At 66.6% G+C, this 115,343-nt stretch carries 103 protein-coding genes, 3 tRNA genes and 1 pseudogene (2 of these 107 only partly in view); 70 read left to right on the plus strand and 37 right to left on the minus strand.

Going from position 1 to position 115,343, the window contains the following annotated elements:
• Together hrpA and UC32_RS20770 are read right to left on the minus strand one after the other, a co-directional pair.
• A protein-coding gene (gene hrpA, locus UC32_RS07055; protein WP_045730540.1) for an ATP-dependent RNA helicase HrpA crosses the window boundary here: on the minus strand, nt 1-21 show its start. The gene continues 3,981 nt to the left of window position 1, outside the view; only the first 21 of its 4,002 coding nucleotides appear in the window; its start codon is at nt 19-21; its stop codon lies beyond the left edge, outside the window.
• Nucleotides 22-90: 69 nt separating this feature from the next.
• Nucleotides 91-258: a hypothetical protein gene (locus UC32_RS20770; protein WP_200896339.1), complete on the minus strand. Its 168-nt coding sequence runs from the start codon at nt 256-258 to the stop codon at nt 91-93.
• An 81-nt stretch (nt 259-339) separates the two neighbouring features.
• Between UC32_RS20770 and UC32_RS07060 the strand changes: the two genes are divergently transcribed.
• A complete protein-coding gene (locus UC32_RS07060) occupies nt 340-1,308 on the plus strand; it encodes a GlxA family transcriptional regulator (RefSeq protein ID WP_045730541.1) in 969 nt (322 codons plus the stop codon).
• Between the two features lies 1 nt (nt 1,309).
• Here UC32_RS07060 and UC32_RS07065 read toward each other — a convergent pair whose 3' ends face one another.
• From UC32_RS07065 to UC32_RS07090, 6 genes are all read right to left on the minus strand, one after another.
• Nucleotides 1,310-1,642, minus strand: a complete 333-nt coding sequence (locus UC32_RS07065) for a protealysin inhibitor emfourin (RefSeq protein WP_045730542.1) — start codon at nt 1,640-1,642, stop codon at nt 1,310-1,312.
• A gap of 61 nt (nt 1,643-1,703) precedes the next feature.
• Nucleotides 1,704-2,756 (minus strand): M4 family metallopeptidase, encoded by a 1,053-nt coding sequence (locus tag UC32_RS07070; protein ID WP_045730543.1) that lies wholly within the window; start codon nt 2,754-2,756, stop codon nt 1,704-1,706.
• A gap of 184 nt (nt 2,757-2,940) precedes the next feature.
• Nucleotides 2,941-3,013: transfer RNA gene (locus UC32_RS07075), tRNA-Arg, on the minus strand.
• 147 nt (nt 3,014-3,160) lie between these two features.
• Nucleotides 3,161-4,705, minus strand: a complete 1,545-nt coding sequence (locus UC32_RS07080; protein ID WP_045730544.1) for a ferredoxin--NADP reductase — start codon at nt 4,703-4,705, stop codon at nt 3,161-3,163.
• Nucleotides 4,702-5,574 carry an FAD:protein FMN transferase gene (locus UC32_RS07085; protein ID WP_045730545.1) on the minus strand — a complete coding sequence of 291 codons (873 nt, stop codon included), beginning with the start codon at nt 5,572-5,574 and terminating at the stop codon, nt 4,702-4,704. The genes UC32_RS07080 and UC32_RS07085 overlap by 4 nt, the downstream gene beginning before the upstream one ends.
• A 3-nt stretch (nt 5,575-5,577) precedes the next feature.
• On the minus strand, nt 5,578-6,066 hold the full coding sequence (locus tag UC32_RS07090; protein ID WP_045730546.1) for an FMN-binding protein: 489 nt from the start codon (nt 6,064-6,066) through the stop codon (nt 5,578-5,580).
• Nucleotides 6,067-6,253: 187 nt separating this feature from the next.
• Here UC32_RS07090 and argS point away from each other — a divergent pair, with 187 nt between their 5' ends.
• The 10 genes and pseudogenes from argS (at nt 6,254) to UC32_RS07140 (ending at nt 18,908) form a co-directional block, all read left to right on the plus strand.
• Complete coding sequence (argS, locus tag UC32_RS07095; protein WP_045730547.1) at nt 6,254-7,918, plus strand: arginine--tRNA ligase; 1,665 nt, start codon at nt 6,254-6,256, stop codon at nt 7,916-7,918.
• A gap of 4 nt (nt 7,919-7,922) precedes the next feature.
• The gene (gene lysA, locus UC32_RS07100; protein ID WP_045730548.1) at nt 7,923-9,395 is read left to right on the plus strand and encodes a diaminopimelate decarboxylase; all 1,473 of its coding nucleotides are present in this window, start codon (nt 7,923-7,925) and stop codon (nt 9,393-9,395) included.
• Entirely contained in the window at nt 9,396-10,724 is a 1,329-nt protein-coding gene (locus UC32_RS07105) for a homoserine dehydrogenase (protein WP_045730549.1), read from the plus strand.
• On the plus strand, nt 10,725-11,831 hold the full coding sequence (gene thrC / locus UC32_RS07110) for a threonine synthase (protein WP_045730550.1): 1,107 nt from the start codon (nt 10,725-10,727) through the stop codon (nt 11,829-11,831). It abuts the gene before it with no gap.
• 2 nt (nt 11,832-11,833) lie between these two features.
• On the plus strand, nt 11,834-12,808 hold the full coding sequence (gene thrB, locus UC32_RS07115; RefSeq protein WP_045730551.1) for a homoserine kinase: 975 nt from the start codon (nt 11,834-11,836) through the stop codon (nt 12,806-12,808).
• Nucleotides 12,809-13,100: 292 nt separating this feature from the next.
• Nucleotides 13,101-15,154 (plus strand): annotated as a pseudogene (gene rho / locus UC32_RS07120) (transcription termination factor Rho).
• 233 nt (nt 15,155-15,387) lie between these two features.
• Entirely contained in the window at nt 15,388-16,461 is a 1,074-nt protein-coding gene (gene prfA, locus UC32_RS07125; protein ID WP_045730552.1) for a peptide chain release factor 1, read from the plus strand.
• Nucleotides 16,462-16,470: 9 nt separating this feature from the next.
• On the plus strand, nt 16,471-17,337 hold the full coding sequence (gene prmC, locus UC32_RS07130) for a peptide chain release factor N(5)-glutamine methyltransferase (RefSeq protein ID WP_045730553.1): 867 nt from the start codon (nt 16,471-16,473) through the stop codon (nt 17,335-17,337).
• 12 nt (nt 17,338-17,349) lie between these two features.
• Nucleotides 17,350-18,150: an L-threonylcarbamoyladenylate synthase gene (locus UC32_RS07135; protein ID WP_045730554.1), complete on the plus strand. Its 801-nt coding sequence runs from the start codon at nt 17,350-17,352 to the stop codon at nt 18,148-18,150.
• Entirely contained in the window at nt 18,150-18,908 is a 759-nt protein-coding gene (locus UC32_RS07140) for a WecB/TagA/CpsF family glycosyltransferase (RefSeq protein ID WP_045730555.1), read from the plus strand. Before UC32_RS07135 ends, UC32_RS07140 begins: the two co-directional genes overlap by 1 nt.
• Before the next feature lie 36 nt (nt 18,909-18,944).
• On the opposite strand, the gene UC32_RS07145 is transcribed toward UC32_RS07140, so the two are convergent.
• The gene (locus UC32_RS07145; protein WP_045730556.1) at nt 18,945-19,841 is read right to left on the minus strand and encodes a glycosyltransferase; all 897 of its coding nucleotides are present in this window, start codon (nt 19,839-19,841) and stop codon (nt 18,945-18,947) included.
• Nucleotides 19,842-20,130: 289 nt separating this feature from the next.
• On the opposite strand from UC32_RS07145, the gene UC32_RS07150 reads away from it, so the two are divergent.
• The 14 genes from UC32_RS07150 to UC32_RS07215 all read left to right on the plus strand — a co-directional run bounded on the left by UC32_RS07150 (nt 20,131) and on the right by UC32_RS07215 (nt 33,561).
• Nucleotides 20,131-21,243, plus strand: a complete 1,113-nt coding sequence (locus UC32_RS07150) for an MraY family glycosyltransferase (protein WP_045730557.1) — start codon at nt 20,131-20,133, stop codon at nt 21,241-21,243.
• Between the two features lie 105 nt (nt 21,244-21,348).
• Nucleotides 21,349-21,831 (plus strand): hypothetical protein, encoded by a 483-nt coding sequence (locus UC32_RS07155; protein WP_045730558.1) that lies wholly within the window; start codon nt 21,349-21,351, stop codon nt 21,829-21,831.
• A complete protein-coding gene (locus UC32_RS07160; protein WP_045730559.1) occupies nt 21,824-22,162 on the plus strand; it encodes an AtpZ/AtpI family protein in 339 nt (112 codons plus the stop codon). The genes UC32_RS07155 and UC32_RS07160 overlap by 8 nt, the downstream gene beginning before the upstream one ends.
• A gap of 81 nt (nt 22,163-22,243) precedes the next feature.
• Nucleotides 22,244-23,044: a F0F1 ATP synthase subunit A gene (atpB, locus tag UC32_RS07165; RefSeq protein WP_045730560.1), complete on the plus strand. Its 801-nt coding sequence runs from the start codon at nt 22,244-22,246 to the stop codon at nt 23,042-23,044.
• A 93-nt stretch (nt 23,045-23,137) separates the two neighbouring features.
• Complete coding sequence (gene atpE, locus UC32_RS07170) at nt 23,138-23,341, plus strand: ATP synthase F0 subunit C (protein WP_009356484.1); 204 nt, start codon at nt 23,138-23,140, stop codon at nt 23,339-23,341.
• 51 nt (nt 23,342-23,392) lie between these two features.
• Nucleotides 23,393-23,944 carry a F0F1 ATP synthase subunit B gene (locus UC32_RS07175; protein ID WP_045730561.1) on the plus strand — a complete coding sequence of 184 codons (552 nt, stop codon included), beginning with the start codon at nt 23,393-23,395 and terminating at the stop codon, nt 23,942-23,944.
• On the plus strand, nt 23,944-24,771 hold the full coding sequence (locus UC32_RS07180; RefSeq protein ID WP_045730562.1) for a F0F1 ATP synthase subunit delta: 828 nt from the start codon (nt 23,944-23,946) through the stop codon (nt 24,769-24,771). The genes UC32_RS07175 and UC32_RS07180 overlap by 1 nt, the downstream gene beginning before the upstream one ends.
• A 76-nt stretch (nt 24,772-24,847) precedes the next feature.
• A complete protein-coding gene (gene atpA, locus UC32_RS07185) occupies nt 24,848-26,485 on the plus strand; it encodes a F0F1 ATP synthase subunit alpha (protein ID WP_015937518.1) in 1,638 nt (545 codons plus the stop codon).
• A gap of 73 nt (nt 26,486-26,558) precedes the next feature.
• Nucleotides 26,559-27,449: a F0F1 ATP synthase subunit gamma gene (locus UC32_RS07190; RefSeq protein ID WP_045730563.1), complete on the plus strand. Its 891-nt coding sequence runs from the start codon at nt 26,559-26,561 to the stop codon at nt 27,447-27,449.
• Between the two features lie 83 nt (nt 27,450-27,532).
• On the plus strand, nt 27,533-28,987 hold the full coding sequence (atpD, locus tag UC32_RS07195) for a F0F1 ATP synthase subunit beta (protein ID WP_045730564.1): 1,455 nt from the start codon (nt 27,533-27,535) through the stop codon (nt 28,985-28,987).
• 1 nt (nt 28,988) lies between these two features.
• Nucleotides 28,989-29,273, plus strand: coding sequence for a F0F1 ATP synthase subunit epsilon (locus UC32_RS07200; RefSeq protein WP_015937515.1), 285 nt, complete (start codon nt 28,989-28,991; stop codon nt 29,271-29,273).
• 10 nt (nt 29,274-29,283) lie between these two features.
• Nucleotides 29,284-29,715, plus strand: coding sequence for a DUF2550 domain-containing protein (locus UC32_RS07205; protein ID WP_045730565.1), 432 nt, complete (start codon nt 29,284-29,286; stop codon nt 29,713-29,715).
• A 4-nt stretch (nt 29,716-29,719) separates the two neighbouring features.
• Entirely contained in the window at nt 29,720-31,030 is a 1,311-nt protein-coding gene (locus UC32_RS07210; RefSeq protein ID WP_045730566.1) for an alpha/beta hydrolase, read from the plus strand.
• Nucleotides 31,027-33,561, plus strand: a complete 2,535-nt coding sequence (locus tag UC32_RS07215) for a bifunctional lysylphosphatidylglycerol flippase/synthetase MprF (RefSeq protein ID WP_052690541.1) — start codon at nt 31,027-31,029, stop codon at nt 33,559-33,561. The genes UC32_RS07210 and UC32_RS07215 overlap by 4 nt, the downstream gene beginning before the upstream one ends.
• A gap of 156 nt (nt 33,562-33,717) precedes the next feature.
• Here the strand turns inward: UC32_RS07215 and UC32_RS07220 are convergent, their stop codons facing one another.
• Nucleotides 33,718-33,921 carry a cold-shock protein gene (locus tag UC32_RS07220; protein ID WP_011692441.1) on the minus strand — a complete coding sequence of 68 codons (204 nt, stop codon included), beginning with the start codon at nt 33,919-33,921 and terminating at the stop codon, nt 33,718-33,720.
• Between the two features lie 296 nt (nt 33,922-34,217).
• Nucleotides 34,218-34,913: an endonuclease NucS gene (gene nucS, locus UC32_RS07225; protein ID WP_015937511.1), complete on the minus strand. Its 696-nt coding sequence runs from the start codon at nt 34,911-34,913 to the stop codon at nt 34,218-34,220.
• 118 nt (nt 34,914-35,031) lie between these two features.
• Here nucS and UC32_RS07230 point away from each other — a divergent pair, with 118 nt between their 5' ends.
• Nucleotides 35,032-35,385 carry a hypothetical protein gene (locus tag UC32_RS07230; RefSeq protein WP_015937510.1) on the plus strand — a complete coding sequence of 118 codons (354 nt, stop codon included), beginning with the start codon at nt 35,032-35,034 and terminating at the stop codon, nt 35,383-35,385.
• A gap of 71 nt (nt 35,386-35,456) precedes the next feature.
• Nucleotides 35,457-36,257 (plus strand): alpha/beta hydrolase, encoded by an 801-nt coding sequence (locus UC32_RS07235; protein WP_045730567.1) that lies wholly within the window; start codon nt 35,457-35,459, stop codon nt 36,255-36,257.
• Between the two features lie 36 nt (nt 36,258-36,293).
• On the opposite strand, the gene UC32_RS07240 is transcribed toward UC32_RS07235, so the two are convergent.
• Complete coding sequence (locus UC32_RS07240) at nt 36,294-37,604, minus strand: AI-2E family transporter (RefSeq protein WP_045730568.1); 1,311 nt, start codon at nt 37,602-37,604, stop codon at nt 36,294-36,296.
• 202 nt (nt 37,605-37,806) lie between these two features.
• On the opposite strand from UC32_RS07240, the gene UC32_RS07245 reads away from it, so the two are divergent.
• The 9 genes from UC32_RS07245 (at nt 37,807) to UC32_RS07285 (ending at nt 47,555) form a co-directional block, all read left to right on the plus strand.
• On the plus strand, nt 37,807-39,510 hold the full coding sequence (locus tag UC32_RS07245) for a hypothetical protein (protein ID WP_045730569.1): 1,704 nt from the start codon (nt 37,807-37,809) through the stop codon (nt 39,508-39,510).
• A 69-nt stretch (nt 39,511-39,579) separates the two neighbouring features.
• A complete protein-coding gene (locus UC32_RS07250; protein ID WP_045730570.1) occupies nt 39,580-40,584 on the plus strand; it encodes a tetratricopeptide repeat protein in 1,005 nt (334 codons plus the stop codon).
• Nucleotides 40,584-41,681 (plus strand): NADH:flavin oxidoreductase/NADH oxidase, encoded by a 1,098-nt coding sequence (locus tag UC32_RS07255; RefSeq protein ID WP_045730571.1) that lies wholly within the window; start codon nt 40,584-40,586, stop codon nt 41,679-41,681. Before UC32_RS07250 ends, UC32_RS07255 begins: the two co-directional genes overlap by 1 nt.
• A 10-nt stretch (nt 41,682-41,691) precedes the next feature.
• A complete protein-coding gene (locus UC32_RS20940) occupies nt 41,692-42,033 on the plus strand; it encodes a DUF3253 domain-containing protein (protein ID WP_235423617.1) in 342 nt (113 codons plus the stop codon).
• A gap of 88 nt (nt 42,034-42,121) precedes the next feature.
• Nucleotides 42,122-42,940 (plus strand): ABC transporter ATP-binding protein, encoded by an 819-nt coding sequence (locus UC32_RS07265; protein WP_045730572.1) that lies wholly within the window; start codon nt 42,122-42,124, stop codon nt 42,938-42,940.
• Nucleotides 42,922-44,493, plus strand: coding sequence for a hypothetical protein (locus tag UC32_RS07270; protein WP_045730573.1), 1,572 nt, complete (start codon nt 42,922-42,924; stop codon nt 44,491-44,493). Before UC32_RS07265 ends, UC32_RS07270 begins: the two co-directional genes overlap by 19 nt.
• Nucleotides 44,494-44,521: 28 nt before the next feature.
• On the plus strand, nt 44,522-45,301 hold the full coding sequence (nagB, locus tag UC32_RS07275; RefSeq protein ID WP_045730574.1) for a glucosamine-6-phosphate deaminase: 780 nt from the start codon (nt 44,522-44,524) through the stop codon (nt 45,299-45,301).
• A gap of 131 nt (nt 45,302-45,432) precedes the next feature.
• The gene (locus UC32_RS07280; protein ID WP_045730575.1) at nt 45,433-45,774 is read left to right on the plus strand and encodes a DUF3039 domain-containing protein; all 342 of its coding nucleotides are present in this window, start codon (nt 45,433-45,435) and stop codon (nt 45,772-45,774) included.
• A complete protein-coding gene (locus UC32_RS07285; RefSeq protein WP_045730576.1) occupies nt 45,774-47,555 on the plus strand; it encodes a DEAD/DEAH box helicase in 1,782 nt (593 codons plus the stop codon). Before UC32_RS07280 ends, UC32_RS07285 begins: the two co-directional genes overlap by 1 nt.
• 61 nt (nt 47,556-47,616) lie before the next feature.
• Here UC32_RS07285 and UC32_RS07290 read toward each other — a convergent pair whose 3' ends face one another.
• Both UC32_RS07290 and UC32_RS07295 read right to left on the minus strand, forming a co-directional pair.
• Entirely contained in the window at nt 47,617-48,240 is a 624-nt protein-coding gene (locus UC32_RS07290) for an isochorismatase family protein (RefSeq protein ID WP_045730577.1), read from the minus strand.
• A gap of 9 nt (nt 48,241-48,249) precedes the next feature.
• Nucleotides 48,250-49,578, minus strand: coding sequence for a nicotinate phosphoribosyltransferase (locus UC32_RS07295; protein WP_045730664.1), 1,329 nt, complete (start codon nt 49,576-49,578; stop codon nt 48,250-48,252).
• A 38-nt stretch (nt 49,579-49,616) separates the two neighbouring features.
• Between UC32_RS07295 and clpS the strand changes: the two genes are divergently transcribed.
• From clpS to rdgB, 6 genes are all read left to right on the plus strand, one after another.
• Nucleotides 49,617-49,979: an ATP-dependent Clp protease adapter ClpS gene (gene clpS, locus UC32_RS07300; RefSeq protein ID WP_045730578.1), complete on the plus strand. Its 363-nt coding sequence runs from the start codon at nt 49,617-49,619 to the stop codon at nt 49,977-49,979.
• Nucleotides 49,972-50,538 carry a DUF2017 domain-containing protein gene (locus UC32_RS07305; RefSeq protein ID WP_045730579.1) on the plus strand — a complete coding sequence of 189 codons (567 nt, stop codon included), beginning with the start codon at nt 49,972-49,974 and terminating at the stop codon, nt 50,536-50,538. The genes clpS and UC32_RS07305 overlap by 8 nt, the downstream gene beginning before the upstream one ends.
• 105 nt (nt 50,539-50,643) lie before the next feature.
• Nucleotides 50,644-51,690, plus strand: coding sequence for a glutamate racemase (gene murI / locus UC32_RS07310; protein WP_412178017.1), 1,047 nt, complete (start codon nt 50,644-50,646; stop codon nt 51,688-51,690).
• On the plus strand, nt 51,687-52,484 hold the full coding sequence (locus UC32_RS07315) for an MBL fold metallo-hydrolase (protein WP_045730581.1): 798 nt from the start codon (nt 51,687-51,689) through the stop codon (nt 52,482-52,484). The genes murI and UC32_RS07315 overlap by 4 nt, the downstream gene beginning before the upstream one ends.
• A 63-nt stretch (nt 52,485-52,547) precedes the next feature.
• Nucleotides 52,548-53,306, plus strand: a complete 759-nt coding sequence (rph, locus tag UC32_RS07320; RefSeq protein ID WP_045730582.1) for a ribonuclease PH — start codon at nt 52,548-52,550, stop codon at nt 53,304-53,306.
• Nucleotides 53,303-53,956: an RdgB/HAM1 family non-canonical purine NTP pyrophosphatase gene (rdgB, locus tag UC32_RS07325; RefSeq protein ID WP_045730583.1), complete on the plus strand. Its 654-nt coding sequence runs from the start codon at nt 53,303-53,305 to the stop codon at nt 53,954-53,956. Before rph ends, rdgB begins: the two co-directional genes overlap by 4 nt.
• A 95-nt stretch (nt 53,957-54,051) precedes the next feature.
• On the opposite strand, the gene UC32_RS07330 is transcribed toward rdgB, so the two are convergent.
• Nucleotides 54,052-54,831 (minus strand): DedA family protein, encoded by a 780-nt coding sequence (locus UC32_RS07330; protein ID WP_045730665.1) that lies wholly within the window; start codon nt 54,829-54,831, stop codon nt 54,052-54,054.
• Nucleotides 54,832-54,939: 108 nt separating this feature from the next.
• Here UC32_RS07330 and UC32_RS07335 point away from each other — a divergent pair, with 108 nt between their 5' ends.
• Together UC32_RS07335 and UC32_RS07340 are read left to right on the plus strand one after the other, a co-directional pair.
• Nucleotides 54,940-55,950, plus strand: a complete 1,011-nt coding sequence (locus UC32_RS07335) for a 3'-5' exonuclease (protein WP_045730584.1) — start codon at nt 54,940-54,942, stop codon at nt 55,948-55,950.
• Between the two features lie 116 nt (nt 55,951-56,066).
• Nucleotides 56,067-56,543 carry a DUF4395 domain-containing protein gene (locus tag UC32_RS07340; RefSeq protein WP_045730585.1) on the plus strand — a complete coding sequence of 159 codons (477 nt, stop codon included), beginning with the start codon at nt 56,067-56,069 and terminating at the stop codon, nt 56,541-56,543.
• Here the strand turns inward: UC32_RS07340 and UC32_RS07345 are convergent.
• A complete protein-coding gene (locus tag UC32_RS07345; RefSeq protein WP_045730586.1) occupies nt 56,524-57,606 on the minus strand; it encodes an ADP-ribosylglycohydrolase family protein in 1,083 nt (360 codons plus the stop codon). The genes UC32_RS07340 and UC32_RS07345 overlap by 20 nt on opposite strands.
• Nucleotides 57,607-57,771: 165 nt before the next feature.
• Between UC32_RS07345 and UC32_RS07350 the strand changes: the two genes are divergently transcribed.
• The 4 genes from UC32_RS07350 to UC32_RS07365 all read left to right on the plus strand — a co-directional run bounded on the left by UC32_RS07350 (nt 57,772) and on the right by UC32_RS07365 (nt 64,518).
• Nucleotides 57,772-58,728 carry an MIP/aquaporin family protein gene (locus tag UC32_RS07350; RefSeq protein ID WP_045730587.1) on the plus strand — a complete coding sequence of 319 codons (957 nt, stop codon included), beginning with the start codon at nt 57,772-57,774 and terminating at the stop codon, nt 58,726-58,728.
• A gap of 78 nt (nt 58,729-58,806) precedes the next feature.
• Nucleotides 58,807-59,985 carry an exonuclease SbcCD subunit D gene (locus UC32_RS07355; protein WP_045730588.1) on the plus strand — a complete coding sequence of 393 codons (1,179 nt, stop codon included), beginning with the start codon at nt 58,807-58,809 and terminating at the stop codon, nt 59,983-59,985.
• Nucleotides 59,982-63,059: an AAA family ATPase gene (locus UC32_RS07360; RefSeq protein ID WP_045730589.1), complete on the plus strand. Its 3,078-nt coding sequence runs from the start codon at nt 59,982-59,984 to the stop codon at nt 63,057-63,059. The genes UC32_RS07355 and UC32_RS07360 overlap by 4 nt, the downstream gene beginning before the upstream one ends.
• Nucleotides 63,060-63,165: 106 nt before the next feature.
• A complete protein-coding gene (locus UC32_RS07365) occupies nt 63,166-64,518 on the plus strand; it encodes an MFS transporter (protein ID WP_082071982.1) in 1,353 nt (450 codons plus the stop codon).
• Between the two features lie 40 nt (nt 64,519-64,558).
• Here the strand turns inward: UC32_RS07365 and UC32_RS07370 are convergent, their stop codons facing one another.
• Nucleotides 64,559-65,290: an IclR family transcriptional regulator gene (locus UC32_RS07370; protein WP_045730590.1), complete on the minus strand. Its 732-nt coding sequence runs from the start codon at nt 65,288-65,290 to the stop codon at nt 64,559-64,561.
• Nucleotides 65,291-65,512: 222 nt separating this feature from the next.
• Here UC32_RS07370 and UC32_RS07375 point away from each other — a divergent pair, with 222 nt between their 5' ends.
• Nucleotides 65,513-66,847 (plus strand): MFS transporter, encoded by a 1,335-nt coding sequence (locus UC32_RS07375; protein ID WP_045730591.1) that lies wholly within the window; start codon nt 65,513-65,515, stop codon nt 66,845-66,847.
• 99 nt (nt 66,848-66,946) lie between these two features.
• Here UC32_RS07375 and UC32_RS07380 read toward each other — a convergent pair whose 3' ends face one another.
• The 3 genes from UC32_RS07380 to UC32_RS07390 form a co-directional block, all read right to left on the minus strand.
• Nucleotides 66,947-67,594, minus strand: a complete 648-nt coding sequence (locus tag UC32_RS07380; protein WP_200896340.1) for a phosphoribosyltransferase — start codon at nt 67,592-67,594, stop codon at nt 66,947-66,949.
• 96 nt (nt 67,595-67,690) lie between these two features.
• On the minus strand, nt 67,691-68,518 hold the full coding sequence (locus UC32_RS07385; RefSeq protein WP_045730667.1) for an alpha/beta fold hydrolase: 828 nt from the start codon (nt 68,516-68,518) through the stop codon (nt 67,691-67,693).
• Between the two features lie 107 nt (nt 68,519-68,625).
• Entirely contained in the window at nt 68,626-70,005 is a 1,380-nt protein-coding gene (locus tag UC32_RS07390) for an amino acid permease (protein ID WP_045730593.1), read from the minus strand.
• Nucleotides 70,006-70,243: 238 nt separating this feature from the next.
• Between UC32_RS07390 and UC32_RS07395 the strand changes: the two genes are divergently transcribed.
• From UC32_RS07395 to UC32_RS07415, 5 genes are read left to right on the plus strand one after another with little or no spacing between them, the layout of a single operon-like run.
• Nucleotides 70,244-70,954: an NUDIX hydrolase gene (locus UC32_RS07395; protein WP_045730668.1), complete on the plus strand. Its 711-nt coding sequence runs from the start codon at nt 70,244-70,246 to the stop codon at nt 70,952-70,954.
• Nucleotides 70,951-72,252, plus strand: coding sequence for a quinolinate synthase NadA (gene nadA / locus UC32_RS07400; RefSeq protein WP_045730594.1), 1,302 nt, complete (start codon nt 70,951-70,953; stop codon nt 72,250-72,252). Before UC32_RS07395 ends, nadA begins: the two co-directional genes overlap by 4 nt.
• On the plus strand, nt 72,252-74,054 hold the full coding sequence (gene nadB / locus UC32_RS07405; protein ID WP_045730595.1) for an L-aspartate oxidase: 1,803 nt from the start codon (nt 72,252-72,254) through the stop codon (nt 74,052-74,054). Before nadA ends, nadB begins: the two co-directional genes overlap by 1 nt.
• Entirely contained in the window at nt 74,047-74,955 is a 909-nt protein-coding gene (gene nadC, locus UC32_RS07410) for a carboxylating nicotinate-nucleotide diphosphorylase (RefSeq protein ID WP_045730596.1), read from the plus strand. Before nadB ends, nadC begins: the two co-directional genes overlap by 8 nt.
• Before the next feature lie 4 nt (nt 74,956-74,959).
• Nucleotides 74,960-76,117, plus strand: a complete 1,158-nt coding sequence (locus UC32_RS07415) for a cysteine desulfurase family protein (protein ID WP_045730597.1) — start codon at nt 74,960-74,962, stop codon at nt 76,115-76,117.
• Nucleotides 76,118-76,130: 13 nt separating this feature from the next.
• Here the strand turns inward: UC32_RS07415 and UC32_RS07420 are convergent, their stop codons facing one another.
• Together UC32_RS07420 and UC32_RS07425 are read right to left on the minus strand one after the other, a co-directional pair.
• Nucleotides 76,131-76,625 carry a GtrA family protein gene (locus tag UC32_RS07420; RefSeq protein WP_045730598.1) on the minus strand — a complete coding sequence of 165 codons (495 nt, stop codon included), beginning with the start codon at nt 76,623-76,625 and terminating at the stop codon, nt 76,131-76,133.
• 101 nt (nt 76,626-76,726) lie between these two features.
• Complete coding sequence (locus tag UC32_RS07425) at nt 76,727-77,389, minus strand: DUF1684 domain-containing protein (RefSeq protein WP_045730599.1); 663 nt, start codon at nt 77,387-77,389, stop codon at nt 76,727-76,729.
• 210 nt (nt 77,390-77,599) lie between these two features.
• On the opposite strand from UC32_RS07425, the gene UC32_RS07430 reads away from it, so the two are divergent.
• Together UC32_RS07430 and UC32_RS07435 are read left to right on the plus strand one after the other, a co-directional pair.
• Nucleotides 77,600-78,439 (plus strand): hypothetical protein, encoded by an 840-nt coding sequence (locus tag UC32_RS07430; protein WP_045730600.1) that lies wholly within the window; start codon nt 77,600-77,602, stop codon nt 78,437-78,439.
• Nucleotides 78,440-78,509: 70 nt separating this feature from the next.
• Nucleotides 78,510-79,316, plus strand: a complete 807-nt coding sequence (locus tag UC32_RS07435; protein WP_045730601.1) for a transglutaminase-like domain-containing protein — start codon at nt 78,510-78,512, stop codon at nt 79,314-79,316.
• Between the two features lie 82 nt (nt 79,317-79,398).
• On the opposite strand, the gene UC32_RS07440 is transcribed toward UC32_RS07435, so the two are convergent.
• From UC32_RS07440 to bcp, 8 genes are all read right to left on the minus strand, one after another.
• Nucleotides 79,399-79,851 carry a MarR family winged helix-turn-helix transcriptional regulator gene (locus UC32_RS07440; RefSeq protein ID WP_045730602.1) on the minus strand — a complete coding sequence of 151 codons (453 nt, stop codon included), beginning with the start codon at nt 79,849-79,851 and terminating at the stop codon, nt 79,399-79,401.
• Complete coding sequence (locus tag UC32_RS07445; RefSeq protein ID WP_015937467.1) at nt 79,851-80,960, minus strand: LLM class flavin-dependent oxidoreductase; 1,110 nt, start codon at nt 80,958-80,960, stop codon at nt 79,851-79,853. Before UC32_RS07445 ends, UC32_RS07440 begins: the two co-directional genes overlap by 1 nt.
• 115 nt (nt 80,961-81,075) lie before the next feature.
• Nucleotides 81,076-84,303, minus strand: a complete 3,228-nt coding sequence (locus tag UC32_RS07450) for an efflux RND transporter permease subunit (protein WP_045730603.1) — start codon at nt 84,301-84,303, stop codon at nt 81,076-81,078.
• Nucleotides 84,304-84,365: 62 nt separating this feature from the next.
• Nucleotides 84,366-85,868, minus strand: coding sequence for a malate:quinone oxidoreductase (locus UC32_RS07455; protein WP_045730604.1), 1,503 nt, complete (start codon nt 85,866-85,868; stop codon nt 84,366-84,368).
• Between the two features lie 79 nt (nt 85,869-85,947).
• Nucleotides 85,948-87,618, minus strand: coding sequence for an ABC transporter substrate-binding protein (locus UC32_RS07460; protein WP_200896341.1), 1,671 nt, complete (start codon nt 87,616-87,618; stop codon nt 85,948-85,950).
• A 181-nt stretch (nt 87,619-87,799) separates the two neighbouring features.
• Entirely contained in the window at nt 87,800-88,489 is a 690-nt protein-coding gene (locus UC32_RS07465) for a fasciclin domain-containing protein (protein ID WP_045730605.1), read from the minus strand.
• 218 nt (nt 88,490-88,707) lie between these two features.
• Nucleotides 88,708-88,789 (minus strand) — tRNA-Leu (locus tag UC32_RS07470).
• Between the two features lie 93 nt (nt 88,790-88,882).
• Complete coding sequence (bcp, locus tag UC32_RS07475; protein WP_015937462.1) at nt 88,883-89,356, minus strand: thioredoxin-dependent thiol peroxidase; 474 nt, start codon at nt 89,354-89,356, stop codon at nt 88,883-88,885.
• Nucleotides 89,357-89,452: 96 nt separating this feature from the next.
• Between bcp and UC32_RS07480 the strand changes: the two genes are divergently transcribed.
• Complete coding sequence (locus UC32_RS07480; protein ID WP_015937461.1) at nt 89,453-89,911, plus strand: MarR family winged helix-turn-helix transcriptional regulator; 459 nt, start codon at nt 89,453-89,455, stop codon at nt 89,909-89,911.
• 203 nt (nt 89,912-90,114) lie between these two features.
• Here the strand turns inward: UC32_RS07480 and UC32_RS07485 are convergent.
• Nucleotides 90,115-90,190 (minus strand) — tRNA-Lys (locus tag UC32_RS07485).
• A 305-nt stretch (nt 90,191-90,495) separates the two neighbouring features.
• The gene (locus UC32_RS07490) at nt 90,496-91,713 is read right to left on the minus strand and encodes a sunset domain-containing protein (RefSeq protein ID WP_045730606.1); all 1,218 of its coding nucleotides are present in this window, start codon (nt 91,711-91,713) and stop codon (nt 90,496-90,498) included.
• Between the two features lie 246 nt (nt 91,714-91,959).
• On the opposite strand from UC32_RS07490, the gene ilvD reads away from it, so the two are divergent.
• The 8 genes from ilvD (at nt 91,960) to metG (ending at nt 104,653) form a co-directional block, all read left to right on the plus strand.
• Nucleotides 91,960-93,678, plus strand: coding sequence for a dihydroxy-acid dehydratase (gene ilvD, locus UC32_RS07495; RefSeq protein ID WP_045730607.1), 1,719 nt, complete (start codon nt 91,960-91,962; stop codon nt 93,676-93,678).
• A gap of 329 nt (nt 93,679-94,007) precedes the next feature.
• Nucleotides 94,008-95,915: an acetolactate synthase large subunit gene (locus UC32_RS07500; protein ID WP_045730608.1), complete on the plus strand. Its 1,908-nt coding sequence runs from the start codon at nt 94,008-94,010 to the stop codon at nt 95,913-95,915.
• Nucleotides 95,916-95,917: 2 nt separating this feature from the next.
• Nucleotides 95,918-96,430, plus strand: a complete 513-nt coding sequence (gene ilvN, locus UC32_RS07505) for an acetolactate synthase small subunit (RefSeq protein ID WP_045730609.1) — start codon at nt 95,918-95,920, stop codon at nt 96,428-96,430.
• An 85-nt stretch (nt 96,431-96,515) separates the two neighbouring features.
• Entirely contained in the window at nt 96,516-97,541 is a 1,026-nt protein-coding gene (gene ilvC, locus UC32_RS07510) for a ketol-acid reductoisomerase (RefSeq protein ID WP_045730610.1), read from the plus strand.
• A 145-nt stretch (nt 97,542-97,686) separates the two neighbouring features.
• Nucleotides 97,687-99,276: a phosphoglycerate dehydrogenase gene (gene serA / locus UC32_RS07515; protein WP_045730611.1), complete on the plus strand. Its 1,590-nt coding sequence runs from the start codon at nt 97,687-97,689 to the stop codon at nt 99,274-99,276.
• A 235-nt stretch (nt 99,277-99,511) separates the two neighbouring features.
• Nucleotides 99,512-102,307: an FtsX-like permease family protein gene (locus UC32_RS07520; RefSeq protein ID WP_045730612.1), complete on the plus strand. Its 2,796-nt coding sequence runs from the start codon at nt 99,512-99,514 to the stop codon at nt 102,305-102,307.
• Nucleotides 102,304-103,059: an ABC transporter ATP-binding protein gene (locus UC32_RS07525; RefSeq protein ID WP_045730613.1), complete on the plus strand. Its 756-nt coding sequence runs from the start codon at nt 102,304-102,306 to the stop codon at nt 103,057-103,059. The genes UC32_RS07520 and UC32_RS07525 overlap by 4 nt, the downstream gene beginning before the upstream one ends.
• 34 nt (nt 103,060-103,093) lie before the next feature.
• Nucleotides 103,094-104,653, plus strand: a complete 1,560-nt coding sequence (gene metG, locus UC32_RS07530) for a methionine--tRNA ligase (RefSeq protein WP_045730614.1) — start codon at nt 103,094-103,096, stop codon at nt 104,651-104,653.
• Between the two features lie 92 nt (nt 104,654-104,745).
• Here the strand turns inward: metG and UC32_RS07535 are convergent, their stop codons facing one another.
• From UC32_RS07535 to UC32_RS07550, 4 genes are all read right to left on the minus strand, one after another.
• Nucleotides 104,746-107,286, minus strand: coding sequence for an FtsX-like permease family protein (locus UC32_RS07535; protein WP_045730615.1), 2,541 nt, complete (start codon nt 107,284-107,286; stop codon nt 104,746-104,748).
• A 2-nt stretch (nt 107,287-107,288) separates the two neighbouring features.
• The gene (locus UC32_RS07540; RefSeq protein WP_045730616.1) at nt 107,289-108,065 is read right to left on the minus strand and encodes an ABC transporter ATP-binding protein; all 777 of its coding nucleotides are present in this window, start codon (nt 108,063-108,065) and stop codon (nt 107,289-107,291) included.
• 101 nt (nt 108,066-108,166) lie between these two features.
• Nucleotides 108,167-108,895 (minus strand): response regulator, encoded by a 729-nt coding sequence (locus tag UC32_RS07545; RefSeq protein WP_045730617.1) that lies wholly within the window; start codon nt 108,893-108,895, stop codon nt 108,167-108,169.
• 3 nt (nt 108,896-108,898) lie between these two features.
• The gene (locus UC32_RS07550; protein ID WP_045730618.1) at nt 108,899-110,092 is read right to left on the minus strand and encodes a sensor histidine kinase; all 1,194 of its coding nucleotides are present in this window, start codon (nt 110,090-110,092) and stop codon (nt 108,899-108,901) included.
• A 153-nt stretch (nt 110,093-110,245) separates the two neighbouring features.
• Between UC32_RS07550 and UC32_RS07555 the strand changes: the two genes are divergently transcribed.
• Together UC32_RS07555 and UC32_RS07560 are read left to right on the plus strand one after the other, a co-directional pair.
• Nucleotides 110,246-111,298 carry a 3-isopropylmalate dehydrogenase gene (locus UC32_RS07555; protein ID WP_045730619.1) on the plus strand — a complete coding sequence of 351 codons (1,053 nt, stop codon included), beginning with the start codon at nt 110,246-110,248 and terminating at the stop codon, nt 111,296-111,298.
• Between the two features lie 103 nt (nt 111,299-111,401).
• Nucleotides 111,402-112,514: a branched-chain amino acid aminotransferase gene (locus UC32_RS07560; protein ID WP_045730620.1), complete on the plus strand. Its 1,113-nt coding sequence runs from the start codon at nt 111,402-111,404 to the stop codon at nt 112,512-112,514.
• A 185-nt stretch (nt 112,515-112,699) separates the two neighbouring features.
• Here the strand turns inward: UC32_RS07560 and UC32_RS07565 are convergent, their stop codons facing one another.
• Entirely contained in the window at nt 112,700-113,293 is a 594-nt protein-coding gene (locus tag UC32_RS07565) for a hypothetical protein (protein ID WP_045730621.1), read from the minus strand.
• Nucleotides 113,294-113,427: 134 nt separating this feature from the next.
• On the opposite strand from UC32_RS07565, the gene UC32_RS07570 reads away from it, so the two are divergent.
• The 3 genes in view from UC32_RS07570 to gltX are tightly spaced (at most 50 nt apart) and all read left to right on the plus strand, a layout consistent with a single transcriptional unit that may run on beyond the window.
• Entirely contained in the window at nt 113,428-114,255 is an 828-nt protein-coding gene (locus UC32_RS07570) for an MBL fold metallo-hydrolase (protein ID WP_045730622.1), read from the plus strand.
• 3 nt (nt 114,256-114,258) lie between these two features.
• Nucleotides 114,259-115,035, plus strand: coding sequence for a fumarylacetoacetate hydrolase family protein (locus UC32_RS07575; protein WP_045730623.1), 777 nt, complete (start codon nt 114,259-114,261; stop codon nt 115,033-115,035).
• A gap of 50 nt (nt 115,036-115,085) precedes the next feature.
• Nucleotides 115,086-115,343 carry the 5' end (the start) of a glutamate--tRNA ligase gene (gene gltX / locus UC32_RS07580; RefSeq protein WP_045730624.1) on the plus strand. 1,257 nt of this gene lie beyond the right edge of the window, so 258 of the gene's 1,515 nt are visible here — the first part of the coding sequence; the start codon lies at nt 115,086-115,088; its stop codon lies off the right edge, out of view.

Below are 115,343 nucleotides of genomic sequence, written 5' to 3' on the forward strand. Positions count from 1 at the left end.
ATAGGAAATGTGAAAAGTCATGGCTGCAGACAGTCTACTGCGGCGGGGCCGGCTCCCTGTGGTTCGACTGCCTGCGGCGGTTGCTGGTGCCTAGAAGATGCGGAGGGTGTAGTTGGTGCTGGGCAGGTCCAGTGCGGACCAGTCCCGGTGCGAAGCGACGGGCGGGGTGTGCCCCCGGCCGTCGCTGAGGAGTGCCGCCACGGTGGCCGCGGCGACGAGGAGGAGGACGATGACGAGGATGGCTGCGAAGATTTCCATACCTCCATGGTTCGCCCGTAGGGCATCAAGAAACAGTGGCAGAAATGCCCAAAAAGAGAGAATTTCTGCCACACTGGAGACATGCTGAAAACCGTGGCCGTGATCGTGGTTCCCAACTTCTCGATGTTCGAATTCGGCACCGCCTGCGAGGTGTTCGGAATTGACCGCTCGGACCGGGGGAGCGGCGTACCCGCTTTCGAATTCCGGGTGTGCACCCCAACGCCGGGGGACGTGCCGCTGAAGTCCGGGTTGTCCATGAAAGTCAATCTCGGCCTTGAAGCGACCGAGGACGCGGACCTGGTGATCATGGCCCCGTTCGGACGCGACCAGGACCTGCCGGAACCGCTCCTGGAGGCCCTGCGGGCCGCGGATGCCAGGGGAGCCTGGGTCATGTCCATCTGTTCCGGCGCCTTCGCCCTTGCCCGGGCCGGGCTGCTGGAGGGCCGCCGCTGCACCACGCACTGGCACTACTCGGACCAGCTGGCCACGTCCTATCCGGACGCACTGGTCGATGAGAACGTCCTGTACGTCCAGGACGGCAACATCATCACCTCCGCCGGAACCGCCGCAGGCATTGACGCCTGCCTGCACCTGGTGCGGGTGGAGCTCGGCGCGCAGGTGGCCTCCGCCATCGCACGGGACATGGTGGTTCCGCCGCACCGTGATGGCGGCCAGGCCCAGTTCATCGACCGGCCTATGCCCACCTGCGGCTCGGCGCCCATGGAGGCACTGCTGCGCTGGATGGTGCAGAACCTGGACCATGAACACTCCGTCAATGAACTGGCGGCCCGGGTCCACATGTCGGCACGCACTTTCGCACGGAAGTTCCGGTCGGAAACCGGGGCCACGCCCGCCGCGTGGCTCAATTCCCAAAGGGTGCTGCGGGCGCAGGAACTGCTCGAGTCCACCGACCTGAACATCGACGAAGTTGCCAGGGAGTCGGGCTTCGGCCACCCGGTACTGCTCCGGCACCATTTCGCAAAAGTGCTGGATACCAGCCCGCAGTCCTATCGCCGGGCGTTCCGGGGGCAATTGGCAGAGGCGGGCTAGCCTACGCGCCGGAGGTCCCGGCGTCGTCCGCTGACGCCTGGTCCTGTTCCGCTGCGGCCCGGGCACTCTCGACGAGGATGCGCCACGGGCCGGTGACTGCGCGCTCCGGCAGGGCGGCGCGGCGCCCGCCGGCACGGATGGAATAGATAAACCGGTCCGGCTGGGCGTCGGCGAACTCCCTGGCCGCCGCCACCGCGGTCCGCGGGACGGCGTCCCAGGGACACGCCTCAACGATCGGCTGCCACTGGTTGATGGCGGTCTCGGACCGGGCATCCACGGTCCACACCCTGGTGATCGCCGCGATTCCGCCCGTGCGCTCCACACTGATCTTCATGGCCTGGTTCCTGGGGCTTCCGCTCAGCCTGGCGGCCTGTGATCCGGCAGCCAGGCATCTGTTAAAGCTTGACCTTCACAGTTTCCCACGCCTGCCGGACGGCGTCATGCTCCTTGCCGTCCGACCCGAAAAGTTCCACCGCAGCGGCAAGCGTGGCGCGGGCAAAGACGGTGAAAGTGGCCGTGGTGGGAAGCGAGCCGCCGGTCAGGGTTTCGTACCAGATCCGTCCCGGCGCTTCCCAGGCGTTCCCGCCCAGGGCTTGTGCCACGAGGTAGAACGCCCTGTTGGGGATGCCTGAGTTGATGTGCACGCCGCCGTTGTCAGCGCTGGTCCGGACGTAGCCGTCCATGGAATCAGGCTGGGGATCCTTGCCCAGCACATCGTCGTCGTAGGCCGTTCCCGGGGCCTTCATTGAGCGCAGCGCCTGCCCCTGCACGTCCGGGGTGAAGAGTCCCTCGCCGATGAGCCAGCTGGCCTCCGCCGCGGACTGGGCCTTCACGTACTGCTCCACCAGTGCACCAAAGACGTCCGACATTGATTCGTTCAGGGCTCCAGCCTGGTTGCGGTATGCGAGGCCGGCGGAAAACTGCGTGACCCCGTGCGCCAGTTCGTGGCCAATAACGCTCAGTGAGGCGGTGAACCGCTGGAAGACGGCGCCGTCGCCGTCACCAAAGACCATCTGCTTACCGTCCCAGAAAGCATTGTCGTACAGCTTGCCGAAATGCACTGTGGCATCCATCGGGAGCCCGCGTCCATCAATGGAGTCCCGGCCAAAGACGTCCGCGTAGAGGCGGTGGGTATGGCCCAGGCCATCATAGGCTTCATCGGCAGCGGCGTCGCCGGTGTCCGGTTCGCCCTCCTTCCGCACCAGCTTTCCCGGGAGCGACTCGGCGCCGCCGGCGTCATAAATGGTCCTGACAGCCGGACCCGGTTTGGCAGCCAGCATCCCGGCAGTGGTTTCCGGCCGGGCCGTAATCCGCGCTGCCTGGACACTTTTCACGTGGACCAGGGCCTCCTTGGCAGCCCTGGCTGCCGCGGAGTACTCCGGAGCGCCCTGCCGGGCAAGGCGCCGCAGCAGGTACGGCGGAATGATGGTGCAGAACGGAACGTGCATGGCGTACCCCCTCAAGTAGGTAACTTCAGGTTAGGAGGGGGCACCGACATTTGGCGGCAGCCACACGGCAGCCATGTTCCCGACGCGCGGCAGGCAGCAGCCGTGGTTGTGAACGCAGGGCAGGGTCCGCAGTACGGCGCTTAAACCAAAAACCCCGCCGTGCTGGACGGCGGGGTTCTCTCTGTGCCCTCGATAGGATTCGAACCTACGACCTTCTGCTCCGGAGGCAGACGCTCTATCCCCTGAGCTACGAGGGCAATCCGGGGTTCCTGCCGTTGCTGGCGGGACGTCCTAGAGCTTAGCAGTAAGGTGCCCTGCAAAGGAAAATCGGTCCCGCCCCCAAGGTCCGGGCCAGTCCTTGACCGCCCCGGAGCAGCCAGCTCGGGAGCTCTGCGCCACCCGCATCAGTACCCCGAAAAAGAGTCCACCCGCACGCGCCGAGCCCCGGCCTGGCGCGCGGCACGCCGCAGGGACGCCACACTGGCGGGCGAACCGGACACGTAAACGTCCCGGCCCGCAATGTCGGGGACGAGTGTCTTCAGCCCGTCTGCGTCGAGCCTGGAATTGCCGGCCGGCGCGGCGCTGAAGCCTGACGGCGGCTCCGACCCGTCAGCGGTGCGGACCACGACCCGGACACCCGAAGCCCGGAGTTCGTCCGCGTAGGCGACGTCGTCCGCGCTCCTGGCCAGCAGGACCAGTACCGCGTCGCGCTCCTCGAGTGCACCGGAGGCGACGTGCGAGAGGAACGGCGTGATGCCGATGCCCGCAGCGACCAGGAGCACCGGGCGGTTCGGATCCCGGGACAGGACAAAGTCGCCGCCCACGGAGGTGGCCGTCAGTTCGTCACCGGGCTGCAGCCCCAGCAGGACTTTCTTGGCCGCGGAAAGGGGTTCGGCAGTACGGACGCCGAATTTCACGAGGCGATCCGTTGGCGAGCCGGCAAGGCTGAACACACGGCGCCTGCCCTTCCCGTCGGTTTTCGCGTGCGGCAGGTCCAGTTCCATGTACTGGCCGGGAAGGAACCGCACGGGATGCGACGGCCTGAAGGAGAACTCGGTGGTGCTGGCCGTCAGGGGCCGGCTGGAGGCAAAGCGGAGCTTTACTCCGCCGCGCTGGCCCAGCAGGAAGGCCGCAAGGTTGCCCACCAGGAGGGCAGCCTCCGGTGAATTGGCAATAAAGCCGAAGTTGTACGGGACAGCGAACACCACACCCACCACTGCCGCCAGGGACAGCTGCTGCCAGCGTCTCGGCGGCAGCGTCAGGGGTTCCGACAGCATGAAGCCCACGAAGAAGAGCACCGGACGCTGCGCCAGCGCCTGCCAGACCCCCATTCCCGCTCCCATGCCGGCCCGGAGCAGCTCCAGCGTGATGATCGATGTGGCGACCACCGTGAACACTGAGGCCATGAGCAGTTTCCGGGTGCGGTACAGGACCAGCAGGACGCCGGGGACCAGCAGCCACAGCATGGCCGGCGTGGCAGCCCACCAGGTGGCGATATTCAGCCCGGTCAGGCCGGTCACGAAGGCACCGAGGGCTGCAGGGTTGAACACGTGCCTGCCCCGCCACGCCAGTGCGTATTTCGATGCAGAGGCAAGGACGCACGCCAACGCCACACCGGCGATATCCATGGCCTGGAACGAAGGCCAGAACAGGAAGTAGAGCAGCAGGCCGGTGATGAGGGAGGACTCGGAGTGCGGGCGCACCCTGAACATCGCCGCCAGCGCACGGTTCGAGGCGTAGGTCAGGAGGAGGCACACGGCCAGGTGGGCCAGCATCTCCGGAATGCCGAACGTCAGCCAACCCAGTACGTCCAGAAGCAGGCTGTAGGCCACCAGGCCCGCCAGGACCAGCAGGATGAGCCGGTACATCGTGAAGCGGCCCAGGAGGGTATCCAGGCGCCCTGCGATGGATGGCGCCGGGCCGGCGGACGGTGTCTCAACGGTGCTCATGTAAACAGTGTCCCTTCGAATTCTGCGGAATAGGCGGCGCTTCCGTCGGAAAAGACCGTCAGCCAGGAGACGTCGAATGACTCCTCAAGCACAGCGCCGGGGACGAAAAAGAGGGCAGTGGCAAGGGCATCGGCCACAGCGGCGGTGTCCGCAAGCGCCCAGGTTGCGACGGCGGTGCGGACCGGTTGCCCGGTGGTCGCGTCAAGGACATGGTGCAGTCCGTCGCCCCAGGCCCGGCGGTTGGCGGCGGAAGCGCACAGTGCCCTGCCGCCCAGTTCCACTACGCCGATGGCCTGGGCCGGGTTATACGGATGTTCAAGCCCCACCGGGACGCCAACTGGGCCACGGGCCAGCAGGTCCCCGCTGGCGTCCACCATGAAGGCCTCCGCGCCGCGTACCTCCAGGGCGGATGCCAGCACATCAACCAGCAGGCCCTTGCCTGCTGCCCCGATGTCCAGCACCACCGGGGCGTTGGTGCTGATCGACGTCCCGTTCCAGTCCAGGACGTCCTCCCAGCGCGGGGCCGGCAGCGGGTCACCCGACGGCCGGAGCGAGTAGGCGGCGTCGTAGCCCAGGCGCTCGAGGCTTGCGCCCACCAGCGGTGTCATGGCGCCGCCGGTCAGGTCGTAGAGCGTCCTGTACAGTTCCCCGAGCCCGGCGGCTTCTGCAGGAAAGCTGTAGCTGCCGGGCTCCCGGGCCATGGCAGTGACCAGCGAGTCGGCGCGGAAACGGGACCAGGCGGCGTCGAAATCCTCCACGAGGGCCAGCAGGTCCTGCTGGGCGGAAGGCCCAAGGACCTCCACCGTGGAAATCTCCCAGCCCGTCCCGATTCCCTCGAATGAAAAAGTTGCCCAGCCCGCGTGCGGCACTGCCTACTGCGCCTCCGACTTGATCTGCTCAACGGCCTGGTTGAAGCCGCCGCTTGTCAGGGATGAGCCAGCCACCTTTGACACATTGAGTTCATCGATGTTCTTGCCCACCACCTGGGCGGCAATGCCGCCGGCGAACTCACCCTGGAACTTGCGGGTATTGGGATTGGACGGGTGCTGGGTGATCTGGACGTCGGTCACCTTGTCCGCTGCCAGGGTCAGCTGCACTCCGACCGTTTCATTGCCGTTGGGCGAGACATACGTGCCGTCAGCGCTGTACGTGCCGTCCTTGTAGCTGGAACCGCTGCTGGCGAGGGCAGATTCCCCGGCGGAGGGTGTGGTTGCCGCAGCCGAGGACCCGCCTGCTGCCGGGGCCGGGTTGCTTTCTGCCGCCGAGGGGGCGCAGCCGGCCACTGTGCCCACGAGGGACAGCCCGGCGATTCCAACGTAGATGCTTTTGCGTACCGGTCGGTTCAGTGCTGAGGGTCTCATGAAGGCTCTCGTTTCGTAGGGGGTCACAGATATCGGCGGACGTTACGACCTTGTCAACGCTGAAACCACCATATTGGTTCAACCCTGTGCATTCTCTGGGATTTTCTTGGAGGCGCCCTGCGCGGAGGCACGACGAAGCAAAGACCCGCAATTCTTTGCTGTGACTGGCCCCCGGTACCCTAGAAGGGTGACTCCCGAAGAACTCTCCCTCGCCATATCCGCATGCCTGAAGGACGCCGTCGCCGCCGGCGAAATCGCCCTGGCAGAATCAGCTGTCCCTGAGGACGTGCGCGTGGAGCGACCCAAGAACCGGGACCACGGCGACTGGGCCACCAACATCGCGCTGCAGCTCGCCAAGCAGGCCGGCACGAATCCCCGCGAATTCGCCACCATCCTCAGCACACGGTTGAAGACAATCAGCGGTGTCTCCGCCGTGGACATCGCCGGGCCAGGGTTCCTGAACATCACCGTTGACGCTGCTGCCGCCGGGGCGCTGGCCAAGGCCATCGTCGAGGCCGGCCCGCAATACGGCACCAACACCGCGCTCGCCGGCCACACCGTCAACATGGAATTCGTCTCCGCCAACCCCACCGGGCCGCTGCACATCGGCCATACGCGGTGGGCCGCCCTCGGCGACGCCATCGCCCGCGTACTGCGTGCCTCGGGCGCGGACGTCACCGCCGAGTACTACATCAACGACGCCGGCTCGCAGATGAACACGTTCGCCAACTCCGTGTACTCCCGCCTCCACGGCCTGCCCGTCCCCGACGGCGGCTACCCGGGCCAGTACATTGCGGACCTCGGCCACGAGGTCCTCACGGCGCACCCGGACATCCGCGAGCTCACCGAGGTTGCCGCGCTCCCGGTCATCCGCGCCGCCGCCTACGAAGCGCAGATGAAGGACATCAAAACCACCCTCGCGGACTTCGGCGTCGCATTCGATGTCTTCTTCTCTGAGCAGGAGCTGCACGACGCCGGTGCGATCGAAAGTGCCGTGGCGCGCCTGCGCGAGCAGGGCCACGTGTTCGACGACGGCGGTGCGGTCTGGCTGCGCACCACGGACTTTGGCGATGACAAGGACCGCGTCATGATCCGCGCCAACGGCGAGCCCACCTACTTCGCCGCGGACGCCGCCTACTACCTTTCCAAGAAGGACCGCGGCTACACCGAGAAGATCTACCTGCTGGGCGCCGACCACCATGGCTACATCAACCGGCTCAAGGCCATCGCCGCCGCTGCCGGCGATGATCCCGAGGTCAACATCGAGGTGCTGATCGGCCAGCTGGTCTCCGTTAACGGGGCAAAACTCTCCAAGCGCGCCGGCAACATCATCGAACTCAAGGACCTCATCGAATGGCTGGGTAAGGACGCTGTCCGTTATTCACTGGCACGCTTCCCCGCAGACTCTCCGCTGACGCTTGACCCTGAGCTGCTGAAGAAGAACAGCAACGAGAACCCCGTGTTCTACGTGCAGTACGCCCATGCCCGTTCCCGCGGTGCCGCCCGCAACGCGGTGGCTGCCGGAGTGGAGCGCCAGGTGGACGGCGCGGACAGCTTCGACGCCTCCCTGCTGGACCACGCCACCGAGAACGAGCTGCTCTCGTTTCTTGGCAGCTACCCCTCCGTGGTGGCCAAGGCGGCGGAACTGCGCGAACCGCACCGCGTGGCACGGCACCTGGAAGCCATCGCCGGTGCCTACCACCGCTGGTACGACGCGTGCCGCATTGCCCCGATGGGCGACGAAGCGGTCACCGATACCAACCGCACGCGGCTGTGGCTCAACGACGCCACCAGCCAGGTGCTCGCCAACGGCCTTGAGCTGCTGGGCGTCTCCGCGCCGGAACGGATGTAACGCGATGACCGTGGAAATCCAAAACGGCGCGTCCCCGCTGGCCCCCGACTGGCTGCAGGTCCCGGCCGACCTGAATGAGCTGAAAGAACCCATGTGGGCAGGCAGCGTGGACCGGAACAGTGCCGGTGCCCTCACTGTCGGCGGGGTCAGCGTCCAAGAGCTCAAGGAGCAGTTCGGCACGCCCCTCTTCGTGATGGACGAGGCCGACTTCCGTGCCCGTGCCCGCGCGTTCAAGGACTCCTTTGACGCCGCCTTCGCCGATATCTGCGGCGGGGTTGACGTGTACTACGCCGGTAAGTCATTCCTTTGCACCGCCGTGGTGAAGTGGGTGGAAGAGGAAGGGCTCCGCCTGGACACCGCGTCCGGCGGTGAACTTGCCGTGGCCGCCCGCGCCGGTATCGCAGGGGAGCGGGTTGCGCTGCACGGCAACAACAAGTCCGATGCCGAGATCACCCGGGCTCTGGACATGGGCCTGGGCCGCATCGTGGTGGACAGCCTGGACGAGCTCGTCAGGGTAGGGGACATTGCCCGGGCCAGTGGCCGGCAGGCGAAGGTCATGCTCCGGCTCACTCCGGGCGTCCATGCGCACACACACGAATTCATCGCCACCGCCCATGAGGACCAGAAGTTCGGCCTCTCCATGGCCGCGGACACCACTGAGCAGGCTGGACTTTCCGCAGCTGAGGAAGCTGTGGCCGCAGCATCGGCCCACCCGGGCATCGAGCTGCTCGGCCTGCACTGCCACATCGGTTCCCAGATCTTTGAGCCGGACGGTTTCGCCCTGGCGGCGGAAAAGCTGTTGCGCTTCCTCGCGGCCATGCAGGAGAAGTACTCCATCACCATGCCCGAGCTGGACCTCGGCGGCGGCTACGGCATTGCCTACACGCCGGTGGACACCCCCCGCCCCGCGGCCGAGATCGCGAAGGCGATGGCCGCCGTCGTGCGTTCCACCTGCGCTGAACTGGGCATCGACGCGCCGCGCATCTCCATCGAGCCCGGTCGCGCCATCGTCGGCAGCACCACCTTTACGTTGTACGAGGTGGGAACGCTCAAGACCGTCCGTGTCGATGCGGCTGCGTCGGACAATGGTGACGCAGGCAACAACGTTACGTATCCCCGCCGCTATGTTTCAGTGGACGGCGGCATGAGCGACAACGCCCGTCCGGTGCTGTACGACGCCGATTATTCGGCCGTCCTGGCCTCACGCACCTCCACGGCCGCCCCGCAGCTGTCCCGAGTGGTGGGCAAACATTGCGAGAGCGGCGACATAGTTGTTAGAGATGTATATCTGCCCGGGGACGTGGCAGCCGGTGATCTGCTTGCTGTACCGGGAACCGGCGCCTACTGCTGGGCCCTCTCGAGCAACTACAACTATCTGGCCCGGCCGGGCGTTGTCGCGGTGCGCGACGGATTTGCCCGGCTGATTGTCCGCGGGGAAACCGAAGAAGATCTGCTGAACCGCGACATGGGAGCCTGAATGACGGAAATGCGAACCCTGAAAGTAGCCCTGCTGGGCTGTGGCAACGTTGGGGCCCAGGTTGCGCGGATCCTCATTGAGGACGCCGACGCCCTCGCAGCCCGCACCGGTGCGCGGCTGGAACTCAGCGGCATCGCCGTGCGCAACGTGAACTCCAAGCGCGACGTCGAGCTGCCGCAGGAACTGTTCACCACCGACGCCGAGACCCTGGTCAAGGATGCCGACCTGGTCATCGAACTGATGGGCGGCATCGAACCGGCCCGCACGCTGATCCTCTCCGCGCTCACTAACGGCGCCTGCGTGGTCACCGGCAACAAGGCCCTGCTCGCGCAGGACGGCCCCACGCTGTACGAAGCAGCGGACAAAGCCGGCGTGCAGCTGTCCTTCGAGGCCGCCGTTGCCGGTGCAATTCCCATTCTGCGGCCCATCCGAGACAGCCTGTCCGGCGACCGGATCACCCGGGTGCTGGGCATCGTCAACGGCACCACCAACTTCATCCTTGACCAGATGGACTCGACGGGTGCCCAGTTCGCCGACGCCCTCGCCGAAGCGCAGCGCCTCGGTTATGCCGAAGCCGACCCGACGGCAGATGTCGAGGGCCATGACGCCGCCGCCAAGGCCGCCATCCTCGCAACGCTGTCCTTCCACACCCGCTTTGCACTGGAAAACGTCCACTGCGAGGGAATCACCTCCGTTACGGCGGCAGACATCGCCGCGGCCAAAGACGCCGGCTTTGTCATCAAGCTGCTGGCGATCGCCGAAAAGCTTGCTGTCACAGACACAGAAACAGGCGGCGGGGAGGGCGTGTCCGTCCGCGTGCACCCCACGCTGCTGCCCCGCGAGCACCCGCTGGCTGCTGTCCGTGGCGCCTTCAACGCCGTGTTCATCGAGGCGGAAAATGCCGGCGAGCTGATGTTCTACGGACAGGGCGCCGGCGGCACGCCGACGGCGTCTGCGGTCCTGGGTGATCTCGTTTCCGCTGCGCGCCGTTTGGTCCTGGGCGGACCCCAGCGCACCGAAACCACCACCGGCCACGTCCCGGCACTGCCCATCGATGCCTCTGTCACCAGCTACTACATCGGGCTCGACGTCGCGGACCAGCCCGGCGTCCTGGCCAGGATTGCCCAGCTGTTCGCCGGAAACGGTGTCTCCATCGAAACCATGCGGCAGACCATCCACCGCGACGCGGAGTCCAATGTGGAATCCGCCGAACTCAGGATCGTCACCCACCGCGCGTCCGAGGCCGCCCTCGCGGCCACCGTCGAGGCCGTGAAGGGCCTGGACGTCATCAATTCAGTTACATCCGTTCTGCGGGTAGAAGGAGTCTAAGTGGCTCACCAATGGCGCGGCGTCATCCGCGAATACGCTGACCGCCTGCCCGTCACGGCATCCACCCGGGTCATCACCCTGGGCGAAGGCGGCACTCCGCTGGTGCATGCACAGAAGCTCTCCGAGCTCACCGGCTCCGAGGTGTACCTCAAGGTTGAGGGCATGAACCCCACCGGTTCCTTCAAGGACCGCGGCATGACCATGGCCATGACCGCCGCCGTCGAGTCCGGGGCCAAGGCAGTGGTGTGCGCCTCCACCGGCAACACCTCCGCGTCGGCTGCTGCCTACGCAACGGCCGCGGGTCTGAAGTGCGCCGTCCTGGTGCCCGAAGGAAAGATCTCCATGGGCAAGCTGAGCCAGGCCATTGCGCACGGCGCCACGCTGCTGCAGGTGGACGGCAACTTCGACAACTGCCTGGACATCGCCCGGAAGCTGGGGGAGTCCTACCCCGTATTCCTGGTCAACTCCGTCAACCCCGCCCGCATCCAGGGCCAGAAGACCGGAGCGTTCGAGGTTGTTGACGCCCTCGGCGACGCCCCGGACATCCACGTCCTCCCCGTAGGCAACGCCGGCAACATCACCGCGTACTGGAAGGGCTACAAGGAGTACTCTGCGCCGTTCGAGTCCGAAACCGCGGGCACGCTTCCTGCAGTGTCCACCAAGACGCCTGCCATGTGGGGCTTTCAGGCCGCTGGTGCCGCGCCGTTCGTTGCCGGCCACCCCATCACCGAACCGGACACCATCGCCACCGCCATCCGGATTGGCAACCCCGCCTCCTGGGATGGTGCCGTGGGTGCCCGCGACGAGTCCGGCGGCCTGATCGATGCCGTGACCGATGACGAAATCCTGGCCGCGCACCGCTGGCTGTCCGCCAAGGAAGGCGTCTTCGTCGAGCCCGGTTCCGCTGCTGGCGTTGCCGGACTGCTCAAGAAGCACGCTGCCGGTGAGGTTCCTTCGGGGAAGACCATCGTCATCACTGTCACCGGGCACGGGCTCAAGGATCCCCAGTGGGCCCTTCGCACCGAAGACGGCAGCGACGTCCAGCCGGTCAAGGTCTCCAACGATGTTGTCACTGTTGCTGCTGAACTGGGACTGGAAGAAAAATAGCCTTGAACGCCACCTCGCAGGCCGCCGTCGGACTGCAACTCATCGAGCCCGGCCAGCGCGTTACAGTGAGGGTGCCGGCCACCACGGCCAACCTGGGCCCGGGCTATGACAGCCTCGGCATGGCCCTGGCCCTGCACGACACCCTGACGGTGGAGAGCCTGGACACGGACGAACTCGTCTTCGACCTGCGTGGCGAAGGGGCGGACACCCTGCCCCGGGACGCCAGCCACTTGGTGATCCGCGCAATGGATGCGGCCTTCGAACGGCTTGGCTTCCGCCACGGCGGCCTGAAGGTGACGGCCGAGAACGTCAACCCGCACGGCCGGGGGCTGGGCTCCTCCGCGTCGGCAGTGGTGGCGGCAGTGTCCGCCGCAAATGCCATGGTTCCTGCGGAAAGCCGGCGCGGCCGGGACTGGATCCTGCAACTCACCAGTGAGATGGAAGGCCACCCGGACAACGTCGCACCCGCGATTTACGGCGGACTGGCGCTGTCATGGCAGGACAGTGACCAGTACAGCAGTACCCGCGCCGAGGTGGCCGGAGCGGTGATCCCGATCGTGGCTGTTCCCGACTTCGAACTGTCCACCGAAGCGGCGCGTGCCCTCCTGCCCGCCTCGGTGGGACACCACGCGGCTGCCATGAACTCCGGCCGGGCCGCGCTCCTGATTCACGCCCTGACTCGGGATCCCGGATTCCTGCTGGCGGGTACGGAAGACTACCTGCACCAGAGCTACCGGGCGTCGGCCATGCGGCCCAGTGCAGCCCTTATCACGGCGCTGCGGCGGGCAGGCCATGCGGCAGTGGTTTCCGGCGCCGGTCCCACCGTGCTGGTGCTGGCCAACGGCGAACCGGAAGCAGCAGACATCCTGGCCTTCATCGACGCGTTCACGGGCTCCAACACGCCGGAAGTGAACTGGCGCGTACTGAAGCTCGCAGTGGACGTGGAAGGTGCTAAGGTGGACGTGCACCGGCGGTAATTCCGCCTATCTGATCTGCTTCTGCACTCAGTGGCTCCTGATCTCCTACTGCGAATCTATTCCGGTGCCACCTGCTTGGTCTGTCGCAGGAATTTGCAGCATCCAACTGCCCCCCACGCGTCAGTCCTCCGTTCCGCCACGGGCGGTACGGAAGGTGAATCAGTACCGGCCCTGCTGGCCGAAATACAACCGGCAAGGCCGCAACATGCGGCTGCAGATCTGAACTGCAGCCCAGATCAAATCATCGCGTCCAGCTCCCAGTCCGGACGCCGTCGAGGGGGAAGGATCCTTCGTGACCGAAACCACTGAGCTGTCACCAGCTGTGGAACTATCATCTTCTGTTGCCGAGTCACCGGCAGCACCCGCCAAGAGCAGCGGCCTTGCAGGCCTGAAGCTCGCCCAGCTGCAGGCCCTGGCCAGCCAGCTCGGGATCTCGGGCGGTTCCCGCATGCGCAAGGGGGACCTGGTGGCTGCCATCTCCGCCCACCGTGCAGGCACTCCCACCACCAAGGCACCGGCAAAGGCAACTGAAAAGGCTTCCGCCCCCGTTGCCGCTCCCGCAGTTTCCGCCCCGGCTGCCGCACCTGAGGCTGCCGAAGCGCCGGCCGCTGAAGGGACCCGCGCCCGCCGCGGCCGCAGCCGCCGCGCCGGCAGCGACGGTGTTGTTGTAACCCCCGCCGCCGAAACCGCTCCCGCAGTTGAAACGGCGCCCGTTGCGGAAACTGCTGCAGCGCCGTCGGCTGCTCCCGCTGCGGAAACAGCCGAGGCCGCTCCCGAGCGCCGCCAGCCCCGTACCCGCAACCGCCGCCGCGGCGAAGCCGCCGCCCAGGAAGCGTCCACCGAAGCTTCCGCGGAACAGCCGGCCAGCGAAGCCAAGGCCGCCGAACAGGGCAACACCGAGCAGAAGGCCGCCGAACAGCGCGCGGAGTCCACCGAAACCGTGGATGCCGGCCAGCGCAACGACCGCCGTGACCGCAGCCGTGGAGGCCGCGACAACCGCGATGCCGATGCCGGCCAGCGCGACAACAGCCGCGACGCGGGCCAGCGCGACAACAGCCGTGACAACCGCGATAACCGCGACGGAGATGACTCCGACGGCAGCAGCCGCCGGAACCGCCGCAACCGGCGCGACCGCAATGACCGCAACGACCGCTCCGGTGGCCAGGACCGGGACAACAGCTCCCGCAACGACCGCTTCCGCGACCGCAACGACCGTCGCCGCGGACGCAACCAGGGTCCGGACGTCGACGACGTCGAAGTCACCGAGGATGATGTCCTCCTGCCCGTCGCCGGCATCCTGGACGTCCTGGAGAACTACGCATTCATCCGCACGTCCGGCTACCTGCCCGGCCCCAACGACGTTTACGTTTCGCTGGCACAGGTCAAGAAGTACAACCTGCGCAAGGGTGACGCGGTTGTCGGCGCCATCCGTGCACCGCGCGACGGCGAAGACCGCAACCAGCAGTCCACGCGCCAGAAGTTCAACGCACTGGTCCGCGTCACGTCCGTCAACGGCAAGACCGCCGAAGAGCTCAAGGACCGCGTCGAATTCGCGAAACTCGTCCCGCTGTACCCGTCAGAGCGCCTGCGCCTCGAGACGGACCCCAAGAAGATCGGTCCCCGGGTCATCGATCTCGTGGCTCCCATCGGCAAGGGCCAGCGTGGCTTGATTGTCTCACCGCCCAAGGCCGGCAAGACGCTCATCCTGCAGTCCATCGCCAACGCGATCACCACCAACAACCCTGAGGTCCACCTCATGATGGTGCTGGTTGACGAACGTCCCGAAGAAGTCACGGACATGCAGCGCACCGTCAAGGGAGAGGTTATTGCCTCCACCTTCGACCGTCCCGCAGACGACCACACCACCGTGGCCGAGCTCTCCATCGAACGCGCCAAGCGCCTCGTGGAAATGGGCATGGACGTGGTGGTCCTCCTGGACTCCATGACCCGCCTGGGCCGCGCCTACAACCTGGCAGCGCCGGCCTCCGGCCGTATCCTGTCCGGTGGTGTCGACTCCGCCGCGCTGTACCCGCCGAAGCGCTTCTTCGGTGCAGCCCGCAACATCGAAAACGGCGGCTCGCTCACAATCCTGGCCACCGCCCTCGTCGAGACCGGCTCCAAGATGGACGAAGTCATCTTCGAAGAGTTCAAGGGCACCGGCAACATGGAACTGCGCCTGTCCCGCCAGCTGGCAGACAAGCGCATCTTCCCCGCCGTGGACGTCAACGCCTCCAGCAGAGCCTTGAGCTGCTGACCAACAAGATCCGGGAAACCGGGAGCAACGTCGAGTTCCTCATGCAGGTACAGAAGACGACGCTTGGTGCTAAGTCGGATAACGACAAGTAGCTGATTTCGGGGCGGGCGCCGGTGCGTTCGTGCGGTAGGTGCCGCGCGGATGTTCCGCCCCCGCCCCTTCGCGTTGCAGCAGACGTACTGCGTATGTCCGCTGCAACGCTCCGACAGGCCCGATGCCACTCCCTGGGCGGAACATCCGCGCGGCAGTTGCGGGGCTCGCTCACCGTGGCGCGCCGCTTCTTGTGCCTGATTTAAGATGGGCACAGAACGAAAGAGGTTAATAAATGTTTGAGTCCGTACAGGGCCTGCTTGATGAGCATGATTCCATTCAGGCGCAGCTGGGGGATCCTGCTGTTTATGCTGACCAGCGGCTTGCCCGGAAGTTGGGGCGGCGGTCGGCTCAGCTCAATGGCATTGTGGAGGCCTACCACCGGTGGGAAGGGTTGCGGGACGATCTTTCTGCAGCCAAGGAGATGGCTGCTGAGGATCCCGAATTCGCTGCAGAGGTTCCCGAGCTGGAGGCGTCGCTGGAGACCGCGGCTGCAAAGCTCCGCCGGCTGCTCATTCCCCGCGATCCGGACGACGCACGTAACGTGATCCTCGAGGTCAAGGGCGGCGAAGGCGGCGACGAAGCCGCGCTGTTTGCCGGCGACCTCCTGCGCATGTACACCCGGTACGCGGAATCCCGCGGCTGGAAGACTGAAATCATCTCCGCCACCGAGTCGGACCTGGGCGGCTACAAGGACGTCCAGGTGGCCGTCAAAGGCAGCTCCAACGACCCCGCCGAGGGCGTTTACGCACGGCTCAAGTTCGAAGGCGGCGTCCACCGCGTTCAGCGCGTCCCCGTCACCGAATCCCAGGGCCGCATCCACACCTCTGCCGCAGGCGTGCTGGTCCTCCCCGAAGTTGACGAGCCCGAAGAGCTCGAAATCAACCAGAACGACCTCAAGATCGACGTGTACCGGTCCTCCGGCCCGGGTGGCCAGTCGGTCAACACCACGGACTCCGCCGTCCGCATCACGCACCTTCCCACGGGCATCGTTGTGGCAATGCAGAACGAAAAGTCGCAGCTGCAGAACCGTGAAGCCGGCATGCGCGTGCTGCGGGCCCGCATCCTTGCCCACCAGCAGGAGCAGATTGACGCCGCCAATTCCGAACAGCGGAAATCCCAGATCCGCACCATGGACCGCTCCGAGCGGATCCGCACCTACAACTACCCGGAAAACCGGATCGCGGACCACCGCACCGGCTACAAGGCGTACAACCTGGACCAAGTCATGAACGGGGATCTGGAACCGGTCATCCAGTCTGCCATCGAGATGGACGAACAGGCACGCCTGGACGCCATCGGCGACTAGTCCCCGCGCATGAGTGCAGGCCAGACCCTCGCTGACGCTGTCAGCGCGGCAACCGCTGTCCTCCGCGAGGCCGGCGTGCCCAGCCCCCGCGTCGACGCCGAGCTCCTCGCCGACCACCTGCTCCAGGTCGGCCTGGGCCGGCTGCGCGCCCTGATGCTCGGCGACACCCCGGCGCCCGATGGGTATGCCGAACTTGTTGCGGAGCGGGCAAGCCGTGTGCCGCTCCAGCACATCACCGGGGTGGCCCACTTCAGGTACCTCGAACTGGCCGTAGGCCCGGGTGTTTTCATTCCCCGGCCGGAAACTGAATCCGTGGTCCAGCTGGTGATCGACCATGTGGCGGGAAGGGGCGCCCCACGGATCGTGGACCTCGGTACAGGGTCCGGCGCAATCGCAGGCTCCATCGCGCACGAGGTCCCCGGCGCCGAAGTCCATGCCGTCGAGTTCAGTCCGCTGGCCCACGCCTGGGCGGCCCGGAACCTCGAACCCCTCGGCGTCCACCTCGTCCTGGGGGACCTCCGGACCGCACTTCCGGAGCTGAACGGAACCTTCGACGTCGTGATCTCCAACCCGCCCTACATCCCGGCCGAAGCCATCCCCAACGAACCCGAAGTGGCACTGCACGACCCCCCGGAGGCACTCTACGGCGGGGGAGCGGACGGTATGGAGCTCCCGACGGCGGCCGCGGCCTCCGCTGCGCGTCTCCTGAAGCCCGGGGGCTACTTCGTGATGGAACACGCCGAAGTCCAGGCCGGCTGGATCGGCGCCATGCTTGGCAGGCAGGGAGCCTGGAACGGTATCAGCACGCATGTGGACCTGAACGGCAAAGAGCGCGCCACCAGCGCCTTCCTCGCCGGACCCGGCCACACGGAATGAAAGAATAGGCCTGTGACCACAACCTACGACTGCAGCACCGACGGCCAGCGCGCCGAAGCCCTTGAACATGCCCAGAGGGCCATCAGCGAGAAGAAATGCGTGGTCCTGCCCACGGACACCGTGTACGGAATCGCCGCCGACGCCTTCTCGCCGCAGGCCGTCACCATGCTCCTGGTGTCCAAGGGACGCAGCCGCACCATGCCTCCGCCCGTGCTGATTCCCCGAATCAACGCCCTGGACGGGCTGGCCACGGACATTTCCGCGGAGGCCCGGAAGCTGGCAGAGGCCTTCTGGCCCGGCGGCCTCACGCTCATCTTCCACGCCCAGCCGTCACTGGACTGGGACCTTGGCGAGACCAAGGGGACCGTAGCGCTGCGGATGCCTGCCGACGAAATCGCGCAGGAGCTGTTGACCCTTACCGGGCCCCTGGCCGTATCCTCCGCGAACCGGACCGGACACGCCCCGGCCCAGACCGCCGCCGCGGCGCGCGAGCAACTGGCGGATTCCGTGGAGGTCTACCTGGAAGGCGGCTTCCGCCCTGCCGAGGGGGCTGACGCTGTTCCGTCCACGATTGTTGATGCCACCGGACCCCGCCTCCGCGTTGTCCGCAACGGGGCGGTCAGCCTCGACCAGCTCCGCGAACACGTTCCGGGCGTCCTGGGCCTCGGCGAAATTCCCATGGCCGAGGAGGATCCGGCGGAGCCGGACGCGGCTGCGGAGCCGGCAGACGGGGAAAACCCGGGCAACGACGCTGCAAACGGTGATTCGGCAGGCGCTGATTCCGCCGCGCCTGCCGGGGAACAGCAGCCTTGATGACACTGGAGCGCCAGCAGATCCCTGTCCTGGACGTCCACGCCACTCCACTGCGGGTTCCCGAACTGGTTGACGAGCTCAGCCGTTTCATCGAGGACGGCTCCACCAGGACGGTGCTGGGACACAACCTCCACAGCGTCACCCTCACGCTCTCCGATGACGGGTTTCGCCGCCTCTACGAGGACAGCGACATCGTGCTCCTGGATGGGGCGCCGGTGCTGTGGCTGTGGGGGAGGACCGGCAACGCGGCCGGTCCGGTCATGGACTACCGGCTCGGCTCCACCGACTGGCTTCCCGCCCTTGACCAGGTGCGCGGTCTTGAGCGCATTGCCGTGGTGGGTGCCGGCAATGAGGCCAACTCCGGTGCTGTCGCCCGGCTGAGGACCATCCTTCCCGGTGCCCGCGTGGAAGGTTTTCCGGGCGAGGACTGGAACCCGGAACTGGAAGACGCGGCTGTCGCATGGCTGCACCGCGAGCAGCCTCAACTGGTGTTGTTGGGCCTGGGCATGCCCCTGCAGGAGGAGGTGCTGCAGCGTCGGCTGGCCGGCATGCCGCCGGCCATCTATTGCGCCGTGGGTGGTGCCATCGAACAGCTGGCCGGGATCCAGAAGCTGGCGCCGCGCTGGCTGGGGCGGCTGGGCCTTGAGTGGGCCTGGCGGCTGCTGCTGCACCCGCGCCGCGTCGCTTACCGTGTTTTCGGCGAGCCATGGGTCCTGCTGTGGCTCCTGGCTACGCGCCGGTTATCCCGCAAGGCTTAGCGGGTTCCTCCGGCAGCCCCGGCGCAGGGAAAGCCCCTAGAATTTCTGGTCCTCCAGCGGTCCGAATCCTTTGCCGCGCAGGCCGGCGCTGAAGGTCCTGGCCCAGGCCAGCAGCCCGGGCAGGTCACGGCGCTGCAGGAAATAGCCCAGATAGCCGCCTACGTCCGCAACGAATGAGCGGACCCGGAAGTACCGGCGGATGAGGTACCCGCGGTTGCGGTAGTAGTAATAGCGTTTGAACGCCGACTCCGGAACTATGACGTGCCATCCGGCTCCGTACACGTGCTGGGTTTCGGAAAACGCGTGCGGGTGCGTAATGGCCGTAGTGGTGACGGTTCCAAACCTGATCCCTGCCTGGCGGAGCCGGATGGTGAAGTCCACCTCGTCGCCGCGGATGAACAGGCGCATGTCAGGCAGGCCTACCTTGAAGAACACATCGGAGCGGATCAGCGCGCCATTGAAGAAGTGTCCGTCGTCGGGAAGGAACCCCAGTTTCTCCACCTCGGAGCGGTCGTGCGTAACCTTGCCATCCAGCCGGAAGAAGAAGGAAAGCCTGTCCGGCTGCCCGGGCGCGGTCACCAGCGGAACCACAGCTTCCAGGTCGCGGGCTTCGGCCTCCCGCACCAGAGTGGCGAGGCATTCAGGATCGGCGGGTACGGCGTCGTCGTCCATCATCCAGATCCACCTGGCACCGCTGGCTACCGCCTTGAGTGCTGCGAGGGCGAACCCGCCGGCCCCCCCGAGGTTTGCTTCGGACCGGACATAGTCCACGTTGGGATGCTGATCAGCCACGCTGCGCGCCGGAGTTGTGCCACTGTCCACCAGGCAAATGGTGTCTACCGGGGCCGTCTGGGCCTTGATGGACTCCAGCAGTACCGCGAGCTCCTTCGGACGGTCGAAGGTCACGGCTGCAACTGCAATGCGGGCGGGCATGGGGGTCCTTTCAGCATGGCTGTCAGGGGTTTCCCTGCTCCTTCTGCGCGAGTGTGGCGCGGAGCCATGACGCCGTTGGCGCTAGTATCTTTGACTAGAGTCCACTGTAATACAGCCCTGTAAGGCACTGCGTAAGGCTATCTGCGTACTGCCTGCTGCGCGCTCGGCGACGGAGAAGTTTCATTTATCGGAGAACAGATTCCCGGCCAGTGAGCCCCCCTATCCCGGACCTGCCGCCGGCGCGGCGGTCCATTCCCGGCCCCCTTAATCCTGAAACGGCCAGCACCCCATGATCATGTACCTGCTCATGGGCCTGACGGCCGCCGTCGTGTCCTACGCCGCCACCTGGGGTGCCCGGGTGGTGGGCCACAGGCTCGAACTGCACCAGCCCATCCGCAGCCGCGATATGCATTCCACCCCCGTTTCCAGGCTTGGCGGCGTTGCCATTTTCCTGGGTGTCATGGTGGCACTGATCGTCGCGAGCCAGTCCTTCTTCGTCAAGGACATCTACCGGAACAATTTCTCCCCTTGGGGCGTGCTGGCCGGGGCGGCGGTGATCGTCCTGGTGGGCGTGGCCGACGACCTCCTGGACATCCGCTGGTGGGTGAAACTGATCGGCCAGAGCGTAGCTGCCCTTACGGTAGCCATCTGGGGCGTACAAATGACCATCGTTCCCTGGGTTCCGGAACCCATCTACCTGGAGAATGGAACGCTCCGGGTGGTGCTGACGGCAGGGCTCATTGTCACCACCATGAACGCCTTCAATTTCATCGACGGCCTCGACGGGCTTGCGGCAGGTGTGGCCGTCATTGGCGGAACCGCGTTTTTCGTCACGGCCTACTGGGTTCACCGCAACGCGGTCCTGCTGGATTACTCAGACCTTGCCACGCTGATCACGGCCGTCCTGGTAGGCGGCTGCCTTGGGTTCCTGCCGCACAACTGGTTCCCGTCGAAGATCTTCATGGGGGATTCCGGGGCGATGCTGATCGGGCTGCTGATGGCCTCGGCAGGTGTGGTGTCCACGGGGCAGATCACCTCCGGCCTGTATGACCGCGCCAATGGTATTTCCACGGTCATCCCCATCCTGCTTCCTTTCGCCGTGCTTTTCCTGCCCTTGCTGGACCTGGGACTCGCCGTGGTCCGGCGGACTGCACGCGGACGTTCGCCGTGGTCCGCTGACCGCGGACACCTGCACCACAAGCTCCTCGACATCGGCTACTCGCACCGCACGGCCGTGATCCTGATGTACCTCTGGACAGTAGTGCTGTCCTTCGGAGGCCTCGCCTTTGCGATTTTCCCGTGGCAGATTGTCCTTGCGGTGGACCTGTTCGCCACCCTCGTCATGGGCCTGATTACGGCCTGGCCGTACCTGTCCCGCAGCGGCGAGGAAGCAGCCACGTAACGCCGTGCGGAAACATTTTCTATCTCGTGTAGAATTTAGGGGCAGCACAAGCTGCCACTCCACCCTGCTGGCTCCCCGCCAAATGCCACCGACGATTGGGATCGAATGACCTCCAACGCCGAGCCCGGACCCGCGTCCGGCAAAGGACACGTTGGTGCTTCCGGTCCCACCGCATCGCTGTGGCTGCACCTGCTAAAGATCAGCGCCGCCGCCGCGGCAGTTGGCCTGGTCCTCTGCGGTTCAGCAGCTATGTTCCTTGATGGAGGGGCCGCCGCGCTCTCGAGTGCTTTAGGCGGCCTGCTGGTCATGCTGTTCTTCGGGATCAGCCTCCTGGTTGGCCACTTCGTTGGACGAAGCAACCCCTCTGGGGCCATCGGCGTCTTCGTGGCCACCTACTTCATCAAAGTCGTGGGATTCGCCATTGTGATGTTCGTGCTCGGTGCGCCCCAGTGGCTGCACGGCCGCTGGTTCGTGGCCGGAGCCGTGGTTGCTGTCGTCCTGTGGCAGGCTGCCGAAATCTTCGGATTCAGCAAAGCCCGCCTTCAGATCTACAACGATCCAGAAGACAAAGGGGAGACCCGTGCGTAACCCAAAGAAACGTGGCGCCGCCGGCAACGGCGGCCGCGAACAAGGCAGTTCCGCGCCCGGCGTCTCCAGCGAGAACACCGACGGCGGATACAACGCCGGGATGGCCGTCTTCAGCTACATCATTGGCGGAATCATCGTCTGGAGTTTGATAGGGTGGGGACTGGATTTTCTGTGGGGAACGCGCTGGATTGTGCTCGCAGGCGCTCTGCTTGGAGCCGTCGGAGGTTTTTACCTTTCCCACATGCATGGCCTCACCAGTTCCCGCAAAAACACTGGTGACCGTCCTGCTGCCGGCGGTCCGTCCCAGGACGGCGGCACGAATGCCAAATAATTTCACAGGGGGATCTTCAGGCCGCAAGGCCCCTGCTCCCCGCCCAACGCCCAATGATGGACACTGCAGAGAGGAAACGCGTTGATCGCGCTTGCGCTCCCGGCCCAAGATTCAGGAGAGTTTACACCTCCTGGTATTAACGAAATGCATTTGCCGGCAATCCTGCCGTGGGGTGCCGCAGAAGGATTCTCCAAGCAGATGCTGCTGGTCCTCCTCTCTGTCGCCATTATCGCCACCTTCTTCGTGCTGGCCGCACGCAAGCGGCAGCTGGTACCCGGCAAGCTCCAGTTCGCCGGCGAGGCCGCCTACGGCTTCGTCCGCAACGGCATCGCCAAGGACATCATTGGCGGCCGCGACTTTATCAAGTACGTGCCCCTGTTGTTCAGCCTGTTCTTCTTCATCCTGGTGAACAACATCTACGGCGCCATCCCGCTGATCCAGCTCCCCACGTTCTCGCACGTGGGCGGAGCCTATGTGCTGGCCGGCCTTGTCTACTTCACCTGGATTGCCATCGGCGTCAAGAAGAACGGCCTGCGCTACTTCAAGCTGGCCACCGTTCCGTCGGGTGTTCCCTGGTTCATCCTGCCGATCGTCATCCCGATCGAGATCATCTCGAACTTCCTGGTCCGGCCCGTGACACACAGCCTCCGTCTGTTCGCCACCATGCTCGCCGGCCACCTCATCGTGATGATCGCCGGATCCGGCATCGAATTCCTGGTCATGCAGGAGAACATCCTGCTGAAGGGCACCTCGGTCCTGGTGCTCGCCGGTGCCATCGCGATGTACATGCTGGAAGCCCTGATCATGGTCCTGCAGGCGTACGTCTTTACCCTGCTGACGGCGATCTACATCGAAGGCGCCCTGCACGCCGACAGCCACTAGGCGCCCTGCCGAGAGGCACACAAATCTTCCCCTCGCGGGGATGAAGCAACCCAAACAACCTGCCACATGGGTGGCATCTTGAAAGGAAGAAAAATGGAAGGCAATCTCAACCTCGTAGGTTACGGTCTGTCCGCAATCGGCGGTGGTATCGGTGTTGGCCTCGTATTCGCTGCTTACATCAACGGCGTTGCACGTCAGCCGGAGGCCCAGCGCGTCCTGCAGCCGATCGCATTCCTTGGCCTTGCACTGACCGAAGCCCTCGCCATCCTCGGCCTGGTCTTCGCCTTCGTTCTCTAGTCCTAGAGCGAAGCGAACTTTCAGAACCGAGTAGAAAAGGACGGGTGAAATATGAATCAGCTGATCATCTCAGCCGCCACTGAGGGCGAAGTCAACCCCCTGATGCCCAATCTCTGGGAAATGGGTGTTGTCCTCGTAGGCTTCCTCATTCTCTTGTTCATTGTGGTCAAGTTCGTTGTCCCGATGTTCGAGAAGACCTTTGCCGAGCGTGCCGAGGCCATCGAAGGCGGCATTGCCAAGGCTGAAAAGGCCCAGGCTGAGGCGTCTGCTGCACTCGAAGAGTACAAGCAGCAGCTGACCGACGCCCGGACTGAAGCTAACCGCATCCGTGAGGAAGCACGCGCCGAAGGTGCGCAGATCCTCGCGGACCTCAAGGAGAAGGCTGCTGCCGAGTCTGCCCGCATCACTGCGCAGGCACACGCACAGATTGAATCCGAGCGTCAGGCGGCTGTTGTGTCCCTGCGCTCCGAGGTTGGCACCCTGGCCACCACCCTTGCCGGCCGCATCGTGGGCGAATCGCTCAACGATGACGACCGCTCAGCACGGGTCGTGGACCGGTTCCTGGCAGATCTGGAGACCCAGAGCGCAGGTGCAGCTAAGTAATGGCAGGCGTATCGAGCGAATCGCTGGCAACAGCACTGACCGCGCTGGAAGCCAAGCTTCCGACCGCGTCGCTGCAGCTGGCTAAGGAACTCTTCGGAATTCTGGGAATGGTGGACAGCTCGGCTGGCTTGCGCCGCGCCCTGACTGACCCGTCCCGTAACGGTGACGAAAAGTCGGCGCTGGTCAGGCAGCTGGTTGGCGGAAAAGTCTCCGCTGATGCTGCAGAGGTCGCGGGTGGATTGGCCGGTTCACGCTGGGCATCTGCGCGGGACATCGGCGATGCACTCGAGACTCTTGCCGCAACGGTGGTCATTTCCGTTGCTGAAAACAAGTCGGCCGTTTCTGCCTCCGGCATCACTGGCCTGGAAGAACTGGAGAACGACCTGTTCTCCTTCAACCAGGCCGTGGCTTCCAGCCACGAGGTACAACGTGCTCTGTCCGAACCACAGGCCAGCGGGGCAGCCAAGGCTGCCCTTGCCGAAAAGCTGGTGCCCGGCGTCAGTGAGGAAGCAAAAGTCCTCATTACCCAGGCAGTCACCCAGCCCCGCGGCATCAAGGCGACGCGCCTCGTGGAACGGTTCGCCGAGTTGGCGGCCAAGCGGCAGCAGCGCTGGATTGCAACGGTCAGCGTGACCCGTCCCCTGACGTCGACGCAGCTGTCCCGCCTCCAGGCGGGCCTGAACGCGCTCTACGGACGGGAACTCAAGGTCAACATCAACGTTGATCCGGCACTCATTGGCGGCATCCGCGTCCAGGTGGGTGACGAAGTGCTCGACGCTTCGGTCATCAGCCGACTGGGCGAGCTGCAACGCCAGCTGGCCGGCTAGCCGGACAAGCACAACCAAACTGATAGAAACCCCGGTCACCTGACGGTGATCACAAACAGGAGAGCAGGGACTGCAGATGGCCGAATTGACCATCAACGCCGACGACGTCCGTAATGCGCTGAACGAGTTCGCGGCGTCCTACGAACCCGGAAACGCAGAACGCGTAGAGGTCGGCCGCGTAACCACCGCTAGTGACGGCATCGCCCGTGTTGAGGGCCTTCCCTCGGTCATGGCGAACGAGCTGCTGCGCTTCGAGGACGGCACCCTGGGCCTCGCCCAGAACCTTGACGTCCGCGAAATCGGCGTCATCATCCTCGGCGACTTCACCGGCATCGAAGAAGGCCAGGAAGTCCACCGCACCGGACAGGTCCTGTCCGTGCCCGTGGGCGACGCCTTCCTCGGCCGCGTTGTCGACCCGCTGGGCGTGCCCATCGACGACCTCGGCGAAATCAAGGCTGAAACCACCCGTGCACTGGAGCTCCAGGCACCCGGCGTGACGCAGCGTAAGTCGGTTCACGAGCCGATGCAGACCGGTCTCAAGGCAATCGACGCCATGATCCCGATCGGCCGCGGCCAGCGTCAGCTGATCATTGGTGACCGCCAGACGGGCAAGTCGGCCATTGCGATCGACACCATCATCAACCAGAAGGCCAACTGGGCTTCCGGCGATGTGACCAAGCAGGTCCGCTGCATCTACGTGGCGATCGGCCAGAAGGCATCCACCATTGCCGCTGTCCGCCAGACCCTCGAGGAAAACGGCGCGCTCGAGTACACCACCATTGTGGCGTCTCCCGCATCCGACCCCGCCGGCTTCAAGTACCTGGCACCGTACGCCGGTTCCGCGATTGGCCAGCACTGGATGTACGGCGGCAAGCACGTCCTCATCGTGTTTGATGACCTGTCCAAGCAGGCCGAAGCCTACCGCGCAGTATCCCTGCTGCTCCGCCGCCCGCCGGGACGCGAAGCCTACCCGGGTGACGTTTTCTACTTGCACTCCCGCCTCCTGGAGCGTTGTGCAAAGCTCTCCGACGAGCTCGGTGCCGGTTCCATGACGGGCCTGCCGCTGATCGAGACCAAGGCGAACGACGTGTCCGCCTACATCCCGACCAACGTCATCTCCATCACCGACGGCCAGATCTTCCTGCAGTCGGACCTCTTCAACGCCAACCAGCGTCCCGCAGTCGACGTGGGCGTTTCGGTGTCCCGCGTTGGCGGTGCAGCGCAGGTGAAGTCCATGAAGAAGGTATCCGGCACGTTGAAGCTGGAACTTGCCCAGTACCGCGACATGCAGGCTTTCGCCATGTTTGCCTCGGACCTGGACGCCGCCTCACGCCAGCAGCTCACCCGTGGAGCCCGCCTGATGGAACTGCTCAAGCAGGGCCAGTACTCACCGTTCCCGGTTGAGGACCAGGTTGTCTCCATCTGGGCAGGCACCAACGGCCACCTGGATGACGTTCCGGTTGAGGATGTGAACCGGTTCGAAACCGAGTTCCTGGAGCACCTCAAGCACAAGTCCTCCATCCTCACCACGCTGGCGCAGACCAACGTGATGGACGATGACACCGCTGCAGCTCTGAAGTCCTCCATCATCGACTTCAAGAAGGGCTTCTTCGGCGAAGGCGACAACCACTTGGTGGGCGCAGGCCACGAGGCACATGACGCCATCTCCGAGGGCGAAGTCGACCAGGAAAAGATCGTCAAGCAGAAGCGCTAGTTCCGATGGCCGGGTGTGCCGGGCCTGAAGGGTCCGGCACACCCGGTTTACGGAATGTTAGGAAAGGATAAGTATGGGAGCCCAGATCCGGGTCTACCGCCAGAAGATCAGCTCGACCACGTCGATGCGCAAGATCTTCAAGGCGATGGAACTGATCGCTACCTCGCGCATCGGGAAGGCCCGTGCGCGCGTAGCAGCTTCACTGCCTTACGCGAACGCGATCACGCGCGCCGTTTCTGCTGTCGCCAGCCAAAGCGAAATCGACCACCCGCTGACCACTGAGCCGGAGCAGATCCGCCGTGCCGCCGTCCTGGTAATTACCTCGGACCGCGGCCTGGCAGGTTCTTACTCGGCCAGCGTCCTCAAGCAGGCGGAAGGTCTCAACGAGCTGCTCCACGCCGAAGGCAAGGAAGTCAAGACCTACCTCGTGGGACGTAAGTCCCAGGCTTACTTCGACTTCCGGAACCGCGAATATGCGCGGGTCTGGACCGGAGGAACCGACGCGCCCGAGTTCGGCACCGCCCGTGAAATCGGCGCCGCACTGCTGGCCGACTTTGCCGCGGACTTCGAAGACGGCGGCGTGGATGAAATCCATGTTGTCTACACGCGCTTCAAGTCCATGGTCACGCAGGAACCCACCGTCATCCGCCTTCTGCCGCTTGAGGTTGTGGAAGAGGAAGCCGCCTCCGAGTCGGACCTGCTGCCGTTGTACGAGTTCGAGCCGGAGACCGAACAGGTCCTCGACGCGCTGCTGCCCCGCTACATCGAGTCGCGCCTGTTCGCAGCAATGCTGCAGGCCGCCGCATCCGAACTGGCTGCACGCCAGCGTGCGATGAAGTCGGCAGGGGACAACGCCACCGAACTGATCAAGAAGTACACGCGTCTGCGCAACACGGCCCGCCAGGCCGAGATCACGCAGGAGCTTTCCGAGATTGTTGCCGGTGCCGACGCTCTTGCGTCCTAGCCTGCACTGCCCCGGATTCCGCGGAACCTGCACCACAACAGATAAACTTAACCCCACGCCATCTACTGAGTGAAGTGAGAGAGATGACTGCCACTGCTACCGAACACGTAGCCGCAATGTCCGGTGCTACCGGCCGTATTGCGCGCGTAATCGGCCCGGTTGTCGACGTCGAATTCCCGGCTGACGCAATCCCGTCCATCTACAACGCCCTCACCACCGAGATTACTCTCAACGGTGAGACCAAGACCATCACGTTCGAGACCTCCCAGCACCTGGGCGACAACCTCGTCCGCGCCATCTCCCTGCAGGCTACTGACGGACTGGTCCGCGGCACCTCAGTGGTGGACTCCGGCGCCCCGATCTCCGTCCCCGTTGGCGACGGCGTCAAGGGCCACATCTTCAACGTGCTGGGCCAGCCCCTGGACGTTACCGAGTCGGAACTGGACATCAGCGAACGCTGGCCGATCCACCGCAAGGCCCCGAGCTTCGCTTCGCTCGAAGGTTCCACCGAGATGTTGGAGACCGGCATCAAGGTCATCGACCTTCTCACCCCTTACATCAAGGGTGGAAAGATCGGCCTGTTCGGCGGCGCCGGCGTGGGCAAGACTGTTCTGATCCAGGAAATGATCACCCGTGTTGCCCGCAACTTCGGTGGTACTTCCGTATTCGCCGGTGTTGGCGAGCGTACCCGTGAGGGCAACGACCTCTGGGTTGAAATGGAAGAGGCAGGCGTCCTCAAGGACACCGCCCTTGTCTTCGGCCAGATGGATGAGCCGCCGGGAACGCGCCTTCGCGTTGCACTGTCCGCACTGACCATGGCGGAGTACTTCCGCGATGTCCAGAACCAGGACGTGCTGCTGTTCATCGACAACATCTTCCGCTTCACGCAGGCAGGTTCCGAGGTTTCCACCCTGCTCGGCCGCATGCCGTCCGCCGTTGGCTACCAGCCCAACCTGGCCGACGAAATGGGTCTCCTGCAGGAACGCATTACCTCCACCAAGGGTCACTCCATCACCTCGATGCAGGCCATCTACGTTCCCGCAGATGACTACACCGACCCGGCGCCGGCCACCACGTTCGCGCACCTGGACGCCACCACGGAGCTTTCCCGTGAAATCGCGTCCCGCGGCCTGTACCCGGCTGTGGATCCGCTGACCTCCACGTCACGTATCCTCGACCCGCAGTACATCGGCAAGGACCACTACAACACGGCTGTCCGTGTGAAGCAGATCCTGCAGAAGAACAAGGAACTCCAGGACATCATCGCCATCCTCGGCGTTGACGAACTGTCGGAAGAGGACAAGATCGTCGTGTCGCGTGCACGCCGCATCCAGCAGTTCCTCTCGCAGAACACCTACACCGCCAAGCAGTTCACCGGCGTCGAAGGTTCCACGGTTTCCATCAAGGACACCGTCGAAGGCTTCACCGCCATCTGCGACGGCGACCTTGACCACATTGCGGAGCAGGCGTTCTTCAACGTCGGTGGCCTCGATGACGTTGAGCGCCAGTGGGCCAAGATCCAGGAACAGACCAAGTAATATGGCTGAGCTTGAGGTTGAGATTGTCGCAGCGGACCACTTCGTGTGGTCCGGAGCGGCCACGATGGTCAAGGCCCGCACCAGCGATGGTGAGATCGGAATCCTGCCCGGCCACTCGCCCCTGCTGGCGATCCTGGCCGAAGGTGAACTCGCGATCCAGCCGGTGTCCGGGGACCGTATTGCGGTCGACGTTGACGGCGGGTTCTTCTCCGTCGACAACAACCGGGTAGTCATTGTTGCTGACAACGCCCAGCTTGGCGGCTCGGCTACCGCTGGGATCCGCTAGCACGACCTTGATGGACGCACCAAGCATTCCGTTCATCGCACTGGCAATCGCCTTTGGATTGCTGATCTTTGCACTGTGCCTTTCGGGGGTGCGCCGCTTTAACCTGCGGCGTGCCCTCGGCACGGTGGACGCCTCCATTTGCATGGCTGGAAACAGCTGGCAGATGGGGGTTTGTCGTTACCAGGACAACGACCTTGAGTGGTTCCGGCTGCTCTCGCTCAGTGTCCGCCCAAAACACAAGTTCAAGCGCCATTCCCTTGAACTCCTTGGCCGCCGCAAGCCCACCGAAGCCGAAGCCGTCAAGGTACAGCCCGACGTCGTCATCGTGGAACTTCGCTACGAGGGCCAGGACCTTCGGCTCGCCATGAAATTCGATGCCTATACAGGCCTGTCGTCGTGGCTTGAAGCCGGGCCGGTCATCGGCGTCGGCACCTGGCGTTAGCCGCGTGGACTGGATCCTTGATGTCCGGCTGACCGACGGGCCCCTCTATTGGACTTCGCTGATCCTGGGCATCGCCGGCGCCGCGTTCCTCCTCCTGCCACCGCCGCCCCACGGGCCGCTGCGCTGGCTGTCCCGGGTCATTGCCGCCATTGCCGTGGCCTTTGCGCTGGTGGCCACCGTCCACTGGGCGCTGATCAACCTGTATTCCGTCTTCCCGGAAAATATCCCCGACCCGGTCCTGCTGTGGCTGGTGCCCGCTGTGGCCGCAGTCCTGCTGTGGCTGTTCCTGCTGCCGCGCAACTCGTGGCGCCGCCGTGGCGGTGGACTGGCGGCGGCACTGCTGGTGATTGCACTGTCCAGCGTGCAAATCAACGCCTACTTTGGCCTCAACCGAACGGTGAGCGACCTGATGGGCACCGCCCTTGCCCGCATTCCTGCCCTGGAACAGAAGCTTGTTCGCCCGGCGGGAGCGCCCGACGGCGTGGCGCTGCAGGGCTGGCGTCCGCAAGGCGACATCCCGGACGGGGGAGTCCTGCGCAAGGCCGCCATTCCGGGTGCCATCTCCGGCATGGAAACGCGGGACGCCTTCATCTACCTTCCTCCGGCCTATTTTGCGCAGAACCGCCCGGCGTTGCCCGTCCTGGTCCTCATTGCCGGCCAACCCGGCGGTCCGGCCGACTGGCTGACCGGCGGTGCCCTCCGCGGCCACATGGACTCCTACGCAGCTGCGCATGGCGGCGTGGCTCCCGTAGTGGTGGTCCCCGACGCCAACGGATCGCAGAACGCCAACACCATGTGCATGGACAGCCAGATCGCCCAGGCTGATACCTACCTGTCGCAGGATGTGCCGAAGTGGATCAGCTCCACCCTTGCCGTGGATACGGACCACGCGCATTGGGCGGTGGGGGGATTCTCCTTCGGCGGCACCTGCGCCATCCAGCTGGGTACCCGCCACCCCGACCTTTTCCCCGAGGTGCTGGCGTTCTCGGCGGAAGCCGAGCCCGCCATCGCCAAGGAACGCCAGAAGACCATCGACGCCTCATTCCCGGGGGACCCCGAGGCTTTCCTGCGGCAGACGCCGCTGGCCATCATGGCGGACAAGCGTTTCGACGGCCACGGCCTGTACCTGACGGCCGGGCAGAACGATACTGAGTTTGTGGGCTACCTCAGGACGCTGGCCAGAGCTGCCGAGGACGCCGGCTTCACGGTCCGCGCCTACGAGGTGGAACACACCGGGCACTCGTGGGACACGTCGTCCCGGCGGTTCGGCGACGCCCTGCAGTTCCTCGCAGACCAGTGGGGGGCCGGGGGATGAGCGGCGGACAGGACACCCGGACCATGGCGTTGGCCTGGGACACCGTGGTCCGGCCAACGCTGGGCAGGGCAGCGGCGGGGCTGAAAGCCATGCCGTTCACGCTTGCCGTCCTTGCCCTGTTTGTGGGGACCGGCGCGGCGACGGACAGCTTCCTGGCCGGTCCGTCCGAACAGCTGCTGGATGTGGCCGGCGTCAGCGGTCCCGGCCTGCGCGAGGGCCGATGGTGGTCGCTGTTCACCAGCCTCTTCTTCGCCACCAACCCCACTGCGTACGTGGTGGCCGCACTGATGATCCTTGTTCTGCTGGGCCTGGCCGAACGGAAGCTTGGTTTCCGGGCTGCCGCTGCACTGTTCCTGGGCGGCCAGTTCGCGGCCGTCACGCTGTTCCTCCTGGTCACCCAGCTCGCGGCGTATGTGGGGGACGGGTGGCTCGACACCATGACTGACGTCATCCTGATTGGCCCGTACGCCCCGGTGCTCGCCGCAGGCATGGCAGGCAGCGCCCGGCTGCCGGTGCTTTGGCAGCGGCGCCTGCGGACGGCGGCGCTCTCGGTCTCTCTCCTGCTTGTCCTGTACGTGGGCCATGCCGAGACGGTGATAGGCCTCCTGGGTGCGTTGCTGGGACTGCTGGTGGGCTGGTGGATCCAAGGCGACGAGTGGAAACTCCACCGGCACCGCTCCACCGGACGGGAGGCCCGTAACCTGCTGGCCCTAATGGTGGCCGTGTTCGCCGTCGGGCCCATCCTCACGGGGATCACCCGGGCACCCACCGGGCCGCTGGCACTGCTCCGGGACGTGGTCCTGAATCCGCTGCCCACGCTGGGCCAATTGGCGTTCAACTGCGGGGCTACGGTGGAGGCGTCCTGCCTTGAAGCGGGAAGGGCAGGCTTCGCCGGTCCGTTCGGCCTCGCACTGGCAGTAGTCCCCGTGGTCCTGTTGCTGATCTGCGCCGACGGGATGCGCCGGGGACGCAGGATGGCGCTGAACATTGCCCTGGCGATCCAGCTGGCTGTGACGGCCCTGGCCGCCGTGTACCTGGCACTTTTCGCCCTGGTTCCGTCCCGGCCGCAGGGCCCCCACGCGGCTCCCATGGGTTCGGCCTTTGCCCATGTGCTTCCGCTCGTGGTGGTTCCGCTGCTGCTCTCCGTTATCCTGTGGCTGAACCGGAGGCAGTTCCGGGTGCAGACCCTGCCCACCGCCCGGCGAATGCTTGCCGTCCTGGTTGGTGGCTCCTGGGGAGTGTTGGCTGCCGCCTACGCCACGGCGTGGTTCGCCTCGGGCGGGATGTCCCGCGACGGCGGCGTGCTGGGTCTGTTTGCCGAGTTGGCCCGGCAGTACGTACCGGTGCCGATTCCGCAGCATTTCCACCGTGTCTTCGCGGACCGGAACACTGTGGAGGCTGTTCTGTTCGCCTATTCCGGGCCGGTGTTCTGGCTCATTGCGCTGGCGGCCGTGTGGTGGGCGCTCCTGGGCGGAAACCACGGCCATGACTCCGGCCGGCAGGACAGGGCCCGGGCCCGGACATTGCTCCACCAGGGCGGCGGCCCGCTCTCCTGGATGGCCCTGTGGGAACCGAACACATACTGGTTCAGCCCGGACGGCCAGGGTGCCATGGCCTACCAGCAGCACGGCAGCGTGGCCCTCACCCTTGGCTGTGCCATCGGCCCTGCCGGATCCCAACTGGCCGTCACAGAGGGATTCCTCGCCCATTGCCGGCGCGAGGCGCTGATTCCCGCTTTGTATTCCTGCGACGACACGGTGTGGCCGGCCCTGCGTGAGCGCGGCTTCTCGCGTGTATCGGTGGCCCAGGAAACCCGGCTGTCCATCCGGGAACTGGAATTCAAGGGCAAGGAGTGGCAGAACGTCCGGACTGCGCTGAACCGGGCAGCCAAGCTGGGCGTGCATGCAGTCTGGGGTCCGTACAGCGGGTTGCCTGTCGCGCTGCGCACCCGCCTGAACGAGGTGTCCGAGGAATGGGCCGCCGGAAAGTCCGTACCGGAAATGGGATTCACCCTTGGCAGCGTGGACGAACTCGACGACGATGAGGTGCTGTGTTGCCTCGCAGTTGACGGTGAAGGCAGGGTCCATGGGTTCACCAGTTGGCTTCCGGTTTACGAGGACGGCCGCCTGGTCAGCCGGACGCTGGACGTGATGCGCCGGGGCGCCGACGGCTTCCCCGGCGTGATGGAATTCCTGATCGCCTCCGCCGTCCTGGAACTGCGGGACTCCGTGGAGGTGATTTCGCTGTCCGGTTCACCGCTTGCAAATGACGGTGGAGCCGAGGACACGGCCCAGGGGGGAGCCAAGAACCTGGTCCGCATCCTGGACCTGGTGGGCCACGCGCTGGAGCCGGTCTACGGCTTCCGTTCATTGGCGGCCTTCAAATCCCGTTTCAAGCCCGAGTACCGGGCGCTGTACCTGTATTACCAGGACCCTCTTCAACTGCCGGTAATAGGCCGCGCGCTTACCCTGGCCTACCTGCCCGGCCTGTCCCTGCCACAGGGCGCGAGGCTGGTCCGGAATTTGGTTTGATAAGGCCGGCGTCTGCTGCCGGATAACGGCCGGGCCGGGGCCGCATAAAGCAAAGGCTAAGGGCTTGCCGAACAATGCAGCGGGAAAAGGAATGGCCCCCGGCAATTGTGCCGGGGACCATTCTTTGCTAATCAGGCTTAGCAGTCTGTCCGAAGACTAGACGAGCGTAACGCCGGTGGCCTGCGGGCCCTTGGCGCCCTGGCCGATTTCGAACTGAACGCGCTGGTTCTCGTCGAGGGTCTTGAAGCCGCCGGTCTGGATCTCGGAGTAGTGGACGAAGACGTCGCCGTCGGAGTCGTCCGGGGTAATGAAGCCGAAGCCCTTTTCAGCGTTGAACCACTTCACAGTTCCCTGTGCCATTTATTTCTCCTCATTGTGGAACTTTCTTAAGATCGGCACACCTCGCACCGGCCTTGGTCACTCCGCGAGAAGAATCCTGGATAGCCGCCTGGAAAAGGAACCGGCCCTGCAGGAGCTTCGCGCTCGCAACATGTCTTGCGAGCATGAAAAACACCTACACAAAGACTGACTTAAGAATTTCATGCCCGTTCCCGCAGGTCAACGCTTCGTCGGAGGAATCGGACAAATTTTAGGTAAAAATCGGGTTGCGTGCCTTCTCCGGACACAATTGGCCAATGCCGGACGGACAGGCGCCGTTAGAAGAGCCGGGATTCGCTGTCGTCCACGCCGCGCATTGCGTCGTAATCAAGGGTGACGCAATCAATGCCGCGGTCGTTGGCGAGGACCTTGGCCTGCGGCTTGATCTGCTGGGCTGCGAAAATGCCGCGCACCGGTGCCAGGAGGGGATCGCGGTTCAACAGTTCGAGGTAGCGGGTGAGTTGCTCCACGCCATCGATGTCCCCGCGCCGCTTGAGTTCGATGGCTACGGTTGCGCCGTCGCCGTCGCGGGCCAGGATGTCCACCGGACCGATGGCCGTGAAGTATTCGCGCCGGATCAGCGAATAGCCTGTTCCCAGCGTTTCGATCTGGTCCGCCAGGAGCCGCTGGAGGTCAGCTTCCACGCCGTCCTTGATCAGGCCCGGGTCCACGCCGAGGTCGTGCGAGGTTTCGCTGAGCTTTTCATGGATGTTGATAATCAGCCGGTCATCCGTCTTGGCGGACTGGACCGTCCATTGCTCCGCGACTCCGAGCTCCAGGTCAACGTCCTCCGGTGACGAAACTCGGAGCGTGGCCGGCGGACTCATCCAGTTCAGCGGCTTGTACGAGCCGCCGTCTGAATGCACGAGGACAGAGCCGTCGGCCTTGACCAGCAGGAGCCTGGTGGCGAGGGGGAGATGGGCTTTGAGCCGGCCAACATAATCAACGGAGCATCGGGCAATCACAAGTCGCACGCCGTACACACTACCGGGTGGCGGAGAGGGAAGAACGACGGGGACGCCTGCGGCAGTGCATCACCCGGCCGCGGAGAGGCTGCAGTGGTGCCCCTTTCCGCTGGGGCAGAATGGATACATGCCGCGCTCCAACCGTCCCCGCCGTCCCGTGTCCGGGAAACCTGCGGCAACCGGGCGGGGAACCGGAAAAAAGGGGAACGGTGACGTTCCCGAGCTGGACCTCGAACGGGCACGGGCGGGCATCGCCCGACGGGAGAGCGCCCCGGACGGGGAATGGATGGTCCGCAGCATGACCGCGCGGAACGCGGCAAAGACCTACATCTGCCCCGAATGTTCCACCGCCGTGCTGCCCGGAGTGGCGCACCTGGTGGTCTGGAAGGACGACCATCTGTTCGGTGCCGCCGCCGGCCTCGCCGAACGCCGCCACTGGCACACGAACTGCTGGAATTCACGCAGCTACCGGTACCGCTGACGCGGCACTGAACCGCTGGCGCGGGGGAGCCAGGGCCCGGGAGGCCGCCCGCTGTCGCTAAGCTGGCAGGCATGACTTTTGATCCGGCGTCGTACGAATTCACCCAGGCCGCTGGCCCCGTTCCCATCCGTGCCTCCACGGTGCTGCCGGCCCGGCGTGAAAACGTCGAGCTGCAGACAGCGGACGGGCACACGCTGGTGGGCGAGTTGGCCCTGCCGGAATCCGGCGAGGTCCGGGCCACGCTGATCACGCTGCACCCGCTTCCCACACACGGCGGCTTCATGGACTCGCACGTCTACCGCAAGGCGTCCTACCGGCTGCCGGCGCTGGCCGGCATCGCCGTGCTGCGTTTCAACACCCGCGGCACCGGCTCGCCACGGGGGACCAGCACAGGTGCGTTTGAGGAAGGCGTCGGTGAACGCCACGACGTGGAAGCGGCGGTCCGTTTCGCCGTCGACCGCGGGCTGCCCAACCGGTGGCTGGTGGGCTGGTCCTTCGGCACGGAACTGGCCCTGATGTACGGTGCCACCGAACCTGTCGCTTCGCAGGTGGAGGGTGCCGTGCTGCTGTCTCCGCCGCTGCACCGGGCCACGGACAAACACCTGCAGCTGTGGGCCGAATCGGGCAAACCGCTCACGGTCCTGGTGCCTGAGCACGACGACTTCCTCCAGCCCGCCGAGGCGGCCGCCCGCTTCAGCCTGGTTCCCCAGGCGCGCGTGTTGGGCGTGGACGGCGCAAAGCATCTGTGGGTGGGCGAGAAGTACGCCGCGCGGGTCCTGAACGAGATCGTGGGGCGGGTGTCCGCAACAAACGGGAACGCCGCTGCGCTGCCGACGGAGTGGGACGGGCCCACGGCGACTGCCGCCTCCTGACCCGTCCCTGAAGCGGGCATCCCCGCGGTTGCGGGGCTAGTGCTGGTCCTGCCTGACGATGTAGATCTCCTTGATCAGCAGCAGGATGGCAGCCGCGGTGGGAATCGCGATGAGGGCGCCCAGGACCCCCAGCAGGCTGCCGCCGGCGATCACGGATATGACCGCGACGGCACCGGGAACGGCCACGGCCTTCTGCATGATCCGCGGCGAGATGAAGTAGGCCTCGAACTGGAGGTAGGCAAAGTAGCAGATGGCGTAGATGGCGGCCGTCTGCCAGCCAACGGTCAGGGCAATGAGAACCACCACAACACCGGCGATCATGGCACCCACCAGCGGAATGAAGGCAAGCAAAGCCACCACGAACGCAAGCAGCAGGGCGAAGGGAATGCCCACAATCGACATTACGATGAAGGCGAAGGTGGCATTGAGCAAGGCAACGCAGGCCTGGCCAATGACGTAGTTGCCCACGGACTTGGTGATGGCCTCCGACAACGCCTCCACCCTGTGCCGGCGGGAACGCGGGGCCAGCCGGTAACCCCATTTCTTCATCGCCGGCAGGGCGGCGAGGAAGTAGAGGCTGAGCACCAGGACAATCAGGGCACCGAACAGGCCATTGGCCACGGTGGAGCCGAACCCCACCACGCCGCCGGCGATGCCGCCCACGGCGTTGGGGTCGTTGACGAACTTGTTCAATTCTTCGGCGATGCGGTCGCGGACGCCGAACTGGTCGTCAAGGGTGCGGAAAAGGTCCGAGTTCATGAAGTCCCGAACCCACGTAGGGGCCTGCTGCACGATCTCTGTGACCTGCTGGACGATCGTGGGGATCAGGGTCGCAAAGAAGCCCACGACGGCGGCGATCAGCACCGAGACCGACAACAGGATTCCGGCCGGCCGGGGAACCTTCCGGTTCTCGAGCCACTTCACCACAGGTTCCAGGCCCAGCGCGATGAAGAGCGCGGCAACAATCCAGAGGAGCAACTGGGTGGTGTGGGATCCGATCCAGTAGACCAGCAGCGCCACACCGACGCCTACCGTCCCCATGAAGCCCATGTACAGCGGATGCTGGGGTGACATCCGTGGCCCGGGCGCGCCGAACTGGGGACGCGCCACACCGTCGGGGTCCTCGGTGGTCTGGTCCTGCTGCGAGTATTCCGGTGGCATCTCGAAGCGGAGCCGGGGCTGCGCGCCGGGAAGAGGTTGCCGGAGGCGGCGGGCGAGGAAGCCCACGGCTGCTGCCGCGGCACCTTTCCGGCGGGCACTTCCAGAAGCCTGGGGGACCGTGGGTGACGGCCCAACGTCCCTTGGATCGCCTGCTGGCCGGGAGGACCCGTCCGTCTTGTCAGTCACTGGTTTTTGGCGCCTGTTCCGTGCATGGCACCGCCTTGGCGGGCCGGTGTGATGATCATCGCAAACACTATCAGCAGGCTTGTCAACACCGGGGGAGGAGCCCCGCGGCGGCGCACCGCACGCTGCGGGAGAACGCGTTCATGCGGGCCTGAACTGGGGCTCGTGGTAACAAAATGGTTACTATTGAAGCTAAACCCCGCTGATGATAGGTGTTCCCTTGCGTTTAAAGACTGCAGCCGCACTTGTGCTGCTCGGCCTCCTGACACTTTTGGCCGGTATCGGCCAGAAGACCATCTGGGCCCCTTCCGAGACCTTTACGGCGTCCGCGCCGGCTGATGCCACGGCCGCCCCGCTGACCGTCTTCGACCAGAAGCTGCGGACCCTCCACGGCGGAACCGTCAAGATCGATGTCCAGGGTGACGGCAATTTCATGCTTGCCGCGGGCCGTCCCGACGATGTCGAGGCATGGGTGGGGACCGCTGCCCACAACACCATCACGGGAACGTCAGAGGACGGCAAATCCTTGCAGGTTGAACACACCGACGGCGAAGCCGCGGCACCCAACCCTGCAGGATCCGACTTGTGGGTCACCACGGAGAATGCCAGCGGCGAGCTCGAATACTCCTGGACGCCTCCGGCAGACGGCGACTGGACGTTGCTGCTGGCCGCTGATGGAACCAAGGCTGCTCCCGCGACAGTCTCGATGACTTTCCCCAACGACACCGCCACCCCCTGGGCCATCCCGCTGATGGTCCTCGGCGCACTGCTCATCCTTGGCGGGATTGTCTTGGCGGTGCTCTCGGCCCGCCGGCGTGACGGTGACGGGAACGGCGAGGGCAGCGGATTTGCCCAGCGTGCCCGCGCCCGCAAGCAGGCCCGCACCTCTTCCCGGGTCACCATGGCAGCCGCCGGCGTGGCAGCTGCGGTACTGGCCGGCACGGGAACTGCCGCCACCGCCGCCACATCTCCCGCACCGGCGCCCTCAGGCTCGGCCTCCGCGCCGGCTGCACAGGGTGGAAATGCCGCCCCCGTCCTGCTGGACGTGCAGTTCCGACGCATCCTGGAACAGGTGTCCAGTGCAGCCGACGCCGGTGACGCCGCCAAGGATGCTGCCAAGCTGGCTGACCGGGTGGGCGGTACGGAACTGGAAGTCCGTACCTCGAATTACAAGATCCGCTCGCAGGTGGGCTCGTATGAGCCCCGCATGCCGGTCCGTTCCACCAAGCTCCTGACGACGGCGGTCACCACGGACCGCGGATGGCCGCGCTCGGTCCTCGCCGTTTCCCAGGGCGACGGCAATGTGGTTCCCCAGCTGCTGACCCTCGTCCAGAAGTCCCCGCGGGAAAACTACAAGCTCATGGAGACCACCCCGCTCCAGCCGGGCACCACTTTCCCCACCATCAGCCGAAACGGCACCGAAACCGTGGAAGCGAAAGACAAGACCGGCCTGCTGTACACGGGAGAAGAGGCCCTGTCGGGCCTGGCCGACCGGCTCAGCAAGGCCGATTCGGCTTTCAAGGACAAGATCGTGGAAGGCGAGTCTTCGCCGTACATTGCCGACACCCTGTCCTACCAGGCCGAGGTGGTCAAGGCCGGCGAAAACGGGAACTTCTCCTTCACCCACAAGGTGGCACCCGAAGGTACCGTGGTGTTCCGCACCGAAGATGGCGGCGCACTGGTACTGGGCCGCATCAACTTCGGCTTCGAAGGAACCCCGAAGGCCGCAGGGGACAAGCTCTCCATCGGTGACGACGCTGCAGCCCTGGCCGGAGGCAAGGAAACCACGACGGGCATGGTCCTGAGCTTCGCAGAATCGGTGGCGGTCTACGTCCCGCCGGCAGGGTCCTCCGATCCCATGAAGCTTGTGGCAGCAACCCGCGGGCTCGTGGGAGCCAGCTTCAAGTGACCGCCCGCTTCAAGTAGTCCCATTACCGCAGTACCACCGGCAGCGGCCGCAGTGGCTAGAGTGGGAAGCATGAGTTCGCCAGCTTCCCGTCCAGTCCCTCCGGCCGCTGCCAACCTGCTTAACCTGCGCGGCGCCGTCGATCTTTCCAGCCTGAAGCAACGCCCCGCCGCTCCGTCGCCGTCGGCGCCCCCGCCGTCGCAGGATGCCCCCGCGGGCACAACGGCAGCCGGTGGGACAGGCAGCCAGGGAAGTGGCCCCGAGCTGCGGGTCGATGTGACGGAGCAGAACTTCCAGCAGCTCGTGGAGCTCTCCGCGCAGGTGCCCGTGGTCTTTGCCCTGTGGGCTCCGTACTCGCCGGAATCCGGAGCGGCCCTTGAGGTCCTGGACCGCGTGGTGGCCGGCTACGGCGGCCGGCTGGTCCTGGGCGCCGCGGACATCGAAGCGTTCCCGCAACTTGCCCAGGCTTTCCAGGTCCAGGCCGTGCCCACGGCGGTGGCCGTCCTGAAGGGACAGCCGGTTCCCCTCTTCCAGGGCCACGCCGAGGAAGAGCAGGTGCGCAGCCTTTTCGACGAGCTGCTGAAGGTTGCGGCCGCCAACGGCGTGACCGGGAGCCTGAACGCCGGGGACGGAGCCGAACCGGAGGAAGCGCCCTTGCCGCCGCTGCACCAGGCTGCCTACGACGCCATCGAAGCGGGCGACTACGAATCAGCGGCTGCCTCCTACCGCCAGGCCCTGAACGAGATGCCGTCCGATCACGAGGCCAAGGCCGGCCTGGCGCAGGTGGAGCTGATGGCCAGGCTGCAGGTGGTGTCTGCCCAGGACGGCGAAGCCATCCGGGCGCTGGCGGCCAATGAGCCCGACAACATCGAAGCGCAGCTGGGCGTCGCGGACCTGGATGTTGCCGGGGGCCACGTTGAGGATGGGCTGAACCGCGTGGTGGCCTTCATCGGCCGGAACTTCGGCCCGGAGCGCGAGACCGCACGGGTGCGGCTCCTGGAGCTGTTCGACGTCGTAGGGGCCTCGGACGAACGGGTGGCGAAGGTGCGGCAGGCACTGGCGAGGGTGCTCTTCTAGTGCCGGCGCTCTTCGAGCCGCTGAAACTGAGGTCACTGGAACTGCCGCACCGGGGCTGGGTATCGCCCATGTGCCAGTACAGCTGCGACCCCGACGCCGCCCCGGGCGTTCCCAACGACTGGCACCTCATGCATTTGGGCTCCTTTGCCGCCGGCGGGGCCGCGCTGATCCTCACCGAGGCTGCAGCCGTGAACCCGGAAGGCCGCATCAGCCCGCGCGACGCCGGGATCTGGAACGACGATCAGGTGCGGGCCTGGCGGCGGATTACCTCCTTCGTGCACCAGCACGGCACCGGCGGGACCAGGATTGGCGTCCAGTTGGCCCACGCCGGCCGGAAGGCCTCCACGTTCTGGCCGTTTTCCGGCCGGCGCGGGACGGTGCCCGAAGCCGAGGGCGGCTGGACCACGGTGGGCCCGTCTGCACTCGCCTTCGAGGGGTACGACACTCCGGCGGCCATGACCGGGGACCAGATTCAGGCAGTGATTGCGGACTTCGCCGCTGCTGCGGTCCGGGCGGTGGACGCCGGCTTCGACACTGTGGAGATCCACGGCGCCCACGGCTACCTGCTGCACCAGTTCCAAAGCCCCTTGAGCAACACGCGCACCGACGAATGGGGCGGCGACGAGGAAGGCCGGAACCGCCTGATGCTCGCCGTCATCGAAGCCGTCCGGGCCGCCATCCCGGATTCGATGCCGCTCCTGCTGAGGATTTCCGCCAGCGACTGGGCGCCGGGCGGCATCGGGCTGCCGGAGTCTGTCCGCCTGGCGCGGCAGGCCGCGGATCGCGGCGTGGACCTGATCGACGTTTCCAGCGGGGGAGCGGTGGCTCACCAGGCAATCACCGTGGGCCCGGGCTACCAGACCGGATTCGCCGCCGCCATCCGGGAGGAAGCCGGAGTGCCCACCGGCACCGTGGGCCTGCTGACCTCTGCAGGGCAGGCCGAGCACGCTGTGGCCACCGGCCAGGCGGATGCCGTGCTGATTGCCAGGGCAGCGCTCCGCGACCCCCACTGGTGGCTCCGGGCGGCCTTCGAACTGGGCCATGACCTGCCCTGGGTTCCGCAGTACGAGCGCGCCATTCCGCGGCGCTCGTTCTGAACGGCACGCCGTGAACGGGCAGTCCGGGCCGAAGCCATCCGATGGTGCAGCACCTGCCGGCGCCGCCCCTTCCGGCAAGTCCGCCTCCGGCCCTTCCTCTTCCGGGCCCACAGGCCAGGACCTCGAGGCTGCCATCCTGAAGTTGCTGGCCGCCCGGGCAGCAACTTCCACCATTTGCCCCTCCGATGCCGCCCGCGCAGTGGGCGGCGAGCACTGGCGGGGTCTGATGGAGCCGGTCCGCCAAGCAGCCCGCCGGCTGGTTGACGCCGGCGACGTCGAGGTCACCCAGGGCGGTTCCGTGGTGGATCCGGCCACAGCGAAGGGACCCATCCGCATCCGCAAGGCCCGCTAGGCACCCGCCCGCGAACGCCGTCGTACGCCTTTGTCGCTACTCCTCCGGGAGGACCCCAGGGGCGGCACCTGCGGGCTAGTCTGGCTTCATGACTGCTCCGCAACCGCACCCGGCGCTTCCCCCCACCCCTGCCGGCCCACCTCCTGGCGCGGCCGTTCCGGCCCTGTCCATCCGGGGGCTGGCCAAGCGTTTCGGCACCAAGATCGCCGTGGACGGGATCAGCCTGGATGTTCCGGCCGGCTCCTTCTACGGCATTGTGGGTCCCAACGGCGCCGGCAAGACCACCACCCTGTCGATGGCGACGGGGCTTCTCCGTCCGGACTTCGGGACTGCCCTGGTGCACGGAGTGGACGTATGGACGAATCCCTTGGAGGCCAAAAGGCTGATGGGCATCCTCCCCGACGGCGTCCGGCTCTTCGACCGCCTCACCGGAGAACAACTCATCACCTACGCCGGACTGCTGCGCGGCATGGACCGCGAGGTGGTGGCTTCCCGGGTGGGTGAGCTGCTCGCTGCCATGGACCTGGCCCAGGATGCCGGCACCCTGGTGGTGGACTACTCCGCCGGCATGACCAAGAAAATTGCCCTTGCCTCGGCGCTGATCCACGCCCCGCGGCTCCTGGTGCTTGATGAACCCTTTGAAGCCGTGGACCCTGTCTCGGCGTCGAACATCCGCTCCATCCTGGACAGTTATGTCGCCTCGGGCGGAACCGTAATTGTCTCGAGCCACGTGATGGACCTGGTGCAGCGCATGTGCGACCACGTGGCAGTGGTGGCCGGCGGCCGGCTGCTGGCCGCCGGAACTGTTGACGAAGTCCGCGCCGGCGCCTCCCTGGAAGACCGGTTCGTCCAGCTGGTGGGCGGCCGGAGCCACACGGAAGGGCTGGAATGGTTGCGCACCTCCTAAGGCTCAAGCTGACACTGCTGCGCAACGGACTCAAGCGCAGCCCCTGGCAGATCGTGGGCATCGCCTTTGGTGCCCTCTATGCCGTGGGAATCGTGGCGGCGCTGGTGGTCGCGCTGATCATGCTGGGCCGCGAAAGCCACGAGATTGCACAGACCGCCGTGGTCCTGGGCGGATCCATGGCCATTCTGGGATGGGGACTCATCCCGGTGGCAGCATCGTCTGCGGACATGACCCTGGACCCGCTGCGGTTCACAACGTTCGCTGTCCCCATGCGGCAGTTGCTGGCCGGGCTCGCGCTGGGCGGCCTGATCGGTATCCCGGGAGTGGCCACTGCCCTGGTGGGTCTGGCCACCGTGGCCACGTGGTCACGGGGTATCCTTCCTGCCGGCGCGGCACTGGTGGGAGCCGTCCTGGGCATCCTGACCTGCATCATCCTGTCCAAGGTGGTGACCACCGCCACCGCCAGCCTCGCTTCGTCCCGGCGCTTCAAGGACATCAGCGGCGTGGTCTTCATGATTCCGCTGATCCTGCTGGGGCCCATCGTGGCAGGCGTGGCGCAAGGGATCAGCGCTTCCGCGGCGTTCCTGCCGGACTTCGCCCGTGCCCTTGCCTGGACACCGCTGGGTGCGGCCTGGTCCCTGGGCGGAGACGTTGACGCCGGGCAACCCGGCGCCGCCGGCCTGAAGGTGCTCATTGCCGCCGCAACCCTGGCGGGCCTTACCTGGTGCTGGAAAGTGCTCCTGGAGCGTGCTCTGGTGAACCCGCCTTACGCAGGCGGTGGAAGCCGGAAGGGTGGAAAGCTGGGGATGTTCGCCCTGCTGCCGCCAACGCCCACCGGAGCCGTGACGGCCCGTTCGCTCACGTACTGGCTGCGGGATCCCCGCTACGGCGGATCGCTCATTGTCATTCCGCTGCTGGCCGTGGTGCTGTTCTTCCAGGCCAGCCAGGGCGACAGCCTGGGTGTCCTTTCCGTGCTCGGGCCGCTCACGGCCTTCCTCATGGCCTGGTCCATTTCTGCCGACATTTCCTATGACAACACCGCCTTCGCCCTCCATCTGGCCACCGGCGTCCGGGGAACCGCCGACCGCCTGGGCCGGGCACTGGCGTGCCTGATCCTCTCCGTTCCGGTGGTGCTGGCCTTCACGGTGGTGCCGTTTGCCTTCACCGGGTCATGGGAGTGGTTGCCGGGCATCCTGGGCCTGTCGCTGGGCATGCTGCTCAGCGGGCTGGGCCTGTCATCGGTGGTGTCGGCCCGGTACAACATCGCCGTTCCACTGCCGGGCGACAGCCCGTTCAAGAAGCCACCGGGCAATGTTGGCCAGACCATGCTGGTGCAGTTCGGCGGCATGGGCGTCCTGGCACTCCTGGTCATTCCGGAGGCTGCCCTCCTCATCGTGCAGGGCGTCACGGGCAATCCGTTTTTCGGGTGGCTGAACCTTGGCGTAGGCCTGGCCCTGGGGCTGGTACTTTTTGTGGTGGGCGTCAGGGTTGGCGGCCGCTGGCTCGAAGCCCGCGGACCGGAAATGCTGGCCCAGCTCACCGTGAACCGTTGATCCACCAACCCCGAAGGACGGACCTGGCGTGGAAGTTGTAATCCTTGGCGGCAGCCGTCCCATCGGGAAGCTGGCGGCTGACGCCATCGAAAAGCTGTTGCTGCGTAAACCGGACGCCGTACTGGGGCTGGCCACGGGGTCCTCGCCGCTGCCCGTTTACGAGGAACTGGCCGGGCGCCACGCCGCAGGGCTGGATTTCAGCCGGGCGTCAGGCTTCGCCCTGGATGAATATGTGGGACTTCCGGATGGGCATCCGGAGCAGTACCGGAACGTCATCCGCCGCGAGTTCACCGACCGCATCAACATCGACCCCGCCAACGTCCATTCGCCGGACGGCTCCGCCGCGGACATCCCGGCAGCCTGCGATGCCTATGAGGCCGCCATCGCCGCTGCCGGGGGCGTGGACCTGCAACTGCTGGGCGTTGGCACCGACGGTCACATCGGATTCAATGAGCCCGGGTCCTCCTTCGCCTCGCGCACCCGGATCAAAAGCCTGATCGAACAGACCCGCAAAGACAACGCGCGGTTCTTTACCAGCCTGGCCGATGTTCCGCACCATGTGATCACGCAGGGCCTGGGCACCATCATGGACGCCCGGCACGTGATCCTGATCGCAACCGGGGCGCAGAAGGCACAGGCTGTCCGCGACTTCGTGGAGGGCCCCGTCGCCGCGATCTGCCCGGCGTCGGTCCTGCAGTTCCACCCGCACGCCACCGTCCTGGTGGACGAGGCCGCCGCATCGGCCCTGAAACTCGCCGATTTCTACCGGCACACCTATGACAACAAGCCCTCCTGGCAGGGCCTTTAGCGGCACCTCCGGCACGCGGGGGCGTCCCGGACACGCACGACGGCGGGCATCGCCGGAGTGCGTCCGGGGCCGGAACGGGCACCCCGGGGCGCCGCACCGCCGTCGGACGGAGCCCTGCCGGAAAGGCTAAGATGGTTGGCATGACTAGCATGACGGACCCTCTCGAAAACGACCCGATGCGCGAGCTTTCCGGGGCTGGAACGTCCACGGCCACCATTGAGCGCGAGGAACTGCGCGAGGAGGTCGAACCGGGGGACCGGGAGCGCTTTTCGCACTACGTCCGCAAGGAAAAGATCATGGAGTCGGCGCTGAGCGGTGAGCCCGTCATCGCGCTGTGCGGCAAGGTCTGGACCCCGGGCCGGGATCCGAAGAAGTTCCCTGTGTGCCCCACGTGCAAAGAGGTCTACGAGGGCCTTCGCCCGGGCAATGACGGCGGCAAGGGTCCCGGAGGGGACTCAGGCAGCAACAAGTAGTGACGGAGACGCTCTTTGGCGGCCCCACCCTGCCCCCGGCTTATCCGGAACGCGCAGCCTGGGGAACCGCCCCGAAACTCCGTGCCTGGCAGCAGGAAGCTCTTGACCTTTACGTGGCCAAAAGCCCCCGCGATTTCCTTGCGGTAGCAACGCCTGGCGCCGGTAAGACCACGTTCGCCCTGCGCATCGCCTCAACGCTCATCGATTCCGGTGCGGTAAACCGCGTAACCATTGTGGCGCCCACCGACCACCTCAAACGGCAGTGGGCTGATGCCGCCGCCAAGGTGGGCATCGCGATCGATCCCAACTTCAAGAACTCGGATGGCCAGCATGGCCGCGGATTCATCGGTGTTGCCGTCACCTACGCCCAGGTGGCAAGCAAACCGATGCTGCACCGCGCCAAGACCGAGGCCGCCCGCACCCTGGTGATCCTGGATGAGATCCACCACGGTGGCGAGGCCCTGTCCTGGGGCGACGGGCTGCGGGAGGCGTTCGACCCCGCGATCCGCCGGCTGTCCCTGACCGGAACACCGTTCCGTTCGGACACCTCGCCCATTCCGTTCGTGGAGTACGCCGAGGACCGCGACGGCATCCGGCGCTCCAAAGCCGATTACACCTATGGCTACGGCAACGCCCTGCGCGACCATGTGGTCCGTCCCGTGATGTTCATGGCGTATTCGGGCCAGATGCGCTGGCGTACCAGTGCCGGCGAGGAAATGGCTGCCTCGCTGGGAGAGGCTGCCGTCACGAAAGACATCACCTCTCACGCCTGGCGGACCGCACTGAACCCGGCCGGCGAGTGGATCCCGGCCGTCCTGGCGGGTGCGGACAGGCGGCTGAGTGAGGTGCGCCGCACGGTGCCCGACGCCGGAGGCCTGGTGATCGCCACGGACCACGAGGACGCGCGGGCCTATGCCGGCCAGCTGAAGCGGATCACGGGGGAGTCGCCCACGGTGATCCTCTCCGACGACGCCAAGGCCTCAAGCAAGATCGAGGAGTTCACCGCGAGTGAAAAGCGGTGGATGGTGGCTGTCCGGATGGTGTCCGAAGGCGTCGACGTCCCGCGGCTTTCCGTAGGTGTGTACGCCACATCCACGTCCACGCCGCTGTTCTTTGCCCAGGCTGTGGGGCGCTTCGTGCGTGCCCGCAAGCGCGGCGAAACTGCCTCGGTGTTCCTGCCGTCCGTCCCCACGCTGATGGCGCTGGCCAACTCCATGGAAATGGAGCGGGACCACGCCCTGGACCGGCCGGAGAAAGAAGACGGTGACGGCCTGTTCAACCCCGAGGACTCGCTGATGGCCGAGGCCAACCGGGAGGACAAAGCCTCCGACAGCCTCACCAAAGGCAAGTTTGAGGCACTGGACTCGCAGGCGTCCTTCGACAGGGTCCTGTTCGACGGTAGCGAGTTCGGCACCGGCGGCGAGGTGGGGTCCGACGACGAGATGGACTTCCTGGGCATCCCCGGACTCCTGGACGCAGAGCAGGTGGGCACGCTGCTGCGGCAGCGCCAGCACGAGCAGCTGAACCGGAGGAACCGGAAGGGGCCGGCAGCGACGGAAACAGTTATTCCCGCCGTCCCGGACCACAGGATGCTGATGGACCTGCGGAACGAGCTGGCGAAAAACGTGGCTGCATGGGCAGCCCGGACCGGAACTCCGCACGGCATGGTGCACACGAAGCTGCGCACCGTCTGCGGCGGCCCCGCGGTGGCCCAGGCCAACGAGGAGCAGCTGCAGGCCCGGCTGCGGAAGCTTCAGGACTGGTTCGTGGGCCGCAAGTAGCAGACGGGCGGACAGGAATGGCCGGGCCCGAAGGCCCGGCCATTTATGTTTCTCCTGGCTCTCAGGCGACGTCCACGCCGCCGAGTTCCATCTCCGCCACGGTCTCTTCCAGGTCCTCGGCAATGCCTGCCGTCAGGGATCGGACCACGGTGACCGAGTACCCCGCCTGGACGGCGTCGAGGGACGTGGCCCGCACGCAGTAGTCGGTGGCGAGCCCCACCACCACAACATCTTCAACGTCATGGCTTTGCAGCCAGTCGTCGAGGCCAACGGCGTCCCCGTCCTCCTCCAGGGCGTCCGCATTTGACCCGGCCTGCCGTTCCCCGGTGGGGACGGCGTCCTCGGGCGCCAGCAGTCCCTCGAAGCCCGAGTACGCGGCAGCATACTGGCCCTTCCGGAAATACGCCTCGATGTATTCGGTGTCCAGGTCCGGATGGAGCTCCGCGCCGCGGGTACCCGCAACGCAGTGCGCCGGCCAGCTGTCCTTGAAATCAGGGTTGTCAGAGAAGTGGCTGCCTGGATCGATGTGCCAGTCCTGGGTGGCGACAATATGGTCGAATTCGTTGTGGTGGGCATCGACGTATTCGCTGATGGCGCCTGCCACGGCAGCGCCGCCGTCAACTGCAAGTGAACCACCCTCGCAGAAGTCGTTCTGGACGTCGACAATAATCAGTGCGCGTGACATCAGTCCTCCTCAGTTGTCTTCGTAGATGGTGGGGATCGCTGCTTCGCCGCGCTGCAGCCGGTTGACCACCGGCGGCAGTTCGGCCATCGAATCGGTGTGCCGCCGGGCCGCCCGGACCACTCCATCGTGCCCGGTCCAGCCGGGCAGGAGCTCGCCGTTCTTCATGAACTGCTGCAGCAGGACGCGGTCGTTCCCGTCGTCTTCAGGGCGATGGCCCACGCCCACCACCTCCGCCGTTGCCGTTCCACGGCTGTCCAGCTTGCGCAGCGCATATTTGCGCCCGCCCACGCTGGCCTTGTTCTTGGCAGCCTTGGCCACGGAGACATACTCGCCGTCGTCCCCCGTGCGGCTGACAAGCTTGTAGACCATGCTGGCGGTTGGAGCTCCGGAGCCGGTGACCAGGGAGGTGCCCACGCCGTAGGCGTCCACCGGAGCGGACTGCAGGGCGGCGATGGCGTACTCGTCGAGATCGGACGTCACCATGATCTTGGTGTCTTCGTTGCCGAGGTCGTCCAGGAGCCGCCGGACCCACTGGGCCTGGGCCACAAGGTCGCCCGAATCCAGCCGCACTGCACCCAGCCGGGGACCCGCAATGTCCACGGCCGTGCGGACGGCCTGTTCGACGTCGTACGTGTCCACAAGGAGGGAGGTGCCCTCGCCGAGGGAAGCGATCTGTGCTTCGAAGGCTTCGCGTTCGGTGTCATGCAGCAGTGTGAAGGAGTGCGCGGCGGTGCCCACCGTCCTGATGCCGTACCGGATGCCCGCCTCAAGGTTGGAGGTGCTGCCGAAGCCGGCGATCACGGCGGCACGCGCGGCCGACGCAGCCGCTTCCTCGTGGGTGCGCCGCGACCCCATCTCAATGCAGGGACGGCCGCCGGCGGCACTGACCATGCGCGAGGCTGCGGAAGCGATGGCGCTGTCATGGTTGAGGACGGACAGGATGTACGTCTCCAGCATGCAGGCTTCCGCGAAGGTGCCCTCGACGATCAGGATGGGGGAGTTGGGGAAGTAGGCTTCGCCCTCCGCATAGCCCCAGATGTCACCGGAGAACCGATAGGAGGCCAGGTACTCCAGCGTGGTGTCATCCACCACGTTGGTTCGGGCCAGGAAATCCAGCTCGGCCTCACCGAAGCGGAAGTTGGCGATGCCCTCCAGCAGCCTGCCGGTGCCTGCCACGATGCCGTACCTGCGGCCATCCGGAAGCCGCCGGGCAAAAGCCTCGAACACCGATTTGCGGTGGGCCGCGCCGGAATGGAGCGAAGCCTGCAGCATGGTCAGCTCGTAGTGGTCTGTATAGAAGGACGTGCGGGGATGTTCCCAGCCGGCAGAGGTACTCACGAAAATCACTCTATCCGTGAGCCCCATAGAATGGACAGATGACCATAAGCGTTGCGCCCGGCCCTGACACGCAGGAGGGCACCCGGACCGGAACAGCGGAGTCCACAGACACCCTGGCCGCCCCGGACATCCCCTGGAACCTGGTGATCTGGAACGATCCCGTCAACCTCATGAGCTACGTCAGCTATGTCTTCCAGAGCTATTTCGGGTATTCGGAGGCCAAGGCAAACAAGCTCATGATGGAGGTCCACAAGAAGGGCCGGTCCATCGTGACGCACGGCAGCAAGGAACAGGTGGAGCGCCACGCGGTGGCCATGCACGGCTTCGGGCTGTGGGCCACGGTGGAAAAGGCAAGCGGCACGTCCGGCAACTCCGGCCGGGGCAAGGGGAAGCGTGGCTAAGGCATTCAAGTACGGACTCAAAGGCATCACCGGTTTCCTGGAACCAACCGAGCGCGAACTCCTGCGGAGCCTGATCGCCGATGTCATCTCCATGCTGCAGCCGGAGGAACGCGAGGGCCAGGACCCGCTGGCGGCACTCATCGGACTGGACATGGACGTGGTTGAGCCCACCGACCGTGCGGTCAGGCGGTTGCTGCCGAACGTGGTCAAGGACGACGGCGCCGCCTCGCTGGAATTCCGGCAGCTCACCGAGCGCTCGCTGCGGGAAACGAAGATCGGCGCGCTGCGGGCCGCTGCCCTGGACTTGGACAAGGACGAGATCGTGCTGACCGCCGAGGGCGCGAAGCACTGGTCCGCCGCGCTGAACGACGTCCGCCTGGTACTGGCCGAACGGCTGGACATCCGGGACGAACAGGATGCCGAGCACGTCCACCTGATGCAGGACTGGTCCCAGGCCGAAGACGTGGAAAGCTACCTGGCGCTGGTCTACAACTTCACCACCTGGCTGCAGGAGTCCCTGGTGCAGGCCATGCTGCAGTCCATGGAAAGCCGCCGTTGAGCTGCCGCCGCCGCGCCAGCAGCCGGGCCTGTGACACAACAGACACGAGTTCCAGGCCACAACATCATGGCTGAGGCTCCAGGGAAGACCTATCCTCGAATAATCATGACAACAGCCTCGAGCAAGGAGCCGTCAGCGGTCGCTGCACAGGCGTCCGCAGCCAGCGACCTTCCCGCAGCGGCGCTGGAGGCCCGGCCCATCGGCGTTTTCGATTCCGGCGTAGGCGGCCTGACGGTGGCCCGCTCCATCATCGACCAGCTGCCCAACGAGTCCATCCTGTACGTGGGGGATACGGCGCACGGGCCCTACGGGCCGCTGCCCATCGCCGAAGTCCGCGCCAATGCCCTGGGTGTCATGGACGAACTGGTGGACTCCGGCGTCAAGCTGCTCACCATAGCCTGCAACTCGGCGTCGGCCGCGGTGCTCCGGGACGCCCGCGAGCGGTACACAGCCAAATACGGCATCCCCGTCATTGAAGTCATCCAGCCGGCAGTCCGGCGTGCCGTAGCGGCCACCCGTTCGGGACGCGTGGGCGTGATTGGCACCTCGGCCACAGTCGGTTCCCGGGCCTACGAGGACACCTTTGCCGCCGCCCCTGACCTGCACATCACGTCCGTGGCCTGCCCGGAGTTCGTCAGTTACGTGGAAGCCGGCATCACCACCGGGCCGGAGCTGCTGGCGGTGGCCGAGGAGTACCTGGCACCCCTCAAGGCCTCGGGCGTTGACACCGTGGTGCTGGGCTGTACGCACTACCCGCTGCTGACCGGCGTCATCTCCTATGTCATGGGGGCGGACGTCACCCTGGTTTCCAGCGCGGAGGAAACGGCCAAGGACGTCTACCGGGCCCTGGCAACCAACAACCTGCAGCGCACGGCGGCCACCCCGCCGGAGCACCATTTCGTGGCCACCGGCGACGCCGCGCAGTTCGAAACCCTGGCCAGGCGGTTCCTCGGACCCGAGGTGCTGTCCGTCCGCCACGTTGACCACGTTGCGGCGCAGTACCCCACGGGAAGCCTTGCCCGCATCACCCCGGAAATGATCGCCGCCGCCCAAAGCGCGCGGACCCGGCCCCGGATATCCAACTTCGTGGACCGTGGCACTGGCGGCGGCAGCCTGGCCGATGCCGGCAGCGCCGGGGGGTCCGGCCTGTGAAGCTCACCATCGTCGGCTGCACCGGCTCGTTTCCGGGCCCCGGATCTCCGGCGTCCTGCTACCTCCTGACGGCTACCGACGGGGAGCGGACCTGGAAGGTGGTCATGGACCTCGGCAGCGGTGCCCTCGGCGCCATCCAGCGCTACACGGACCTTGAGGACATCGACGCGATCTTCCTCACCCACCTGCACCCGGACCACTGCATGGACCTGTGCGGACTGCACGTCGCCGTCCGCTGGAAGCCCGGCGGTTGGGACCGGGGCCGCATCCCCGTCTGGGGGCCGGCCGCCACCGCTGACAGGATGGCCACCGCGTACGGCCTGGACCTGGACCCCGGGATGCACGAGGAATTCGACTTCACCAACTGGATCGAACGCCAGCCCGTTACGGTCGGCCCCTTCACGGTGACGCCGTACGCCGTGAACCATCCAGTGGAGGAGGCGTACGCCCTCCGGGTGGAGGTGGTGGAACCGGACAAGGACGGCAACCCGGTGGCACGGACCCTCACCTACTCCGGGGACACTGACTCATGCCCCGGGCTGGAAGAGGCAGCGAGAAACGCCGACCTGTTCCTGTGTGAGGCTGCCTTCGAGGAAGGCCGCGACGACGGAATCAAGGACGTCCACCTCACCGGCAAACGCGCCGGCGAAGCAGCAGCGGCTGCGAACGCCCGCAGGCTGCTGCTGACCCACATCCCGGTCTGGACCTCGCAGACCACCGTCATGGCTGAAGCGCGCCCGGTTTTTCCCGGCGACGTGGCCGTGGCCGTGGCCGGAGTGCACTACACCATCTAGCGGCAGCCGGCCATGCCCGGCTGCCGGGCGGACCAGGCCCGTGGCACTCGATAAGCTAAAGGCATGACTTCTGAAGCAACTGCAGTGCCCATTGTGCGCGCCGACGGCCGCGCCCCCGACCAGCTCCGGCCCATCAGCATCACCCGCGGATGGTCCAACCAGGCTGAAGGCTCGGCGCTGATCGAGTTCGGCAACACCAGGGTCCTGTGCACCGCTTCCCTCACCGCCGGCGTTCCCCGCTGGCTTAAGGGCGAGGGCCGTGGCTGGGTCACCGCCGAGTACGCCATGCTGCCCCGGGCAACGAACACCCGATCGGACCGCGAGTCCGTCAAGGGCAAGATCGGCGGCCGTACCCATGAGATCTCCCGGCTGATCGGCCGGTCCCTGCGCTCGATCATCGACACCAAGGCCCTGGGCGAGAACACCATCGTGCTGGACTGCGACGTGCTGCAGGCCGACGGTGGAACCCGGACCGCGGCAATCACCGGCGCCTACGTGGCCCTTGCCGATGCCATCCGCTTCGCCCGCGACAACAAGCTGATCGCGCGGAACGCCCAGCCCCTGATCGACACCATCGCTGCCGTGTCCGTGGGCATCATTGACGGCGTTCCCATGCTCGACCTTCCTTACGTGGAGGACGTCCGGGCCGAGACGGACATGAACGTCGTGGTCACCGGGTCCGGCAAATTCGTGGAGGTCCAGGGCACCGCCGAGGGCGCACCCTTCGACCGTGACGAGTTGAACCAGCTCCTGGACCTGGCCCTGCTGGGCACAACCCAGCTCGCGGCCATCCAGCGCGAGACGCTGGCGGACACCCTGTGAGTGGTGCGGCCACCCCGCGGCTGGTCCTCGCCACACACAACAAGGGCAAGCTGCGGGAGCTGCGCGAGCTCCTGCGCGGGCAGGTACCGGGGCTCGACGTCGATACCCAGGTAGTCGATGCAGCCGCGGCAGGTGCGCCGGACGTCGTCGAAACGGGCGTCACCTTCGCCGAAAACTCGCTGCTGAAGGCCCGTGCGGTGGTGGCCGCCACCGGCCTCGTGGCCATCGCCGACGACTCGGGCCTCGCCGTCGACGTCATGGGCGGTGCGCCGGGCATCTTTTCCGCGCGGTGGTCCGGCAGGCACGGCGACGACGAAGCCAACCTCAATCTCCTCCTGGGCCAGCTCTCCGACGTGCCGGACCAGCACCGCGGTGCTGCGTTCGTCTGCGCAGCGGCCCTGGCCGTCCCGGGAGCGGAGGGGGCGGACACACGCGAGGTGGTGGAGTACGGGCAGCTCGAAGGCGTCCTGCTGCGCGAACCCCGCGGGGAAGGTGGGTTCGGCTACGACCCCATCCTGCAGCCGGCCGGCGAGGAGCGCAGCTGCGCCGAGTTGTCCGCGGAGGAGAAGAACGCCATCAGCCACCGCGGCAAGGCCTTCCGTGCGCTGCTGCCCGCCATCGTGGCGGCACTGGAATCGCAGTCCGCCTGACCCCGGACAGACGCTGCACTGACCGGAACGGTCCCGGAAATGCGGACGAAAAAGGCGCGGTCCCCATGGAGGGGACCGCGCCTTTCGCCATCCGGCTACTTAGGGTGGCGGGGAGTCTTGTGCTCGTCCTCCGGAGTGTGTTCTTCAATGAACTCGTCAACGGCGTCGGTACCGTAGGCCTGGGCCTGGCGCTTGGCGGACATGCCCCGCAGGACCTCGATGCCGATGGGCAGCACCGAAACGAGCACGATGACGATGAAGATGATGTCCAGGTTGTCACGCACCCACGGGACCTTGTCGCCGAGGAGGAAGCCGAGCAGCGTCACGCCGCCGCCCCACAGCAGGGCGCCGATGACGTTGTAGAGGAGAAACTTCTTCTTATCCATCTGGGCCACGCCCACGATGACCGGCACGAAGGTCCGGATGATGGGGACGAAGCGGGCAAGGATCAGCGCCTTGCCGCCGTGCTTTTCGAAGAACGCGTGCGCGTTCTCCACGTTTTCGCGCTTGAACAGGCGGGAATTTGGCTTGTTGAAGATGGCAGGGCCGGCCTTGGACCCGATGAAGTAGCCGGTTTGGTTTCCAATGATGGCTGAAATCACAATCAACAGGGCAAGCAGCCAAATGTTGAACTTGATGGTGTCCGTTGCAACCAGCAGGCCGGCGGTGAACAGCATGGAATCGCCGGGGAGGAAGAAGCCCACCAGCAGGCCGGTCTCCGCGAAGACGATGCCGCACACCAGCAGGACCACCCATGGCGCCAGGGCAGGATCGGCCAGGAAGATCTGGGGGTTCAGCCAGTCGGGGAGGAAGGAAGCCAGCTGCGGCTGGACCGGTCCTGCACCGCCCAGCATGGACACAGCAAGGTCGTTCATCAGGGGAAAGTTCACCCTTCAAGGGTACTTGACGGGCCTGCGCCGGGCGGTCCGGACGGGCCGGCAGCCTGTCGGGTCCGGACGCCTTCCGGCGGTAAGGTTGCTGGCGTGGGTTTGGACTTTACGGCGATTGACTTTGAAACGGCGAACGGCTTCAGGGGCTCTCCCTGCGCAGTTGGCCTAACGAAAGTCCGCGGCGGCAAGGTGGTAGAGGAAGCAGCGTGGCTGATGCGGCCACCGGCCGGACACGACCACTTTGACTACCACAACGTCCGGATCCACGGCATCACCGCCGCGGACGTCGCGGGCCGGTCCCGCTTCGGTGACCTGTTTCCTGAAATCGGGGCCTTTATTGGCGACGACGTCCTGGCAGCCCACAATGCCGCCTTCGACCTCGGCGTAATCCGCTCGGCCCTGGAAGTCTCCGGACTTCCCGGCCCCGCCTACGACTACGTCTGTACCGTGATGCTGTCCCGCCGGTGCTACTCCCTGGTGTCCAACTCCCTGCCGTTCGCGGCAGAGGAGGCCGGAGTCCCGCTGCTCCGGCACCACGACGCCGCTGAGGACGCCCGGGCCTGCGCCGGAATCCTGATCGACATCGCCCGCCGGAACGGAGCCAACAGCCTGGCCGAGCTCTACCTGTCACTGGGACTGGTGATGCCCCGGCAGCACGCTTTTGATCCAGCCGTGGACCAGTTGTCCAAGCAAAGCCTGACCGCCCTTGCCGGCGGATCCGGGAACGGCGCCGCGCTGGTGCGGCCTTTCCAGTCCGGCTGGCCGGACGAAGGCCCCAACCCGGAGCCCAACCCGGACGCGGAGCCCGGCCATCCCCTCTACGGGCAGACCGTCGTGTTCACCGGTCAGCTGTCCATCGGGCGGCCGGAGGCGAAAGTCCGCTCCGCCGAGGCCGGTGCCCGGACGGAAAGCCGGGTGACCGGCAGGACCACCGTCCTGGTGGTCGGTGACGGATTCGTGGCCGCGGATCTCCGTTCCGGGCGGCTGACGGGCAAGGCCCGCAGGGTGCTGGAGCTCCACGACCGCGGGCAGGCCATTGAGGTGCTGTCCGAAGGGGAATTCCTGCAGATGGTGGGGAGCATGGCCGGCGCGGCCACCGCGTAACCGCCCGGGTAACCAGGCGGCCCAAGCCAGACGAAGCGGCGTTGCCGCACCGGCGGAAAGTTCACGGGACGCAACAATCCTTCCTCGCGGTGGCGGCCCGATTCTAGCCTTGCACCATGAGCCTCTTCGCGTTCCCCAACCCCGTCAACGAGTATGCGGCCCGGGTCACGGCCGGACTGGTGGTGCTCGCCGCGGTGGGCACAGCTCTGAGCGGTTCCGTGTGGGGTTTGGCTGCCATCGCCGCGGGATTCTGGCTGAGGCTGCTGTTCGGCCCCCGGATCTCACCGCTGGCGTTGCTGTCCGTGAAGGTCATTACGCCGCGGCTGGGCAGGGTCAAGCTCGTGGCCGGACCTCCCAAGCGTTTCGCCCAGGGGATGGGCGCGGTGGTGTCCACCGCGGCGCTCGTCCTGTTCCTCGCCGGTGCCGTACCGGCGTCGTGGGCTGTCCTGGGCCTCCTGATCGTGGCGGCTTCGCTGGAGGCATTCCTGGCGATCTGCCTGGGCTGCGTGATCTTCGGCTGGCTTCAGCGCCGCGGGCTGATCCCGGAGGACGTCTGCGAAGCGTGCAACAACATCAGCCTTCGCCGGTTGTGACCCCCACCAGGAGGTCCGCCATGCCCCGGATCACTTCCGGAGCCTCAAGAACCTCAAGCCACTCTGCCGGCAGGCACGCCTCGCCATAGTAGGCGCCCAGGATGTTCCCCGCCACGGAGCCCGTCGAGTCGCTGTCGCCGCTGTGGTTCACGGCCAACGCCACCGCCTCCCGGAAATGGTGCACCGGAGCGTCCCCGGCTGCGTCATCGGCGGGGCGGGTGGCGAGGACGGCGTAAAGGCCGACGGCGAGCGCTTCCTCCGCAACCCAGCCCTCGCCAAGTTCCGCGACGAGTTCCTCGGGCGAGACGATACCTTTGTCCGCGAGCCGCACTGCCGCGTTTAGGCGTCCCGGCAGTTCCGGCGCCACACCGGTGATGCCGGCGGCGTGGGCCGCCACCGCGGCGGCCGCATCGGGCAGGGCTTCGCCGGAGATGAGGCGGTGGATCAGGAGGCTGAACACCCCGGCGCTTTGCCGCGCCGAAGGGTGCCCGTGCGTCAGTGCGGCGGCATCGGAACTCAACTTATAGACGGCGTCGGGCGTTACATGCGGCACCAGGCCGAAGGGTGCCGAACGCATGACGGTGCCGCAGCCCTTGGAGTCCGGGTTCACGGGCCGTGCGGACGTTCCCATTTCTCCGGTGGCCAATCCGGAAATGCAGGCCCGGCCGGGGTGGCGGCGCTGGTGGAGGACGGCATGCCCGTCGATCCAGCGGGGCTGCGGGGCCGGTGCCGCAGCCCCGGCATTCTCACCCTGGGTGGCAAGCCACCGCAGGTAGGCCAGCCACAGGCACGCGTTGACGTCGGCGCCAAATCCCGAGTTGGCCCACTCCAGCGCTTCAACCAGGCCGTCCACGGTATACAGCGTCATCTGCGTGTCGTCGGAGATGTGGGTACTGCCGGAGATGGCTGCGAAGTCCCTCAGCCCCTCCGGGCCGAAACGGCGCCGGATATCGGCAATCGGATCGAATTCGACTTCGTAGCCGAGGGAATCGCCGAGTGCGCCGCCGAGCAGGCATCCGTGGATGCGGGACTTCAGTGCGGGCACGGCAGTGTCAAAGCTCATGCTGCAAATCTACCGTGGGCGCGCCGCGGCCCGGAAAGCATGCACCCTCCCTGCCCGCGACGCTGCCGGCATCCGGCATGTATCCAGCCAACGCCCAGCCGGAGCTGGAAGAATACTGGGGTTGCCCGGCGGCAGCACCCCTGGCCCCTACCCAAAGGTCCCATCATGAGCTCTTCCGTTCCCGACCGACACGATGCCCTTCCCGGCACCTCCGACGCCGTCCGTCCGGGGCTGCTGCCCAGGCTTGGCGCCGAAGCGTTCGGCAGCCTCTTCATCGCCGTCGCCGGCCTTGGGGTACCGCTGTTCAGCATCCCGCAGTCCAGCCCCCTTCCCGCCACCCTTGCCGCCGGCCTCGCCGTGACAGCGGCGATGCTCGCGGTGGGCCACGTTTCCGGCGGCCACTTCAACCCGGCCATCACCCTGGGCCACCTTCTTGCCGGGCGCATCCGGGCCGGTGCGGCAGCTGCCTATGCCGTGGCCCAGCTGGCCGGCGCCGTGGTGGGGGCTCTGGTGCTGTTCGCGGTGCTGCGCACCCTTCCGGGCATCGCCGACAGCCGCACCGCCTTCGATACCGTCACCGCGGGCTTCGGCGAGCACTCGATTATCCAGGCGCCCGTCGCTGCGGTGCTCCTGCTCGAGGTGCTGGGCGCAGCCATCGTGGTGGCAGTCTTCCTCGGGGCAGCCGCCCGCGAACGGGCCGGCGGCGTCGTCGCGCCCTTTGCGGTGGGCCTGACCTTCGCTGCCCTCCTGCAGTTGGGCCAGGCAATGGGAAACCTGCCCTACAACCCCGCCCGGGCGCTGGCGTCCGCCGTCTTCAGCTCAGGCTGGGCCGTTGAGCAGCTTTGGGTATTCCTCGTGGCGCCCCTTGCGGGTGCGGCCGTCGCGGGCCTGCTTTTCCGCATCTTCCGTGCTGCGCCGGTGCCTGCGCCCGTCGCAGCGGACACGTCCGACGACGATGCCTCCACGGAGGGGAACCCTGGAGTTGCTGCGGGGGCCCGCACGGACCACACAGCCGGCACCGCCGGAGAAGCACGCAGCGCGGGGCAGCCGGACCAAGCGGCCCGGCCCGCCGGAGCCGCCGCGAGCGAGGCCCAGGAGTTCTTCGACGGCAAGCGGGGCTGAGGGCCGTTGACTGTGGGATGCCACTGGCGGTTTGCGGCGCTGGCGCAAACTGTCAGTGGCAGCCGATAGCTTAGAAAGATGCGGTTACTTCACACATCGGACTGGCACCTCGGCCGGTCTTTCCACGGCGTGGGCATGCTTGAGGCCCAGCGTGCCTTCGTCACCCAGCTCGTTGCGGCGGTGGCGGAGCGCGGGGTCGACGTTGTCCTGATCTCGGGAGACGTCTACGACCGCGCCCTGCCCGGCGTCGACGTCGTGCGCCTGCTGGATGAGGCCCTCGTGGGGATCACGGACGCCGGGGCAAAAGTGGTCCTCACCAGCGGCAACCACGACTCCGCCATCCGCCTGGGCTTTGCGGCCCGGCTGCTCGAACGCGGGGGAGTGCACCTGCGCACACGCGTCGAAGACCTGGACAAGCCGCTGCTTCTGCCGCTGGGTCCGGATGCTGCCGGCAGGGATGCCGTCGCCGCCATCTACGGGATCCCCTGGCTGGAACCGCGGCTCGTGGCCGAGCAGCTGGGTGTGGAGGCGGCCAGCCATTTCGACGTCACCCGCGCCGCCACCACCCTGATCCGGGAAGACATCGCGCGGCGCGCCGGCACCGCTGCGGTCCATTCCGTGGTCCTGGCGCACACGTTCGCCAGCGGCGGCATCAGCTCGGACAGTGAACGGGAACTCAGCATCGGCGGGGTGGGGGCAGTCCCGCTGGACCTGTTCGACGGCTTCAGCTACACGGCGCTGGGCCACCTGCATGGACGCCAGTCCCTTTCGCCGCAGGTCCGGTACTCGGGCTCACCGCTTGCCTATTCCTTCTCCGAAGCCAACCACAGCAAAGGTGCCTGGCTGGTGGATCTCGGGCCGGACGGCGTCACAGCTGTTGAGGAAGTGCTGTGGGACGCGCCGCGCCGCCTTGCGCTCCTGCGCGGTCCCTTGGCGGAACTGCTGGAGTCACCGGAGCATGCATGGGCCGAGAACGCCTACTGCCAGGTCACACTCACGGATGACCAGCGGCCGGCACGGGCCATGGAGCGGCTCCGCGCACGGTTCCCGGACACCCTGGTGCTGGGCTTCGACCCCCAGAACGGCGCACCGGCGGTGTCCACCAGCTACAGCAGCAGGCTCGCCGAAGCCCCGGACGACCTCTCAGTGTGCTGCGGGTTCCTCGAACACGTCCGCGGCCGGACACCGGACGACGCCGAGAAGGCAGCGCTCGCGGCCGCACTGGAGAATGTCCGGCTCCAGGAGGCGGCCCTGTGAGGATCCACCACCTCCGCATCTCCGGCTTCGGCCCCTTCGCGGGGACCGAGGACGTTGATTTTGACCGGCTCAGCGGTCACGGACTGTTCCTCCTGAACGGGCCTACGGGTGCGGGCAAGACCAGCGTCCTGGACGCCATCTGCTTCGCCCTGTACGGCTCTGTGCCCGGTGCACGGCAGGACGGCAAACGCCTCCGGAGCGACCATGCCGAGCCCTCGCAGGAACCTGCGGTGAACCTGGAATTTTCGGCGCAGGGCCGGCGCTTCGAAGTCACCCGCTCACCCGCCTGGGACAAGCCGAGCGCGCGCGGCAGGAACGGCTTTACCACGCAGCAGGCAAAGACCCTCCTGCGGGAACGTGTTGACGGCGCCTGGGTGGAAAAGTCCGCCCGCAACGACGAAGCCGGCGCGGAAATCACCGCGCTGCTCGGAATGGACCGCGATCAGTTCACCCGCGTAGTGATGCTCCCGCAGGGGGACTTTGCCGCCTTCCTCAGGTCGAAGGCAGCTGACCGGCTCGAGTTGCTGCAGAAGCTCTTCGGTACCCAGCGCTTCGAAGCCCTGGAACAGGAGCTTTCCCGGGAGGCGCTGGCCGCCAGGGAAAGTGTCGCTGCGCTTTCGGGACAACTTGAACTGCTGACTGCCCGAGCCGAATCCGAAGCCGCGTCCCTGGAGTTGGCGGAGGATGGCGCCCTGGCGGCAGACAACGCGGCCGATCGGCTGGAGTGGCTGCAAAAAGCCGTGGCGCAACGCCTGGAGGTACTCCGCGGATCCGCGGCGGACGCTGAAGCGGCGGCCGCAGTGCGAACGCTGGCAGTCGATGAGGAAACCGGCCGACGCGAACGGCGGCGCAGGCTTGAAGCGGCCGAAGCCCGGCGGGAGGCTGTTTCGGTTGCAGCTCCCCGGCTGGAGGAACTTGCGGCCCGCCTGGCGCGGCACCGCAAAGCCGAAGTCCTCCAGGGCCAGCTGAAAAACGTTGACAGCGCGGCGGCAAGGGTCGCCAGTGCGTCCCGCGCCGCAGAATCGGCACTGACGCTCCTCACCCTTGCCGCTGACGACGACCCCGAGCTGGCGCCGTTGGACCTAATGAACGCAGCTGTAACCGGAAGCAGTGCGGCATCCCTTCCGGCATCCGTCACTGCGCCCGCCGCAGATGAACTGGGCCGGCTCCGTTCCCTCTTGGCCGTTGTGGAGGCGCGCCTTCCCGACGAAGACAGGCTGCAGGCCTTGCGGAAGCGTCACGCCGACCTTGGCAGGAAACAGGCAGAGCTGGAGGCAGCCGGAGCCAGGCTCGGTATCCGCTCAACGGCCCTCCTCGACGAACGGGCAGGCCTCGAAGCCGGGGTGGGGCCGTTGGAACTGCTGGCCGGAACCGCTGCCCTGCGGAGCAAGGAAGCCGCCTCAGCAGGAGAGCTCCTGGATGTGGTGCGCCGCCACGCGTCAGCCGTCACGGCGCGCGATGCGGTGAAGCTGCGCTGCGACGCGGCCAGGGGACGCCAACTTGAGGCCAAGCAGCAATGGCTGGACCTGAGGGAGGAGCGGCTCAACCATGCCGCCGCGGAACTTGCCGCCCAGCTGCAGGCCGGGGACCCTTGTCCGGTGTGCGGCAGCGCGGAGCACCCCGCACCTGCCGCCGGAGGCAGCCAGGGCCCGGGGATGGCCCAGGCTGAGGACGCAGCACACGATGCCTACGAGGCTGCGGACGCCGCCCTTGCCCGGGTTGGCGCCGAGCTGGCCACTGCTGAGCAGTCGGTGGCCGTTCTTGCAGGGCAGGGCGGTGACACTCCCGAGGAAGAGGCCCTCGCCGCCGCCGGAGTGGCGCGTACTGCGGCCGCTGACGCGGAGCGCGCGGCAGCCGAACTTTCAGAGGTGCGCGGAAAGCTTGAAGCAGTGGACGCCGGAATAGCCGAAGCCGCAGCCGCCAAAGCTGAGATTGATGCGGGGCTGGCACAGGCAGAGTCCTCGCTGGCAGAAGTGTCTGAACAGGCCGCTGCACTGGACGATGCGCTCTCGGAACTCCGGGCCGGTCGTCCCAGCCTGGCCCGGAGGCTGCGCTCGCTGGAGGGCGCGGTGGCTGTGCTCGACAAGGCCGTGGCAGCTCAGGCCGCACTGACAGCGGCGCAGTCACAGGCGGACGACGCCCTTGAACAGCTTGAGCTGGCGTTGCCCGCTGCCGGCTTCGCGACGGCCGACGAAGCACGCGGCCAGCTCCTGGACAGCGTCGACGCCGACGGGCTCCAGGCCGAAGTCCGCGCCGGCCAGGATGAAGCAGCCAGGGTGCGGGAGCTGTTCGCGGCTGAGGACCTGGTACGCGCCGCGGAAGAGAAATCCGGCGGGTTTGACCCCAACGGGGAACGGCTCGCCGCGCTGGAAAGCGACGCTGCCGGGGCCCGCGAACGGGCGCGTGAGGCGGACCTCGCCGCCGGGATGGCCGCACGGTGCCTGGCATCGCTGGCCGCCATCAGCCGGGACTACGCCGCGTTGGCGGGTTCTGCCAGGGAACCGGCGGAGCGGGCACGGATGTTGGCGGGGCTGGCGGACGCGGCCGCGGGCAGGGGCGAGAACACATATCGGATGAGCCTGAACAGCTACGTCCTCGCAGCCCGGCTGGAGCAGGTTGCCATTGCAGCGTCCGAGCGGCTGGTGGCGATGAGTGACGGCCGGTACCTGCTGCAGCACACTGACGCAAAAGCGGCCCGCGGAGCCAAGTCCGGGCTGGGACTCGAAGTGGTGGACCAATGGACGGGCCACCGACGTGACACATCTACCCTGTCCGGTGGCGAATCCTTCATGGCATCCCTGTCCCTGGCGCTGGGCCTTGCTGACGTCGTGCAGCAGGAATCCGGGGGAGTGGAAATCGAAACTTTGTTTGTGGACGAGGGCTTCGGCAGCCTCGACGAGCAGTCACTGGAGCAGGTCATGGACGCCCTTGAGGGGCTGCGCGATGGCGGCCGCGTGGTGGGGCTCGTCAGCCACGTCGGCGAGATGAAGCAGCGGATCGGGACCCAACTGCAGGTGCTCAAGGGCCGGACAGGCTCCACGCTGAGGATCTCGGAAGCACTCGGCGCCGGCTAACCCGCAGCTGGGGACCGCGGTTCAACTGCAGGCGTAGAATGGTTCAATTACCGGGTTGCGCGCATCGGGAGGAGGGACGATGCGCACGATTTGAACGAGCCCGGAATTGACTTCACACACCCCTTCTCCGACGTCGCCGCCAACCGCGCCGCCGTCCCCGGCATCAACTGCACCCGGACCGCTGCCGCAACCGGCCTCTGGCGTCGCCCAACCGGCCAGGACCGGCAGGTTTGCCCGGCTTCCCCAGCTGGCCGGCCGAAGCTTCATACCCCTTGGCCTTTTTGCCCGGCTTCCGCTCGCCATGCTGACAGTGGGCACCCTCACGATGGTCACTTCCGTCAGCGGGTCCTACGCCGCCGGCGGCACGGCAGCCGGTGCCGTGGGCATAGGCTCGGCCCTTGGCGCCCCGGTGCTCGGTGCGCTCGCCGACAGGCGGGGACAGCGGCCCGTCCTGCTGACGGCGGCGATCGTCAATACAGTAGCGGTCCTGGCCCTGATCCTGGCAGCCACCACCTCCGTGGCCTCCGGTGGACTGTTCGGAGCCGTTATCGCGGCGGCGCTGGTTTCCGGTGCAAGTTCCCCGCAGGTTGGCCCCCTTGCCCGGGTGCGTTGGATGGCGCTGGCATCGGAGGGTCCGGCGTCGCAGCAGGCCACAGACCTTGACACTGCCCTGTCCTACGAGAGCACCGCTGACGAAGTCACGTTCGTCCTGGGCCCGGCCCTGGTGGGAATTCTGGCCAGCCTCCTGGCGCCGTGGCTGCCCCTCGCCCTGGCCGCCGCCATGACGGCAACGCTGGTACCTGCGTTCGCAGCCCACCCGACCCACCGGGCAGTGCGGCCCGCCGTGCGGAAGGCAGTTACGGGGCAGCCGGCCGCCCGGGCCGGAAGGCTGCCGGCCGCCGTCGTCCTCCCTGTCGCCGCCATGGTCTGCATGGGAACGTTCTTCGGTTCGACGCAGGCAGCCCTCAGCTCGTTCTCTGCGCCGTTCGCGGGACCGGAAATTGCCGGCCTGCTGTACGCGGCTGTGGGCTTGAGCTCCGCCGCCGCGGCACTCTCGGTGGCCTACTGGCCGCGCACCTTCACCCTGCCCCGGCGATGGATCGTGTCCGCCGTGCTGATGGCGCTCCTGTCACTGCTCCTGCTGCTGCCGGATTCGCTGGCCGCCATGGTGGCCGTGCTGCTGGTCCTGGGGATCCCGGTAGGTCCGGTCATGGTGACAGTTTTCACGGCAGGCGGCGTCCTGGCACCCGCCGGCCGGCTGGGGACGGTCATGACCGCCTTGGCCAGCGGCATCGTGGCCGGCACGGCACTGGGTTCAGCCATCGGTGGCTACCTCGCAGAGGCGGGCGGCCATCACCTTGCGTTCCTGGTCCCCATTGCAGCGTCCATGCTGCTGGCACTGCTGGGCGCCGCTGCCGCCGTCGTGCTTGGAAAGCGCGGAACCGGCAGCCTCGGCTGACGCGGCTTCGGGTCCGGAGGCGCAAGCACGGCCGGACGGGTCAGGCCAACTGCTCCTGGATCCTCGCCGCGCTCCCCGCCAGAGCGGCACCCACGGCCGCGGGATCGTGGGCGGAACGGATGTAGACGACGGCCAGGGCGGCGGGCCGGCTTCCCGGGACCCTGATGGGGGCCGCCAAGGAGGAAACCCCCGCAATAACCTCGTCGTGGCTTGCCGAGTAGCCCAGCCGGCGGGCATTGCCGGCCTCCTGCCGGTAGGCCGTGCCGGTGTCCAGCCTGTCCCATTCGGCCTGGGTGAACGCTGACTGGATGGCGATGCCCGGTGCCCCGGCGTTGATGGGATGCCTTGTGCCGGGGTGCTGGGCCACCGTGGCGCCCGAGTGCCGCGGCTCGACGGTAACCAGCGTGATGCAGTCATGATGGTCCCAGACGGCGATGAACGCCGTCATATCGAGGGTGTTTGCAAGGTGCGTGAGCTCCGGGAGCGCGGCGGACTGGAGGTTTCGCGACACCCCCCGGGCCAGGACCGCCAGGCCGGGGCCGGGCTGCACCTTGCCGGCATCGTCCCGCACCAGCAGTGAATGGTCCTCGAGCGTGCGCAGGATCCGGTAGGCCACCGACCGGTGGACTCCCATGGCATCGGCCAGTTCGGCAATGGTCATGGGGCCGGGTGCAGCTGCCAGGATCTCAAGGGCGCGAATGCCGCGCGAGAGAGTCTGGGAGGGCGAAGCCTGGGCTCCCGGTCCTGCCGGGGCGGCTGCGGTGGAAGTCATGGAGTCCATCCTAGGCGCGCCGAGCGGGTGGGACTGTCCTTTATGGGAACTTGCCGTTCATATATGGAACTCAAACAGCATTCCGCCGTTCACCGCAAAATTCGACCTTACCGTGTCGCGTATCACAATTTCCGTAGTACGCTACTAACTAACTGACCGTTCTGTCGGTAATCCTTGAAGGCGTCCGGCGGTGCAATGCCGCCAATGAACAATGGAGTTTCAATGACCACACCTTCCCAGGTGGATACACTCACCGGTCCCAGCACACGGAGGGAGGAGCGCAAGGTCCTTGCGGGCACTCTCGTCGGTACCACCATCGAGTGGTACGACTTCTTCATCTTTGCGCAGCTGACGGCAACGCTCCTTTCCCCGCTGTTCCTGGCCCCGCTGAACGAGTCCAATCCCGGGCTGGCGCAGATCCTCTCCTTCGCGCTGATCGGCATCAGCTTCCTCTTCCGCCCGCTCGGCGCTGTCATCGCCGGCCACCTCGGTGACCGGATGGGCCGGAAGGCGATGCTGGTGTTCACCCTGGTCATGATGGGTGCGGCAACGGCGCTCATCGGCATGCTTCCCACCTACGCCCAGATCGGCGCCTGGGCTCCGGTCCTGCTGATCCTGCTGCGTGTCATCCAGGGCTTCTCCGCGGGCGGCGAATGGGGCGGCGCGGCCCTCATGGCCGTCGAGCATGCACCCTTGAACAAGCGTGGCCTGTTCGGCGCCTACCCGCAGATCGGCGTTCCTGTCGGCATGATCCTGGCCACCGGCCTGCTCTTCTTCCTCAACAGCAGCATGTCCAAGGAAGACTTCGCTGCCTGGGGCTGGCGCGTCCCGTTCCTGCTGTCGATTGTCCTCATTGTGGTGGGGTACCTGATCCGCCGCGCTGTGGCCGAGAGCCCCGTGTTCCAGGAGATGGCGCTGCGGAAGAAGGAAAGCAAGGCGCCGCTGGGCGAACTCATCCGCAACCACAAGCTCCCGGTCCTGTACTCCACCCTGATCTTCATCGGGAACAATGCCGCCGGGTACCTGCTGATCGCGTTCTTCATCTCCTACGCCACCAGGACGCTCAAGATGCCCACCCCGCAGATCCTGCTGGCCACCACCCTGGCATCATTCGGCTGGCTCATCTTCACGTTGGTGGGCGGCTGGCTTTCCGACAAGATTGGCCGGGTCAAGACCTTCCTGGCAGGCTACGCCATCGTGTTCGCCTGGATGCTGCCCATGTTCGCCCTGATCGACACCAAGAACATCTGGCTCTACGGGGTTGCACTGTTCGTCCTCACCATCGGGCTTGGACTCTCCTACGGGCCCATGTCCGCCATGTACGCCGAAATGTTCCCGGCCAACGTCCGGTACTCCGGCATCTCGATCGGCTACGCGTTCGGCGCCATCCTGGGCGGCGCGTTTGCGGCCACTATCGCCGAAACACTGCTGCAGAGCACCAAGTGGGCCGGGTCCATTGGCATCTACATCATGGTGCTGTGCGTCATCTCCGCCATCGGGGTAGTGCTGGCCAAGGAGACGAAGGGACGCCCGCTGGGCGTCAGCGCCCACCACTGACCAGCAATCCCGAACCACGCCCGGCTTGGCAGCCCTGACGGCGTGGATCCAGGAAACGACCGCGACGGCGGGCCGGACAATGCGTCCGGCCCGCCGCTGCTATTGGCTGAGGTACTCGATGGCGGTGTCATCTGACAGCTGTTCGAAGTGCCGGTAGAAACTGCCCACGGCCCGGAACTTGCCCGGCAGGTGCAGGCAGATGACGGCGTCGCAGACGCGTTCCACTGACGCCTCGGCTTCGATCGAACCCACTGGAGCTGCGGCCACCACCACGGCAGCGCCGCCCTCGCGGACCGCTTCCACGGCTGCCCGCATGGTGGCGCCGGTGGCCAGGCCGTCATCCACCAGCAGCACGGTCTTTCCGGCCAGGTCCATGGACGTTCCGGGATAAAGGTCCACCCGGCGGTGCAGCTCGGCACGCTCGCGCTCTTCCACCTCGTCCAGCCATTCGCGACGCACGCCGTGTTCCAGCACCCGGTCCACCAGCGGTTTGTTCACCAGCCTGACGGTCCGGCCGCGTGCCCACGCCAGTGCTCCGTACGCGGTCTCCTCATGGCCCGGAATGCCCAGCTTCCGGACCAGGACTGTCCCCAGCGGAAGGTAGAGCGCCTTGGCCACGGCCGCAGCCACCGGAATCCCGCCGCGGGCCAGGCCCAGGACCACAGTGCCGGGCCGCTCCCGGAATTGGGTCAGCGCGGCAGCGAGGCGCTCACCTGCCTCGGTTCGGTCTTCGAATCGCGTACCCATCTGCCCCTCCAGGCTCTTCCGGCCCTGTGATTCCAGCCTACCGCCGGCACCCGCCGGGATCTTCAGGTTCCGGTGGCAATCAGGGTGCCTGGAACCTCAGACCGCGAGGAAGGCGATGGCCGCCTGTTTGAAGGCCCTGCTGGTGACGGCATTGGTGTGGTTCCGGCCAGGCAGGACCAGCTGCTCGGCCATGCCTCCGGTGCTGTTGGCCAGCTCGGCGAGTTTAGGGAGGCTGCCGATCCGTTCGTCCTGGTCGCCGGCTACCAGGAGCATCGGCACATGGGGGACGGCTTCGGCGGGATCGTAGGGCTCGGCCTTGATGGCCTCCACGAGAGTGAGCAACGCAAAGATGTTATTGGTGGGCAGCAGCAGCGCCATCTTCAGCAGCTGCGCGGTGGACCCATCGGCAATCGGCGTACCGTCGGCCAGGTAGTCCTGGGCGGCCGTCAGGTCGAACTCGGCCAGCGGATCGGAGATGTTGGGTCCGCCGAGCACCAGGCGGTGGACGATCTCGGGCTGCGTGGAAGCGAATTCCCACGCCAGCCGCGATCCCAGCGAGTAACCCACGACGTCGAGTCCGCTGGAAGGATCGCCCTCCTGCAGGGGCCGGACACCGGCGTCGAACGCTGTCTGCAGCAGATCGGCGCGGATGCGGCTGGGGGAGTACGAATCGCGGTCCTCCGGCGCGCCGCTGCGGCCGTGGCCTGGCAGGTCCACCGTGATCACGCGGCGGCCGGCCTCCAGGAGTGCGCCCACCCAGCCGGTGTCCTCCCAGTTGAGTTTCCCCGAGGAGGAGAAGCCGTGCAGCAGGAGGACAGGCCGCAACCCGGCATCGTCAGCGGGGTCATGCACCGCCACGAACAGTTGGGGGTCCGTGCCCTCCACGGTGTGCGCATGCTGTTGGCCGGTGTGCCTGCCGCTCATGGTGTCAGTCCTCATCAACTCGAACACGGTGGCGGAGGTCCGCACGGATCGTGCGGGGCCGCCGAAGTACAAGCCACTCTACCGGCCGGGCTGCAGGATACTTCAAGTCATTCGGACTGGCGGCGGCGGCCCTGGATCCGGGCACCTGCGGCGCAGGCCAAGGCAATTCCCGCGATCAGCGCAAAGGTGCTGAACAGCTGCACCCGGCTTTCCCCGGCGCTGAAGCCCACCGCAAAGATCAGCCCCAGCAGGACGAGCCCGAGGACCGTCAATGCGGGGAACCCCTTCATCCTCAGCGGAAGCGGAGCGCCGTCCCGGGCGGCCCGGCGCCGGAGGATCAGCTGGGACACCAGCGCGCTGCCCCACACCACCAGGCAGGTTGAACCCACCAGCTGGAAGAGCGCGGGAAGGACTTTGTCCGGGAAGAGCAGTTCCAGGACGGTGGCCACAAAACCGAACGCCACGGACACGGCCACGGCGAGCATCGGCACGCTGGCCCCGCTGAGGCGCGTCAGGAACTTCGGCGCCTCGCCCCGCTCCGCGAGCGAGTAGGCCATCCGGGAGGCGCCGTAAAGATTGGCATTGAGTGCGGACAGGAGCGCGACGACGGCAACCAGGGTGATCGCCGTTGCCGCACCGGGGATCCGGGCGGCGTCCAGGACCCCGGCGAAGGGCGACGCCAGGCTTTCGGAGGTGGCCGGAAGGACCGCGGCAATGACGAAAACGGAGCCGATGTAGAAGACGAGGATGCGCCAGACTACCGTGCGGATGGCCCTGCCCACGCTGCGCTCGGGGTCCTGGGTTTCGGCAGCAGCCACCGAAACGATCTCCGTGCCGCCGAACGCGAAGATCACCACGAACAGTGCGGCGGCCACCCCGCCGAGACCCTGCGGGGCGAAGTCTGAGGTGATGTTGGACATTCCCGGCGACGCGACGTCCGGGAGGACGCCCAGGAGGAGGGCGGCACCTACTGCCAGGAAGAGCACGATGGCGGCCACCTTCAGGATGGCGAACCAGAACTCGAACTCACCGAAGTTCCGTACGCCGGCAAGGTTGATCGCGGTGAATGCGACCATGAAGGCAAGTGCCAGCGCCCAGACGGGAATGACGGGCCAGACGGAGTACAGGAGCCCGGCAGCGCCAAGCGCCTCGGCGGCGATGACCACCACCAGCTGCAGCCACCACAGCCAGCCAATGGTGGCGCCGGCGGTGCGCCCCAGCGCGCGTTCGGCGTACACGGAAAAGGCGCCGCTGTTGGGATTCGCGGCGGCCATCTCGCCCAGTGCCCACATCACCAGGACGATCAGCGTGCCCGCTACGAGATAGGACAGCAGGACGGCGGGTCCGGCAGCCTGCACTCCGGCTCCGGAGCCGAGGAACAGCCCGGCGCCGATGGCGCTGCCCAGGCCCATCATGGTCAGCTGGCGGGGTTTCATAGTGTGGCCCAGGTGGCGTTCCGGGCGTACGGATGCGGACTTCGTCGTCATGGTGCGGTTGAACCTTCTTGGGGTTTGGCGTGATGTTCCTCGTGGGACCTCTTGAATTTACTCTCTTCGCCGGGAGCGCGCCCACCGGGCCGGTCCGGCGGGCGTCCGGCCGCGCCGGCAGAAACATTTCCCATCAGGCCCCGCGTGGCCGTAGAATTAGTTTGAGTCAAGTTGACTATAACTAGCGCGGGAGCCCTGGCGGGCACCCTGCAGCCGTGAATCGAAAGGCGGTGTGGCCATGTTCTCCAGTTCGGCAAATGTCTCCGAGCGCCGGGCCGCACCGCCGTCGCTGGCAATCTCCACAGTCATCTTTGCGCTCCGTCCGAGTGCGACCTCCGGCCGGCCCACCCTGTGGCTGCCGCTGGTAAGGCGCATCCGTGAGCCCTTTAAAGGCCTGTGGGCGCTTCCCGGCGGCCCGCTGTCCCACGACGAATCCCTCCAGGACGCCGCGTCACGCAACCTCCGGGACACCACCGGTCTGGCACCCAGCTACCTGGAACAGCTGTACGCCTTCGGCGGGCTGCACCGCTCACCCTCCCAGCGCGTGGTGTCCATCGTGTACTGGGCCCTGGTCCAGCCCACGGAAGCAGCGCTGGCGGACGAATCGGAGAACGTCCGGTGGTTCCGGGCGGACCGGCTGGGCGACCTCGCATTCGACCACAACGCGATCGTGGACTATGCCCTCTGGCGGCTGCGCAACAAGCTGGCCTACGGCTCGGTGGCCTACCACCTGCTCGGCGAGTACTTCACCCTGGCCCAGGTCCGCGAGGTCTATGAGGCAGTCCTGGACCGCCAGCTGGACCCGGCCAACTTCCGCCGCCAACTCAAGGCAACACCCGAAATCGAAGAAACCGGCGAATACCTCCAGGGCGGCAAGCACCGCCCGCCACGCCTCTACCGCTATACCGGCCGCCCCGGCCTCGACCCAGACAACAGGAGCACACCATGAGCAGCGTCAACACAGCCATCCAGCTGATCACGCGCGAGCAGGCTGAAAACGGTGCCGCCCGCGGCAGCACCTGCAGCCCTGCCCTTGCCAAGGGGCCGTGGGACTACGATCTCGCCGAGGCCCTCGCCGGCATCCCCGCCTACGGTCCCGGTGCCTCCAGCGCGGACGTTGCCCCGGCGGCAACCCCCCGGCAGGGCCAGTTGCCGGACGAGTACAAGCGCGCCACCGACGCGGAGCTGGCCCGGCGCATCACCGCTGCCAAAGCCACACTGGGCGACCGCGCGGTCATCCTGGGCCACTTCTACCAGCGGGATGAAGTCATCCAGTACGCGGACTTCGTGGGGGATTCCTTCCAGCTTGCCAACGCCGCCCTCACCAAGCCCGAAGCCGAGGCCATCATCTTCTGCGGCGTCCATTTCATGGCCGAGACTGCGGACATCCTCTCCACACCGGAACAGGCCGTGATCCTGCCCAACCTGGCCGCCGGCTGCTCCATGGCGGACATGGCCGACGCCGACTCCGTCGCCGAGTGCTGGGAGCAGTTGGAGGAGATCTTCGGAACCGAACCCGACGCCGAAGGCCGGCTTCCGGTCATCCCCGTCACCTACATGAACTCCTCCGCAGCCCTCAAGGCCTTCTGCGGCGAGCACGGCGGCATCGTCTGCACGTCTTCGAACGCGAAGACTGTCCTGGAATGGGCCTTCGAACGCGGCCAGCGGGTGCTCTTCTTCCCGGACCAGCACCTAGGGCGCAACACCGCCAAGGCGCTGGGTGTTCCGCTCGAGCAGATGCCCATGTGGAACCCGCGCAAGGAGCTGGGCGGCAACGCAGAACAGCAACTGCTGGACTCCAGGGTCATCCTGTGGCACGGCTTCTGCTCGGTGCACAAGCGTTTCAGCGTGGCACAGATCGAGCAGGCCCGGGCAGAACACCCGGGTGTCCAGGTCATCGTGCACCCCGAATGCCCCATGGAAGTGGTTGACGCTGCCGACTCCGCAGGTTCCACCGACTTCATCAAGAAGGCCATTGCCGCCGCCACCGAGCCCACCACGTTCGCCATCGGCACGGAAATCAATATGGTCAACCGGCTCGCCGCAGAATACCCCCAGCACACCATTTTCTGCCTGGACCCGGTGATCTGCCCCTGCTCCACCATGTACCGGATCCACCCCGGCTACCTGGCCTGGGTCCTGGAGGAGCTGGTGGCCGGCCGGGTGGTCAACCGCATCACTGTTGACGACGCCGTCCAGGCCAACGCCCGCACTGCCCTTGAGCGCATGCTCGCCGCGAGGCCCTGATGAGCCGCCGGCTTGTCATCGTCGGCAGCGGCATCGCCGGGCTGTACGCCGCCCTGCTGGCTTCGGATGCCGGTGCGGACGTGGTGCTGCTGACCAAGGGCGGCCTGGAGCGCAGCAACACCTGGTACGCCCAGGGCGGGATTTCGGCGGTACTGCCGGAACCGGCTCCGGGCGACACTGTGGCCGCCCACATCGCAGACACCCTGCGCGCCGGTGCGGGGCACTGCAACGAGGCCGCCGTCCGGCTGATGTGCACCGAGGCCGGCAGCGACATCGCGGCGCTGCGGCAGTTCGGGGTCCGGTTTGATTCAGGGCCCGACGGCGGCCCGGCACTCGGACTCGAGGCGGCACACAGTGCGCCCCGCATCCTGCACGCCGGCGGCGACGCCACGGGTGCCCGTACTGCCGGCGCGCTGATCAGCGCTGTCCTGGCCCGGGCAGCCCGGGGCACGCTCACCGTCCATACCCATGCCCACACCACCGCCCTGAAGGAGCACAGCGGGCGGGTGACCGGCGTCGACTACCTGCAGGACGGGACGCTCCGGTCCTTTGCTGCAGACGCCGTCCTGCTGGCCACCGGGGGAGCAGGCCAGCTGTTCGGCCAAACCACCAACCCCGCCGTGGCCACCGGCGACGGCCTGGCTCTCGCCGTCCGTGCCGGCGCCGCCCCCGCAGATCTTGAGTTCTTCCAGTTCCACCCCACCTGCCTGGTGGCCTCCGCCGCACCCCGGCCCGACCGGTTGGACGGGCCATTGCTCATCTCCGAAGCGGTCCGGGGCGAAGGCGCCGTCCTGGTGGACGCCGGCGGCCGCCGCTTCATGAAGGCCTACCACCCGGACGCCGAACTGGCACCCCGTGACGTCGTCTCACGCAGCATTGCCCTGCACCTGGCCAAGCTCGGAAACCCCGGCGGGCATGTCTACCTTGACGCCAGGCCCATCGAGCAGGCCCGCGGTGCAGGCTTCCTGAGCCGGCGTTTCCCCACCCTCACCCGGAAAACCCTTAACGCCGGTATCGACTGGGCCCGGGAACTGGTCCCCGTTGCCCCGGCTGCACACTACTGGATGGGCGGCATCGCCACCGACCTCCACGCCCGCACCAGCATCCCCGGGCTCTACGCCGCCGGGGAGGTTGCGTGCACCGGCGTCCAAGGGGCAAACCGGCTGGCCAGCAACTCCCTCCTTGAGGGACTCGTCTTCGGCCGCCGCGCTGTTGAAGACTTCTTCTCCGGTGACGGGGGCAGGGATGCGTTTCGCGTCAGCGGTGCTCCGCGTGCTGCTCCCCACGATCTCCCTAGCCTCGCAAGCTCGGCCAGGGAACCGGGATCGTGTGGGCCCACGGCCGCGGGCGGCCTCCGCTTGACGCACGCTCCCGCACCACTGCCGCGAAACGCAAGTGCGCACGTCGCCGTCCCTGCTGCTTTAGGAGGCGCACCGGGCGAACTGGACGTGCCGCAGGGGAGTTGGCAGTCCAGCATTGGTGGGAGAGAAGGCGCCGCGGAACCCTTTTCCCGCGAGGCTCTTCGGTCGTTGATGACTTCCAAGGCCGGTGTGCTGCGCTCCGGGGCGTTGCTCTGTGAGGCGGCCGAAATGCTCGACCGGTGGGCCGCCGTCGTGCTCCCGGATGCCGTGCCTGGCTCCGCGGACCCTGCCGTGCATGAAGACCGCAACCTTCTCCTGGCCGCGCAGCTGCTGGTGTCCGCCGCACTGGCGCGGCGCGATTCACTGGGCGCCCACTACCGCAGCGACGAAACTGTCGAGACCATTCCACTCCGGCCGAAAGCGAGCCTCTCCCATGACTGAACCCACCGTGCTTGAGCACGTCCGCACCAACGCCGGTCCCACCCTGCCGCCGGCACCTGTCCGCGACATCCTCGAGCGTGCCTTCGCAGAGGACGCGCCGGCCGGTGACATCACCTCCCAGGTGCTCATCCCGGCCCAGGCCCGCGCAACAGCCGTGCTGAACGCCCGGGTCCCCGGCGTCTTCAGTGGTGCCACGGTCTTCCGCGACGCCATGCAGCTGGTGGATCCGGCCACTGACGTGGACCTGCTGGTGCAGGACGGGCAGGCGTTCGACGCCGGCACCCACCTGGCGCGCGTCAGCGGATCGGCGCGCTCGGTGCTGCTCGCCGAACGGGTGGCGCTGAACCTGGTCCAGCGGATGTCCGCCATCGCCACCAGGACCGCGGAGTTCGTCCGGCGCGCCGAAGGGACGCAGGCCCGCATCACCGACACCCGCAAGACCACGCCCGGGCTGCGGATCCTTGAGCGGTTCGCCGTGCGCTGCGGCGGCGGAGCCAACCACCGCTACAGCCTTTCCGACGCTGTGCTCGCCAAGGACAACCACCTGGCGGTCATGACCGGCGGGGACCCCGCCAAACTCACCGGGCTCCTCCTGGCGGCAAAGGCCCAGCTTGGCCACACCACGCACTTCGAAGTGGAGGTGGACCGGATGGACCAGATCGAACCCGTCCTCGCCGCCGGGGTAGACACCATCATGCTGGACAACTTCAGCCTCGAGGAACTGCGCGCAGGGGTTGCCCTGGTGGCCGGACGGGCCCGCGTGGAAGCCAGCGGCAACGTAAACCTTGGCACCGTTGCCGCGATCGCCGCCACCGGCGTGGATGTCATCTCCATCGGCGCCCTCACCCACAGCGTCGCCGCCCTGGACCTCGGCCTGGACGTGGAACTGACCGTCGGGTGAAGCCATGATTTTCCTTGACGCAGCCGCCACCACACCCGTCCGCCGCGAGGTACTGGAGGCCATGTGGCCCTATCTGACCGGTGACTTCGGCAACCCCTCCAGCCACCACAGCCTGGGGGAGTCAGCCGCCGCTGCGCTCGCAGGTGCCAGGGCCTCCGTGGCCGCGGTCCTGGGCTGCAGGCCCGGCGAGCTGGTCTTCACCTCGGGCGGCACGGAGGCGGACAACCTTGCCGTCAAGGGCATCGCCTTGGCCCGGCAGGCTGCGGACCCCGCCATGAACCGCGTGGTGATCAGCGCCGTCGAACACCCTGCAGTGGAGGAATCTGCCAGGTACCTCGAACGCTTCCATGGCTTCTCCGTTGACGTGGTTCCCGTGGACGCAACAGGACAGGTGACGCCGGAAGCGCTGCGGCCGCTGCTTCGGCCGGAAACGGCGTTGGTCAGCATCATGTACGCCAACAACGAGGTGGGCACGGTGCAGCCGATCCCGGCCCTCGCGGAACTGGCCCGCGGGCAGGGTATCCCCTTCCATACGGACGCCGTCCAGGCCGCCGGCTGGCTGCCGCTGGACACCGCAGGCCTGGGCGTGGACGCCCTCAGCATCTCCGGCCATAAGCTCGGTGCCCCCAAGGGCAGCGGCGTGCTCTACGTCAGGGGCCGGGTGCGCCTGGAGCCGGTGCTCCACGGCGGCGGCCAGGAACGCGGACGCCGGTCCGGCACCGAAAACGTCGCAGGGGCCGTGGGCCTCGCCACCGCACTGTCCTTGGCGCAGGCCGCGCAACGTGAACAGGCCGGGCGGGTCTCGCGGCTGAGGGACGCGTTTATTGACGCCGTGCTTACCGGGGTGCCGGAGGCCATCCTCACCGGGCACCCCACGGACCGGCTGCCTTCTGTGGCGTCCTTCTGCTTTCCCGGCACCAGTGGCGAATCGGTGCTGCTGGAACTCGAACGCCAGGATGTGGTGTGTTCCAGCGGTTCCGCATGTGCGGCAGGTTCGGACGAACCCTCTGCCGTGCTGACGGCGCTTGGCATACCCCGCGAAGTGGCGCAGACGGCCGTCCGCTTCAGCTTCGACGCGACGGTGACCGGTGAAGACCTGGATACCGCTGCCACAGCTGTCAGCTCGGCCGTGGCCGGGGTAAGGTCACTCGGCAGCAACTGATCCGGTGGACCCGCTAGCGGTGCCGCGCCCGGCGGAAAATCCAGTGGCGGAGCAGCGTGAACCGGACCGCCGTGGCCAGGAACCCGGACAGGGTGGTGGTCAACAGTTCGTCCGCCACAGTGGCCTCCGGATTGATCCAGTGCAGCATGCCCAGGCTGCCTCCCGTGATCAGCAACGCCACGGCAATCACCACCAGCCCGTTCAGGTGGTCGGTGGCCCGGCGCTGCGTCCCGGAAATCTTGAATGTCAGCCGCCGGTTCAACGCGGTGTTCAGCAGGGAAGTCAGCACCAGGGCAACGGCGTTTGCCGGTTGCGGCCCGATCCACGGCCGGAGCAGGGCGTAAAGCGCCAGGGATGCGGCCGTACAGATGATGCCCACACCCGTGAAGCGGAGGAGTTGCCGGACCACCGGGAACCGCAGGATCCCGCGGTGGCGCAGGGCGGCCGGACTGCGCCACCGCGCGGGCTGCTGCTCCTGGACGGCTGCCGGCGCGCTGGTGGAATCCATCAGTCCACCCTCCCATACCGGGAGCACCGTCGCGGTTCAGTCCGCGGGCGCGGCGTTGTGATTGGTGCCGCAGGGCAGGCTGTGCCCGCGCTCCCGGAGCGTCAGTAGAGCTCGCCGGCCGGTATTTCGACGGCCAGCCGGTTGGACGGGCCGGGCAGCGGGCACGCCCATGCGTCGTTGTACGCACACGAGGGGTTGTATGCAAAGTTGAAGTCAAGGACGAACGTGGCATCGGGGCCGGAACCCTGCACACCGTGGAAAGCGCCCTTGATGGTGTCCAGCAGGTACCGGCCGGCCCCGTACGTGCCGCCCGGCCGCCCCGCCGTGGCGTCACGGAACGGCACGAAGATGCCGCCGCCGTAGCCTTTGAGCTTCCACACGGCCAACTGCCCCATCTCGGGAAGGTCGAAGGTGCCCAGCCGGACAAAGCCGACCACGCCGTCCGTACCCGTTTCCACGCTCATCTCCCGGCCGGCGCCCTCCTTGGTGAGGGGAACATGGAAGCGGTAGATGGGATCATAGTCAGCGGTTTTCAGGCCGGAGAACTGCGCCTTGTCCGCGGGCGTCAGTGCCGAGGCCGGATGCGTGGCAAACATCAGGTCGCGCTGGTGGCGCCAGTACGAATGCGCCTCGGCCGGGTTATCGGCTGCGATCCGGCGCACATTGTCGTAGAGGTTGAAGGTCCGCAGCCTCCAGTCCGCGATGTCGACGGCAGACATTTCCGCCAGGTTCTCCTCGTCCATGCCCTGCTGCCCGTACGCCATCTCCCCAGCCTAGCCGTACGGAACGCACGGAAGGCGCAGCGCACGACGACGGCACCTCCGGCGGTTCCATGGGTGCGGTGCGGTGCGGCGCGATGTGGTGCAGTGCGATGTTGGTGCAGTTGCCTGCGGGGCGCGCACGGTCCATTCCCGGCGTCGGGAAACGCCACGCGCCTGGACGGCCGGGCAGTGCGGCGCGGATAGGCTGGCTGCATGGAAGCCAGGGAAACAGCAGCAGGACCGTCGCGGCGACCGCACAGGGCGGGGTCCCTGGTGGCCCTGACGGTGGCTGGCCTGCTGCTTGCCGGGTGCAGCGGCCCGCAGCCTGGTGGAGCCGGAGCGGGCTGGACCGCGCAGGCGGAGCCCTCGGGCGATGCGGCAGGCACACCACCATCGGGTGGCGTGCCGGGTCCTTCCGGTGAGGCCGGTGCCTCCGGCAGTGCTTCAGCCGAACCCCGGCCCGCGGCCACTGCCGCAGTGTGGAAGACTTTTGCCGATCCTGCCAGGACGGTCAGCTTTGACCTTCCCCAGGACTGGATCGCCCAATCAGTGCAGCCCGAGGACGGCACCCTCCCGGGTGCGCTGAAGATCGAGGTGAAGAAGCCCGACGGGACCTTCATGGCCGCGTTGCGGACCGGCCTGCCGCCGTCGTCCGCTGGATGCCCTGAAGGTTCGCTGAAGCCCTATACGGTGCTCAGCAGCGTTCCCGCGTCGCCGGACGCGGCCGCGGGGACCGGCGAAGGCACCATCCCGCCCCGGGTGGTCTTCCGGGTGATCCAGGGCTACCGCTACTTCGGCTCCTACGGGATCACCAACGTGGTGGGTGGAGCCGGCAACCAGGCCTGCGAGCTGCGCAACACCGTCCGTGGTCCGGCAGGCAAGGGCGACTGGTCCTTCGGTGACCTGGTGGCACTGAAGGCGTTCGCGCCCGATGAGGAGGTGGCTCCCGCCAAGGCCTTCGACACCCTTGGCGCGGCCGCCGCGTACGCCGGGGAAAGCCCGGACTTTGCCAATGTCCAGCGGATGCTAATGTCTCTGGAGATCAAAAACTAGTCCCGTCGCCGGCCCCCACAGGGCGCCCAGGCACGGCACTGCTTTCCAACGCCGACACCCCCGGAGATTCATGGAACGCTCTGTTTCCGCACGCCTGGCCTTCCGCACCGCGGCGAACACCAAGGTGGCCATGGCCATTGCCGCCGCCAGGAACAACGGGTACTCGTCCTTCGAGGAATCACTCTCGGTGCTGGCCGGCGGTGAGGAAGTCCCGCTGACGGAAATCTCGGACCACCACGGCGGCCGGTTCCACTACATGGAGTTCGACGAACCCACCGATGTCACTGTCGAGTACTCAGCCACGGTGGCCGGCCGCGCCGAACCGGAGGGCGCAACGCTGGCGGAACAGATCCGCTACGTCCGGCCCAGCCGGTATGCCGAGTCCGACCGTCTGCTCCCCACCGCCTACGCGGAATTCGGGGGACTGCACGGGGAAGAACTTGTCCAAGCCGTCAGGAACTGGGTCTACGGCGAACTCCGGTACATCAGTGGTTCCTCGCGTGGCACCGACGGCGCGGTGGAAACGCTGCTGCACCGGCGCGGGGTATGCCGGGATTTCGCACACCTCGCCATCGCGCTGCTGCGGTCCAAGGATGTCCCCGCACGGCTTGCCGCGGTCTACGCGCCGGGGCTGGCCCCCATGGATTTCCATGCCGTGGCTGAGGCCTACATCAACGGGGCGTGGCGCATCATCGACCCCACGGGGCTGGCCCCGCGGGAGTCGATGCTGCGCATCACTGCCGGCCGTGACTCCTCCGACACGGCGTTCCTGTCCACGGTGGGCGGAAGCCTGACGCTCAACCAGCTCCGGGTCACCGCAGTGGTCAACGGCACGCTGCCGGCAGAGGACCCTGCCACGCTGGTGGCGTTGGGCTGACCTGTCCCTGGCCGGTTCGTCGCGGCCGGTCCAGGCCAGTCCCGGTTCAGGTACCGCCAGGGCGCTCCTACCGCGGCAGCTGTCAGAGCGAGTTGCGGAGCTTGTCCGTGAGCCGGCGCAGCTCCTTCTGCTCGTCGGGGGTCAGCGCCGGCGCCACCAGGGCGGAGATGTCGCGGACGTGCTCGCGGCCGATCTCCTTCTGGAGCTCCCGGCCTTCGTCAGTGAGCTTGAGCAGCACACCCCTGCCGTCCTCCGGGGCGGGCATCCGTGCCACCAGGCCGCGCTTTTCCAGCCGCTCCACCAGGCGGCTCAGGCTGGACTGGCTGAGCAGGACGTTGTCGTTGAGCTCGTTAAGCCGGAGCCAGCCCGACGGGCAGCGTGACAGGGTAAACAGGACGTCGTACTCATTCACTGCCAGCTTCCGGAACGCCGGGCCGGACTGGAGCCTGCGCATCACTGCAACCTGCGCCCGGAACAGTGCCTCCCAGGTTTCCGCCGCGAGCCGGACGGGGGAAGCGGATTGGCTGGTTGCCATTACGCCTCCGCCGTGGCCTTCTCGGCGTCCTGGGCTGCCAGGTGCGCCGCGACGCGGGATGCGTGGGTGGGTGCGTCCGGCACGTGGGCAGGCTTCCGGTCTGCGTACTCCTTGCGGAGGACGGGCAGGACTTCCTCGCCAAACAGGTCCAGCTGTTCCAGGACTGTCTTGAGCGGAAGGCCGGCGTGGTCGATCAGGAACAGCTGGCGCTGGTAGTCGCCAAAGTGCTCGCGGAAGCTCAGGGTCTTCTCGATGACTTCCTGCGGGCTGCCCACGGTAAGGGGCGTCTGCGAGGTGAAGTCCTCCAGGGAGGGTCCGTGGCCGTACACAGGGGCGTTGTCGAAGTAGGGACGGAATTCCTTCACGGCGTCCTGGGAGTTCTTCCGCATGAAGAACTGGCCGCCCAGGCCAACGATTGCCTGGTCTGCGGTGCCGTGGCCGTAGTGCTCGTACCGCTCGCGGTAGAGCCCGATCAGCTGCTGGTAGTGCTCCTTGGGCCAGAAGATGTTGTTGGCGAAGAACCCGTCACCGAAGTAGGCCGCCACCTCGGCGATCTGGGGTGTTCGGATGGAGCCGTGCCACACAAAGGGGGCAACGCCGTCGAGCGGGCGCGGGGTGGAGGTGAAGTTCTGCAGCGGAGTGCGGAACTTACCGGACCAGTTGACGGTGTCCTCGTCCCAGAGCTTGCGGAGCAGGCTGTAGTTCTCGATGGCCAGTTCCACGCCGTCCTGGATGTTCTTCCCGAACCACGGGTATACCGGGGCGGTGTTGCCGCGGCCCAGCACCAGGTCCACGCGCCCATCGGACAGGTGCTGGAGCATGGCGAAGTCCTCGGCGATTTTCACGGGATCGTTAGTAGTGATCAGTGTGGTTGCCGTGGAGAGGGTGATCCGCTCGGTCTGCGCGGCGATGTAGGCGAGCGTTGTGGTGGGGGAAGATGAGAAGAAGGGCCGGTTGTGGTGCTCGCCCAGGGCGTAGACATCCATGCCGATCTCTTCGACCTTCCTGGCGATGGCAACCGAGGCCTTGATGCGCTCGTTCTCGGTGGGGGTGCGGCCCGTGGTGGGGTCCGTGGTGATGTCGCTGACGCTGAAAACACCGAACTGCATGATGTGCCCTTCCGTTTCCTGGACTTGCTGGCTTGGTCCCAGTGTAGTCCAAATTAGATGCATTTGCATCTATCGACGGATACAACGCATCCACGAAGAATTTATTCCGCATTTGTCAGTCGGGGCTGCCGGGTGCGGCGCGGCGTCCGCTGACCCTCGGCACATCGCCGGTGGTCCAGTCGCGGAACTCGGCATCGACGTCGGCCACCGGCCCAAATTCCGGTTGTGCCTGCAGGTCCCGGAGGAGCGCCTTCCGTTCCCGCCGGCCCTCCACGAGCCGGTACAGGACGGGAACCAGGACCAGGGTCAGGGCCGTAGACGAGACCAGGCCGCCGATCACCACCACGGCCAACGGCTGGGAAATGAAGCCGCCACCGCCGGTGAGTCCCATAGCCATCGGAGTCAGCGCGAAAACTGTCGCCAGTGCCGTCATCAGGATGGGCCGGAGGCGCTGACGGGCACCGTGGGTGATCGCATCCGCAACGTTCATTCCCGGCGAGGTTGTCCCGCCAGGGCCGGTTCGTGGCTGCCGGTACTGGTTGATGAGGTCGATCAGCACAATGGCGTTGGTGACCACGATGCCCACCAGCATCAGCATGCCGATCAGCGACGGCAGCCCCAGGGGAACGCCGGTGACCAGCAGCAGCGCAACGGCACCAGTGGCAGCAAACGGCACTGACACCAGCAGGATCAGCGGCTGGATCAGCGACTTGAAGGTGGCCACCATGATGACGTACACGATGGCGATCGCAGCCAGCAACGCCAGCCCCAACTGCCGGAAGGACTCTGCCTGCTGCGTCGTGGCACCGCCAATCTCAGCGGTCACACCCGGGGGCAGCTCTACGCTAGCCAGGCGTCCCTGGACCTCGGTGCTGACGGCACCCAGGTTGGATCCTGACGGCGTCACGGACACCTTTGCGGTGCGCTGGCCGTTGCTCGCCGTGATGGACACCGGAATATCCACCTGTTCCACGGACGCTATGCTGCCCAGGGTGACGGGCTTTCCGGCGGCCGGCAGCGGAATGTTCCGGACGGCGTCGATGCTGGTGAACCTGGTTCCCTGGCCGATCCTGACCGGGAAGTCGTTGGTGTCGATGCGGACAGTACCGGCCGGGACCGGGCTGATAGTGGCCGCAAGGACTCCCGCCACCTGCTCCTCATTCAGGCCCGCCGCCACTGCCTTGGCCCGGTCCACCTTGACCTGGACCACCGGCTGGCTAGCGGCGAGGTTGGTTTCCACCTCGCTGGTGCCGGGCACGCCCGTCATGGCCTTCACCATTGCGTCGCTGGCTGCCTGCAGGTCCTGCGTACTGGCAGCCTTGAGGGTGATGTCCACGGTGGAGGAAGTGCCGAAGCCGCCCTGCTGGGTCCCCACGGACACCTTGCCGGAGTCCGGAACTTTGGCCAGCTCAGTGCGGACCGTTTCCTGCAGCCGGTCCTGGTCCGCCTTTTCGTCCGTTACCACCGTGAAGGTTGAATTCGACGAGCCGGAGGACACCAGGGCGGCGAACCCGGCCTGCGCATTGCCGGAGGTGACCTGGACGTCCTTGATCCCGTCGATTCCGCGCAGCACCTCCTCGAGCCGGACAGCAGCGGCGCTGGTGTCCGCCAGGCTGGTGCCCGCCGGAAGAACCTGGCGAACTGTCAGGCTGTTCTGGCCGGAGTTGCCCAGCAGGTTTGTGGCCAGCAGCGGCGTCATCGCCCCGGTGGCGCCCAGCACGAGGACAGCGGCCACCAGGGTCAGCACGGGGTGTTTCTGTGTCTTGGTGAGGATGGGGAGGTAGCCGCGCTGGAGCCGGCCGCGCTGTTCCTTCTCCTGCGCCGCGGCCCGGGCAGCGGCGGCATCGACGCGCGCGCCGGCACCGGCCGGCGCGGGGCTCTTGAGGAACCAGTAAGCCAGCACCGGCACGATGGTCAGGGACACCAGCAGGGATGCCAGCAGTGCGATGGTGACCGTCAGTGCGAAGGGCCTGAACAGCTCGCCGGCCAGTTCGCCCACGAACGCGATGGGCAGGAAGACGGCCACCGTGGTGAGGGTGGACGCGGTAATGGCCCCTGCCACTTCACGGATGGCGGTGAGGATGGCGGTGACCTTGTCCTCGCCGTAGGTGAGGTGCCGCTTGATGTTTTCGATCACCACGATGGAGTCGTCCACCACACGGCCGATGGCGATGGTGAGGGCGCCGAGGGTGAGGATGTTCAGGGAGTAGCCGGTAGCCGAGAGCCCGATGAACGTGATGAGCAGGGACAGCGGGATGGATACCGCCGTCACCAGCGTGGAACGGGCCGACATCAGGAAAACCAGGATGACCGCCACGGCGAAACCCAGCCCCAGGAGGCCCTCGGTGGTGAGGTCCTTGATGGACTTCTCGATGAAGGGGGCCTGGTCGAAAACCGGCGTGAAGCGGGCATTGGAACCAAGCTCTGCTGACAGCTCGTCCAGGCTGTCCCGCACTGCATGCGAGATGGCAACCGTGTCGCCTTCGGGCTTTTTGGTGACTGACACCGCGAGGGTTTCGGCTCCGTTGGTCCGGGTAATGGACGTGCGTTCGTCGTCCTTAATGGAGACCTCGGCTATGGACCCGATGGTGGCCCCGTCCTTGGCGCCGGACACTGGAAGGGCTTTGACAGCGTCGAGCGAATCCACCGGACTGCCGATCTGCAGCGAGAGCGTCTTGCCCTGCTCTTCCAGCGTGCCGGCAGGGACCAGGGCTCCGTTGTTGGAGAGCGTGTCGCGGAGGGAAGCGATGGTGGCGCCGGAGGCAGCCATCGCCTCGGGGCGCGGAAGGATCTCGATGTGCTGGGTGGCGCCGCCGGTGACATCGGCGCCGCGGACGCCGTCGATCTTCTGCAGCCGGGGAACGCTCAGCCGCTGGAGGTCGGTGTTGAGTTCGCTGAGCGGCTTGTCCGAGGACACCGCCAGGAAGACGATGGGGAAATCGCTGATGCTCCCGGCGATGGCCTGCGGCTGGACGTCGGCCGGCAGGGTGCGCTTGGCGTTGGAGATGGCGCGGTCGATCTGGTTCCGTGCCCGGTCCAGGTTGGAACCGTAGGTGAACACCATGGTGATCTGCGAAACGCCGTTTCGGGACGTGGAGGAGGTGGACTCCAGCCCCTCCACGCCGTTCAGGGCCGTTTCGAGCGGGCCGCTGACCTGCTTGTCCACCACCTCCGGTGAGGCCCCCGGCATGGAGGTCAGCACGGTGATCTGCGGGAACTCAATGGACGGGATGAGTTCCTGCTTCAGCGACGACATGGTGATCACGCCGAAGACTGAAGCAAAGATGGTGATCAGCGCGATCAGCGCCCGGTTCGCCAGTGATAGGTGTGCCAGCCGGAACATCGATGGTCTCCTGGAAGGGTTGGTGACTGGATCCGGTAAGCCAGCCACTGGCCCCGGCAGGGTCAGTTGCTGGCGGAAACACTCTCCAGCTGAAGGGACTTGGCAGTTGCCAGCTCAAGCTCGGCGGCGAGCTCGGGATTCTCATCCAGCTTCACCCCGTAACCGGGCATCATGTCCTTCAGCTTGCCCTGCCAGCCCTTGAAGTTCTTGGGGAACGTCTTCTGCAGCAGTTCGATCATGATGGGAACAGCGGTGGAGGCTCCGGGTGAGGCTCCCAGCAGCGCGCCGATGGAACCGTCGCGGCCGGCAATCACTTCAGTACCGAACTGAAGGATGCCGCCCTTCTGCGGATCCTTCTTGATGATCTGTACACGCTGGCCGGCAGTGATGAGTTCCCAGTCGCCGTCCTTGGCTTCGGGGTAGTACTCACGGAGCGCTTCAACCTTGTCGCCGTGGCGCTTGGCCACTTCCTTGATGAGGTAGGCGGTGAGGTCCATGTTGTCCTTGGCTACGGCCAGCATCGGAATGATGTTGCCGGGCCGGATGGACAACGGCAGGTCCAGGTAGGAACCGTTCTTGAGGAAGTTGGTGGAGAACCCGGCGTAGGGTCCAAACAGCAGGGACCGCTTGCCGTTGACGTAACGGGTGTCCAGGTGGGGGACGGACATCGGTGGGGCGCCCACCGATGCCTGGCCGTAGACTTTGGCGCTGTGCTGGGCGGCGATGGTTTCGTCCGTGCAGCGGAAGAACTGACCGGAGACGGGGAACCCGCCGTAGCCCTTGCTTTCCGGGATGCCCGAGGCCTGGAGCAGGTGAAGGGCACCGCCGCCGGCGCCGACGAAGACGAACTTGGCGTGGATCCTGCCGTGCTCACCGGACCTGGGGTGCTTCAGCGTCAGGTCCCAGCCGCCGTCGGACGCCTTGCTGATCCCGGTGACATCGTGCCCGTAATTGATCTCGACGCCGTTGTTCCCGAGATAGGTGGTCAGCTCGCGGGTGAGTGCCCCGAAGTCGACGTCGGTGCCCTCGGCGGCGCGGGTGGCGGCGACCTTCTGCTGGGCGTTGCGGCCCTTGACGATCAGCGGCGCCCACTTGGCGATCTGGCCGTGGTCCTCGGAGTACTCCATGCTCCTGAACAGGGTGTGCTGCTTGAGGGCCTCGTAGCGGGTCTTCAGGAACTTGGTGTGGTCATCGCCGATGACGAAGCTCATGTGCGGGACGGTATTGATGAAGCCCTTGGGCGATCCGATCAGGTTCCGGTCCACGAGGTGGGACCAGAACTGCCGGGAGAGCTGGAACTGTTCGTTGATGAGCAGTGCCTTGGCAGGGTTGACCGAGCCGTCTTTGGCTGCGGGGGAGTAGTTGAGCTCGCAGAGGGCCGCGTGGCCGGTCCCGGCGTTGTTCCAGGGGTCTGAGCTTTCGAGGCCGGGCTGGTCCAGCCGCTCGAACAGGGAGATGGTCCAGTTCGGTTCCAGCTGCTTGAGGAATGCCCCCAGCGTTGCGCTCATGATGCCGCCGCCAATCAGGACGACGTCGGCATGTTGGGTCTTGGAAATGAAGGTCACGATCAGTCTCCGATTGCAGCGGCTCTGGCTGTCACAGAATATCCCCGCCCTGCCGACATACTGAAATTGGCCCGGGCCGTCAAGGCTTTAATTGCACCTTCGTGAAAACTTCATTTAAGACCGGTGACGCGGGGTAGCTGACCACCCTGTCGGACAAAGCCAACGCGGAGATGGGGAAAGCGATGGGAACTGCCGGGACGGTGGCGGCAATCTGGGCGTTGATGGTGTGATAGAGCTCATCACGGTCCTCACCCTCGGGCAGGCCCCGCGCGCGGTTGATCTTGGAGAACACCTGCGGGTCCTGGTAGCCGAACTCGCCGTTCTTCTCGCCGAACAGCGGCCCCACGAAGTTGTCTGCGTCCGAGTAGGAACCGTTCCAGCCCAACAGGTGCAGGGCGTGGTCGCCGGGGGACTGGACCTTCTGGAGGTAGCCGTCCGCCCAGTCCACGGGGACCGGGCGCACATTGATGCCGACGGCGGTGAGCTGCCGGCTGATCTCGGCGTACACCTTCTCGGGAGTCGGCAGGTACGGGCGGGTGACGTTGAGCGGATAGTAGAACTTCAGTTCCTCGCCGGCATAGCCCCCGTCCTTCAGGTATTCCTTGGCCTTCGCCGGATCGTGGCCAAGCTCGGGGGCGTCCTTGTTGAAGCCGCTGATCTTGGGCGGGACGAACTGGGTTGCCTTGGTGGTGTTGTCGATGAAGAACCTGCGGATCAGGGTCTCTTTGTCGATGGCCATCTCGATGGCCTGCCGGACCTTCTGGTTTTGGAGGACCGGGATGTCCTGGTTGATGCCCACATACATGACCGAGAACGGGTCGCGCTGGACGATTTGCTTGCCGCGCTTCACCAGCTGGTCGAAGTTGCCCACGGTGACGGCGTCGTAACCGTCGATCCGGCCGTCGAGCAACGCCTGCAGCCGCGTTTGCGGGTGGTCGTAGGCCAGGAAGTTGATGGTGGCAATCTGGCCCCGGTCGCCCCAGTACCCCTTGTTGCTCAGCAGGGTGACGCTCTGGTCATCCCAGGACCCGAAGCTGAAGGGGCCCGTTCCCACCGGGGCGGTGGCGAAGGCGGAAACAGGCCGCCCGGCCCGGGTCTGGTCCAGGACGTCGGCTTTTCCGGCCGCCAGGGCTGCCGGAGAAGCCATGGCGAAAGCGGGCAGTGTCAGGGCCTGCAGGAATGCCGTAAACCGCTGCGTGAGGTCGATCCGGACGGTGCCCGGGTCCACCGCCGTGCAGCTCTTGAAGATGGAGAGCGAGGCTTCGTCGGAGTGCGCTTTGAAGACGCCCTTGAACGAGCTGCCGGGGGCCTGCCGCCGAAGCTCGGCAGGGAAGGCGAACCAGCGGTTGAAGTTAACGCAGACTGCGTCGGCATTAAAGGGGGTACCGTCCTGGAAGGTGACACCGTCGCGCAGCTTAAAGGTGTAGCTGCGGCCCTCGTTGGATTCGGTCCATTCGGTGGCGAGCAGGGGGGTGGGCTTTCCGGTGGTCTGGTCGACTCCCACCAGGCCTTCGAGGACCTGGCGGGTGATGCGCTGTGATTCGACGTCGCTGGAGAGCGCAGGGTCCAGGCCGAGGGGCTGGGCTGCTGTGCCGAAGTTGAATGTCGCCGCCGGTTCTGCGCCGGCCGTGGAGCTGGGGGAATCCGACGACGGCGAGGGGGAAGGTGCGTTGGTGCACGACGTCACACCCCAGGCCAGGAGTGCGGCGCCGGCCGTGAGGACGGTTCGCCGCGATGTACTTCTGGTCACCCGTTTATCACCCCTGGATTGTGGATCTCCGCCGCCTGCGGACCGGGTCCAGTCTAGCCGCCGCCATCGGGCCTGCGCGGGCGGTGACCGCCGTCGGGCGGGTACAGGACCAACGCGCTGAAGCCGGGCCCGCTCACAGCGGGCCCAGCTTCAACGATTTGGGCCGGAAATCCGGCGTTGCCTACTTGGGCATCAGCACCGAGTCGATCAGGTAAACGGTGGCGTTCTTGGTCTTGACGCCGCCGCAGATCACGTTGGCATCGTCAACCTTAAGGTTGTCGCCGCTGCCCGTTACAGTCACGGAACCGCCCTGGACCGTTCCATGCGTGCCGGCGATCTTGTCGGGCGTGATCTGGCCGGGCACCACGTGGTAGGTCAGGATCTTGCTCAAGAGCGCGTCGTCGGTCTTCAGCGTTTCGATGGTCGCGGGGTCGATCTTGGCGAAGGCGTCGTCAACCGGAGCGAAGACCGTAAATTCACCGCCGTTGAGTGTGTCCACCAGGTCAACCTTCGGATTCAGCTTTCCCGAGACCGCAGCGGTGAGGGTGGTCAGGATGGGGTTGTTCGAGGCCGCAACGGCCACGGGATCAAGGGCCATGCCCTGGACCGATCCGGCGCCCGTGGGTACCTTTTCGGCGTAACCGGCGCAGCCCGGGCCCACCAGGTTTGCAGCCGGGTCCATGGCGCCGGCGGAGGCGCTGGCGGAGGAGCTTGCCGACGGTGACGGGGCCATGCTGGAGGCTGACGGCGCCGCTGAGGGAGCGGACGAGGATCCGGAAGTGCTTCCGGAGCCGCCACACGCGGTCAGGCTAAGCAGCGCGGCAGCTGCAACGCCTGCGACCGTAAAAGTTGTGCGCTTGATTGTCTGCATTGCGTTCTCCTTGATTGTTGTGGGCCGGCCGCCGACTGGATGTCTGCGGTAGTGGTACTGATCCGGCTGGTGGGCACCTGCCCTGTGGCCGGCGTCTCACAGTGCATTCGGGCGGCAGGGCCATCCGGATGGGCGGTTCCGAAAAGTTTTTCCGGGGTCCACCTGCTGAAACACAAAAATCCCCCGGCCGAAGCCAGGGGATTCCCGTATTTATTGAGTGCGCAAGGGGGGACTTGAACCCCCACGCCCGAAGGCACAGGAACCTAAATCCTGCGTGTCTGCCAATTTCACCACTCGCGCCAAGCACCCTGCGCTGCGTCAAAAAACGCACGACGGCGGATACCAGCTTCCATTGTAGCGGTGCGCAAGTGCAGCGCCCGGCAGCCCGGGACGTTAGGCGTCGAGCTTCAGGTCCCGCCGCAGCTTGGCAACGTGGCCGGTGGCCCGGACGTTGTATTGGGCCAGAGCCACCTTGCCGTCGGGGTCCACCACGATGGTGGAGCGGATGAGCCCCTGGTAGGTCTTGCCGTAGTTCTTCTTTTCACCCCACGCACCGTAGGCCTCGGCCACGGCGTGGTCCTCATCCGAAAGCAAGGGAAAGGTCAGTTCCTCCGCGGCAGCGAATTTGGCGAGCTTCGCCACCGGGTCCGGGGAGATCCCCACCACGTCGTATCCGGCGGACTGAAGGGACGCCAGGCTGTCCCGGAAATCGCAGGCTTCCTTGGTGCAGCCCGGCGTAGCGGCTGCCGGATAGAAGTACACCACTGTGTTGCGCCCGGAGCCGGGGGAGAGGGAAACATCCTTGCCTGATGCATCCTTGAGCGTGAATCCGGGCGCGTCGTCGCCGGTAACGAGTCTTTCGGCCATTGTTTTTCTCCTTGTTGCGGGCGGGACACAACAGCCTAATAAGCAGGGGAAGCCAGCGCTAATCAGCATTTGGCTATACTTGCTGCTATGCCTGATATGGATCACTGGCCCACCGGGCGCCTATTGTCCACTGCCGCGCGCCTCGTCGAACACTCGTGGAACGAAAAACTCGGCGCCATCGGCCTCACTCACGCCGGCGTTATCGCCATTGAGGTCCTTGCGGCGCAGGGTCCCATGACCCAGGCGCAGCTGGCCCAATACGTGCGTGTCCAGGCGCAAACCATGGGCAAGACCCTCAGCCGGCTCGAGACGCACGGCCACATTGCCCGCGTCCGCAGCACGTCGGACCGCCGCAGCCACGTGGTCTCCCTCACCGAGAGGGGCAAGGAAGCGGTGGCTGAGGCTGTCGAGATGGAGCGTTCGGTGCTGGCGTCCTCGTCCATCGACCCCGAACTCCTGCGGCAGGAGCTCAAGTCCGTGGTCCGGGAACTTGCCAGCCAGTTCGCCACCACCCCGGGCAACGCTGCCGCCCTGGTGGACAACCCTTCCAGCTGAACGCGCCACCGCACGCACTCATTACACACATAATGTGGCCCGGACTTCCGGGCCACGTTTTTTGTGCCCGCAGGGCTGCCTCCTCCCGTGGAAGAAGTCCCATTGGAGTTGGCCGGCGGTGCGGGCTGCCGGGCGAGGAAGCCAGGCCAAAAACAAAACAGCCCCTGGCTTGCGTTACCGCGAGCCAGGGGCTGTTTTCCCAGTGGTGCACCCCCCGGGACTTGAACCCGGAACCCATTGATTAAGAGTCAATTGCTCTGCCAATTGAGCTAGAGGTGCATCTTATTTGCTTCAATCTTTCGGGCTTTTTCTTTCCCGTTGATCTCCGCAACGACATGAAACTCTACACGAACTTTTGGTGCATGTGAAATCGGGCCGCCCGGCAGTTCCATGTGGATGGTCTTCGACGCCGGGAACCGCGGAATCTCAAGGATTTCAGGTCGGTTCGGGCGGCGCCAAGACGGAGGAAAGTGGCCCCCTGCGTGCACTCCGGCCACCCGCCCCCGCTGTGAGTTGGGACACAGGGGGGCGCGGGTGGAATCCCGGGAGATCAATTGCCACCTGCCGGCCTTGCCGGCCCCGCCTCAGAGACGCCTGCGGCGGGGAGCCCGGAAGCCCGCGGCTTCGGCGTGGGCGGCGGATTCAAACCAGACCTCGGCCCGTGTCCCGTCGTAGTCCGGGTGGCCTTCTTCGTAATAGACCATTGAGCCGGCGTCGCCCTTGACCGTGTAGTCCGCAGGTCCGCTGCCATCCGCACCGGCCCCTGCGGACCCCGCCCCGTACGGTTCCTCGGCCGCAAGGTGGCCCTGCGGCTCCGGAGCACCCTGCGCCGAAGCGGCCGTGGGTGCCTGCACATGGTCTGCGCCGTTCTCGGCCAGTGCCGATGACTGGGTGCGGTCCGCGGTTTCTGCGGCGGCCAAGTCGGAAGCGGTGGGCTCCGCAGCGGCGGAGTCGGATGCGTCGAGTGGGCTGCTGCCCACACCGCGGTCCGGCGTGCCGGGCGCAGCGGCTGCGCCCCTATCAGCGGGGACGTCGCCGCCCTGGGCCTGGCCGTGAGGGTAGCTCCCGTCCGCGCCGGCCCGGGCGGCAGCCGCCTGATCGTCGTCGTCCTCTTCCACGGCCGCCGTCTCGGCGCCGGGAAGGGTGGGTGAATGGGGCTCCGTGTATTCCGGGTGGTGAACCGGCTGGGCGGCCGGCGCCTGGGCCTGTTCCGCAGCCGGTGAGGCCTCGTGTGCTGGCTCCGGGGTGCCGGATCCTCCGGCCTCAGACCACTGCGTCTCCCATTCTGCCTGGTCCTGGCGGGTCCGCTCGTCCTGGGGGCTTTCGGTGCGCGGGTCCGACGTGGAAGCCCGCTCCGCGGCGGCTTCCACCGGCGACGGCCCGGTGCCCTCCGTTACTGCTTCGTCAGGGGTTGTGGAAGCCTCTTGGCCGCCTCCTGCCGGGTCAACAGAAGCCGTGTGGGCGGCGGCTGGCCGGGCCGTGGTTTCTGCCGGCGCTGCTGCCGAATCAGCTGGCTCGTCAGCGGCCGATGGTGCCGCAGGCTCGGCGGGACGTCCGAAACCGGCAGCGGAGGCAATCCCGGCCGTTCCCGCTGCTGCGGCCGATGCCGCGGCGCTGCCGCCTGACAGGGCCCCGTCCGTTCGACGGTCTGCCGGGGAACCCGGGGGCCGTGTTTCGGCGGGCCGGGTGTTCCCGGCAGGGCCTGCGGCGCCGGAGCTCTTGGTGCGGCCGCTGCGGCTGACCAGCCACCACACAACGCCGATGACGATGACTGCTACCACGATCCACATGACGATATCCATGGCAATCCCTTCAATTTGGCTTACAACGCGTTCTGCCCCGACGCTACGTCGGGTCACCATGGCTGTCTAGGTTTGCCGGCTGTGGCGGGCGGGAGAATGCCTTGGCTGGCCAGGGCCGCAGCGAGGGCCGTTAGAGTTGCCGTGCTGCGCCATGGGAGGCGTACGCGGTGGGGCGTGGCCGGCGATCCGGTTTTAACCGTTCTCCTTCTGCCCGTTTGGCACCATGGGGGTCATAGACTTTCCCTCATGAGTGAGAGCCAGATCGAAACAGAGAGCAAGCCTGACATCAAGCCCCGCAGCCGGGTGGTTACCGACGGCATCCACGCCGCACCGGCGCGCGGCATGTTCCGTGCGGTCGGCATGGGCGACGATGACTTTGCCAAGCCCCAGGTTGGCGTGGCAAGTTCGTGGAACGAAATCACTCCCTGCAACCTTTCCCTGAACCGGCTGGCCCAGGGCGCCAAGGAAGGCGTCCACGCCGGCGGCGGGTTTCCCATGCAGTTCGGCACCATCTCCGTGTCCGACGGCATCTCCATGGGCCACGAGGGCATGCACTTTTCCCTGGTTTCCCGTGAGGTCATTGCCGATTCCGTCGAGACCGTCATGCAGGCCGAACGGATCGACGGTTCAGTATTGCTCGCCGGCTGCGACAAGTCCCTCCCCGGCATGCTCATGGCCGCGGCCCGCCTCAACCTGTCCAGCGTGTTCCTTTACGCCGGCTCGATCATGCCCGGCTGGGTAAAGCTTGAGGACGGCTCCGAGAAGGAGGTCACCCTCATCGATGCCTTCGAAGCCGTCGGCGCCTGCGCCGCCGGCAAGATGAGCATGGAGGACCTCACCCGCATTGAGAAGGCCATTTGCCCGGGCGAAGGCGCCTGTGGCGGCATGTACACGGCCAACACCATGGCATGCATCGGTGAGGCCCTGGGCATGTCCCTGCCCGGCTCTGCCGCCCCGCCCTCGGCAGACCGCCGTCGTGATGAGTTTGCGCGCAAGTCCGGTGAAGCGGTGGTCAACCTGCTCCGCAAGGGCATCACCGCCCGCGACATCATGACCAAGGAAGCCTTCGAAAACGCCATCGCCGTCACCATGGCGTTCGGCGGGTCCACCAATGCGGTACTGCACCTGCTCGCCATCGCCCGCGAAGCCGAGGTAGAGCTGACCCTTGACGACTTCAACCGAATCGGTGACAGGATTCCGCACCTCGGCGACCTCAAGCCGTTCGGCCGCTACGTCATGACCGACGTCGACAAGATCGGCGGCGTGCCCGTCATCATGAAGGCACTGCTCGATGCCGGCCTGCTGCACGGCGACTGCCTCACGGTCACTGGCAAGACCGTGGCGGAAAACCTGAAGGCCATCAACCCGCCGGACGTGGACGGCAAGATCCTCCGCGCGCTGGACAACCCCATCCACAAGACCGGCGGCATCACCATCCTCCATGGCAGCATGGCTCCGGAGGGCGCCGTGGTTAAGAGTGCGGGCTTCGACGCTGACGTCTTCGAGGGGACCGCCCGCGTGTTCGACCGCGAGCAGGGTGCCCTGCAGGCGCTGGACAAGGGCGGCATCCATGCCGGCGACGTGGTGGTCATCCGCTACGAGGGGCCCAAGGGCGGCCCGGGCATGCGGGAGATGCTGGCCATAACCGGCGCCATCAAGGGCGCGGGCCTGGGCAAGGATGTCCTGCTGCTGACCGATGGCCGGTTCTCCGGTGGGACCACAGGGCTGTGCATCGGCCACGTCGCGCCGGAAGCGGTCGACGGCGGCCCCATCGCCTTCGTCAGGGACGGCGACCGGATCCGCGTGGACATCGCAGCGCGCAGCTTCGACCTGCTGGTGGACGACGCGGAACTCGAGGCCCGCAAGGTGGGCTGGGAGCCGCTGCCCGCCAGGTACACCAAGGGCGTCCTGGCGAAGTACGCCAAGCTGGTCCACAGCGCCAGCACCGGGGCCTACTGCGGCTGACGGGCTTCGACCCGCTCAACCGCCGGCCGGTGGTTGAGCGGGTCGAAACCTGAGCTGCTCATGCCATATGATCAAGGGGTGGACATTGAAGTCCATATGGTGAGATGGGTTGGTCCCGCGTTGACACCCGTCACACCAGAGGGAAAACTGAACGCATGACTTTCGTTACCAACTGCGCAGTTGCAGTCGTCGTCCTTACCAAGCGCGTGGCTCACTAGCCCCGGCAACGAACTGTCACGCGCAAACCCCTCGAAGAGCCACCACGGCTTGAGGGGTTTTTTTATTCCCCGCAGTTTCACCGCTAATGATGATCCACAAGGAAGAGTCCGATGAGCAAAGGATCGCCGATCAGCCCCTCGCTGATGGCTGCCAAGTCCCCTGGAGCCCCCAAGGCTCCGGAACGCGCCGACCGGACGGCTGAGCATGCCGCCGTCGTCGCCGACCTTGCTGCTGTCTCTCCTGTCCTTGGGCCGAACAACGTTGTACCCCCAACGGTGATGACCGGCTCGCAAGCTATTGTCCGCTCGCTCGAAGAACTCGGCGTCGACGATATTTTCGGTTTGCCTGGTGGCGCGATCCTGCCCACCTACGACCCCTTGATGGCCTCCACCATGAACCACGTGCTGGTCCGTCACGAACAGGGAGCCGGCCACGCCGCGCAAGGCTACGCCATGGTGACGGGACGGGTTGGCGTGTGCATCGCCACTTCCGGCCCCGGCGCCACCAACCTCGTAACCGCCATCATGGATGCCCACATGGACTCCGTGCCCCTGGTGGCCATCACCGGCCAGGTGTCCAGCGGCGTCATCGGCACTGACGCCTTCCAGGAAGCAGACATCGTGGGCATCACCATGCCCATCACCAAGCACTCCTTCCTGGTCACCGACCCCAACGACATCCCGCATGTCATGGCGGAAGCTTTCCACCTGGCCTCCACCGGCCGTCCCGGTCCCGTCCTCGTGGACGTTGCCAAGGACGCACAGGTGGGCCAGATGACGTTCTCCTGGCCGCCCCGCGTTGACCTGCCCGGCTACCGGCCCGTCACCCGCGGCCACAACAAACAGGTACGCGAGGCGGCAAAGCTCATCGCCGCGGCCTCCAAGCCGGTCCTTTACGTTGGCGGCGGTGTGGTCAAGGCCCACGCCAGCGCCGAGTTGCGGGCACTTGCCGAAGCTACCGGCGCGCCGGTAGTGACCACCCTGATGGCCAAGGGTGCGTTCCCGGACTCGCACCCGCAGCACGTCGGCATGCCCGGCATGCACGGCAGCGTTTCGGCGGTGACCGCCCTGCAGCAGTCGGACCTGCTGATCACCCTCGGCGCCCGCTTCGATGACCGCGTTACCGGTGTCCTGAAGACCTTTGCGCCCCACGCCAAGGTGATCCACGCAGACATCGACCCCGCGGAAATCTCCAAGAACCGTGCCGCGGACGTTCCGATCGTGGGCTCGGTCAAGGAGATCATTCCCGAACTGACCGAGGCCGTACGGGCCCAGTTCGAGGCCGCCGGATCCCCGGACCTCACCACGTGGTGGGCTTTCCTGAACAACCTCAAGGAAACGTACCCGCTGGGGTTCACCGAACCCGAGGACGGGCTCACCGCACCGCAGAAGGTCATCGAACGCATCGGCGCCCTCACCGGGCCCGAAGGCGTCTACGTGGCCGGCGTCGGCCAGCACCAGATGTGGGCAGCCCAGTTCATCAAGTACGAGCGCCCCCACGCCTGGCTGAACTCGGGTGGCGCCGGGACCATGGGCTACGCCGTTCCGGCGGCCATGGGCGCCAAGGTCGGGGAGCCTGACCGCGTGGTCTGGGCCATCGACGGCGACGGCTGCTTCCAGATGACCAACCAGGAACTTGCCACCTGCGCCATCAACAAGATCCCCATCAAAGTTGCCGTCATCAACAACTCCTCGCTGGGCATGGTGCGGCAGTGGCAGACCCTCTTCTACGAGGGCCGCTACTCCAACACCGACCTCAATACCGGCCATGACACCGTCCGCATCCCGGACTTCGTCAAGCTGGGGGAGGCCTACGGCTGCGCCTCGTTCCGCTGCGAACGCGACGAGGACATCGACGCCACCATCCAGAAGGCCCTCGAAATCAACGACCGCCCCGTGGTGATCGACTTCGTGGTGAGCCCCAACTCCATGGTGTGGCCGATGGTGCCCGCCGGCGTGAGCAACGACCAGATCCAGGTTGCCCGCAACATGACCCCGGACTGGGAAGAGGAAGACTGACCATGAGCCGCCATACACTTTCCGTCCTTGTTGAAGACAAACCCGGCGTCCTCACCCGCGTGGCGAGCCTCTTTGCCCGCCGGGCCTTCAACATCAACTCCCTGGCCGTTGGCCCCACCGAAGTCCCCGGAATTTCCCGGATGACAGTGGTGGTCGACGCCGATGGTGAGCTCATCGAACAGGTCACCAAGCAGCTGAACAAGCTGGTGAACGTGATCAAGATCGTTGAGCTGACCTCCGAATCTTCCGTACAGCGCGACCACATCCTGGTCAAGGTACGTGCGGATGCCGCAACACGCCTGCAGGTGACCCAGGCTGCAGACCTGTTCCGCGCCTCGGTGGTGGACGTGTCCACAGACTCCGTCGTCATCGAGGCCACCGGCCATCCCGAAAAGCTCACGGCACTGCTTTCAGTGCTGGAGCCCTTCGGCATCCGCGAAATTGTGCAGTCCGGCACCCTGGCCGTTGGACGGGGATCCCGCTCCATGAGTGACCGGGCACTGCGCTCCGCCTAGGCAGCACGCCGCGGCGGGACGCGTGCCCGCAACCGCAGCACCGCAAGACCACCATCTACAAAACCACTCAAGAGGAGTTACGCAAGTGACTGAAATGTTCTACGACGACGACGCCGACCTGTCGATCATCCAGGGCCGCAAGGTAGCCATCGTTGGCTACGGCTCGCAGGGCCACGCCCACGCGCAGAACCTGCGCGATTCCGGCGTCGAGGTTGTCATCGCCCTCAAGGACGGCTCCAAGTCGATCGCCAAGGCCGAGGACGCAGGCTTCACGGTCAAGAACGTTGCCGACGCCGCCGAATGGGCCGACGTCATCATGATCCTGGCTCCGGACCAGCACCAGCGCTCGATCTTCACCGAGTCCATCAAGGACAAGCTGACCCCCGGCAAGGCACTGGCCTTCGCCCACGGCTTCAACATCCGCTTCGGTTACATCCAGGCACCGGAAGGCGTTGACGTCATCCTGGTGGCCCCGAAGGCTCCCGGCCACACCGTGCGCCGCGAATTCGAAGCCGGCCGAGGCATCCCGGACATCATCGCCGTCGAGCAGGACGCGTCCGGCTCCGCCTGGGACCTGGCCAAGTCCTACGCCAAGGCCATTGGCGGCACCCGCGCCGGCGTCATCAAGACCACCTTCACCGAAGAGACCGAAACGGACCTCTTCGGCGAGCAGTCCGTCCTGTGCGGTGGCGTCTCCCAGCTGATCCAGTACGGCTTCGAAACCCTGACCGAAGCCGGCTACCAGCCGCAGATCGCCTACTTCGAGGTGCTGCACGAGCTCAAGCTCATTGTGGACCTCATGTGGGAAGGTGGCATCGCCAAGCAGCGCTGGAGCGTCTCCGACACCGCAGAATACGGCGACTACGTCTCCGGCCCGCGCGTCATCACCCCCGAGGTGAAGGAAAACATGAAGGCCGTCCTGGCCGACATCCAGTCCGGGGCCTTCGCCAAGCGGTTCATCGAGGACCAGGACAACGGCGGCGTTGAGTTCAAGGCACTGCGCGCCAAGGCAGAGCAGCACCCCATCGAAGAGGTTGGCCGCGAACTGCGCTCCCTCTTCTCCTGGCAGCAGCAGGACGCGGACTACGTCGAAGGTTCCGCAGCCCGCTAAGGCCACCGCGCGCCGCCAGGCGAACGCGCGACAGCCAGCTAAAGTGCCGTGATGAGGCCGGGTTCACACTTAACAATGTGAGCCCGGCCTTTCCGTCGGCCTAGACTTGTTCCCATCCCCAGGACTGCAACGCAGAGGATCAGCCGTGTCAAAACCCGTAGTACTGCTCGCCGAAGAACTTTCCCCCGCCACCGTCGAGGCCCTCGGCCCGGACTTCGAAATCCGCCAGACCGACGGCGCTGACCGTTCCCAGCTGCTCTCCGCAATTGGCGATGTTGACGCCATCCTGGTCCGGTCCGCAACGCAGGTGGATGCCGAAGCCATCGCAGCGGCGAAGAACCTCAAGGTCATCGCCCGCGCCGGGGTGGGGCTGGACAACGTGGACATCAAGGCCGCCACCCAGGCAGGCGTCATGGTGGTCAACGCCCCCACGTCCAACATTGTCTCCGCAGCTGAACTTACGGTGGGCCACATCCTGAGCCTTGCCCGCCACATCCCGCAGGCCAGCGCCGCCCTCAAGGACGGCGAATGGAAGCGGTCCAAGTACACCGGCATCGAGCTCTTCGAGAAGAAGATCGGCATCATCGGCCTCGGCCGCATCGGCGCACTGGTGGCAGCCCGCCTGAAGGGCTTCGACACCAAGATCCTTGCCTACGACCCCTACATCACCTCGGCCCGCGCGGCCCAGCTCGGCGTCCAGCTGGTCACCCTTGACGAGCTGCTTGCCCAGTCCGACTTCATCACTATCCACATGCCGAAGACCCCGGAGACCGTGGGCATGCTCGGCGCGGATGCCTTCAAGAAGATGAAGAACACCGCCTACGTCATCAACGTCGCCCGCGGCGGCCTGGTGGACGAAGAGGCCCTGTTCACGGCCCTGCAGGACGGCGACATCGCCGGTGCCGGCGTCGACGTCTTCTCCAAGGAGCCCAGCACGGACCTTCCGTTCTTCAAGCTCGACAACGTGGTGGTCACCCCGCACCTGGGCGCCTCCACCGATGAAGCCCAGGAAAAGGCCGGCGTCTCCGTGGCCAAGTCTGTCCGCCTGGCCCTCGCCGGTGAACTGGTTCCGGACGCGGTCAACGTGGCCGGCGGCGTCATCGCCCCCGACGTGCGCCCCGGCATCCCGCTCATCGAGAAGCTGGGCCGCATCTTCACCGCACTGACCCACGACTCACTGACCCAGTTCGACATCGAAGTTGCCGGCGAAATCTCCTCGCTGGACGTCAAGGTCCTCGAACTCGCGGCCCTCAAGGGCATCTTCGCCGACGTCGTCACCGAACAGGTTTCCTACGTCAACGCCCCGGTAATCGCCGAGCAGCGCGGGATCAACGTCCGCCTGATCACCACCCCGGACACCGAGTCCTACCGCAACGTGCTGACCCTGCGCGGCGCCCTGAGCGACGGCAGCCAGATCTCCGTGGCCGGCACCCTGACCGGTCCCAAGCAGATCCAGAAGCTGGTGGGCATCAACGGCTTCGAGGTGGAAATCCCCATCAGCGAACACCTCGTGGTGGTGGCCTACGCCGACCGCCCCGGCGTCATCGGCACCATCGGGCACATCCTGGGCATGAACAACATCAACATCGCCGGCATGCAGGTGGCCCGCCACGACGAAGGCGGACAGGTGCTGGCGCTGCTGACCATCGACAGCTCCGTCCCGCAGCAAGTCCTGGACGCCATCAAGGCCGGCATCGGCGCAGAGATGGTCCGCGAAGTGGACCTGGAGGACTAGCACCCCTCATTCCGTAGGCCGCACGAAACGCCGAACGACACGTCCCGGCTCGGCGCGTCCCGGTGCGGCCACGTATGATTGGCCGGTCTGCTTAATATGGCCTGGTTCCGGTTCGGGACCGGTCCGGCAGGCCGGCCAATACTTTTTTGCACATCCGTCCGTAATCGTCCATGTCCGCTGCCGCCACGTGGTCGACACGGGTGTGCGCCACGCAATCCAGGTTTCAGGGAGTTCAATGAACGCCGTCCAGAGGTTCATCAGGAGCAAAGTGCTGCTGTTGACCGCGGCCATCCTGATCGCAGCCATGTGCTTGTCGGTCCTCGTCCAAAGCCAGTCACAGGCTGCACTGAACAGGACAGTGGATGAAAATTCACGCGGCCTGTACGACGTGCTGGTCCAGGCCAAGGCTCCTGCCGGAGCCCTGCTGCAGCCCGAGATCGCCAACGGCACCGGCGGCATCAGCTTCGAGCAGCTGGATTCGATCCGCAGGCTCACCGGAACGTCTGTGGCTGCTCCCATCAGCCTCGTGTCCCGGGTGACGCAGAACCTCGAAGCGCCCAGGCTGGACGCCATGGACTACCTCGGCTACAACGCCGGGCTCGCCGGGACGGCAACGGCCGACCAGGCTGCCGGTGCCACCTCCCCGGACAAGTGGCCGGCCGCGGAATCGGTCCTGAGCGACAAAGCCAAGAAGTACCGCCTGACGGCAAGCGCCGTAAGTTCCGACGGCGTCTCCGAGCAGACGCTGTTCAAGTCCACCGCCGAGGGAACCCTGGGCAAGGCCAAGCTCGTTGAAGAGAAGGCAGCCGGCGGCAGCAGCATCCGCATCGCCGCTCCCTCGGGAGAAACCGGCATCAAGTTCCCCTCCCCGGCCGGCGGCTCCGAACACAACCTGTTCAACCTGTCCGTCTCCCTGCCGCTCGCGCCCGAGGTGACGGAATCCGTGGTGGCCGTTGACCCCGCATCGGAGCGCGCCCTCCTCGGCACTGCCGGGGACTTCCTGGCCCCGCTCGAGAAGGCGCCGCCTGCCGACGCACGCAACGCCGGCGCCGTCGGCCGCTACCTCGAAGGCCTCTTCACCAACGGCATCGGCCTTGACGAGCTCAAGGACGGACCGGACTTCCTGGGCGTGAAGCTGAAGTACTGGGCGCCGCTGATGACCCAGTACCAGCAGGCCAAGCGCACCGGCCAGCTGACCAACGACTCCCAGGCCATCCCGCTGGTGGTGCGCTCGGGCACCTCCCTTGACCTGAAGTACAACGTCAAGATCGAAGAGATCGACGACTCCGGCAAGGTGGTCAACGAGGTGGGCACCGCCACCCGCTCCCTGGACAAGGACTACCTGCCGTTCGTCTCCAAGGATCCGTTCGCGCTGTCCTGGCCCGGCTCGACCGACCACACGTCGCTGCTGGGCGCCAATGGAAACTTCAACCAGGGCCTTTACACCCCCGCAAAATGGAGCACCGACTTCGCGGCAGCTCCGAAATACACCGATGCCGGCACGGCGGCCAACGGTGCCGTGGACAAGACCGCCGTCCCCGGTGAATGGGTAACCGTCAACCGCCTTCCCGAAAAGAGCGCCAACGGCGCCCCGGTGGACCAGACCCAGCGCGAGCCGGTGGACGAGCGCTCCTACCGGGACAACCTGTCCACCGGGCAGAAGCAGGCCTCGCCGCTGGCCATGGTGTACGGCACCTTCGACCCCGCAGCAGTGGCCGAGGCCTCCGGCGACGTCAACAAGCTGCCCCTGGGCGGCTACGACCCCACGCCGTTCACGATGGTCAAGGACGCCGAGGGCAAGGACGTTCCGGCCACGGAGCTCCAGCCGTCCCTCAGCGCCACCGGACTGGCCAGCCAGTCAGCAGGCGCCATCACGGACTACTACGGCCTGGCCGCAGCCCGCGGCTACACCAACAACGCCAACGTCATCGACGCCATCCGGGTCCGCGCCAAGGCGCCGGGCAGCTGGAAGGAAGCACAGCCCGACGTCGAAAAGCTCGCGGCGGAGATCCGCGACATGGGCCTGGAAGCCACCATCGTGGCTGGTTCAGCCCGCGAAGACGCCAGCATCTTCGTACCCGGCTACTCCAAGGACGACGCCGGCAAGGAATCACCGCTGGGCACCGTCCAGCAGTCCTGGGTCCGGCAGAACGCCGCAGACGCCGTCACCGGATCGCTGTCCGGTACCAACGTCACCCTGCTCTTCCTGACGCTCTGCGGCGCCGCCCTGCTCACCGGGGCATCGACGGTCAGCTATATCCGTAAACGGCGCAGCGAGGCCGGAACCCTGCGCGCCATGGGCTGGACCCAACGGCGGATCCGCAGCTGGGTGCTGGAGGAATTCGGCGTCGGCGCGGTCCTGCTTGCCGTGGCCGGCATCGCCCTGAGCCTCATCAGCTGGAGCCTGTCCACCGCACTGGTGTGCGCCGCCGTCCTGGTGCTCTACGCCGCCGCGGCGCTCTTCGCCGCACAGCAGCTCAGGCACCGCGACGTCATTGACCAGGAACCGCAGCATGACGAACGGCTGATCCCGGTGGACTCGCCGCTGACCTTCGCCAACCGCCAGCTGGGCACCAACAAGTTCAACACCCTGTCCCTGGCCGTGGCAGTGGGTGTCTTCGGCGCCGCCGTAGGCGGACTGATCGCACTGCTGATCGACATTCCCCGTGCAGCCGGCGCCAGCGCGCTCAGCGGACTTGCCGCAGCCAGCGTCGCGCTGCCCAGCATCCTGTTGGCCATCGCCGGCGTGGCCGTGGGACTCGTCCTCACCCTGGTCACCGGCAGGTTCGAACTGAACGCCAAACGCCAGTACCTGGGCATCCTCGAGGCCATGGGCTGGAACCCGGACATGCTGCGTCAGGTCCGCCTGTTCGAAAACGCGCTGGTGGGAACTGTCGCCCTGCCCCTGGGCGTGCTGGGCGCCCTGGGCATCGGCCTCCTCCTGGCCCCCTACGCCGCGCTGTGGGCAGGCGTTGCCGGCCTCGTGGCAGTACTTTGCTGGATTCCAATTGCAACGAAAGTGGTCCAATGACAAACCCGACGAATGTCCAGCGGAGCCGCAGGGGCGGCTCCGGCGAGGTTCCCCTGCAGACCCGCGCCAACACCATCGTCAAGGCGGCCGACCACGCCACCCCGCTGGAGCTGTGTGACATCACCATCCGCTATGGCGGCGGCAAGGGCGGGGCCGAGGCAGTCAGCGTCGTCGAGGGCTTCGACCTGACCCTGCACGCCGGTGAGATGCACTGCGTCGCCGGCCGAAGCGGCTCGGGCAAGACCAGCATCCTCACAGTCGGTGCGGGACTGACGCTGCCGACGTCGGGACGCGTCTTCTGGGAAGGCGATTCGCTCGAAAGCATGGGCGACGATGAAATCGCCGACCGCCGTCGTGCGCTGATCGGCTACGTGGACCAGGGCGGTGCCCTGATCGACGGCATGAGCGCCCTCGAAAACGTCCTCCTGCCTGCCGTTCCCGACGGCGAGGTGGACCAGCGCCGGGACATGGCCAAGGACCTCCTGGACCTGGTGGGCCTGGGCCGCCGCATGCGGCACCGTCCCGCGCAGCTTTCCGGTGGCGAGCGGCAGCGGGTCGCCATCGCCCGCGCCCTGATCCTGGGCACGCGTGTACTGGTGGTGGATGAGCCCACGGCCAGCCTGGACCGCGCCTCTGCCAACCGCATCATCAGCATCCTCAAGGACACCACCTCCGACGGCATCGCCGTCCTGGTGGCGTCACACGACCACGAACTGGTCCGGCTGAGCGATAGCCTGACTGAACTGATCTAGCCCGTCCCTCCGCATCGAAGGTAACTGTCCGCACGTGACTGCTTCAGAGAAAACGCCGTTCTACATCACCACGGCCATCACCTACCCCAACGGCGTACCGCACATCGGCCACGCCTACGAGTACATCGCCACCGACGCCATGGCCCGCTTCAAGCGCCTGGACGGCTACGACGTGATGTTCCTGACGGGCACGGACGAGCACGGGATGAAAATCGCCCAGACGGCCGAAAAGGAAGGCATCACTCCCAAGGAGCTGGTGGACCGGAACGCGGAAATCTATAAGGCGGCGCACGAAGCCCTCGGCATCACATACGACCGCTTCATCCGCACCACTGACGAGGACCACTACGCGGCGTCGCAGGCCATCTGGAAGAAGATGGAGGCCAACGGCGACATTTACCTCGACAAGTACGAGGGCTGGTACTCCGTCCGGGACGAAGCGTTCTACGGCGAGGACGAGACCGTTGTGAAGGACGACGGCGTGCGCTACTCGAAGGAGACGGACACCGAGGTGACGTGGACGGCCGAGGAGAGCTACTTCTTCCGGCTGTCCGCCTACCAGGACAAACTGCTGGCGCTCTATGAAGCGCAGCCTGAATTCGGTGCCCCGCAGTCCCGGTTCAACGAAGTGATCAGCTTCGTCAAGCGCGGCCTGGAGGACCTGTCCATCAGCCGCACCACCTTCGACTGGGGCGTTCCCGTTCCGGGCAACAGCAACCACGTCATGTACGTGTGGGTTGATGCACTGACCAACTACCTCACCGGTGTGGGCTACCCGGACGTGGACTCGGAGAAGTTCCGTCGGTTCTGGCCGGCCGATGTCCACGTGATCGGCAAGGACATCTCCCGGTTCCACGCCATCTACTGGCCCGCCTTCCTCCTGAGCGCCGGCCTGGAACTCCCCAAGCGCGTCATGATCCATGGCTTCCTGCACAACAACGGCGTCAAGATGTCCAAGTCCCTGGGCAACGTGGTTGCTCCGGCCGATTTCGTGGAGCAGTACGGCCTGGACCAGGTGCGGTTCTTCTTCCTCCGCGAGGTGCCGTTCGGGGCTGACGGCAGCTACAACCACGAGGCTATCGTGGGCCGGATGAACTCGGACCTGGCGAACAACTTCGGCAACCTGGCGCAGCGTTCCCTGTCCATGGTGGCCAAGAACTGCGGGGGAGCGGTTCCCACCCCGGGTGCTTTCACGGACGCGGACACTGCCATCCTGGTACAGGCCGGCGCCCTGCTGGACACTGCGCGGGCAGCGTTCGACAAGCAGGAATTCAGCCGGGCCCTTGAGGCCATCTGGGCGGTCCTTGGCGACACCAACGCCTATTTTGCCGAGCAGGCACCCTGGGTGCTGCGGAAGACCGACGTCGAACGCATGAACACGGTCCTGTACGTCACCCTCGAGGTGCTGCGAATCGTGGCCATCCTCGCCCAGCCGGTGATGCCGGGCTCGACGGCGCGGCTGCTTGACGCCCTGGGCCAGCCGGAAGGTGACGCACGCCAGTTCGCCGCGGTGGCAACGCGTATCGCCGCCGGGACGCCGCTGCCCGCCCCGGTGCCGGTGTTCCCCAAGTACGAGGAACCGGCAGAGGCATAGCCGGCCGCCCCGGAAAAGACCCGTGCAGGAAGGGCAGGTGCCGCGGACCCTCCGCGGCACCTGCCCTTTCCTTCTTGTCCTGCCCTCTGTTGCTAGGCGGTGGCCAGTCCCTCCACCGGGGACAGGCGCGCCGCACGCCGGGCGGGAATCACCGAAGCCACCAGGCCGGCCACAACCGCCACCGCCAGCACGCCCGCCAGCTGCAGCCAGGGAACTGCCGGGGTGACTTCCGCGAGGCTGCCGAGGGCGGAGCGGGCCCCCAGCCAGCCGTACACCGTTCCCAGGGCTGAGCCGAGCAGCGCCGCGACGCCGGCCACCAGTGCGGCCTCCAGGGCAAGCATTCCGCGGAGCTGGCCACGGGTCAGGCCCAGTGCCCGCAGCAGGGAGTTCTCACGCGTCCGCTCCAGCACGGACAGGGAGAGCGTGTTGGCCACGCCAATCAGCGCGATCAGCACCGCGACCCCCAGAAGGCCGGTGACCACCAGCAACAACACGTCAATGACCTCGTTGAACGTGACCCGCTCGATGGCTGCGCCGCTGACCGCTCCGCTGGCCACCCCCGTTGCCGTGGCGACGGCGGACTGGATGTCCTTGATGCGGTCCCCGGACAGTTGCCCGCCGCCGGGGGCGTCGGCCAGCCGGATCCAGACCGCAGCGCCCGGCACCGCAGCGTCGGCTTCCGCTGCGCCGGCCCCGGCTGCACCGGGGGTGAGCCTGAACTGGCGGGCTGTCTCGCTGGAGACCAACGGTGGCATGTTCCGGGTACGCAGGACCACTGCCTCCAGGGCCACAGGACCTGCAGCTCCGTGCAGTTGCGCCGTACCGGCCTGCGATCCTTCGGGCAGGTAGATTTTGCCCGGCTCCAGGGTCAGGGAGGCGTCGCGCAGCAGGTTTGGCGCTTCCGCCGGATCCAGCGCGTAAACAGGGTTCTCCATACCGTCGCTGCCGGTTCGTCCCACCACCGGCAGCAGGGCTGCCGCGGCCACGCCGTCCACCCGGGATACGGCTTCCCGCTGGGCAGAGGCGAGCGTCTGGCCCGTGGACCCGGCGCTGACGGCCATGTCCACCGGGTAGGTTTCCGCGAGGGCATCATCGAATGCCTGGCGCGCAGTGGCCGCTCCGGTCATCATCAGGGCCACCAAGGTGACCCCGATCAGCAGGGCGGCAGCCGTCACCGACGTCCTCGCAGGGTTGCGGACGGCGTTGAGCGCAGCCAGCTTTCCGGGGACGCCGGCGGGCGCGGCCAGCCGCCCCGCCAGTCCCACCAGCCGGGGCACGAACAGCGTGGCGCACAGCAGCACCCCGATGAAGGAGAGTACGCCGCCGGCGAATGCCACCACCAGCATCACGCCGGCCGCGCCAAAGGCCAGCAGCGGAACGCCCAGGGCGAGGGCAGCAAGGCCCATGACCAGCCTCACCCGGCCGCGCCGGTTCCCGATGCCCGCATCATCGGACGGGCGCAGGGCAGCGAGCGGGGCCACGGCCGTCGCCGCCCTGGCAGGGACCATGGCGGCGGCCACGGTCAGGACCGTGCCCACGGCCAGGCCCGCCACGATGGACGACGCCGGCACGGCCATGGTGGCGAAGGCCATCTCCGGCTGCGTCCCGGCCCAGCCGATCAGGGCTGCCATCAGGCCGACGGCGGCGAGCACCCCCGCCGCGGAAGACACCAGCCCCACCACCAGGGCTTCGGCCAGGACGGAATTGCGCACCTGCGCCCGGGCGGCGCCCAGGCACCGGAGAAGCGCGAGTTCCCGGGTGCGCTGGGCCACCAGCACCGCGAAGGTGTTGGACACCACCAGCCCGGAAACCAGCAGGGCGATCCCGGCGAAAGCCAGCAGGACCACCGTCAGTTCGTCCTGGCCGCCGGTCATCAGGGCCACTTGGGCCGTGACCTGTTCGTCGGCTGTTTTGACCTGGGCTTCGGCGCCGGTGCCGGCAAGCGCTGCCAGCGTCTCCGTCCTGGCCGCGGCAACGTCAGTGCCTGGCGCCAGCGCGAGCTGGATGCTGGCATAGCCGTCTGCCGCGCCTGAGCCGGTGCCGGGTCCCTGGCCTGCCGCCGCCAGTGCACTGACCGCAGGAGTACCGGCGAGCAGCTGCGGGAGCGCGGACGCGAACGGGTCATGGCTGCCGCGGAGGATCCCGGTGACCGTCATTGCCATGGTGGTGGCGCCGTCCGGAACCCTGAGCACCAGGGAGTCGCCGACGTGCAGCCCGTAGCGCCCGGCGGTGTCACTGTCCATCGCGACGCCGTCGGCCCGCGAGGGCAGTGCGCCATCGGCAACGGCTGCTGTTTCCAGGGCCTCGGGCGCCAGGTTGCGGGCCTGGGCAAAGATTTCCTGCCCGCCGGCCGTAAACTCCGTGTACGCCTGCAGGCGTCCGTAGGCTTCGCTGACGCCGGGTACCCCGCGGACCGCTGCCAGGGCCGCACCGTTGAAGGTTCCCCCATCCGGGGTGGCGATGAGCCCCGCCTTGCTGTAGGCCTCGCCGAGGCTGGCGCCCAGCGACGCCCTGGTGCTGGCGCCGACCATCAGTGTGGTGGACAGGAACGCCACCGACAGCATGACGGCCAGGCCGACGGCGATGAACCGACGGCTGTGCGACTGGAATTGCGAGAGGGCAACGCGCAGCACGCTCAGCCTCCCAGCTTGCCGAGGGCGGCAAGGACGGACGCGGCGGTGGGTTCGGCGATCTCGCCCACCAGGTTGCCGTCACTCATCAGGACCACCCTGTCGGCGTAGCTGGCTGCCACGGGATCGTGGGTGACCATGATGATGGTCTGGCCCATTTCGCGGCTGCTGCGGCGCAGCAGTGCCAGGACTTCGCCGCCGGCTGCCGAATCAAGGTTGCCGGTGGGTTCGTCCCCGAAGACCACGTCGGGCCGGGTCAGGAGGGCCCGGGCCACGGCAACCCGCTGCTGCTGGCCGCCGGAGAGTTCATGCGGCCGGTGCCGGAGCCTGTCCTTGAGGCCCAGCGTGGACACCACGGTGTCGAACCAGGCGGTGTCGGTGGCTTTGTTGGCCAAAGCAAGCGGGAGGGTGATGTTCTGTTCGGCCGTCAGGGTCGGCACCAGGTTGAACGCCTGGAAGACAAACCCGATCCGGTCGCGGCGGAGCGCGGTGAGCTGCTTGTCCTTCAGGGCGGTGATGTCCGTCCCGCCCACCAGGATTTGCCCCGAGTCCGCGGTGTCCAGGCCGGCGAGGCAGTGCATCAGGGTCGACTTGCCCGAGCCGGAGGGTCCCATGATTGCGGTGAAGCGCCCGGCGTCAAAATTGACGCTGACCTCTCGCAGGGCACTGACGCGGGTGGCGCCGCGGCCGTAGTTCTTAGTGAGGGACAGTGCCTGGACGGCGGGGGAGGAAGTGGCGTTATCCCAGTTCAAACCAGGGTGGGCATGCACGGAAGTTGTCATGTTTCCACGCTATGGGCCGGCACCCGGCGGGGGGATCGGCCGGGGGTCTGGTCCTGCCATTGCCCGCCTCATACCGTGGTCTGAGCCCGGTACGTGGGCTGTCAGCCTCCGGGTGTGACCACTCCGGTCTCGTAAGCGATCACCACGGCCTGCACCCGGTCGCGGGCACCGAGCTTCGCCAGGATGTGCCCCACATGGGTTTTCACCGTCGCCTCGGACACGAACAGGCCTGCCGCTATCTCAGGATTGGACCGTCCCTGCGCGATGAGCTGGAACACCTCGCGCTCGCGGGTGGTGAGCCGCTGGACGGCCGCGTGGTGTTCCGGACGTTCGTTGCCCTGGCTGCGCAGCAGTGGTGCCACATGGTCCAGGAGCCGCCGGGTGGTGGACGGGGCGATCACTGCGTCTCCACGGTGGACGGTCCGGATGGCCTCCAGCAGTTCCTCAGGGGGAGCGTCCTTGAGCAAGAACCCACTGGCACCTGCCTGAATGGCTGCCAACGCGTACTCGTCGAGGTCGAAGGTGGTCAGCACCACCACCCGGAGCTCTGCCCGGGCCGAACCGGCGGGAGCCGCCGACGCACTTTCCATCAGCCGCCGGGTGGCTTCGATCCCGTCCATACCCGGCATCCGGACATCCATCAGGACCACGTCGGCCGCCACCGCACCGAGTGCCTGCAGCGCCTCAAGGCCGTTACCCGCTTCGACCACCACGTCGAGGTCCGGCTGCGAGTTGATCAGCATGCCAAACCCCGACCGGACCAGCTGCTGGTCATCGACCAGGGCAACCCTGATCCTGTCCGCAGGCGGGTGTTCTTCCAGGAGTGTCATTGCTCAGGCCTCTGTGTAGGGGAGGAAAGCCGAGACCAGGAAGCCCCCGCCCGCGGCCGGTCCGGCCACCAACGAACCATCGTAGAGGCTGATCCGCTCCCGCATTCCGCGCAGGCCGTTGCCGCCGTGTTCCGAGGCTTCGCCGGCGTGGTCTGCGGAGGCGCCCCGGCCGTCGTCGTACACCTCGATCTGCAGCCCCCGCTGCTGCCACCTGAGGGCGGCGCTGGCGCTGGCCCTGGGCCCGGCATGTTTGAGCACGTTGGTGAGTGCCTCCTGAAGTACGCGGTAGGCGGTGAGCTCAGCACCCGGTGGAAGGCCCCGGCGCGGGGAGCCCTGCTGTTCAAAGTCCAAGGGAAGCCCGGCCGCCCGGAAACCGAGGAACAGCTCATCCACGTCCGACAGCCCGGGCAGTGGGCGGGTGGTGGCCTCGTCGCCGTGCCGCAGCACGCCCAGCAGGCGACGCATTTCCGCCAGTGAGGTCCGCGCCGTGGCGGCGACGGTGGCCAGTGTTTCGGTGGCGACCGAAGGGTTGGCTGCCGCGGCGTACCGGGCGCCGTCGGACTGGGTGATGATCACGGACAGGGAGTGGGCCACGATGTCGTGCATTTCCCGGGCGATGTGGGCGCGTTCATCGGCGGCGGCCAGGGACCGTTCCTGCTGTTGTTCGATTTCGAGCCTGCGGGCGCGGTCCGACAGGGTCTGGAGTTGCTGGCGCCGCACCCGGGTCAGGTCGCCCAGGGTCCAGCTGAACAGGACCAGCATCCAGATCAGCACCGTATACACCGCGCTGATCGTCAGGCCAAGGACCCCGGTTTCGGCGGTGCTGCTGAGGTTGCGGCTGGTCAGGAGCACCCCGCCCAGCAGGCCGAGGCCGAGCACGGAGCGGCTGGCCCAGGCGGGACCGTAGGCGGCAACTGCATAGATGACCAGCGGAACGGCCACCAGGCCTGCGAGCGGTTCGAGGCCGGCAGCCCACAAGACCAGGCACGCCAGCACAATCGCGGCTGCCGCGTGCACCGGGCGGGTGCGCCGCCACGCCAGTGGCACCACCAGTGCGCTGGACAGGAGGAAATGGCCTGGCCTGTCGGCGAGGAGATATACCGGGCCGCAGAACAAGAGGACTGCGAGCATGAGCGCCAGGTCCACCCGAAAGGTGTTGACCCGGAGCCACTGATAGAGCTTGTGCCGTCTTTCCACCCGGGAACTCTATGCTGTTGGGGGCGCTGCCGGCCTCATACCGGAGACTGATCTCCGCGTTCCGTATCCCCGGCAGCGGCATCCAAGGCGCTGCCACGTCTGAATAGTGAGACAGGTTGACCAGCATATGGATGTTTTGGCTACCCTGAAAATATGAGCGCATCCTCCATTGACCTTGCAGTAATTCCCGGCGACGGCATCGGCCCGGAAGTCATAGCCGAGGCAGTCAAAGTGCTGGAAAAGGCTGTGGCAGCGGAGGGAGTGGAGCTCAAGCAGACCCACTACAAGCTCGGCGCCGAGCACTGGCTCGCCACCGGCGAGACCCTGCCGGACGAGGTCCTTGCGGACCTGAGGACCCGGGATGCCATCCTGTTCGGCGCCGTCGGCGCAGCGCCCGGCGACACCCGCATCCCGTCCGGCATCATTGAGCGCGAGATGCTCCTGAAGCTGCGCTTCAGCCTCGACCACTACGTCAACCTGCGCCCCTCAAGGCTGTACGGAACCGTCGGCAGCCCCCTCGCCAACCCAGGCACCATTGATTTCATCGTGGTCCGCGAAGGAACCGAGGGCCCTTATGTGGGCAACGGCGGCAGCCTGCGCGCCGGCACCCCGCATGAGGTAGCCACCGAGGTGTCCCTGAACACTGCCCACGGCGTGGAGCGCGTGGTCCGCGATGCCTTCCGCCGCGCCAGCGCCCGCGAACGCAAGCACGTCACCCTGGTCCACAAGCACAACGTCCTGGTCTTCGCAGGGCACCTCTGGAAGCGGACCGTCGAGGCCGTGGCCAAGGAGTTCCCCGAGGTCACCCACGACTACCTGCACGTGGACGCCGCCACCATCTTCATGGTCACCGACCCGTCCCGCTTCGACGTCATCGTCACCGACAACCTGTTCGGCGACATCCTCACGGACCTGGCTGCCGCCATCACGGGCGGCATCGGGCTGGCCGCCAGCGGGAACATCAACATGGACCGGACTGCGCCCTCCATGTTCGAGCCCGTCCATGGTTCCGCGCCGGACATCGCTGGCCAGGGCAAGGCCGATCCGACGGCGGCCATCCTCTCCGCCGCACTCCTGCTGGACCACCTCGGCTATGCCGACGCGGCCCGGAAGATCGAAGCGGCGGTAGTGGCCGACGTCGAAAAGCGCGACGGCACCACCCGCAGCACCACCGCGGTTGGCGACGCCATCGCCGCAGGACTCTGACCCGCGCCGGAGCCACCGGCATCGGGCGTAAGCTTGTCTCGAATTACCAAATGCCGCCACCTTCGTTCAGCGCTGAACCCCGGCGGCCGATCGTGGAGGAACCATGACCCAGACTGCCCATGGCGTCGAATTCAGCCTGCAGCCTTCGGCGAACCCGAAGACCGCAGAACAGCGTGAAGCCATCCTGGCGAACCCGGGATTCGGCAACTACTTCACCGACCACACCGCCGTCGTCGACTACAGCGTGGACGCGGACGGCAATGGCGGCTGGCACGACCCCCGGGTCGAAGCCTACGGACCGATCGTCCTGGATCCCTCTGCAGCCGTCTTCCATTACGGCCAGGAGATCTTCGAAGGGCTGAAGGCCTACCGCCACGCAGACGGTTCCGTCTGGACGTTCCGGCCGGAGGCCAACGCGGCCCGGCTGAACAAGTCTGCACGCCGGCTTGCCCTGCCCGAGCTGCCCGTGGAGTATTTCCTCGGCGCCATCCGCGAGCTTGTGGCCGCGGACAAGGACTGGGTTCCCAACGGTGACGGCGAGGCCCTGTACCTGCGGCCGTTCATGATCGCCACCGAGGCGTTCCTCGGCGTCCGCGCCGCACGCGAAGTCTCCTTCCGGGTCATCGCTTCGCCTGCCGGCAACTACTTCGGCGGCGAGCTCAAGCCGGTCTCCATCTGGATCTCGCGCGAATACGCCCGTGCGGGCCGCGGCGGAACGGGGGACGCGAAGTGCGGCGGCAACTACGCCGCGTCCCTGATCGCCCAGCAGGAAGCGGAAGCCAACGGCTGCAAGCAGGTCCTCTTCCTCGACCACTTCAACGACGACGCCGTGGAAGAACTCGGCGGCATGAATGTCTTCTTCGTCATGAAGGACGGCTCCCTGGTCACGCCCGCCCTGACCGGCACCATCCTCGAAGGCGTCACCCGGATGTCCGTCATGCAGGTAGCCAAGGACATGGGACGGGATGTCACCGAACGCAAGATCACCCTTGATGAATGGCGCGACGGCGTTGCCTCCGGTGAGATCACTGAGGTCTTTGCCTGCGGTACGGCGGCCGTCATCACCCCCATCGGGGTCCTCAAGGACGCCACGGAATTCATCGGCTCGGAGGACGCCAAGGCCGGCGAAACCACCATGGCCATCAGGGAGAAGCTGCTGGGCATCCAGACCGGCACCGTTCCGGACACCCACGGCTGGCTGACCCGCCTCGCCTGAGCGGCCTGACAGGTTAGAAATGCACGACGGCGCCTGCCGGACTTCGGTCCAGACAGGCGCCGTCGGCGGTTAACCCGCGGCGCCGGTCCTGGGCTTGTTGGCGTATCAGGACGGTCGGGGACGGGTTTCGCGAAGAAGCTTCGGTACGGTGCGCGCTTGGGTTGTCACAAGGCGTACGACGGCGGTCAGCGCCGGGCTGCCTTGCGGGCCGCGTTCTTTTGGGCTTTGCGGGAGACGGGCTTCAGGGCCTTCCGTGCGGCCTCTTCAGCCAGAGTCTGCTGGCGCCGGGCGTCAATGATGTCGTTGAACAGCGACGAGGCGAAGACGCCGCCGTCCTGCGCAAACACCTCATAGGGATAACCCTCGAAGGCCGCGGGGACGGTCCCGGCGGTGAACGGTTGCCCTCCCGCTGCCCTTGCAGCTGCGTCACCCAGCGCCCAGGTGCGGGTCAGGTGCCGGGTAAGGTTTTCACCGGCAAAAGCCGCGGCGTCGCCGGACACAGCGGCACGCTTCAGCAGTTCCTCAAGTTCGCCGGCCAGGATCCCGGCCGCCTGTGCGTCTGCTTCCTCGGGTCCGGCGAGTTCCGCCGCGGCGGCATCCACTGCTTCACTCCAGTCAGTCGTCCCGCGGAACGTCTTCCACGTGGGAAACCAGACCACGGTGCCCGCCGCGTGGTTATGGATGTGCAGGAGCCCGGTGCTCTTCTCCGTGGAGGAGTGGTCGTGGCCGTCCGCTTCAGCGTTGGCGATGAGCTCTGCAAGGGTGGGTGCGCTGGTCATGGATGTATCCGGCTTTCCTGGTGGTGGGTGGGTCGTCACTTGTGGTCAACCCACCCGGGCGTTCGATCTATTCCGGCCAATGATCCGGCGCCGGTGGGCGGACAGCCCCGGTCCATCGGTGCAAGGATGGGGAAGTGACTCCCGATCCAGCCACCACCCTGCAGCGCAGTTCCGAACTGACCCGGTTCATCCTTGCCCCCAATCCCGGGCCCATGAGCCTGGACGGAACCAACTCCTATGTCCTTGCTGCGCCCGGAAGCCCCACCGTGGTGGTGGTGGATCCCGGGCCGGACCACGAAGCCCATCTGCTGGCGCTGGCGCGTGTGGCCGCCGTCGAACTCGTCCTCATCACCCACCGGCACGCCGACCACACGGCCGGTTCGTCGAAGCTGCACCAGCTGACCGGCGCCCCCGTCCGCGCCGCGGATCCCGCCCACTGCCACGGCGGGGGAGTGCCGCTGCGGGACGGCGAGGTGGTCCGCGCCGGGGGGCTTGAGCTAAACGTCCTGGCCACCCCGGGGCATACCTCCGACTCGGTCTGCTTCCACCTGCCCGGCGACGGGCCGGAAGGGTCCGTCCTGACGGGGGACACCATCCTGGGCAGGGGAACCACCATGCTGGATTTTCCCGATGGGACGCTGGGGGACTACCTGGCCACCCTGGACCGGCTTGAGGCCTTGGGTCCGGCCACGGTCATGCCGGCGCACGGGCCCGTCCTGCCCTCGCTGGCAGAGGTTGTCCGCGGCTACCGGACGCACCGCCATGAACGCCTGGCGCAGATCCGCGAAACCCTGGACCGGCTGGGCCGGGACGCGTCCGTCCGTGACGTGGCGGACGCCGTCTATTCCGACGTCGGACCCTCCGTCAGGCGGGCCGCCGAGATGTCAGTGGCCGCGCAGCTGCACTACCTGCTGGAGGGGCCCGGCAATGCGGGCGCCCAGCGGGGAAACGGTAGGGTATGAACCATGCGTATTGCGAGGTTTGTTGTCGATTCCGATCCCCTGTACGGCGTTGTTGAAGGTGACGCCGGCAGCGAGGAGATTACTGTCATCCAGGGTGACCCGTTCTTCAATGGCGTGGAGCGCACGTCGGTCCGCCACAAGCTGGAGGACGTCCGGCTGCTGGCCCCGATCATCCCGCGCAGCAAGGTGATCGGCGTCGGCCGGAACTTCGTTGAGCACGCCCACGAGCTCGGCAACGATGTGCCGGCCCAGCCGCTGCTGTTCCTGAAGCCGAACACTGCCGTCGTCGGCCCGAACGATCCCGTGGTGCTGCCGGAGTTCTCCGAGGAAATCTCCTTTGAGGCCGAGCTGTGCGTGGTCATCGGCCGGATCTGCAAAGACGTTCCCGAGGACCGCGTGGACGACGTCATCTTCGGCTACACCTGCGGCAACGACCTTACGGCCCGCGACGTCCAGAAGACCGACCTGCAGTGGACCCGTGCCAAGGGGTTCGATACCTCGGCGCCGCTTGGCCCATGGATCGAAACGGAGCTGGACACCGAGGACCTGCACATCCAGGGCAGGCTCAACGGCGAATTACGCCAGGACGGCAACACCAACCAGATGATCCGCGGCGTCCGGGAACTGGTGTCCATCGTGTCCCAGGCGTTCACCCTGCTGCCCGGTGACGTCATCATGACCGGCACTCCCGCCGGCGTCGGCCTGGTCACCGCCGGAGACCGGTATGAAGTGGAAATCGAAGGCATCGGCCGGCTGTCCAACCCAATCGTCCGCCGCTAAGGGACAGACCGCGGTGGCGGCAGGCGCCAGACGGTAAAGTTGAAGCCACTATGACTATCGCTTCTTCGTCGCCTGCTGCCTCCATCCCGCCTGTTACCGCGGAAACACCCGTCCGGGTCCGTTTCTGCCCCTCACCCACCGGCACTCCGCACGTGGGGCTGATCCGTACCGCACTCTTCAACTGGGCGTACGCACGGCACACCAAGGGCACCCTGGTGTTCCGCATCGAGGACACCGACGCGGCGCGGGACAGCGAGGAGAGCTACCACCAGCTGCTGGACGCGCTGAAATGGCTCGGCATCGACTGG

Source organism: Pseudarthrobacter chlorophenolicus, assembly GCF_000962805.1.
GTDB classification, from domain to species: domain Bacteria; phylum Actinomycetota; class Actinomycetes; order Actinomycetales; family Micrococcaceae; genus Arthrobacter; species Arthrobacter chlorophenolicus_A.

Excerpts from the sequence above, each read along its gene's own strand:
- UC32_RS20770 (WP_200896339.1), bottom strand. The coding sequence starts at position 258 with ATGGAAATCTTCGCAGCCATCCTCGTCATCGTCCTCCTCCTCGTCGCC.
- UC32_RS07060 (WP_045730541.1), top strand. The coding sequence starts at position 340 with ATGCTGAAAACCGTGGCCGTGATCGTGGTTCCCAACTTCTCGATGTTC.
- UC32_RS07065 (WP_045730542.1), bottom strand. The coding sequence starts at position 1,642 with ATGAAGATCAGTGTGGAGCGCACGGGCGGAATCGCGGCGATCACCAGG.
- UC32_RS07070 (WP_045730543.1), bottom strand. The coding sequence starts at position 2,756 with ATGCACGTTCCGTTCTGCACCATCATTCCGCCGTACCTGCTGCGGCGC.
- UC32_RS07080 (WP_045730544.1), bottom strand. The coding sequence starts at position 4,705 with ATGAGCACCGTTGAGACACCGTCCGCCGGCCCGGCGCCATCCATCGCA.
- UC32_RS07090 (WP_045730546.1), bottom strand. The coding sequence starts at position 6,066 with ATGAGACCCTCAGCACTGAACCGACCGGTACGCAAAAGCATCTACGTT.
- lysA (WP_045730548.1), top strand. The coding sequence starts at position 7,923 with ATGACCGTGGAAATCCAAAACGGCGCGTCCCCGCTGGCCCCCGACTGG.
- UC32_RS07105 (WP_045730549.1), top strand. The coding sequence starts at position 9,396 with ATGACGGAAATGCGAACCCTGAAAGTAGCCCTGCTGGGCTGTGGCAAC.
- prfA (WP_045730552.1), top strand. The coding sequence starts at position 15,388 with ATGTTTGAGTCCGTACAGGGCCTGCTTGATGAGCATGATTCCATTCAG.
- prmC (WP_045730553.1), top strand. The coding sequence starts at position 16,471 with ATGAGTGCAGGCCAGACCCTCGCTGACGCTGTCAGCGCGGCAACCGCT.
- UC32_RS07140 (WP_045730555.1), top strand. The coding sequence starts at position 18,150 with ATGACACTGGAGCGCCAGCAGATCCCTGTCCTGGACGTCCACGCCACT.
- UC32_RS07145 (WP_045730556.1), bottom strand. The coding sequence starts at position 19,841 with ATGCCCGCCCGCATTGCAGTTGCAGCCGTGACCTTCGACCGTCCGAAG.
- UC32_RS07150 (WP_045730557.1), top strand. The coding sequence starts at position 20,131 with ATGATCATGTACCTGCTCATGGGCCTGACGGCCGCCGTCGTGTCCTAC.
- UC32_RS07155 (WP_045730558.1), top strand. The coding sequence starts at position 21,349 with ATGACCTCCAACGCCGAGCCCGGACCCGCGTCCGGCAAAGGACACGTT.
- atpE (WP_009356484.1), top strand. The coding sequence starts at position 23,138 with ATGGAAGGCAATCTCAACCTCGTAGGTTACGGTCTGTCCGCAATCGGC.
- UC32_RS07175 (WP_045730561.1), top strand. The coding sequence starts at position 23,393 with ATGAATCAGCTGATCATCTCAGCCGCCACTGAGGGCGAAGTCAACCCC.
- UC32_RS07180 (WP_045730562.1), top strand. The coding sequence starts at position 23,944 with ATGGCAGGCGTATCGAGCGAATCGCTGGCAACAGCACTGACCGCGCTG.
- atpA (WP_015937518.1), top strand. The coding sequence starts at position 24,848 with ATGGCCGAATTGACCATCAACGCCGACGACGTCCGTAATGCGCTGAAC.
- UC32_RS07190 (WP_045730563.1), top strand. The coding sequence starts at position 26,559 with ATGGGAGCCCAGATCCGGGTCTACCGCCAGAAGATCAGCTCGACCACG.
- atpD (WP_045730564.1), top strand. The coding sequence starts at position 27,533 with ATGACTGCCACTGCTACCGAACACGTAGCCGCAATGTCCGGTGCTACC.
- UC32_RS07200 (WP_015937515.1), top strand. The coding sequence starts at position 28,989 with ATGGCTGAGCTTGAGGTTGAGATTGTCGCAGCGGACCACTTCGTGTGG.
- UC32_RS07205 (WP_045730565.1), top strand. The coding sequence starts at position 29,284 with ATGGACGCACCAAGCATTCCGTTCATCGCACTGGCAATCGCCTTTGGA.
- UC32_RS07215 (WP_052690541.1), top strand. The coding sequence starts at position 31,027 with ATGAGCGGCGGACAGGACACCCGGACCATGGCGTTGGCCTGGGACACC.
- UC32_RS07220 (WP_011692441.1), bottom strand. The coding sequence starts at position 33,921 with ATGGCACAGGGAACTGTGAAGTGGTTCAACGCTGAAAAGGGCTTCGGC.
- UC32_RS07230 (WP_015937510.1), top strand. The coding sequence starts at position 35,032 with ATGCCGCGCTCCAACCGTCCCCGCCGTCCCGTGTCCGGGAAACCTGCG.
- UC32_RS07235 (WP_045730567.1), top strand. The coding sequence starts at position 35,457 with ATGACTTTTGATCCGGCGTCGTACGAATTCACCCAGGCCGCTGGCCCC.
- UC32_RS07245 (WP_045730569.1), top strand. The coding sequence starts at position 37,807 with ATGATAGGTGTTCCCTTGCGTTTAAAGACTGCAGCCGCACTTGTGCTG.
- UC32_RS07250 (WP_045730570.1), top strand. The coding sequence starts at position 39,580 with ATGAGTTCGCCAGCTTCCCGTCCAGTCCCTCCGGCCGCTGCCAACCTG.
- UC32_RS07265 (WP_045730572.1), top strand. The coding sequence starts at position 42,122 with ATGACTGCTCCGCAACCGCACCCGGCGCTTCCCCCCACCCCTGCCGGC.
- UC32_RS07270 (WP_045730573.1), top strand. The coding sequence starts at position 42,922 with ATGGTTGCGCACCTCCTAAGGCTCAAGCTGACACTGCTGCGCAACGGA.
- UC32_RS07280 (WP_045730575.1), top strand. The coding sequence starts at position 45,433 with ATGGTTGGCATGACTAGCATGACGGACCCTCTCGAAAACGACCCGATG.
- UC32_RS07290 (WP_045730577.1), bottom strand. The coding sequence starts at position 48,240 with ATGTCACGCGCACTGATTATTGTCGACGTCCAGAACGACTTCTGCGAG.
- clpS (WP_045730578.1), top strand. The coding sequence starts at position 49,617 with ATGACCATAAGCGTTGCGCCCGGCCCTGACACGCAGGAGGGCACCCGG.
- murI (WP_412178017.1), top strand. The coding sequence starts at position 50,644 with ATGACAACAGCCTCGAGCAAGGAGCCGTCAGCGGTCGCTGCACAGGCG.
- rph (WP_045730582.1), top strand. The coding sequence starts at position 52,548 with ATGACTTCTGAAGCAACTGCAGTGCCCATTGTGCGCGCCGACGGCCGC.
- UC32_RS07330 (WP_045730665.1), bottom strand. The coding sequence starts at position 54,831 with ATGAACGACCTTGCTGTGTCCATGCTGGGCGGTGCAGGACCGGTCCAG.
- UC32_RS07340 (WP_045730585.1), top strand. The coding sequence starts at position 56,067 with ATGAGCCTCTTCGCGTTCCCCAACCCCGTCAACGAGTATGCGGCCCGG.
- UC32_RS07345 (WP_045730586.1), bottom strand. The coding sequence starts at position 57,606 with ATGAGCTTTGACACTGCCGTGCCCGCACTGAAGTCCCGCATCCACGGA.
- UC32_RS07350 (WP_045730587.1), top strand. The coding sequence starts at position 57,772 with ATGAGCTCTTCCGTTCCCGACCGACACGATGCCCTTCCCGGCACCTCC.
- UC32_RS07355 (WP_045730588.1), top strand. The coding sequence starts at position 58,807 with ATGCGGTTACTTCACACATCGGACTGGCACCTCGGCCGGTCTTTCCAC.
- UC32_RS07370 (WP_045730590.1), bottom strand. The coding sequence starts at position 65,290 with ATGACTTCCACCGCAGCCGCCCCGGCAGGACCGGGAGCCCAGGCTTCG.
- UC32_RS07375 (WP_045730591.1), top strand. The coding sequence starts at position 65,513 with ATGACCACACCTTCCCAGGTGGATACACTCACCGGTCCCAGCACACGG.
- UC32_RS07380 (WP_200896340.1), bottom strand. The coding sequence starts at position 67,594 with ATGGGTACGCGATTCGAAGACCGAACCGAGGCAGGTGAGCGCCTCGCT.
- UC32_RS07385 (WP_045730667.1), bottom strand. The coding sequence starts at position 68,518 with ATGAGCGGCAGGCACACCGGCCAACAGCATGCGCACACCGTGGAGGGC.
- UC32_RS07390 (WP_045730593.1), bottom strand. The coding sequence starts at position 70,005 with ATGACGACGAAGTCCGCATCCGTACGCCCGGAACGCCACCTGGGCCAC.
- UC32_RS07395 (WP_045730668.1), top strand. The coding sequence starts at position 70,244 with ATGTTCTCCAGTTCGGCAAATGTCTCCGAGCGCCGGGCCGCACCGCCG.
- nadA (WP_045730594.1), top strand. The coding sequence starts at position 70,951 with ATGAGCAGCGTCAACACAGCCATCCAGCTGATCACGCGCGAGCAGGCT.
- nadB (WP_045730595.1), top strand. The coding sequence starts at position 72,252 with ATGAGCCGCCGGCTTGTCATCGTCGGCAGCGGCATCGCCGGGCTGTAC.
- nadC (WP_045730596.1), top strand. The coding sequence starts at position 74,047 with ATGACTGAACCCACCGTGCTTGAGCACGTCCGCACCAACGCCGGTCCC.
- UC32_RS07415 (WP_045730597.1), top strand. The coding sequence starts at position 74,960 with ATGATTTTCCTTGACGCAGCCGCCACCACACCCGTCCGCCGCGAGGTA.
- UC32_RS07420 (WP_045730598.1), bottom strand. The coding sequence starts at position 76,625 with ATGGATTCCACCAGCGCGCCGGCAGCCGTCCAGGAGCAGCAGCCCGCG.
- UC32_RS07425 (WP_045730599.1), bottom strand. The coding sequence starts at position 77,389 with ATGGCGTACGGGCAGCAGGGCATGGACGAGGAGAACCTGGCGGAAATG.
- UC32_RS07430 (WP_045730600.1), top strand. The coding sequence starts at position 77,600 with ATGGAAGCCAGGGAAACAGCAGCAGGACCGTCGCGGCGACCGCACAGG.
- UC32_RS07435 (WP_045730601.1), top strand. The coding sequence starts at position 78,510 with ATGGAACGCTCTGTTTCCGCACGCCTGGCCTTCCGCACCGCGGCGAAC.
- UC32_RS07440 (WP_045730602.1), bottom strand. The coding sequence starts at position 79,851 with ATGGCAACCAGCCAATCCGCTTCCCCCGTCCGGCTCGCGGCGGAAACC.
- UC32_RS07445 (WP_015937467.1), bottom strand. The coding sequence starts at position 80,960 with ATGCAGTTCGGTGTTTTCAGCGTCAGCGACATCACCACGGACCCCACC.
- UC32_RS07450 (WP_045730603.1), bottom strand. The coding sequence starts at position 84,303 with ATGTTCCGGCTGGCACACCTATCACTGGCGAACCGGGCGCTGATCGCG.
- UC32_RS07465 (WP_045730605.1), bottom strand. The coding sequence starts at position 88,489 with ATGCAGACAATCAAGCGCACAACTTTTACGGTCGCAGGCGTTGCAGCT.
- bcp (WP_015937462.1), bottom strand. The coding sequence starts at position 89,356 with ATGGCCGAAAGACTCGTTACCGGCGACGACGCGCCCGGATTCACGCTC.
- UC32_RS07480 (WP_015937461.1), top strand. The coding sequence starts at position 89,453 with ATGGATCACTGGCCCACCGGGCGCCTATTGTCCACTGCCGCGCGCCTC.
- UC32_RS07490 (WP_045730606.1), bottom strand. The coding sequence starts at position 91,713 with ATGGATATCGTCATGTGGATCGTGGTAGCAGTCATCGTCATCGGCGTT.
- ilvD (WP_045730607.1), top strand. The coding sequence starts at position 91,960 with ATGAGTGAGAGCCAGATCGAAACAGAGAGCAAGCCTGACATCAAGCCC.
- UC32_RS07500 (WP_045730608.1), top strand. The coding sequence starts at position 94,008 with ATGAGCAAAGGATCGCCGATCAGCCCCTCGCTGATGGCTGCCAAGTCC.
- ilvN (WP_045730609.1), top strand. The coding sequence starts at position 95,918 with ATGAGCCGCCATACACTTTCCGTCCTTGTTGAAGACAAACCCGGCGTC.
- UC32_RS07520 (WP_045730612.1), top strand. The coding sequence starts at position 99,512 with ATGAACGCCGTCCAGAGGTTCATCAGGAGCAAAGTGCTGCTGTTGACC.
- UC32_RS07525 (WP_045730613.1), top strand. The coding sequence starts at position 102,304 with ATGACAAACCCGACGAATGTCCAGCGGAGCCGCAGGGGCGGCTCCGGC.
- UC32_RS07540 (WP_045730616.1), bottom strand. The coding sequence starts at position 108,065 with ATGACAACTTCCGTGCATGCCCACCCTGGTTTGAACTGGGATAACGCC.
- UC32_RS07545 (WP_045730617.1), bottom strand. The coding sequence starts at position 108,895 with ATGACACTCCTGGAAGAACACCCGCCTGCGGACAGGATCAGGGTTGCC.
- UC32_RS07555 (WP_045730619.1), top strand. The coding sequence starts at position 110,246 with ATGAGCGCATCCTCCATTGACCTTGCAGTAATTCCCGGCGACGGCATC.
- UC32_RS07560 (WP_045730620.1), top strand. The coding sequence starts at position 111,402 with ATGACCCAGACTGCCCATGGCGTCGAATTCAGCCTGCAGCCTTCGGCG.
- UC32_RS07565 (WP_045730621.1), bottom strand. The coding sequence starts at position 113,293 with ATGACCAGCGCACCCACCCTTGCAGAGCTCATCGCCAACGCTGAAGCG.
- UC32_RS07575 (WP_045730623.1), top strand. The coding sequence starts at position 114,259 with ATGCGTATTGCGAGGTTTGTTGTCGATTCCGATCCCCTGTACGGCGTT.